Source organism: Acetanaerobacterium elongatum (assembly GCF_900103835.1).
GTDB lineage: Bacteria > Bacillota > Clostridia > Oscillospirales > Ruminococcaceae > Acetanaerobacterium > Acetanaerobacterium elongatum.
The window spans coordinates 1-85,377 of record NZ_FNID01000012.1; the positions used below are offsets into that span (position 1 = coordinate 1).

107 protein-coding genes and 1 tRNA gene are annotated in these 85,377 nt (G+C 49.3%); 87 read left to right on the plus strand and 21 right to left on the minus strand.

Annotated features, from left to right (window positions below):
• A partial coding sequence (locus BLR50_RS05475; protein ID WP_205408671.1) for a transposase occupies positions 1-188 on the plus strand: 188 nt, incomplete at its 5' end.
• A 16-nt stretch (positions 189-204) separates the two neighbouring features.
• Here the strand turns inward: BLR50_RS05475 and BLR50_RS14435 are convergent.
• Positions 205-357, minus strand: a complete 153-nt coding sequence (locus BLR50_RS14435) for a hypothetical protein (RefSeq protein ID WP_162840329.1) — start codon at positions 355-357, stop codon at positions 205-207.
• A gap of 107 nt (positions 358-464) precedes the next feature.
• On the opposite strand from BLR50_RS14435, the gene BLR50_RS05480 reads away from it, so the two are divergent.
• Positions 465-740 (plus strand): AbrB/MazE/SpoVT family DNA-binding domain-containing protein, encoded by a 276-nt coding sequence (locus tag BLR50_RS05480; protein WP_092639373.1) that lies wholly within the window; start codon positions 465-467, stop codon positions 738-740.
• A complete protein-coding gene (locus BLR50_RS05485) occupies positions 724-1,119 on the plus strand; it encodes a putative toxin-antitoxin system toxin component, PIN family (protein ID WP_092639375.1) in 396 nt (131 codons plus the stop codon). The genes BLR50_RS05480 and BLR50_RS05485 overlap by 17 nt, the downstream gene beginning before the upstream one ends.
• Before the next feature lie 328 nt (positions 1,120-1,447).
• On the opposite strand, the gene pyk is transcribed toward BLR50_RS05485, so the two are convergent.
• Positions 1,448-3,187, minus strand: a complete 1,740-nt coding sequence (pyk, locus tag BLR50_RS05490) for a pyruvate kinase (protein WP_092639562.1) — start codon at positions 3,185-3,187, stop codon at positions 1,448-1,450.
• 391 nt (positions 3,188-3,578) lie between these two features.
• On the opposite strand from pyk, the gene BLR50_RS05495 reads away from it, so the two are divergent.
• From BLR50_RS05495 to BLR50_RS05555, 13 genes are all read left to right on the plus strand, one after another.
• Positions 3,579-3,929, plus strand: a complete 351-nt coding sequence (locus tag BLR50_RS05495) for a hypothetical protein (RefSeq protein ID WP_092639377.1) — start codon at positions 3,579-3,581, stop codon at positions 3,927-3,929.
• 38 nt (positions 3,930-3,967) lie between these two features.
• Positions 3,968-4,411 carry a ribose 5-phosphate isomerase B gene (rpiB, locus tag BLR50_RS05500; RefSeq protein ID WP_092639379.1) on the plus strand — a complete coding sequence of 148 codons (444 nt, stop codon included), beginning with the start codon at positions 3,968-3,970 and terminating at the stop codon, positions 4,409-4,411.
• A gap of 379 nt (positions 4,412-4,790) precedes the next feature.
• Positions 4,791-5,348 (plus strand): GNAT family N-acetyltransferase, encoded by a 558-nt coding sequence (locus BLR50_RS05505; protein WP_092639381.1) that lies wholly within the window; start codon positions 4,791-4,793, stop codon positions 5,346-5,348.
• 120 nt (positions 5,349-5,468) lie between these two features.
• Entirely contained in the window at positions 5,469-5,951 is a 483-nt protein-coding gene (locus tag BLR50_RS05510; RefSeq protein ID WP_092639383.1) for an LURP-one-related/scramblase family protein, read from the plus strand.
• Between the two features lie 61 nt (positions 5,952-6,012).
• Positions 6,013-6,888 carry a shikimate dehydrogenase family protein gene (locus BLR50_RS05515; RefSeq protein WP_162840330.1) on the plus strand — a complete coding sequence of 292 codons (876 nt, stop codon included), beginning with the start codon at positions 6,013-6,015 and terminating at the stop codon, positions 6,886-6,888.
• A gap of 38 nt (positions 6,889-6,926) precedes the next feature.
• On the plus strand, positions 6,927-7,442 hold the full coding sequence (locus BLR50_RS05520; protein WP_092639387.1) for a shikimate kinase: 516 nt from the start codon (positions 6,927-6,929) through the stop codon (positions 7,440-7,442).
• A 103-nt stretch (positions 7,443-7,545) separates the two neighbouring features.
• Positions 7,546-8,136, plus strand: coding sequence for a TetR/AcrR family transcriptional regulator (locus tag BLR50_RS05525; protein ID WP_092639564.1), 591 nt, complete (start codon positions 7,546-7,548; stop codon positions 8,134-8,136).
• A 19-nt stretch (positions 8,137-8,155) separates the two neighbouring features.
• Positions 8,156-8,407 carry a TfoX/Sxy family protein gene (locus BLR50_RS05530; protein ID WP_092639389.1) on the plus strand — a complete coding sequence of 84 codons (252 nt, stop codon included), beginning with the start codon at positions 8,156-8,158 and terminating at the stop codon, positions 8,405-8,407.
• Between the two features lie 19 nt (positions 8,408-8,426).
• Positions 8,427-8,669, plus strand: coding sequence for a hypothetical protein (locus BLR50_RS05535; protein WP_092639391.1), 243 nt, complete (start codon positions 8,427-8,429; stop codon positions 8,667-8,669).
• A gap of 51 nt (positions 8,670-8,720) precedes the next feature.
• Positions 8,721-9,029 (plus strand): carboxymuconolactone decarboxylase family protein, encoded by a 309-nt coding sequence (locus BLR50_RS05540; protein WP_092639393.1) that lies wholly within the window; start codon positions 8,721-8,723, stop codon positions 9,027-9,029.
• 23 nt (positions 9,030-9,052) lie between these two features.
• Complete coding sequence (locus BLR50_RS05545; RefSeq protein WP_092639395.1) at positions 9,053-9,310, plus strand: zinc ribbon domain-containing protein; 258 nt, start codon at positions 9,053-9,055, stop codon at positions 9,308-9,310.
• A gap of 241 nt (positions 9,311-9,551) precedes the next feature.
• Positions 9,552-10,604, plus strand: coding sequence for an inorganic phosphate transporter (locus BLR50_RS05550; RefSeq protein WP_092639397.1), 1,053 nt, complete (start codon positions 9,552-9,554; stop codon positions 10,602-10,604).
• Positions 10,605-10,641: 37 nt separating this feature from the next.
• Entirely contained in the window at positions 10,642-11,265 is a 624-nt protein-coding gene (locus BLR50_RS05555) for a DUF47 domain-containing protein (RefSeq protein ID WP_092639399.1), read from the plus strand.
• A 67-nt stretch (positions 11,266-11,332) separates the two neighbouring features.
• Here the strand turns inward: BLR50_RS05555 and BLR50_RS05560 are convergent, their stop codons facing one another.
• The 3 genes from BLR50_RS05560 to BLR50_RS14695 all read right to left on the minus strand — a co-directional run bounded on the left by BLR50_RS05560 (position 11,333) and on the right by BLR50_RS14695 (position 12,640).
• Positions 11,333-11,692, minus strand: a complete 360-nt coding sequence (locus tag BLR50_RS05560) for a YccF domain-containing protein (RefSeq protein ID WP_092639401.1) — start codon at positions 11,690-11,692, stop codon at positions 11,333-11,335.
• Positions 11,676-11,819 carry a hypothetical protein gene (locus BLR50_RS14440; RefSeq protein WP_162840331.1) on the minus strand — a complete coding sequence of 48 codons (144 nt, stop codon included), beginning with the start codon at positions 11,817-11,819 and terminating at the stop codon, positions 11,676-11,678. Before BLR50_RS14440 ends, BLR50_RS05560 begins: the two co-directional genes overlap by 17 nt.
• Before the next feature lie 134 nt (positions 11,820-11,953).
• Entirely contained in the window at positions 11,954-12,640 is a 687-nt protein-coding gene (locus BLR50_RS14695) for a rhodanese-like domain-containing protein (protein ID WP_242871698.1), read from the minus strand.
• A gap of 241 nt (positions 12,641-12,881) precedes the next feature.
• On the opposite strand from BLR50_RS14695, the gene BLR50_RS05570 reads away from it, so the two are divergent.
• Together BLR50_RS05570 and BLR50_RS05575 are read left to right on the plus strand one after the other, a co-directional pair.
• Complete coding sequence (locus BLR50_RS05570) at positions 12,882-13,532, plus strand: D-sedoheptulose-7-phosphate isomerase (protein WP_092639403.1); 651 nt, start codon at positions 12,882-12,884, stop codon at positions 13,530-13,532.
• A 194-nt stretch (positions 13,533-13,726) separates the two neighbouring features.
• Positions 13,727-13,803: transfer RNA gene (locus BLR50_RS05575), tRNA-Met, on the plus strand.
• Here BLR50_RS05575 and BLR50_RS05580 read toward each other — a convergent pair.
• The 4 genes from BLR50_RS05580 to BLR50_RS05595 form a co-directional block, all read right to left on the minus strand.
• On the minus strand, positions 13,782-15,233 hold the full coding sequence (locus BLR50_RS05580) for a recombinase family protein (protein WP_092639405.1): 1,452 nt from the start codon (positions 15,231-15,233) through the stop codon (positions 13,782-13,784). The two genes, BLR50_RS05575 and BLR50_RS05580, sit on opposite strands and share 22 nt — an antisense overlap.
• Before the next feature lie 25 nt (positions 15,234-15,258).
• Positions 15,259-16,671, minus strand: a complete 1,413-nt coding sequence (locus tag BLR50_RS05585; protein WP_205408672.1) for an SNIPE associated domain-containing protein — start codon at positions 16,669-16,671, stop codon at positions 15,259-15,261.
• A gap of 74 nt (positions 16,672-16,745) precedes the next feature.
• The gene (locus BLR50_RS05590; protein ID WP_092639407.1) at positions 16,746-17,162 is read right to left on the minus strand and encodes an ImmA/IrrE family metallo-endopeptidase; all 417 of its coding nucleotides are present in this window, start codon (positions 17,160-17,162) and stop codon (positions 16,746-16,748) included.
• A complete protein-coding gene (locus tag BLR50_RS05595) occupies positions 17,140-17,478 on the minus strand; it encodes a helix-turn-helix domain-containing protein (protein WP_092639409.1) in 339 nt (112 codons plus the stop codon). The genes BLR50_RS05590 and BLR50_RS05595 overlap by 23 nt, the downstream gene beginning before the upstream one ends.
• A gap of 290 nt (positions 17,479-17,768) precedes the next feature.
• On the opposite strand from BLR50_RS05595, the gene BLR50_RS05600 reads away from it, so the two are divergent.
• The 3 genes from BLR50_RS05600 to BLR50_RS14260 all read left to right on the plus strand — a co-directional run bounded on the left by BLR50_RS05600 (position 17,769) and on the right by BLR50_RS14260 (position 18,374).
• Positions 17,769-17,945, plus strand: a complete 177-nt coding sequence (locus BLR50_RS05600; RefSeq protein ID WP_092639411.1) for a helix-turn-helix domain-containing protein — start codon at positions 17,769-17,771, stop codon at positions 17,943-17,945.
• Positions 17,939-18,094, plus strand: coding sequence for a hypothetical protein (locus tag BLR50_RS14445; RefSeq protein WP_162840332.1), 156 nt, complete (start codon positions 17,939-17,941; stop codon positions 18,092-18,094). Before BLR50_RS05600 ends, BLR50_RS14445 begins: the two co-directional genes overlap by 7 nt.
• A 115-nt stretch (positions 18,095-18,209) precedes the next feature.
• Positions 18,210-18,374 (plus strand): BC1881 family protein, encoded by a 165-nt coding sequence (locus BLR50_RS14260; RefSeq protein WP_143008052.1) that lies wholly within the window; start codon positions 18,210-18,212, stop codon positions 18,372-18,374.
• On the opposite strand, the gene BLR50_RS05605 is transcribed toward BLR50_RS14260, so the two are convergent.
• Positions 18,371-18,613: a KTSC domain-containing protein gene (locus BLR50_RS05605; protein ID WP_341465409.1), complete on the minus strand. Its 243-nt coding sequence runs from the start codon at positions 18,611-18,613 to the stop codon at positions 18,371-18,373. The genes BLR50_RS14260 and BLR50_RS05605 overlap by 4 nt on opposite strands.
• A gap of 109 nt (positions 18,614-18,722) precedes the next feature.
• On the opposite strand from BLR50_RS05605, the gene BLR50_RS05610 reads away from it, so the two are divergent.
• From BLR50_RS05610 to BLR50_RS05690, 16 genes are all read left to right on the plus strand, one after another.
• Positions 18,723-18,941, plus strand: a complete 219-nt coding sequence (locus tag BLR50_RS05610) for a hypothetical protein (protein WP_092639415.1) — start codon at positions 18,723-18,725, stop codon at positions 18,939-18,941.
• On the plus strand, positions 18,932-19,222 hold the full coding sequence (locus BLR50_RS05615) for a hypothetical protein (RefSeq protein ID WP_092639417.1): 291 nt from the start codon (positions 18,932-18,934) through the stop codon (positions 19,220-19,222). Before BLR50_RS05610 ends, BLR50_RS05615 begins: the two co-directional genes overlap by 10 nt.
• Positions 19,223-19,398: 176 nt before the next feature.
• Positions 19,399-19,620 carry a hypothetical protein gene (locus tag BLR50_RS05620; protein WP_092639419.1) on the plus strand — a complete coding sequence of 74 codons (222 nt, stop codon included), beginning with the start codon at positions 19,399-19,401 and terminating at the stop codon, positions 19,618-19,620.
• Complete coding sequence (locus tag BLR50_RS05625; RefSeq protein WP_092639421.1) at positions 19,617-19,916, plus strand: hypothetical protein; 300 nt, start codon at positions 19,617-19,619, stop codon at positions 19,914-19,916. The genes BLR50_RS05620 and BLR50_RS05625 overlap by 4 nt, the downstream gene beginning before the upstream one ends.
• Positions 19,913-20,224: a hypothetical protein gene (locus BLR50_RS05630; protein WP_092639424.1), complete on the plus strand. Its 312-nt coding sequence runs from the start codon at positions 19,913-19,915 to the stop codon at positions 20,222-20,224. The genes BLR50_RS05625 and BLR50_RS05630 overlap by 4 nt, the downstream gene beginning before the upstream one ends.
• 369 nt (positions 20,225-20,593) lie before the next feature.
• Positions 20,594-21,373 carry a rolling circle replication-associated protein gene (locus BLR50_RS05635; protein ID WP_143008053.1) on the plus strand — a complete coding sequence of 260 codons (780 nt, stop codon included), beginning with the start codon at positions 20,594-20,596 and terminating at the stop codon, positions 21,371-21,373.
• 2 nt (positions 21,374-21,375) lie between these two features.
• The gene (locus BLR50_RS05640) at positions 21,376-21,630 is read left to right on the plus strand and encodes a hypothetical protein (RefSeq protein ID WP_092639428.1); all 255 of its coding nucleotides are present in this window, start codon (positions 21,376-21,378) and stop codon (positions 21,628-21,630) included.
• A gap of 64 nt (positions 21,631-21,694) precedes the next feature.
• A complete protein-coding gene (locus tag BLR50_RS05645; protein ID WP_092639430.1) occupies positions 21,695-22,045 on the plus strand; it encodes a hypothetical protein in 351 nt (116 codons plus the stop codon).
• Positions 22,046-22,057: 12 nt separating this feature from the next.
• A complete protein-coding gene (locus tag BLR50_RS05650; RefSeq protein WP_092639432.1) occupies positions 22,058-24,211 on the plus strand; it encodes a PcfJ domain-containing protein in 2,154 nt (717 codons plus the stop codon).
• Between the two features lies 1 nt (position 24,212).
• Positions 24,213-25,529 carry a DUF3102 domain-containing protein gene (locus tag BLR50_RS05655; protein ID WP_092639434.1) on the plus strand — a complete coding sequence of 439 codons (1,317 nt, stop codon included), beginning with the start codon at positions 24,213-24,215 and terminating at the stop codon, positions 25,527-25,529.
• 1 nt (position 25,530) lies between these two features.
• On the plus strand, positions 25,531-26,082 hold the full coding sequence (locus BLR50_RS05660) for a Holliday junction resolvase RecU (protein WP_242871699.1): 552 nt from the start codon (positions 25,531-25,533) through the stop codon (positions 26,080-26,082).
• A complete protein-coding gene (locus BLR50_RS05665; protein WP_092639436.1) occupies positions 26,079-26,495 on the plus strand; it encodes a hypothetical protein in 417 nt (138 codons plus the stop codon). The genes BLR50_RS05660 and BLR50_RS05665 overlap by 4 nt, the downstream gene beginning before the upstream one ends.
• Positions 26,496-26,958: 463 nt before the next feature.
• A complete protein-coding gene (locus BLR50_RS05675; RefSeq protein WP_092639440.1) occupies positions 26,959-27,432 on the plus strand; it encodes a hypothetical protein in 474 nt (157 codons plus the stop codon).
• The gene (locus tag BLR50_RS05680) at positions 27,429-27,872 is read left to right on the plus strand and encodes an ASCH domain-containing protein (protein WP_092639442.1); all 444 of its coding nucleotides are present in this window, start codon (positions 27,429-27,431) and stop codon (positions 27,870-27,872) included. The genes BLR50_RS05675 and BLR50_RS05680 overlap by 4 nt, the downstream gene beginning before the upstream one ends.
• Positions 27,872-28,129: a nicotinamide mononucleotide transporter gene (locus BLR50_RS05685; RefSeq protein ID WP_092639444.1), complete on the plus strand. Its 258-nt coding sequence runs from the start codon at positions 27,872-27,874 to the stop codon at positions 28,127-28,129. The genes BLR50_RS05680 and BLR50_RS05685 overlap by 1 nt, the downstream gene beginning before the upstream one ends.
• Positions 28,104-28,541, plus strand: coding sequence for an ArpU family phage packaging/lysis transcriptional regulator (locus BLR50_RS05690; RefSeq protein WP_092639446.1), 438 nt, complete (start codon positions 28,104-28,106; stop codon positions 28,539-28,541). The genes BLR50_RS05685 and BLR50_RS05690 overlap by 26 nt, the downstream gene beginning before the upstream one ends.
• A gap of 85 nt (positions 28,542-28,626) precedes the next feature.
• Here the strand turns inward: BLR50_RS05690 and BLR50_RS05695 are convergent, their stop codons facing one another.
• Positions 28,627-28,818 carry a helix-turn-helix transcriptional regulator gene (locus BLR50_RS05695; protein WP_092639448.1) on the minus strand — a complete coding sequence of 64 codons (192 nt, stop codon included), beginning with the start codon at positions 28,816-28,818 and terminating at the stop codon, positions 28,627-28,629.
• Positions 28,819-28,995, minus strand: a complete 177-nt coding sequence (locus tag BLR50_RS14450; protein ID WP_162840333.1) for a hypothetical protein — start codon at positions 28,993-28,995, stop codon at positions 28,819-28,821. It lies immediately after the preceding gene.
• Between the two features lie 321 nt (positions 28,996-29,316).
• Here BLR50_RS14450 and BLR50_RS05700 point away from each other — a divergent pair, with 321 nt between their 5' ends.
• The 16 genes from BLR50_RS05700 to BLR50_RS05780 all read left to right on the plus strand — a co-directional run bounded on the left by BLR50_RS05700 (position 29,317) and on the right by BLR50_RS05780 (position 42,447).
• On the plus strand, positions 29,317-29,814 hold the full coding sequence (locus BLR50_RS05700) for a terminase small subunit (RefSeq protein ID WP_092639450.1): 498 nt from the start codon (positions 29,317-29,319) through the stop codon (positions 29,812-29,814).
• Entirely contained in the window at positions 29,807-31,051 is a 1,245-nt protein-coding gene (locus tag BLR50_RS05705) for a PBSX family phage terminase large subunit (RefSeq protein ID WP_092639452.1), read from the plus strand. Before BLR50_RS05700 ends, BLR50_RS05705 begins: the two co-directional genes overlap by 8 nt.
• Entirely contained in the window at positions 31,051-32,502 is a 1,452-nt protein-coding gene (locus BLR50_RS05710) for a phage portal protein (RefSeq protein ID WP_092639454.1), read from the plus strand. Before BLR50_RS05705 ends, BLR50_RS05710 begins: the two co-directional genes overlap by 1 nt.
• The gene (locus BLR50_RS05715; protein WP_092639456.1) at positions 32,502-34,100 is read left to right on the plus strand and encodes a minor capsid protein; all 1,599 of its coding nucleotides are present in this window, start codon (positions 32,502-32,504) and stop codon (positions 34,098-34,100) included. The genes BLR50_RS05710 and BLR50_RS05715 overlap by 1 nt, the downstream gene beginning before the upstream one ends.
• 434 nt (positions 34,101-34,534) lie before the next feature.
• Positions 34,535-35,101 carry a phage scaffolding protein gene (locus BLR50_RS05725; RefSeq protein WP_092639460.1) on the plus strand — a complete coding sequence of 189 codons (567 nt, stop codon included), beginning with the start codon at positions 34,535-34,537 and terminating at the stop codon, positions 35,099-35,101.
• Positions 35,102-35,114: 13 nt separating this feature from the next.
• Positions 35,115-36,068 (plus strand): major capsid protein, encoded by a 954-nt coding sequence (locus BLR50_RS05730; RefSeq protein WP_092639462.1) that lies wholly within the window; start codon positions 35,115-35,117, stop codon positions 36,066-36,068.
• A 17-nt stretch (positions 36,069-36,085) separates the two neighbouring features.
• Positions 36,086-36,328 carry a hypothetical protein gene (locus BLR50_RS05735; RefSeq protein ID WP_092639464.1) on the plus strand — a complete coding sequence of 81 codons (243 nt, stop codon included), beginning with the start codon at positions 36,086-36,088 and terminating at the stop codon, positions 36,326-36,328.
• A gap of 8 nt (positions 36,329-36,336) precedes the next feature.
• Complete coding sequence (locus BLR50_RS05740) at positions 36,337-36,690, plus strand: head-tail connector protein (protein WP_092639467.1); 354 nt, start codon at positions 36,337-36,339, stop codon at positions 36,688-36,690.
• Positions 36,687-37,034: a hypothetical protein gene (locus BLR50_RS05745; RefSeq protein ID WP_092639469.1), complete on the plus strand. Its 348-nt coding sequence runs from the start codon at positions 36,687-36,689 to the stop codon at positions 37,032-37,034. Before BLR50_RS05740 ends, BLR50_RS05745 begins: the two co-directional genes overlap by 4 nt.
• Positions 37,035-37,048: 14 nt before the next feature.
• Positions 37,049-37,528 carry an HK97 gp10 family phage protein gene (locus BLR50_RS05750; RefSeq protein WP_092639471.1) on the plus strand — a complete coding sequence of 160 codons (480 nt, stop codon included), beginning with the start codon at positions 37,049-37,051 and terminating at the stop codon, positions 37,526-37,528.
• Positions 37,518-37,943, plus strand: coding sequence for a phage tail terminator family protein (locus BLR50_RS05755; RefSeq protein ID WP_092639473.1), 426 nt, complete (start codon positions 37,518-37,520; stop codon positions 37,941-37,943). The genes BLR50_RS05750 and BLR50_RS05755 overlap by 11 nt, the downstream gene beginning before the upstream one ends.
• A gap of 5 nt (positions 37,944-37,948) precedes the next feature.
• On the plus strand, positions 37,949-39,223 hold the full coding sequence (locus tag BLR50_RS05760; protein WP_162840334.1) for a phage tail sheath subtilisin-like domain-containing protein: 1,275 nt from the start codon (positions 37,949-37,951) through the stop codon (positions 39,221-39,223).
• A 20-nt stretch (positions 39,224-39,243) separates the two neighbouring features.
• The gene (locus tag BLR50_RS05765) at positions 39,244-39,705 is read left to right on the plus strand and encodes a phage tail tube protein (RefSeq protein ID WP_092639477.1); all 462 of its coding nucleotides are present in this window, start codon (positions 39,244-39,246) and stop codon (positions 39,703-39,705) included.
• A complete protein-coding gene (locus BLR50_RS05770) occupies positions 39,702-40,088 on the plus strand; it encodes a phage tail assembly chaperone (protein WP_162840335.1) in 387 nt (128 codons plus the stop codon). Before BLR50_RS05765 ends, BLR50_RS05770 begins: the two co-directional genes overlap by 4 nt.
• 179 nt (positions 40,089-40,267) lie before the next feature.
• Complete coding sequence (locus tag BLR50_RS05775) at positions 40,268-41,698, plus strand: hypothetical protein (RefSeq protein WP_092639481.1); 1,431 nt, start codon at positions 40,268-40,270, stop codon at positions 41,696-41,698.
• Between the two features lie 5 nt (positions 41,699-41,703).
• A complete protein-coding gene (locus tag BLR50_RS05780; protein WP_092639483.1) occupies positions 41,704-42,447 on the plus strand; it encodes a hypothetical protein in 744 nt (247 codons plus the stop codon).
• A gap of 15 nt (positions 42,448-42,462) precedes the next feature.
• On the opposite strand, the gene BLR50_RS05785 is transcribed toward BLR50_RS05780, so the two are convergent.
• A complete protein-coding gene (locus tag BLR50_RS05785) occupies positions 42,463-42,774 on the minus strand; it encodes a hypothetical protein (RefSeq protein WP_092639485.1) in 312 nt (103 codons plus the stop codon).
• 68 nt (positions 42,775-42,842) lie between these two features.
• Between BLR50_RS05785 and BLR50_RS05790 the strand changes: the two genes are divergently transcribed.
• The 20 genes from BLR50_RS05790 to BLR50_RS05885 all read left to right on the plus strand — a co-directional run bounded on the left by BLR50_RS05790 (position 42,843) and on the right by BLR50_RS05885 (position 59,723).
• Positions 42,843-43,817, plus strand: coding sequence for an XkdQ/YqbQ family protein (locus BLR50_RS05790; protein WP_092639487.1), 975 nt, complete (start codon positions 42,843-42,845; stop codon positions 43,815-43,817).
• Positions 43,801-44,118 carry a DUF2577 family protein gene (locus BLR50_RS05795; RefSeq protein WP_143008054.1) on the plus strand — a complete coding sequence of 106 codons (318 nt, stop codon included), beginning with the start codon at positions 43,801-43,803 and terminating at the stop codon, positions 44,116-44,118. Before BLR50_RS05790 ends, BLR50_RS05795 begins: the two co-directional genes overlap by 17 nt.
• 15 nt (positions 44,119-44,133) lie before the next feature.
• Positions 44,134-44,538, plus strand: a complete 405-nt coding sequence (locus BLR50_RS05800) for a DUF2634 domain-containing protein (RefSeq protein WP_162840336.1) — start codon at positions 44,134-44,136, stop codon at positions 44,536-44,538.
• Positions 44,531-45,613, plus strand: a complete 1,083-nt coding sequence (locus BLR50_RS05805; RefSeq protein ID WP_092639493.1) for a baseplate J/gp47 family protein — start codon at positions 44,531-44,533, stop codon at positions 45,611-45,613. Before BLR50_RS05800 ends, BLR50_RS05805 begins: the two co-directional genes overlap by 8 nt.
• A complete protein-coding gene (locus BLR50_RS05810; RefSeq protein WP_092639495.1) occupies positions 45,613-46,269 on the plus strand; it encodes a putative phage tail protein in 657 nt (218 codons plus the stop codon). Before BLR50_RS05805 ends, BLR50_RS05810 begins: the two co-directional genes overlap by 1 nt.
• The gene (locus tag BLR50_RS05815; protein ID WP_092639497.1) at positions 46,262-47,431 is read left to right on the plus strand and encodes a hypothetical protein; all 1,170 of its coding nucleotides are present in this window, start codon (positions 46,262-46,264) and stop codon (positions 47,429-47,431) included. Before BLR50_RS05810 ends, BLR50_RS05815 begins: the two co-directional genes overlap by 8 nt.
• 2 nt (positions 47,432-47,433) lie before the next feature.
• Positions 47,434-48,132 carry a DUF4376 domain-containing protein gene (locus BLR50_RS05820; RefSeq protein ID WP_092639499.1) on the plus strand — a complete coding sequence of 233 codons (699 nt, stop codon included), beginning with the start codon at positions 47,434-47,436 and terminating at the stop codon, positions 48,130-48,132.
• A complete protein-coding gene (locus BLR50_RS05825; protein ID WP_092639501.1) occupies positions 48,116-48,532 on the plus strand; it encodes a putative ABC transporter permease in 417 nt (138 codons plus the stop codon). Before BLR50_RS05820 ends, BLR50_RS05825 begins: the two co-directional genes overlap by 17 nt.
• 13 nt (positions 48,533-48,545) lie before the next feature.
• Positions 48,546-49,481, plus strand: coding sequence for a BppU family phage baseplate upper protein (locus BLR50_RS05830; protein ID WP_092639503.1), 936 nt, complete (start codon positions 48,546-48,548; stop codon positions 49,479-49,481).
• A gap of 13 nt (positions 49,482-49,494) precedes the next feature.
• Positions 49,495-49,689, plus strand: a complete 195-nt coding sequence (locus tag BLR50_RS05835) for a hypothetical protein (protein ID WP_092639505.1) — start codon at positions 49,495-49,497, stop codon at positions 49,687-49,689.
• Between the two features lie 2 nt (positions 49,690-49,691).
• Positions 49,692-50,345 (plus strand): N-acetylmuramoyl-L-alanine amidase, encoded by a 654-nt coding sequence (locus BLR50_RS05840; RefSeq protein WP_143008055.1) that lies wholly within the window; start codon positions 49,692-49,694, stop codon positions 50,343-50,345.
• Between the two features lie 3 nt (positions 50,346-50,348).
• Complete coding sequence (locus BLR50_RS05845) at positions 50,349-50,807, plus strand: hypothetical protein (protein ID WP_092639509.1); 459 nt, start codon at positions 50,349-50,351, stop codon at positions 50,805-50,807.
• Between the two features lie 435 nt (positions 50,808-51,242).
• Positions 51,243-52,352 (plus strand): glycosyltransferase family 4 protein, encoded by a 1,110-nt coding sequence (locus BLR50_RS05850; protein WP_092639511.1) that lies wholly within the window; start codon positions 51,243-51,245, stop codon positions 52,350-52,352.
• A gap of 23 nt (positions 52,353-52,375) precedes the next feature.
• Positions 52,376-53,350, plus strand: a complete 975-nt coding sequence (locus BLR50_RS05855; protein ID WP_092639513.1) for a glycosyltransferase family 2 protein — start codon at positions 52,376-52,378, stop codon at positions 53,348-53,350.
• Positions 53,351-53,389: 39 nt separating this feature from the next.
• A complete protein-coding gene (locus BLR50_RS05860; RefSeq protein WP_092639515.1) occupies positions 53,390-54,502 on the plus strand; it encodes a glycosyltransferase family 1 protein in 1,113 nt (370 codons plus the stop codon).
• 47 nt (positions 54,503-54,549) lie between these two features.
• Positions 54,550-55,620: a glycosyltransferase family 4 protein gene (locus BLR50_RS05865; protein ID WP_092639517.1), complete on the plus strand. Its 1,071-nt coding sequence runs from the start codon at positions 54,550-54,552 to the stop codon at positions 55,618-55,620.
• 121 nt (positions 55,621-55,741) lie between these two features.
• Positions 55,742-56,551 carry an ATP-grasp fold amidoligase family protein gene (locus tag BLR50_RS05870; RefSeq protein WP_242871700.1) on the plus strand — a complete coding sequence of 270 codons (810 nt, stop codon included), beginning with the start codon at positions 55,742-55,744 and terminating at the stop codon, positions 56,549-56,551.
• Entirely contained in the window at positions 56,548-57,507 is a 960-nt protein-coding gene (locus BLR50_RS05875; protein ID WP_092639519.1) for a N(5)-(carboxyethyl)ornithine synthase, read from the plus strand. Before BLR50_RS05870 ends, BLR50_RS05875 begins: the two co-directional genes overlap by 4 nt.
• 98 nt (positions 57,508-57,605) lie before the next feature.
• Positions 57,606-58,628, plus strand: coding sequence for a glycosyltransferase family 2 protein (locus tag BLR50_RS05880; RefSeq protein ID WP_205408673.1), 1,023 nt, complete (start codon positions 57,606-57,608; stop codon positions 58,626-58,628).
• 48 nt (positions 58,629-58,676) lie between these two features.
• Positions 58,677-59,723: a glycosyltransferase family 2 protein gene (locus BLR50_RS05885; protein ID WP_092639521.1), complete on the plus strand. Its 1,047-nt coding sequence runs from the start codon at positions 58,677-58,679 to the stop codon at positions 59,721-59,723.
• A 124-nt stretch (positions 59,724-59,847) separates the two neighbouring features.
• Here BLR50_RS05885 and BLR50_RS05890 read toward each other — a convergent pair whose 3' ends face one another.
• Positions 59,848-61,386: a polysaccharide biosynthesis protein gene (locus BLR50_RS05890; RefSeq protein WP_092639574.1), complete on the minus strand. Its 1,539-nt coding sequence runs from the start codon at positions 61,384-61,386 to the stop codon at positions 59,848-59,850.
• Between the two features lie 173 nt (positions 61,387-61,559).
• On the opposite strand from BLR50_RS05890, the gene BLR50_RS05895 reads away from it, so the two are divergent.
• Complete coding sequence (locus tag BLR50_RS05895; protein ID WP_092639523.1) at positions 61,560-62,861, plus strand: UDP-glucose dehydrogenase family protein; 1,302 nt, start codon at positions 61,560-61,562, stop codon at positions 62,859-62,861.
• 17 nt (positions 62,862-62,878) lie between these two features.
• Positions 62,879-63,874, plus strand: a complete 996-nt coding sequence (locus tag BLR50_RS05900) for an NAD-dependent epimerase (protein ID WP_092639525.1) — start codon at positions 62,879-62,881, stop codon at positions 63,872-63,874.
• Positions 63,875-64,042: 168 nt separating this feature from the next.
• On the opposite strand, the gene BLR50_RS05905 is transcribed toward BLR50_RS05900, so the two are convergent.
• The 4 genes from BLR50_RS05905 to BLR50_RS05920 all read right to left on the minus strand — a co-directional run bounded on the left by BLR50_RS05905 (position 64,043) and on the right by BLR50_RS05920 (position 68,518).
• Positions 64,043-65,209 (minus strand): phosphoglycerate dehydrogenase, encoded by a 1,167-nt coding sequence (locus tag BLR50_RS05905; RefSeq protein ID WP_092639527.1) that lies wholly within the window; start codon positions 65,207-65,209, stop codon positions 64,043-64,045.
• 516 nt (positions 65,210-65,725) lie between these two features.
• Positions 65,726-66,814 (minus strand): 3-phosphoserine/phosphohydroxythreonine transaminase, encoded by a 1,089-nt coding sequence (serC, locus tag BLR50_RS05910; protein WP_092639529.1) that lies wholly within the window; start codon positions 66,812-66,814, stop codon positions 65,726-65,728.
• Between the two features lie 689 nt (positions 66,815-67,503).
• The gene (locus BLR50_RS05915; protein WP_092639531.1) at positions 67,504-68,103 is read right to left on the minus strand and encodes a nuclease-related domain-containing protein; all 600 of its coding nucleotides are present in this window, start codon (positions 68,101-68,103) and stop codon (positions 67,504-67,506) included.
• Positions 68,104-68,257: 154 nt separating this feature from the next.
• The gene (locus tag BLR50_RS05920) at positions 68,258-68,518 is read right to left on the minus strand and encodes a cupin domain-containing protein (RefSeq protein WP_092639533.1); all 261 of its coding nucleotides are present in this window, start codon (positions 68,516-68,518) and stop codon (positions 68,258-68,260) included.
• A 606-nt stretch (positions 68,519-69,124) separates the two neighbouring features.
• Between BLR50_RS05920 and BLR50_RS05925 the strand changes: the two genes are divergently transcribed.
• The 6 genes from BLR50_RS05925 to proS all read left to right on the plus strand — a co-directional run bounded on the left by BLR50_RS05925 (position 69,125) and on the right by proS (position 75,408).
• Positions 69,125-69,880 (plus strand): heparan-alpha-glucosaminide N-acetyltransferase, encoded by a 756-nt coding sequence (locus tag BLR50_RS05925; RefSeq protein ID WP_092639535.1) that lies wholly within the window; start codon positions 69,125-69,127, stop codon positions 69,878-69,880.
• A gap of 121 nt (positions 69,881-70,001) precedes the next feature.
• Positions 70,002-71,591 (plus strand): serine hydrolase domain-containing protein, encoded by a 1,590-nt coding sequence (locus BLR50_RS05930; RefSeq protein ID WP_092639536.1) that lies wholly within the window; start codon positions 70,002-70,004, stop codon positions 71,589-71,591.
• A gap of 13 nt (positions 71,592-71,604) precedes the next feature.
• A complete protein-coding gene (locus BLR50_RS05935; protein ID WP_092639538.1) occupies positions 71,605-72,039 on the plus strand; it encodes a YaiI/YqxD family protein in 435 nt (144 codons plus the stop codon).
• 394 nt (positions 72,040-72,433) lie between these two features.
• Complete coding sequence (locus tag BLR50_RS05940) at positions 72,434-73,531, plus strand: sodium ion-translocating decarboxylase subunit beta (protein ID WP_092639577.1); 1,098 nt, start codon at positions 72,434-72,436, stop codon at positions 73,529-73,531.
• A gap of 106 nt (positions 73,532-73,637) precedes the next feature.
• Positions 73,638-73,832 carry an OadG-related small transporter subunit gene (locus BLR50_RS05945; RefSeq protein ID WP_092639540.1) on the plus strand — a complete coding sequence of 65 codons (195 nt, stop codon included), beginning with the start codon at positions 73,638-73,640 and terminating at the stop codon, positions 73,830-73,832.
• A gap of 139 nt (positions 73,833-73,971) precedes the next feature.
• On the plus strand, positions 73,972-75,408 hold the full coding sequence (proS, locus tag BLR50_RS05950) for a proline--tRNA ligase (protein ID WP_092639542.1): 1,437 nt from the start codon (positions 73,972-73,974) through the stop codon (positions 75,406-75,408).
• A 42-nt stretch (positions 75,409-75,450) separates the two neighbouring features.
• Here proS and BLR50_RS05955 read toward each other — a convergent pair whose 3' ends face one another.
• On the minus strand, positions 75,451-76,386 hold the full coding sequence (locus BLR50_RS05955) for a hypothetical protein (RefSeq protein ID WP_092639544.1): 936 nt from the start codon (positions 76,384-76,386) through the stop codon (positions 75,451-75,453).
• Between the two features lie 95 nt (positions 76,387-76,481).
• Positions 76,482-77,921, minus strand: coding sequence for an MBOAT family O-acyltransferase (locus tag BLR50_RS05960; RefSeq protein ID WP_092639546.1), 1,440 nt, complete (start codon positions 77,919-77,921; stop codon positions 76,482-76,484).
• 242 nt (positions 77,922-78,163) lie between these two features.
• On the opposite strand from BLR50_RS05960, the gene BLR50_RS05965 reads away from it, so the two are divergent.
• From BLR50_RS05965 to BLR50_RS05995, 6 genes are all read left to right on the plus strand, one after another.
• Positions 78,164-78,583 carry a GNAT family N-acetyltransferase gene (locus BLR50_RS05965; protein WP_092639548.1) on the plus strand — a complete coding sequence of 140 codons (420 nt, stop codon included), beginning with the start codon at positions 78,164-78,166 and terminating at the stop codon, positions 78,581-78,583.
• A gap of 269 nt (positions 78,584-78,852) precedes the next feature.
• Positions 78,853-79,350 carry a hypothetical protein gene (locus tag BLR50_RS05970; protein WP_092639550.1) on the plus strand — a complete coding sequence of 166 codons (498 nt, stop codon included), beginning with the start codon at positions 78,853-78,855 and terminating at the stop codon, positions 79,348-79,350.
• 128 nt (positions 79,351-79,478) lie between these two features.
• Positions 79,479-80,573: a redox-regulated ATPase YchF gene (gene ychF / locus BLR50_RS05975; RefSeq protein ID WP_092639552.1), complete on the plus strand. Its 1,095-nt coding sequence runs from the start codon at positions 79,479-79,481 to the stop codon at positions 80,571-80,573.
• Positions 80,574-80,914: 341 nt separating this feature from the next.
• The gene (locus BLR50_RS05985) at positions 80,915-81,607 is read left to right on the plus strand and encodes a response regulator transcription factor (protein ID WP_092639556.1); all 693 of its coding nucleotides are present in this window, start codon (positions 80,915-80,917) and stop codon (positions 81,605-81,607) included.
• A gap of 64 nt (positions 81,608-81,671) precedes the next feature.
• On the plus strand, positions 81,672-83,144 hold the full coding sequence (locus tag BLR50_RS05990; protein ID WP_242871701.1) for a sensor histidine kinase: 1,473 nt from the start codon (positions 81,672-81,674) through the stop codon (positions 83,142-83,144).
• A 301-nt stretch (positions 83,145-83,445) separates the two neighbouring features.
• Positions 83,446-84,936, plus strand: coding sequence for a S1C family serine protease (locus tag BLR50_RS05995; protein WP_092639560.1), 1,491 nt, complete (start codon positions 83,446-83,448; stop codon positions 84,934-84,936).
• Positions 84,937-85,062: 126 nt separating this feature from the next.
• Here BLR50_RS05995 and BLR50_RS14455 read toward each other — a convergent pair.
• Positions 85,063-85,377, minus strand: a 315-nt coding sequence (locus BLR50_RS14455) for a hypothetical protein (protein WP_162840337.1), incomplete at its 5' end; no start/stop codon positions are given.

Consider the following 85,377-nt stretch of genomic DNA (forward strand, 5'->3'; position numbering starts at 1 on the left):
ATTTGAAGTATAAGTATGGGAACAGGCATTTCTGGTGCAGAGGATATTATGTTGATACAGTAGGAAGAAATGCAAAAGTAATTGAAGAATATATCAAAAACCAATTACAAGAAGACATAGCTTCAGATCAAATATCATTCAAAGAATACATAGACCCGTTCACGGGTAGCAAGGAAACAAAGGCATGAAAAACGAACAGCCGCTTTAGCGGCTGCCCGTAATAGTAATGCGGTTGGCGGAACCATTCAGTGCGTCTTGAGACGCTGTGCCAGTAATATGCCCTTTTAGGGCTGGTGCATACCACCAGTTTAACTGGTGGTTTTGATTTTGGGTTGGAGAGGAAAGCGGAATGGACAAGACCGTTGCCCTTTCCCGATTCCGAACGGTTGTAGTTTTTGAAATAGTGGCGTATAATATAGTAAGAAATGCATTGATTTCAATGCAACACGGAAGGAGGCGCCACTGTGGAGCTTGCTAAAATAACAACACGCGGACAGATTACGATTCCCGCCGAAATACGCAAAAAGCTGGGCGTAAGAGACGGCGACAAGGTTATTTTTCTTGAGGAAAACGGACGAATCATTATTGATAACGCCGCAATGATCTCCCTTAGAAGCGCGCAGAACGCTTTTGCGGGGGAAGCGGAACGTCTGGGCCTGAAAACAGAGCAGGACGTTGTAAATTTGGTGAAGGATGTACGCCGTGAGATATGGGAGGAAAATCATGCGCGTAATGATTGACACCAATGTTCTTTTATCCGCGCTGCTGTTTCCCGGCCAGCGCATGAACGCGCTGATTGACAAGATTATAACCGGGCATCAGCTTGTTCTTTCTTCCTATATTGTTGACGAATTGATGAACGTGACACGCAGAAAATTCAAGGGCAAAGAGGAAGCGGTTGATTTGCTGTTGAGCCAGCTTCCCTATGAGCTTGTGTATACACCAAAGCAGCCGAAGCCGGGGCTTTTTATCATACGCGACGAAAAGGACTATCCCGTTCTGTACTCCGCAATTACGGAGGGCGTGGATGTATTTATTACAGGTGACCGCGATTTTGACGGGCTTGGATTGGAAAAGCCGGAGATTATCAGCCCAGCCGGTTTCTTTGAAAAATACTAATACCGCATAATCGGTTAAAAGTACCCGATGATTGTCTAAATCTGAAAACGGACAGGCTTGCGCCTGCCCGTTTTTTGTTCTGGGTTGGAGGGATAGAAGAATGAGGAACGACGCTAAGACAGTACTGTCGCCTGCAATAGCCCACCCCGCGCCACCCTTAGGTGGCGTTAACCCCTCCCGCAAGCGAGTAATCATAAAGTTTGTAACCTTGTGCTTGCGGGAGGGGGAGAGATGTTCGGGGGCCCCTGTGATATTTGTTTGTAAAATAGAAAGCGGGCAGCCCTCATCAGGCTGCCCGCTATCCTTATATACAATATGCAGTTTAAACTTAGTTACAAGAAACAATCCCTCTGGACGAATCAATCGCTACTACGGTGCCGGATTTTAAAATCTTGGTGGCGTTTTCGGCGCCTACGATGACGGGGATATCAAGGCTTAAGCCCACGATGGCGGCGTGGGTGTTCTGGCCGGGCAGCTCGGTGACAATGCCGCTCGCTTTTTTAAGGATGGGTAGCAGCTTGTTGGAGGTTTGGGGGATGACGAGGATATCGCCCTCCTTAAAGGTTTTAAGCGCCTGCTCCTCGGTTTCGCATACGCACAGGTTTGCGCACACCGCGCCGAAGGTAACGCCGGTGCCCGAAACGAGCACATGGCCTACCACCTGCACCTTCATAAGGTTGGTGGTGCCCGAGATGCCTAAGGGTACGCCCGCGGTGATTACCACCAGCTCGCCGTCGGTGACATAACCTGCCTGCTGCGAGGCGGAAACGGCGTGTTCAAACAGGTGGTCGGTGCTGCGCTGCTCCTCGATTAAAAGGGGCACAACACCCCACGAAAGGCTTAGCTGGCGGCAGACGTGCTCTTCGGTGCTGCAGCCAATGATGGGGCAGTTGGGGCGGTATTTCGAGATCATGCGCACCGTTCTGCCCGACTTGCTCACCGTGATGATGGCGGCGGCGCCAAGGTCGTGCGCCGTGGTGCAGGTTGCGTGCGAGATGGCGTTGGTAACGTCGGAGAACGACTCAAACTCGGCGTGCTTAAAGCGCTTGATATAGTCGATGTCGTCCTCGGTTTTGGCGGCGATGCGAGCCATGGTTTTTACCGCCTCGATGGGGTAGAGCCCCGACGCGGTTTCACCCGAAAGCATGATGGCGCTGGTGCCGTCGTAGATGGCGTTGGCCACGTCGGTGGCCTCGGCGCGGGTGGGGCGGGGGTTTTTAATCATCGAGTCAAGCATCTGGGTGGCGGTAATCACCTGCTTGCCCGCGTTGTATACCTTTTTAATAATCATCTTCTGCAGCACGGGCACATCCTCGAGCGGGATCTCGACACCCATATCGCCGCGCGCTACCATGATGCCGTCGGATACGCGGATAATTTCATCGATGTTCTCTACGCCCTGCGGGTTCTCGATCTTGGAAATGATGTTGATGCTGTGGCAGTTGTGCTCGTCAAGAATCTTGCGTATTTGAAGCACGTCGTCGGCGCTGCGCACGAACGAGGCGGCGATAAAGTCAAACCCCGTTTCGATGCCGAAGATGATATCCTGACGGTCGCGCTCGTTGATATAGGGCATGGAAAGCTGGGTGCCGGGCACATTGATGCCCTTGTTATCCGAAACCTGGCCGCCATTCTTTACGCGGCAGATTATATCGTTGCCGTTGATGCGCTCAACCTCCATCTCGATGAGGCCGTCGTCGATCAACACGGTGCTGCCGGGGCGGATATCGCGGCAGAGCTTATCGTAGGTGATGGAAACCGCGGTTTGGTCGCCCTCGATCTCGCGGGTGGTGAGGGTGAACTGCTGGTCGGCCGAAAGCTGTACCTTGCCAGCCTTGAACTTCTTTACACGGATTTCGGGGCCGCGGGTATCAAGGATGGCGGGTATCGGGCGGTTAAGCTGGGTACGCACCTTCACCAGCATATCAAACATGGCCTTGTGAGAGGTGTGGTCGCCATGCGAAAAGTTAAAGCGTGCGGCATCCATGCCGGCTAAAATCAGTTCCTTGAGCATCTCCTCGGTGTTGGTGCTCGGCCCGAGCGTGCAGATAATCTTGGTTTTGCGCATGGCCTTATCCATCCTTTCGGCAGCATGAAAGGGTACTCTCATGCCTGCCCACTTCTTTATTTGGCTTAAACGCCATATTCTTACTCTTTATATCGGATGTATTATAACCAAATGATATCAGTTGCAACAATAGATTTTGCAGATTTATATCGCGGCCTTACAATTTAATCGGTATATCCTTAAAAAAATCGAAATTAAAATCATGATACCCTATTTTGAGCGTACAGTCAATAAAAATGGTTATCCGGGAATGTACAAATTGCGTTAAAGGCCGATTGAGCTTTTGGTTGTTTTGTGGTATAGTTAAATTAAAGAATTCGTTAAGTATAGTATTCTCGCGTGCAGAGCAATAAAGTCATTGAAATTAACTTTAAAATCAAGAGGGCAGAGCATGGACAAGAAGTTGTTAAACAGTTTTAAGCTATCAGGTAATATATCTGTATTCATTCCGACAGTTAATGGCTCAGGTGAAAGCATCGACAACGCCGAGTATGTTAAAGCTTGCGCGCAGTTGTTCTTTGACTGCTTTAACGGTGCGACAACATCGCCTGTGTTAAACCATTGGGTGACAACCGAAGGAAAGGGGTTCAGAGAGAAAAGTACCATCGTATTCGCTTATTGTCAGACGGACGTTTTAGCCGAACACTTTGGCAGGGTGATTGAATTCTGCGGTGGTATGAAGGCTGAGTTATCACTGGAAAATGTACCGGTAGAAATAAATGGCGAAATGTATTTCGTTTAGTTTTAATTCTAATTAAGGATGGAAAGTGAAGAGGTTTTATGAAGAATATCGGAATAGCATGCGACCACACCGCCGTAGAACTGAAGGAACAACTGATGGAATACATCCAAACGCTTGGGTATGACATAAAGGATTACGGGATGGAGAAGGATTACCCCATCGCGGGCTACCGGGTAGCAAACGCGGTGGCTTCGGGGGAGTGCGCGCTGGGCATTGTGCTGTGCGGCACGGGCTGCGGCATCTCGCTTGCGGCCAACAAGGTGAAGGGCATTCGCGCGGTAAACTGCAGCGAGCCGTATACCGCGAAGTACGCGCGCCTGCACAACGACGCAAACGTCTTGGCGATGGGTGCCAGGGTTGTGGGCAGCGAGCTTGCCAAGATGATTGCCGAGGAATTCTTAAAGGCGGAGTTTGAGGGCGGCAGACACGAGCGCCGCGTGAACATCATCAAGGATATTGAAAACGGGAAGTTCCCGGAATAATCAGAATAAAAGCAGCAAAGGCGGGGAGAGTATCCCCGCCTTTGCTGCTTTATGGAGCAGGTGAGGGTGATTGCACAGCGCTCCCGTTGGTGTTTTTCTTTGGTGCTTGGCTTTAGAAATAACTGTTGTAGAGCAGGCTTTGCGGCCTGCTCTATTTACATCTCCGCTGATTTTTGTATAATATTAGTATATATGTTTAATCCGCAATCGTAGAAATTCTGCCATCTGAGAGCAATTTTCACTGCTTGCAGTATTTTGTGTGTTAATTTCGTTATATTTTTGTAAATACTTCAATGAATTCGACAAATTTCTTGATTTTAAGCGGCTTTTCTAGTAATGTATATGGTAAGCCACGGTATAGCGGAGGAAGAAACAGTAAATGCTTACACATAAGGGTACAGTACAGATTGAGAGCGAGCGTTTGGTGCTGAGGCGGTTTCATGTAAGCGATGTGCGGGAGGCGTACGATGTATGGATGAGCGACCCGCGGGTAAGCCTTTTCATGCGCTGGCAGGCCCACAAGGACGTTGAGGAAACCCGAAAGCTGATTGAAACCTGGATTTCGCAGTATTCCAACCCCGCGTTTTACCAGTGGGCAATTACACTAAAGGAAACCGGTGAGCTGATTGGGGCAATCGGGCTGGTTACAATAAATGAGCACGATGCGTGTGCCGATGTGGGCTACTGCCTGGGGCAGCGGTACTGGGGCAGCGGATATATGACCGAGGCTTTGAGTGCCGTTTTATGCTATGCGTTTTCGCAGGTTGGGTTTAACCGCATGGAGACCTATCACTCGGTGGATAATCCGGGCTCGGGGCGGGTGATGGAGAAGGCGGGTATGCACTATGAAGGGCTTGCGCGCCAGAAATACCGTTCCAATCGGGGCCTTGAGGATGTAAAGATGTACGCCGCTTTAAAAGATGAATATCTGCGATAATTTATTTTGATGTAATATATATCTTCCGGAGAGTATTGCTGCAAAAAAAACGCCGAACCGGTATTGCGGCGGGCGGTGCAGGGAACAATTTGTTTAGCTTTGAAAGGATAAACGATTATTATGACACTATATATCCGTCAGCGCTTTTTCTCGTTCGCCGACAGCTACCGCATCTGCGATGAATACGAAAACCCCATATTTGAGGTGCAGGGCAGGGTGTTTACCATCGGTGCCAAGCTGTATCTGTATAATCTTCAGGGGCAGGAGCTGTATTATATCGAACGCCAGCTGTTTCGCTTTCTGCCGCAGTATTACATCTACGAGCAGGGGCGTCAGTGCGCGGTGGTAAACAAGGAGCTTTCGCTCTTTACGCCGAAGCTGAACATCGACTGCAGCTATGGCAGCATTACAATTAACGGCGATTTCTTCAGCATGTGCTTTGATATCTATTTAAACGGCGGGCTGATCGGCAGCATCAGCAAGCAGCTCTTTGCGTTTACCGACTGCTACAGGCTTGAGATTCCCGATAACAGCAACGCGGCCTTCTTCTGCGCGCTGGTTATCGCCATTGATAACTGCCTGCATAATGATGATCATCACTAATAAACCCTGTCTGCGCGCATACGAATATCGGTAACAGTACACCCTAAAAGGGGGTATGATGATGGAGAAGAAACGTTACGCGGTAATAGGCCACCCGCTGGAGCACACGCTTTCACCCGTGCTGCACCAAAAGCTGTTTGCCCTTACCGGCGTGGATGCCGAATATACCGCCATCCCCATTAAGCCGGAGGAGTTTGCCCAAAAGGCAGGCCCGTTGTTTGAGCTTGACGGGTTTAATGTCACGATGCCCTATAAGCAGCGCATCATCCCCTACCTTGACGGAATGACCGAGGAGGCCATGCGGTTTGAGGCGGTAAACACCGTTTCGGTGGAGGAATGTGCCGTAGCTGACGGTTTAGCCACGATAAACGGCAGCACACGGCCCAAGCGGCTGGGGCATAACACCGATATTGCCGGGGTAATCAAGAGCTTTGAGCTGTTAAACACCTCGTTTACGGGCAATATCTGCATTGCGGGTGCGGGTGCCACCGCGGGTATGCTTGCCACGCAGATTGTTTTAAAGGGCGGCAGCGTTACCATCGCGGTGCGGCAGGGCTCGCTGCAAAAGGGCGAGGCGCTGGTGCATTCACTCAAACGCCTTTCGGCAGAGCCGAAGGTGCGTACCGCGGTGCTGAATACGCTCGACGAGCCGTTTGATCTGCTGATCAACGCCACCCCCTGCGGAATGTACCCCAATATCGACGAATGCCCATTCAGCGACAATCTGATAGCAAAGACCAAGGCGGTATTTGACGAAATCTATAATCCCGTGCAGACTGCCCTTTGCGAAAAGGCCTCTTTGATGGGCAAGAGGGTGCTAAACGGGCTGCCGATGCTTGTTTGGCAGGCGGCAGAGGCGCAACAATTCTGGTATCATGCGGTTTTTTCTGAAAAAGAACTGCTGGAAACGGTTGACGAGCTAAGGTTTATCTTGTAGAATTATAACATCATCTGTAAATAACGTAAAAGGTTGAGGTGGCAGCGGTGAAAGATAACCGTATTATGCTTACCGGCTTTATGGGCAGCGGAAAAACCTCCGTTGCCACAGCGCTTGCCCGCGAGTTGAACTACCCTTTTCTTGATACTGACAAGTACATTGAAGAGCGCGAAGGCATGAGCGTGGCCGACATCTTTGCAAAACGCGGCGAGGCCTATTTTAGAACACTTGAGCACCAAATAACATTTGACCTGATGAAGAATTTCTCTGCCGTAATCTCCAGCGGCGGAGGGTTTATTCTTACTGATGCGGTATATCAGCTGGCGGCTTCCAAATTCAACCTGGTGTTTTTGGATACGCCGTTTGAGGTGTGCTTAAGCCGTATTAAAAACGACAAAAGCCGCCCTTTAGCCGCAACCCGAACCGACGAGGAGCTGCTGAAGCTTTATAACTACCGCCGCGGCATTTACCGCGCGCGCAGCGATTTTTCCGTAGACGGCTCAAAGAAGCTGCTTTCGGATGTTGTGGATGAGATTATACACAAATTGAAATAGTAAACCCATCAAAAAGGCGGAGCAATCCGCCTTTTTTCTGTTGACAGAGGATAATAAATCAGATATAATGACTATAAAATCAATGACTGTGGAGTCAGTGAAAATGAGAACAAAACGGGAAGAACAGAAGGAGCAGACAAAACAGCTGCTGCTGCAAACGGCGCAAAGGGTTTTTGCCGAAAAAGGGATTATGAACACCCGAATGTCAGATATTGCACAGGCGGCGGGGGTATCGCACGGCACGGTGTTTGTGCACTTTTCCACGCAGGAGGCGCTGATTACCGAGGTGGTGGAGGCATTCGGCGGCGAGCTTGCCATGCGGACACATCAGCTTGCCGACAGCAAGGCGGGGCTTAACGCGGTGCTGAGGGCGCATCTTGAAAGCATTGGGGAGGATGAGGCGTTTTATACGCGGCTGGTAACCGAGAGCCGATTGCTGCCGCAGGCGGTAAGGGATACATGGGTAGGCATACAGTCGGCAATATCGCTGCATTTCAGCGAGGCGGCGGCGGAGGAGATTGCGGCGGGTAAGGTAAAGAACATCCCACCCTGCCTGCTGTTCAATACATGGGCGGGGCTTTTGCACTACTACCTTTCAAACAGCGATCTGTTTGCGCCGGGGGGCGGTATTATCCCACGCTATGGCGAGGTATTGATCGACCATTATATGAGCCTTGTAGGCAACAAGGATTAGGAAGGGAAGGTTGGCTGTTATGGGGTCGCTATCCGCACTGCCCAACGTGGGCAGCGTTTTAGAAGGGCTTCTGGTTCAGGCCGGAATTACGACACCGGAAGAGCTGAGGGCGGTAGGCGCGAAAGAGGCGTTTGTGCGCGTGAAGCTGATTGACCCCACCGCGTGCATTCGCATGCTGTATGGTATTCAGGGCGCGGTGGACGGGGTGAAGGACGTAAGCCTTTCTGAAAGCACAAAGCAGGAACTGAAGGCGTTCTTCAGGAGCTTGTAGAATAATGCGGAGGGTTGATATGGACGATTCTGAAAGAAAGGTGCTGAGCGCGCGGGCTTGCTACGGGCATCTGGGCGGTACGCTGGGCAACCGCCTGTTTGAAAGCCTGCTGATGCTCGGCTGGCTGGAGCGGGACGGTGGAAAGGCCACCGTGTATACGCTTACCGAGCAGGGAAAAAAGGGGCTTGAAAGCCTTGGTGTGGATATCTATGAGCACCGATGCGGCGCTCACCGGTTGAGCAGGAGCCATAACAGGTATTGATAATGCCTGTTGTTTAAAACAATATTTTCGACAGTGAGAGGGGATTGTAACATGACAAAAAATCCGTTTGAGGTATTTCGGCAGGAGGCTCCGCAGGCATGTGATGCGTTTAACGGGCTGATTGCCGCGGTATCGGCCGGTGACGGGCTGGACGCAAAAACCCGCCAGCTGCTCTATATCGGTATTAAAGCATCACAGGGGGAACCCGCCGCGGTGGCCGCTCATGTACCCATGGCGAAGGCGGAGGGGGCTAAGCGGGAGGAGATTCGCGATACCATCCTGCTGACCTTAACCGTTTGCGGGGTGAAGGGGATTACCACCTGCCTTGTGCCCGCGCTGGAGGCCTTTGAGAACGCTTAAATACAAAGAAAGGATAGACCGATATGAAAACCTGTATTGCGTGCGGTATGCCGATGACCAAGGCCGCTGATTTTGCTATGGGCGATGAAACAAAGGATTACTGTGTTTATTGCGCGCGGGAGGACGGCTCAATGCAGTCCTACCCCGAAAAGCTGGAGGGCACCGTTCATTTTTTAATGAAAACACAGGGGCTGGATGAAAAGGCCGCGCGCGGGGTTGCGATGCGAACCCTTGCAAGGCTGCCCGCGTGGAAGGACCGGGTTGAGGAAAGAGAAATATAGCCGGTAAATTGAATTAACAGGCTCCGCTTTTGGCGGGCCTTTTTCTTTTTAGAAGCTCGAAACCGAGCATAATTCGTAAAAAGATTTCGTCGAAAACAGGTTTGTTGTGTCATGCCGTCTATTGAACGGAACTCGCAAACATGATACAATAAAAATTGCGTAAATTAAAGATATAAAGGATGAAAAACGCAGGTAAAGAGTTTGAAAAAACTTAGTAAACAAGAAAGGCGCGGATATTTGAATGACAATTTCCTTGGGCGAATTTGTATCACAGTTGCTGACAAACCCTGCGCTGCTGATTACCGTGCTGCTCACGCTCGGCGTGATATTGGTAAACGGCTGGACTGACGCGCCCAACGCCATTGCCACCTGCATCTCCACCCGCTCGATGAACCCGGGCGCGGCGATATTGATGGCGGCGGTGTTTAACTTTTTGGGCGTACTTTTTATGACAATGGTTAATGCAAAGGTTGCTCAAACCATCTATAACATGGTGGATTTTCACGGCGACCCGAAGGAGTCGCTGATTGCGCTGTGTGCGGCGCTGTTTGCCATTGTGCTGTGGGCCACCGCGGCATGGTGGTTCGGTATTCCCACCAGCGAAAGCCATGCGCTGATTGCGGGCATCTCGGGCGCGGCGATTGCTCTTCAGGGAGGCCTCAGCGGCATCAACGGCGCGGAATGGATGAAGGTTATCTACGGCTTGGTGCTTTCAACATTTTTAGGCTTCGCGATGGGCTGGGTGGCGGTAAAGCTCACCGAGCTTATCTGCCGCCGGATAGACCGGCGCAAGACACAGGGCTTTTTTAAAAACGCACAGGTTGCCGGCGCCGCCGCGATGGCGTTTATGCACGGCGCGCAGGACGGGCAGAAGTTTATGGGCGTATTTCTGCTGGGGATCTTTCTGGCACAGGGGAGAAGCGATGTGACGAGCTTTACCATCCCGTTGTGGCTGATGATTCTTTGCTCGGCGGTAATGGGCCTTGGCACCTCGATAGGCGGTTACCGCATCATCAAGGCGGTTGGCATGGACATGGTGAAGCTTGAGAAGTATCAGGGCTTTTCGGCCGACCTTGCGGGGGCAGGCTGTTTGCTGCTCTCGTCGGTTACCGGTATTCCCGTAAGCACCACCCACACCAAAACCACCGCTATTATGGGCGTTGGTGCCGCTAAAAGCATTAAGAATGTAAACTGGGCCGTTGTGAAGGAAATGGTGCTTACCTGGGTACTTACCTTCCCGGGATGCGGGTTGATTGCGTTTTTGATGACCTGGCTGTTTATGTGGCTGTTCTGATTGGAATAAGTATAAAGTGAAAAGGAGATAAAGCATCATGGCGAAGAATAAGGATAACAACTATTTTGAGATATTCGTAAAGATGGTGGACTTTTCCTGCGAGGCCGCTCGCAACCTGCACGAGGTGCTTACCAACTTTGATACGGCCACACTGCCCGAGAAGATGCAGCATATGCACCACATTGAGCATACCGCCGACCTTGAGAAGCACGACCTGATGAGCAAGCTCGTTAAGGAGTTCATCACCCCCATTGAGCGCGAGGATATTATGGCGCTGGCACAGCAGATTGATAACGTTACCGACGCCATTGAGGATGTGCTCATGCGCATTTATATGTACAATATTCCGGCCATCCTGCCCGAGGCACTGGAATTTTCGGAGACGATTGTAAAGTGCTGCGACGAGCTGAAAGAGATGATGAAGGAGTTTACGCACTTCCGCAAATCCGAGACGATACACACGCATCTGGTGCAGGTGAACTACCTGGAAGAGGTGGGCGACAAGCTGTACACCGAGGCGGTTCACGCCCTTTATTCGAGCAGCCACAACCCGATAGAGATTATCGGCTGGACCGAGACCTTCGAGCGCCTTGAAAAGTGCTGCGACGCCTGCGAGGATGTTGCGGATGTGGTTGAAAGCGTTATCATGAAGAACTCTTAATCATATAATCAAACGAAATACGCCCCCGCGTTTTTAAAAAACGCGGGGGCGTATTGATCTGTTGCAGCTAATCCACCGATGCGCCGAACGGCATGAGCGCAAGCTTTGCAAACTTGAAGCACTGCAGCCCGAACGGGATGCCGATGATGGTGACACAGAAAACGCAGCCCAGAATGGCAGCCTCGGTGGCCAGCGGGATGGCGCCGATGATAATCCAGATGATGTTTACCAGCAGCGAAACCGGCCCGCCGCCGTAGCGAACCTCCTTACCGAAGGGGAAGAACGCAAGCTTTGCAAACTTAAAGCACTGCACCCCGATGGGGATGCCGACAATCGAGATGCACCACAACAGCCCCTCGATAAACCAGCTGATGCCTAAGATAAAACCGCCAAAGATGAACCACAGAATGTTACCCAGACAACTCATTTAAACTCCATTCCGCCGCCGAAGTGGCGGCACAAATAGTAATGAAAAAGGCGCGTGCCGCGCAGCGGATGCCGGTCATACCTTTTGACCGGCAGGTGCCTTTTTCCAAGCGTGAAAGTTTTTTCACGCTACTGTCTCCTATCTTATACTTATCGCGATTATAAAACCTCTAAAAAATCGAGCAAAAAGCTTGAATTATGGTTCTTTGCGAAAAATTTTTAGCAAGGTTTTAAAGAGAGATTAGTATTAGTGTCACTGATGTTATTCCTTTACCGTTTCATACGGCCAGTCGACGATGCCGCCGAAGTCGTAAATACGGGTATAGCCTAATCCCGCGAGCGTTTTTGCCGCCAGTGCGCTTCGCCGGCCGGTGCGGCAGTAGATGAGAATCGGCGCGTCTTTATCCCGCAGCAGCTCGGCGGCCTTATCGGCAACCTCGGTATCGGGCAGCAGCACAGCGCCTTTGATATGCCCCGCGTCAAACTCCTCTTTGGTGCGCACATCGAGGATAACGACACCGCTCTCCTCGTCCATCATGCGCTTCGCCTCTTCCGGGGTGATCTTCACCGGTACTACCGAGCGCGAAAGCTCATCCACAGTACTTTCACCCGCTGTGGCTGGGGCTTGTTGCACATCCTGCACTAGCCGCACCTTTACGGCCGTGGCCTGCACCGGGTAGCTCTCGCGCATCTGGCGCAGCACGGTTACCTGCAGCGTCTGGCCGACGAGCAGGTTAAAATCGAGCGGCTTCATGCCCTTATCGTAGCCGATGCTCACCTTGTCGGTGCCGTCGAGCTCGGTGGTGGAGAGGAGAAAGCCTTTGTCGTAGACCTCCAGCACCTCGCCGGTGAATACGATATTCGGCTCCTCAGCCCCGGAGCAGGCGGAAAACAGCAGTACAGTTACCAGCAGCATCGCGGCGGCAAGGTGAATCAATAATCTTTTCATGACTAACTCCTTTAATATCTATTACGACAATTGGCAGGTTTTTTCTTCAACAATGCATCTATTATTATGTTCTAACGGCGGCGGGGATGTCAATGAGCAGGAGGAGCTTACGCTAAGAGCTTTAGAATTTTTGGAAACGATTCCGAAACTTTCGATAAAACTATTGCAAAAAGGGCGAAATTGTCCTATTATTGCTATAATAATACTATTTTTGAGCGTTTGACACAGGAGAATATGCTGCATGATAAAAGAGAGAACGGCACGTTTAACCGAAGACTTTTTTAACAGACACCCCGGCCTTGAGGCAGCAAGGCCCGAGATTGTTGCAGCCTGCGAGTTGCTGATTTCCGCCTTTCGGGCGGGGAACAAGTTGCTGGTGTGCGGCAACGGCGGCAGCTGTGCGGATTCCGAGCGCATTGCGGGTGCGCTGATGAAATCCTTCACACTCAGGCGGCATTTGCCTAAAACAGAGGTAAAGCGGTTTACGGATGCGTACGGCGAGACAGGGGAGATGCTGGCCGAAACCCTGCAGGGGGCGCTGCCGGCGATTGCGCTGAGCGGGAGCGGAACGTTATGCTCGGCGCTTTCAAACGAAGCGGAGCTAACCCTGATTTACGCGCAGCAGGTGCTGGGATACGCCAAGCCGGGGGATGTGCTGCTGGGCATCTGCACGTCGGGCAACGCGCAGAATGTCTGCTTTGCCATGATGACGGCCAAGACGCTTGGCGCCGGCGGCATTGCGCTTACGGGGCGGGACGGCGGCAGGCTTGCTTCGCTGGCCGACTGCAGTATCATCGTACCCGGGCAGGAGAAGTACCGCATTCAGGAGGAGCATCTGGCGGTGTGCAACCTGATGGGGCTGTATGTGGAATCGGAGATGTTTGAGGAGTAACATTTCGGGTTCTGTTATTATAGTAGTGAAATGCTGCGATATTATTGCGTGAACCTTAAAGAAGTAATTTCCTGATGAGGATTACAAAAGCGACGATAAAAAGCGCTTGACATAATACTGCCGCTGTGATATTATAATAGGGCACTCTAGGGAAGGGATAGTTTCCAAACCTTGAGATTGCGCCAATTTTATATCGCGGAGTGGAGCAGTTGGTAGCTCGTCGGGCTCATAACCCGAAGGTCGTGTGGTTCAAGTCCCACCTCCGCAACCAGTTTCACCTAAGACTGAGTTAAGCGTTGAAAATACGTTTATCTCGGTCTTAGTTGCTTCTATACGAGAAACTAGAAGTTCCACTGTTTTACGTTCATCTACGCTGATCTTTAGGCTTTGAAGCCAATCGGAAACCTGAGCTATCGTATAATCTTTAGGTAATGGAGCTTCTGAAAGCTCTTTGATACTATTTTTTAATACCGTTATTTTATTGCCGATGTCCGCTATTATATCGGTGGGAAGCACACTGCTGCCGAGAGCCCGCATGTAATTATCAATTTGGGTTTGCTTCTCTTCGATTTGCTGGCGCACATCGGCATTGTATTTTTCTATACGGTCTTTTTCACCCTTCGCATAATTTTGAAGGGCTTCATTGATTAGTTTTTGGTTTTTGTCTGAAAGTATAGAATGCAGGTACTGTTTTACGGAACGGTCTATATCCTCCATGCGAACAATGCCCATGCCGCATTTACCGGAGCAATAGTAAATCAGATACTCATGACCTTTTCGCTGAGTTTTGCTGCCGTACATCTTAGCACCGCAGTTACCACAGTATACAAGACCGCGACAGAGATAATCGGATTTTTTACCTGTTTGCTTTCTTTCGTCCATAATTCTTTGCACCTCATCAAATGTAGCCTTATCAACGATTGGCGGAATAGCATTTTCAAGTCGTATTGCATTCGGCTTTGTTCTGCGGAGAGAACGGTCTTTCTCTTCCTTGGGGCTATATGCGTAAACACCGGCATATTTCTCGTTACGAAGTATTTCATAAATCTGAGTATACTTCATCGGTTTGCCGCGCTTACCGATGATTCCGTTATCATCCATTTCCCTTACCAGTTCAACAAACCCCTCACGGTTGATTGCGCAGCGGAACATTTTTCGAACATATACTGCTTCTGCTTGGTTAATTATATATTTTTGGTCAACTATGTCATAGCCAAATGGGGCGACACCGCCATTATGAAGGCCCTGAAAGGCAATTTCCTTATGACCCTTTGTCACCTCTTCTGAAAGATTATCGATGTAATATTCCGAAAGAGCCCACATCATGGTTTTCATGATTTTTGCTTCTTTTGATTGACCGAAGTCCTGCGCTACCGCGATTAACGAGGCTCCGCCCTCGGCCAGTTTCAATTCTAAGTTAACATGTTCACCAACATTCCGGGCGATTCTATCATACTTGTGAACAAGTACAATATCATACATGTGGTTTGCGCAATCCTTGATCAATGCCTGGTATTGCTTACGGCTAGTCGTTTTGGAGCCTTTGCCGCTGATAGCCTCATCGGAATATACTTTTACTACGACATGGCCATGCCCAGCCGCGTATTCACGGCAGGCCCTAACTTGGGCTTCAATGCTTATTTCGTCTTGCTTATTGGTGGAATACCGTGCATATATTGCGGCTCTTAAACCGGAGTTCATTTTACATCACCTTTCAGGGTATCAGCTAATCCACAATGATTAAACTTTCACGGTATTGTTCGGCCGCAGGTATCTTTTCGATGTCAACTACCTTATCGTAGTTTTCCTTTATAACAGCTTCAATCTCATCAATGTCAGCTTTAAAGAATTCCTTACGGTCGTTAATTTTGTTTATGCGATTTTTATAAAAGCGCTGGTGCAGTTTTGCTTCCAATTCAGGAGCGTTATCAGAGAAGATTAATGCATGTACATCGAATTTAAACGGCACAGAAGCATCGCCGAGCTCGTCGACACGATCCATAGGCTCCAGCCTTCTGGTCATTCCGATTTTAAATACATTCTCGCCAAAGGCTCCAATGTTAGAAATAACATAGACATAACCTGCTTTTGCGTTTTGTTCCCGATAATCCACTGTCTTTTCTTCGGCGTCAAGCTGCACCATTTTTTCTTGGAGTTCTGCAAGTTTGGCCTCTATCTCGGGCCTAGAATCTGAATCAGCATGGTCAGCTTTTAATTGTAAATCCTTAATGGCATTTGCAAAGTGTTTACGTTCCTTTGCTATTCTTTCCCTCGCCATTCTAATTTCCTGCTCAAGCTTTTGTTGCTCTCTGAGTTCTTCTCTTGCTTGCCTTAATTCTTCTTTCTCCTGCTGCTTCTTCTGGGCATATTCAAAGGCTAGTGTTATTTCCCTGATTTTTAAACCGAGATATGCGGTACTCAACTCCATTTGAAAAGACTTTACAAGTTTGTTAATGTCATTGAATACTTTACGCATTCTCTCAATAGACTTATCTACATTATTGAATTTAACATTTTCAACCAAGGAATCACATTCAGAATTAAAGCACTTCACAACAAGTTTTGCCGTATCCGAAATTAGTTTTTTACCCTTCGCAGCACTGCCGTCCAAAGTGAAATACGGCGGTAAAATGGCGAAAGTGCCATTGCTAATCATTCTCTTTTGGTCTTCTCGGATAACTGCTAATCTTTCCTGGTATTCAGTTGCTTTTGTAAAAGAAAATACTGGCTTATATAAAGAAACCTCCTGCAGTGTTACCTCGTCATCCAGATCAACAATGCACGCCTTTTTATCTGCAATATCCTTAAGGTGCTGCTCGACTTGAGCGCTGAGGTCAGCTACTTCCTTTTCAAGGTCATTTTTACTATTTTGAAGCCTTGAAATTTCAGAAACAAGATTATCAAGCTGCATAACCTGGCCCTTTTTGGTGCTGAAGTCCGTTTGAAATTGTGTATATTGAGAACCGAGAACCCTAAACTCATTTTCCAGATTGTTTTTATTGGTTTGTAGTCTGGAAATTTCAGCTTGAATTTTCTCTATATTCTGCTGTTCCGGTGAGAGCATGTTTTCAAGCTCCTGAATTTTAGCCTTCAATGCTTCATTTTCTTTATTAGCTTTTGATTGGCCAAACAATCCCATTGTCATACCCTCCATGATGTTGTTTTTCGCTTAAGTTACTATTATAAGCCCTGCCTGCCCGGCAGGGCTTATTTTTATGCCATGGGGGTTATTGAAAGGTAGTAGTCACAAGCCTTCCGAATAAATCCCTCAGTAACACCAAAGTAATCAGCCAGTTCCCACGGGGACACTATGCCGCGCTCCACCACTGAAAATAATTCGTCCTGCGGTATAAGCTGCTTAAACGCCCATTTGTTGGCCCGGTATTCATGCCGGCCGTAAACATCGCAGTAGTTACTCTCATAGTAAAAGCTTCCGGTTATGCAGTGGCCGAGTTCATGGCATACCTTTACCTTTTCATCGGCCTCGCCCGTTATATGAGCGGGATCAATTGCAATATGGCAGGAACCATCATCACAGCATATGGATAGAGCCTTACTCCGAGGTAGGGGGAAAAAGTTTATCGACACTTTATTATCTTCAGCAATTTTATAAACTGTCTTTGTCTCCATTTTCTTTTTTGTCCTTTATATACTTGGCGAAACGCTTAACTTCATCTAGTACTTCATCGTCAATTTGAGTGGTTCCAAAAAGAGCAAATTTTATATCGTCAGTAGATGATTCAATTTTTGATGCATTTCCTAGCAGATAGTCAGTAGAAACATCGAAGTAGTTAGCAATTTTAAGAATGACGTCTGCGGAAGGTATCGTTCCGCGTTCACGCCAAGTCGCAAAGCTATTTTTATTTAAAGATAAATCCTCCAACATTTTCTTTTTGGTGGTTGACTTTAAGGCAATAAGCGATTCAATACGTTCGATAAAATCCATAAAATAGCACTACCTTTTCAAAATACCACAATTGAATGATATTTTTCTATTGACTTCCCGCATATGTTGGATTATACTTAACACAAACCCACAAAGACATATAAAGAACAAGCCATAACATTAGCGTTGTTATGGAAAAGAGAATTTATGCGTTTTGAGGGTTTTGAGAGAGATGGGACAGGCGGCCTTACGGCAACTGCAATTGTCGTGTGTAAAACAGGCTGCCTGTGTCCTACGACTAACAATTTACCACAAATAATAACAAAAAGCAATAGGAGGAAGTGAAAAATATGGGATTACTTACAGTAAAAGAGGTAGCGGACAGGCTGAAACTTACGCCTTACACCGTGCGTGAATGGATTCGAGAGGGAAAGCTCAAGGCCAGCAAGGTAGGCGGGGTATGGAGGATTAAGGAAGATAACCTTTCAGCACTTCTTGAGGAAAGCGGAGGGAAGGCAGCATGTTAGTACCAGTAAGCGGAAAAATGAATCTCGAAACCGGGGTAATGACCTATGTTTACAAAGAATGTGACGAAAAGGTTTTTGCTGAGTTTATCCGAAAGGTTGTCGAGCAGGTAGCGGAGAGTAAGAACGGTGCTTTTACCTTCGTAAAGTAGCTTTTGCAGTCAACTGCAGAGATCCGGCAAATTTGAGCGTAGCACAATTGTTGTCCGTTTAAAGGGACATTAAAAAAGCCCGCCGAGCGGGTGGTAAGAAATAGGGTGAAAAAGAATGGATCTAAGTACAATCAAAACCTGTGACCTTGTTACTGAACTCTCAAAAAGAGAGGGCGTGCAAAAGATTGTGGCAGAGCCGTATGAAGCGTATACAGCCACAGTGGGGGAAAATCAAATTTCCGACAGTGGCCCTGCCCTAATCATGGTCGTTACGGATTAGCCAATTCGTGTGTAGGGGTACGAATTCTTAATGTAAGCATGGAAGTATTGACCGTGCGAAGGTGCATTCATTAAGCCCTGATAAACGCTCAGTGGAACCCCTGTGTATTGGTAGGTTCCGCCGGAGTTAAACCTTATCACCAAAGTTCCGTTTTCATATCCTACAGAACTGAGATCTGATGAGGAAACTGGATGCATAAGCATATTCTTCTTCACCTCCTTTCGACTAAATAATACCATGCGTCGATGGAGGGTGCAACAAAATATTCCAGTAAAAAGCCGCCAAGCGGATTACTCAAGTTCCTATATAGGACAACCACGAAATATGTACCCAGAAAGGAGCCTCGGTATGTCAAAGAAACCTGATTTTGAAGCCTACCTCAAGCGCATCTTCGCGGGCGGCAAACGAAAGCTCACCAGCGCCGACCTGCCGCTCGAGAACGACGATGATTTTGTTTGTTCTATCATGCTGTCCATGTGTGATGAATGTGAAGTTCAGCCGTTGGAAGGTTCCATCAGCAAGAACGGCTACACGATTGCTAATCTGGTGATTCGCAGATGCAGTTGAAGATTATCGCCATTGCCGGCCCCCTGGCATATGCCTATGACGACGACAGCGGGCAGTACCACTTTCTTACCGATTACCAGCCCACCGAGAGCGGGTGCACATACGTCATATCCTCAACCTCGGCAAATCCGCTGTTAGTATGGACGCTGTACTGGCAGATGGCCGATTGTTACATGCGCCGCCGTATTGGCGCCGCGCTCGAAAAGCAGGGTATGAGCCCATATACCGGAGAACCCAATAAGAACGCAGCGGAAGGAAGTGAGAAAGTCAATGAAGATTGAACCCCGTGATTGTTGCCGCTGCTGGTGTAATAGCTGCGCGAAGCTTGAATTCTGCCCTGTCGCACCGGAACGAAACAACAGACTGAGGCCGAATCCTTGTGTCGATTGCGATGAAGGCAAGAGATATAAGCCCATGAACAAACCTCAATGTGAGCGTTACGAAAGGGAGTGTTAATGTGAACCTGCTGGCAGAGGCAATTAAGCACGAGCTGTGCCGCCTGGTTGACGGAACTCTGCTACCTCCTACCGTCGAGGAACTCGGCACCATAAGGCTGTATATCAGCCGGAATCTGCCGGACGGTAACACCTGTACACTGTATCTGACCCCCGATGTGGAAGAGATTAAGCGGAAGCTTCACGGATGTGAGCGTGTCAAACAAGGAGCAAAAGACGTATGAGTATGTTATTTGACCGCGGACGGGTGCAGATTGAACTTGGTTCAGGGGATGTTAACATCCACTTCGGAGGCAATAAAGATACCGGAGTTATTGGACTTGTACCAGCAAAAGCGCACCCAATCGGCGAAAAGTGCAAACCTATAGTAACCAACGTACGGGAGGCGCCGGTATCATTCTACTTTCACGACCCTAAAAGTATTGATGTCCTGATTTCGGCGTGTGAAAAGGTTAAGGCGATTATGGCAACGCAGGCTGAGAGGACCGAACATGATGATGCTAAGGAGGCCGCCCGATGAACAACGAACTGGTAGACGCCTACATAACCCTGATGATCCTTGTTGGATGGATTCTCCTTCTTACCCCGTTGGTGTGCTTCATCATGGCGCTATTTCCCGGTGATTTACTCGAGCGCATTCGCTACGGCAAACGCGTCGACGCCAATACCCGTTATGGGCGGCCGCGGAATCTCAAAGTGGACAGGCAGGTGTTTTCATGCAAAACGGATGCTGTAAGGATTGCCCGGAACGCAAGCCCCTCTGTCAAAGCAGTTGCCACAAGCTGGCCGGACAGCAGCAAGAGCAGACCCGCCGTAAAGAATATCTGAAGAAAGAGAGGAGAATGGACGCATTTGTGTTCTCAGTTCTGCAAAAGAAATAGCGCCCTGTGGAGCGGCAACTCCAGCATGGCGCAAGGTTAAAGGTTTCATCATTATTGTACGAGAAGCATCAATCAGTGTCAACAACAAAATAACGGTTTGTAGAAAAAACAGCTTGTATTGAAGCCTCGAAAACTCATACAAGCTGTCCTGCTATACGATAAGGCAATGCCATATTCATAACAAAAGTATACCACAAATATGGCATGAATGCAAGGGTTTGTCAAAAGCCACCGCGGCTTTTGTTCCCCGTAAATAAAATTAACTTATCGTCATGGCTATACGGAAAGTATAAAAATGAAAGGTAAGGAAAAGGACGTGCCATTCATTGAAAAGAAGATTGTCAGCGGGAACCTTGTAGAGATAGAACAGTACTTCGCCCCCCATATCGGTAAGCAGCTGGTGAGGAGTCCAAACCAAAGCCCCACCCCGGAGAAGCAGGAGGAGCTGAACACGGTCCATGCCAGAAAGAAACTGGTAAGGTTGATTAACACGAATTTCAGCCATAAGAATAAAGACCTGTTCGCTACCTTCTGCCATCAGAAGGAGGTCACCGAGCAGGAGGCCAAAAAAGAGATTGAGAAGCTCATCCGTGCTGTGAGGAAGTACCGCAGAGAGCACGGCCTACCGGAGCTCAAATACATCCTCATCACCGAGCATCAGGGCAAATGGCATCATCACCTCATCTTGAATAACATGCCCATCGAAGATCTGTTCGAGCTGTGGGAGCATGGACGAACGCAGGTGTCTATTCTGGATGACTGTTACAGCTACAAAGACCTCGCTGTATATCTCACCACGGATGAAAAGTCCTCCCGCAAGAAGAACGCCACACCCCAAGAGCAGGACAACGCCAAGGAGCCCCGCCGCAAGCATGCCAAGCGCTGGAGCTGCAGCCGAAACCTTGAGAAGCCAAAGGAGTTCCCGCCGAAGATTATCAGTAAGGTATCCTGCGGAGATCCGAAGGCCCCCAAGGGCTACCGGCTGCTGCCGGACTGGGTGAAGGGCTGCGACAGCGCGGGAAATCCATACATGGCGTATTCCTATGTCATCGAAACGCCCAGAGCGGGCAATAACAAGAAGAAACGGCGGTGTTGAGGTTGGAATATACCCATGCAGACCTGCACAAGGCTTACGCCTTCCTGTTCGATTTCATTCTTGGGAAAATCAGCATAAACCTACATAACGGCGTCCCTGCGGATCAGGTGCGGCTGTGGGTGATGAGAACCATCGGAAAGCTGGAGCCCCGGCCGGAGAAGCAGGCTTTTATGGATTTCTGCCTCGGCTGGGTAAATGTTGTGGTATCGGTGCTACCGGAAACAGACCCGCCCCCAGAGCAGATGAAACTGGAGTAGCGCTAACGAGCGGGTAAAGTCGTTTTTGCAGATGACTGCAAAGAAAATGAGAGGAGACACAGAAATGTTGGATAAAGCAATCGAAATGATTATCGCGCAGCAGGCCAAAGCGCCGGATCGCAGCCCTATAAGATTGATGGGTGAGCAGCTGAAGGATATCTGCCGCACCACACCGGGTGCCGCCGAACTGGTGGCTAAAGACCTTGAAGTGCCTGAAATGAGCCTCGAGCACCTGAAAAAGAAGTTTGACGATTTTGCAAGTGCCCATAAGAGCGGAAACCAGTCCTGCATCTTCCCTGATGAGGCGGACAAGCTTATCCGAGAGTTCTACGGTCTGCCGATGCCGGGGGCAGTACCATCACCGGTAAATCAGGCGCCGGCCGGAAAAGTCATCTCGCTTTTGGACATGATGTAGGAGGCGGTCACGATGAGATGGACAAAAAAAGAGCTTGAGCAGATACAGATAGACCCGTTTCCCCAAAAGCTCACCGGGCATAAGCAGGAAAAGCTTGTGATGGCTGCGAAGCCGTATGCCTATCATGGAGAGGATATTCTTATCGCTACCTTCTACAGCTTCAAGAGTAAAGCCCCTTTCTGCCGGGTTTTTCTCGCAAAGGACAGCGATATCACTCAGCTGTTCGCCGTAGGAATGATACTCCCTAATCAACCTGCATTCACATGGAGCAAGAAGGGAATCTCTGACATTAGGACGCCCAACGAAGACTGGACCACCATTAACTACAGAGACAACACTATGATAGCCGACAACGACACAAAGGAAGCGGTTGATTGTTTCCTCCCGAATGTGAAGGTTTGGAACGATTGGCCTCTTGATAAAATTGACAGGTTTCAGAACAGGCTTCGCAGTGAGCGCAGTACGGCCATTATGGATAAGCGATGCAAATCAGACAGCGAGATCATGGAGATGGTCTTTTCCAAGCTGCCGCCCCTGCCGGAGGATATGGAACAGCAGATACTGGACGGACCGCTAGACTATAGCCGGTATATGTTCTACCGGAGCGGGAAGGTACGAGACCCATTAACCGGGCTTAAGGAAACGCGATATTTCGGGTACTGCCCTTACTGCAAGGAAGAATATGAGCTTGACTGGATACCAACTCACAAAGAAAAAGAATACCGGTGCCCAGGGTGCAGCTCTCTTGTTACTACCTACGCCAGAGGTATTTCACGCAGACGGTTGGTTGACCGGTGTAATTACATGGTTTGGAGTATCAGCGGCCGCGAGGTATTCGCGCGGATGTTTGAAGTCGAGCGGGATTATTCTGTGGAGCCTGAAAAGGTACATACCCATCTTGAAGAATGCGAGCGGTTTTACTTCACAGATGGTACCGCCTACAAATTCTCGCGGTATGAGTATTACGCAATGGGCAGCAGATACCTCACGTACAATTGGCACAAACAAACGCAGGTCACAGAGGATGTATACGACTTTTATATTTACCCTCACCCCAAGGATATCTTTATAGGCACCTGCGCGGAGCATAGCCACCTTGATGATTACTTAAAGCTATGCCACAAAAAGAAACGTTCGAGTAAACCAATGCAGTACCTGGGATGCTATGTAAAAACCCCATCCATGGAGCATCTGCTTGACAGCGGTCTCCACACCCTGTTATTTGAGCGGATAGGCCATTTCGGAGGCGCTTACAAGCTGATTGACTGGAAGAAAACCCGGCCGTACGACATGCTGGGCGTTTCCCGGCCGGAACTCGAACAGATCATTAAGCTTCAGTTAAACGGTGAGAAAATCATGGTATATAAAAAGCTGAAACCGTCAGGGATAGCGTTAGATGACCACGGGGTTGATGTAATCAATTTCTTATGTAATTCCAGCAATAATGAAAAACGCTTGAAACGCTTTGAGCAGCTTGGCTTAAATAAAACTCTTCGCTATTTTGATTACCAGCAGCGCAAAAACTTTAATAAAGCCGGTTACGCCACTATCTGGCAGCATCTGAAGGATTATCACGATATGTGCGTAAAACTCGGCTATGACCTTGCAAACGACTATTACCTTTTTCCACCTAACCTTAAAAAAGCCCACGATGCTGCTGCAAGGATTATAGCCAAACAGGAAGAGCTCGCAAACAAGGAGAAGTACAAGAAAGAGCGGGCTGAGTGGGAACAGCTGTATAAGTCACTCAGTGAGCTTAGTTATTCGGACGGTACCCTGCTGATCAGGCCGGTGAGGTCAAGAGAAGAGCTTATTCTGGAAGGAAAGATACTGCAGCACTGTGTGGCAGGCTACGCCGACAGGGTACGACGGGGTGAAACCTGCATCTTTTTTATTCGCAAGAACGACCAGCCGGACGAGCCATATTATACCCTCAATATCACCCCGTTGCCAAAGTGTGAGTTTATCCAGTGCCATGGATTTGATAATGACAGACACCTTCCCGGAGGACAGCGGCCGCAGTTGATTAAAGACTTTGAGAAGAAGTGGTTTTCTCAGGTTGTCGAGCCGTGGAAGAAGAAAAAGGCCAAGGAACAGCAGAAGATGAAGCTTTTGCAGACGAATGCAACGGTTCAGCAGTCGGAGCTTATAAGGGCGGTGGTGTAGAATGCAGTGCCCGTATTACGGTGGTACTACTTCAGGCAATACCAAAGCGGAAATCAAATGCGGGGAAGGATTTATCTTCTCATTTGCGTTGCCTGATAGAAAACCTGACTATATACGAAGGTCGGCCCAATGTCTGAATAATACGCCGGACAGAGCGTACAGTGAAAGCTGTTGCCGCCATTTTCTGTTTCGGGAGCTTCAGCGCCTGGGAGAAAGCCCACAAAGCAACCATCACAACAAGGAGCTGCAGGAAATGTACATAAGGCTGGTGCCGCAGAAGCCCCAGCAAAAACTCGAGATTGAGAAGGAGGATAACATCATGTCCGAATTAACAGCACCGGTGGCCATGGAAGCCACCCAGCACGATAAAGCAGTTGAGCTGCACCAGTACATACTCGCCCAAGGTCAGGTAGTAGCCCATGGCCTTACCGAGATAGGCCGTAGCCTGAAGGAGATGCGCGACCAAAAGCTTTATATCGAGCTCGGCCACGATACCTTTGAGGCATATACCGAACAGATGCTTAACCTGAAGCAGCGCCAGGCTTATAACTACATCTCAATTTATGAAACCTATGGGCCAAAGTTCATCGACACCCACGGAGATCTCGGTATCAGTAAGCTGCTTCTGTTGGAATCTGTTCCTGCACTCGAGCGTGAAGAATTCCTCGAAGAACACGACGTCGGTGATATGTCAGTCCGGGAACTCAAGGAGATCACCGACAAGTATAACAAGGCCTGTGAGCAGATAAGCCTGCTGCAGGACGAACTGAAAGACAAGGGCGTTACCGCCGAAGCCGAGCATAGGCTTCTGGAGGAAAACGCCGCCCTTGCTGCAAAAGTCAAAGAACTTGAGAACCGCCCCATTGATGTAGCTGTGCAGCAGCCCTCAGCTGAGGACATCGCAAAAATCAAAAAGCAGGCCGAAAAGGACGCTAAGGCAAGCACCAAGGCCGAAATCGAAAAAGCGGTTGAAAAGGCCAAGAAGGAAGCCCAGCAGGCCGCCGATGAGCGGGTTAAGCAGGCCAAAGAAGCCGCTGAAAAGGCCACCGAGGAAAGAATCAAGCAAAGCCTTGAGCAGGTAGAGAAGGAGAAGACCGCAGCTCTTGAGCGGGAGGATAGGCTGAAGAAGCAGCTGGCGGTCACCGGTAACTCTGACAGCGTTCTCTTCGCCCACGTGTTCGAGGAGTACCAAAGCAATTTCAACCGCCTGTTAGGTATTATCAAGAAGATTGAAGCTACCGACCAAGATACTGCTGCAAAGCTCCGCGGAGCCCTGAAGAAGATTACAATTTCTCAGCTTGAACAGGCGGGTGAGTAGTATGAACGATATCTACGGCGGCAAGAACCCCGCAAACATCATGCGCGGCCGCCAAAGCCGCGCACAGGGAGAGTTGTTTGAGAAACTGTTAAAAGCCTCATGCAAACATTACGAAGAAATCGGCCTCGCTAAAATAGAAAAAACTCCGGAACCATTCAAGGTTACAGGGCAGGTGCAGGCAAGGCCGGGGACAAGAGAGCGCCTGCACTTTAAGGGATATTTTGAAACTAAAGCGCAACCTGATTTTAAAGGTACCGTTGCTGGTGGCCGCAGTATTGTTTTTGAAGCCAAGCATACCGACACCGACCGAATCACCCAAGAGCGGGTAACGCAGGAGCAGACCGCAGCACTCAACCAACACTTCAAGCTTCGGGCATTGTGCTTCGTGATAGTATCCTTCGGCCTTGAGCGGTTCTATTTTATCCCCTGGGAGGAATGGAAGGGCATGAAAGAGCTTTACGGGCGCCGGTATGTAACCGAGCAGGACATCATCAAGCACAGAGTAAGGTTTAACGGCTTATATATCTCTTTTCTACGGGAGGAAACGGCATGAATTACTTTACAGATGGTGTATGCCCCAAGTGCGGTGGACAAACCCACGGAATCAACGGCCCGGCGAAATGCTGGGCCTGCGGCTGGACGGAATCACAGGAAGATTACGAGGCCGCCAGAGGGTCCATAGACAAGGCCGTATCGGAAGCCGCCAAGAGGGTGACAGCCAAAAAACAAAAGAAAAATAGCCGCGCTTGGTTGAAGTTCCAGCTTACCATTAACCTGCGTCACAACCTAAGGCGGCTCATGTGCTTGTTTATCATCCCTTTCGGCCTGCTTCGCAAACCAAGGCCGGTAGAGCAGGAAGAGGTATGGTTATGTCCTGTATGCCCGCATTGCTATGAGCCTACCTACAACGATAGGTACTGCGTATTCTGCGGGCAGAGGTTTTTGGAGGGTGAAAACGATGCCTAGATGTAGCAAATGTGGAAAGTCAGTCGCAGTCGCGCCGATCATCTGTGGAGAGTGCCAGCAGTCAGCCTCCGCAGCGGCCGAAGATCTCCTGCAGAAAATATGTGACGGCTACTGTCATTGGCCATGGGTCATTAAGGACCAAGAGAAAATGAGTGCCAAGTGTGACGGATGCGAGATTGAGGCCATGGTGTACGCAATGACGGGTGCCAGGCAATGAAGCGCCGGAGGCCTCCACAGCGTCCACGGCAGAGCAACTCTGACTGCTGGATCTGTCAAAAGCGCCGATACTGCATCGACGCAAGCCGCAGGTACCCGTGCAGAAATTTTACACCAAGAACGAAGGAGCGGGTCAGATGGAACAGCTAGACGCCACAACAATAATGATGGTTGCCGGGCTTATCCTCATAATAGGGATAATCTTTGACTGGCCCCACAACCGCAAAAAATAGGAGGTAAAAACAGAGTGCGAAAGCTTAGAGTAATAATTAGCCTCGCCGCGGCGCTGGCCGCGCTGACCATATCGGTACAAGCCTACGACTTGCGCAAGGTAAGCGATATCACCCCGGAGCAGCTTGAACCATACATGCACCCGGACACCCGCCACCTCGCCGTCGACATCATCCGCATATGTGCCCAAGAGGGAGTGTCGGCCGAGTTTATCGCCACGGTGGTGCGGTGGGAGCGTATACCTGAGCTACATAACTGGTTCGGCTGGAAAACCGACGATGGCCAATACAAAGCCTTCGCCACCGATACAGAGGGGTTAGAGTATTGCATTCACAACATCAAGACCATGTACCTCACAGACACTGGAGAATACTATAGCGGAGGCTATGATGTGGCCGCAGTAAGTAAACTGTACAATAATACGGACTTCTGGCGGGAAGAAATAGAATCCGGCATCATGAACATAGTTGAGAGGAGCGGTCAGCCATGATGAAAGCCATAACTGAAATGCAGCCCTATGGAACCCTGATAATTGACGGCTATAAGCATTACGAAACCCATAGCCGCAAAACCAACATCCGTGGCCGTGTAGCGATACATGCAGCCAAGAAGCACAATATACCTCATTCAGTATTCGAGAAAATCGCAAGGGCACTGAGGATACCTGATAACAAGTATGTTGGCTCATGGCTGTATTATCTGGAACTTAATTATCCGCCTATCTATTTCGGCGCCGTCCTCGGAACGGTTGAAATATTAGATTGTATTCCGGTGGAGCAGATCCGCGACAAGCTTTCCCCGGCCGAGCTTGCCATGGGCGATTATTCAGATGGCAGGTATGCTTATAAACTTGCCTGTCCGATAAAATTTGCCGAACCTATACCCGCAAAGGGCTCACAGGGCTGGTGGAACTGGGATGGTGGTGCCTAATGAACTGGACTATCATCATCACCGTCGCAAGCCTCGTCGGCTCGGTAGCCAACGCCTATAAAAAGCGCTGGTGCTTTGCAATCTGGCTCGTAACCAATGCCTCATGGTGCATATACGACTGCACACAGGGTATGTATACACAGGCAATATTATTCGCAGTAAATTTCATAATCGCCCTACTAGGGCTTATCAATTGGCGGAAGGCCAAGACCATCAAAGGAGGTGCAACTGATGGACTGGAAAAGGGAAGCAGTTAATGACTTGAAAAGATTTCAACCGCAAAAGGATAGCCTTGAAAATATTAAGGCGCGTATTCAAGCCCTGAAAGCCCAATATGGAGCAATCAAATGTTCTATGGGAGATTCAACGCCAGTTAAGGGTGGTGCATCCCGTATTGAGGATAGGTTGCTCGACAATATCGTAGAGCGGCAGCGCCTCACATATACCTACAGGGCGACAGAGAGGCTGGTAGAGTTGGTTGAGCGTGGGCTTTCGGGACTGGACGAGCGGGAACTCCGAATCCTTGAACTCTTCTATATTCGAGGGGCAAAGGGAAATGTAGAACGCTTGATGGAGGAACTGGACTTAGAAAAGACTAGGCTTTACGAACTTAAAGACGATGCACTATACAAATTCACGGTTAGGGAATACGGCCTGCCAGACTACTAAAAAGAGCGGAAAAAAAGCGGAAGATTTTTAGTAAAAGATATGTTATACTAAAAGCATCAAATAGTGCAAAGAGAAAAGCGAAGGTTTAATCCTCCGCTTTTTCTTTACACAATTCATCAAGAGTAACACCAAGCACATCAGCGATTATAATTGCATTCGACACAAGACAATCGCCACGCTTTTCAATGTCCTGCAAGGTGCGCCGGGAAAGGCCGGTTAATTCTACTAATTGAGGGACGGATAAGCCTTTCCCGGTTCTTATTACTTTTAGGTTCAATTAGTCACGCTCCTTCTTTGAAGGTATGAGATTAGACAGCGCTATACCGGCAGCGGCAGCAAGAATTAGGGTTGCAATCTGATTGATGATTGCAGCAGCATCACCGCTCCAGTTAAGCATAAACAGGCGGGCAGCGAATAACACTAGGATTGCGATGTTTATAATCTTCTTGACCATAATATATGCAGATGATACGATGAGGGAGGAAGGGGAGGTTTCCCTCCCGTTTCCTCTGGGCTTCTCACCGTTTCCGTTTGTGGCGTTTGCGGTGTGAGGCCTTTTCTCTTGGTCGGCTTATAATCGCTGTTATCAGACCGATTATTGCAGCTAACAAGCTGACCTGACCATCGCTCATCCGCATCACATCCTCTCTATGTGACGTGCTTGTCAACGATATTCTTGCAAGTAAAAAACATTTAAAGCCTGCTGGTCAATAAGCAGGCTATTTTTATACCATTTTGCAGTCAACTGCAAAGAAAAGTGAGGTGAACCGTTCCCATGACAGCAAAACAAAAGCGTTTCTGCGAAGAGTACCTTGTTGATCTCTGTGCAACTCAGGCTGCCATCCGAGCGGGTTACAGCGTGGAATCGGCCGCTTCTATCGGCAGTGAAAACCTTAGAAAACCTGAGATTCGCGCGCATATAGATAAGGCCCTTGCCGAGCGCTCCAAGCGCACCGGAATCAATTCCGAGCGTGTACTGCGGGAGCTTGCACGCGTCGCTTTTGTGAACCCAGTTGAGGTTGTGGATACTAGGCAAGCTACCGTAAAAGAGGGGGCCACAGCTGATGATACTGCGGCAATAGCCTCAGTAAAGGTTAAAACTATTCCCACGGCAGAGGGCACCGGCATAGAGCGGGAGATTAAGTTTGCCGATAAGCTAAAAGCACTAGAGTTACTGGGCAGGCATATGGGTATGTTTAATGACAGGATTGCCATAGAAACCGAGCAGGTAAAAATTATTGACGATATCCCAAAGGGTGATAGCAGTGAGTAGCGTAAAGCTTACGGAGCTGATAGCACCCTCTTTCTATACCATTCACCGTGATGTGAAGGCTTTAGGGCATACCCATTACTGGCTAAAAGGCGGGCGCGGTAGCACAAAATCATCGTTTGTCAGCATCGAGATTATCATGGGCATGATGACCGACCCGCAGGCAAACGCCGTGTGTATGCGCAAGGTCGGTCTGTATCTCAAGGAAAGTGTATACGAGCAGCTGGTGTGGGCCATTGAAAAGCTCGGGGTATCCCACTTGTGGGAGGAACGCCTCAGCCCCCTCGGCCTGATCTACCGCCCCACAGGGCAACGTATACTATTCCGCGGGGCCGATAAGCCCAAGAAGATTAAATCTACCAAGGTGTCAAAGGGGTACATCAAATACCTGTGGTATGAGGAACTGGATGAATTTGACGGGATGGAGGAAGTTCGAACCATCAACCAGTCGCTTATCCGCGGCGGCGATAGCTTTGTGGTGTTTTACAGCTACAACCCGCCCAAGAGCGCACGCAGCTGGGTAAACGCCGAAGTCATCGAGCAGCGCCCGGATAGGCTTATCCATCAGAGCACGTATCTCTCTGTGCCCCCGCAATGGCTGGGGCAGCAGTTTTATATCGAGGCCGAGCACCTCAAAGCAACCAAACCAGAGGCCTACGAGCATGAATACCTAGGCAAGGTTACCGGTACAGGCGGCGAGGTATTTATAAACCTGCAGATACAGGAGATTTCCGACGAAGAGATAAAGGCCTTCGACCATATTAAGCGTGGTCTCGACTTCGGCTACGCCGTGGATCCGTTGCATTATACTGTATGCCACCATAACAAGGGCAAGCGGCGGCTGTATATCTTCGGAGAAATTCACAAGGTGGCGCTGTCAACCACCGAAGCCGTACGGCTCATCAAGGCAGAGAACCGACTGAATCAGCGTATTACCGCCGATAGCGAGGAACCCCGCACCATCGCCACCATGAAGGCGGAGGGGCTGTATATTGTCCCCGCGAAGAAAGGCCCAGATAGCGTGGAGCACGGTATCAAATATCTGCAAGATCTTGAGGCGATTATCATCGACCCAGTACGCTGCCCGAACACTGCGCGGGAGTTTTCAGGCTATGAGTATGAGCCTGATAAAGATGGCGGCTTCAAGGCCGATTACCCAGATAAGGATAACCACAGTATTGACGCGGTGCGGTACGCCATCGAGGATGAAATCATCAGAAGAGGAGTGCGGCTAGGATAATGGAATTAGCAGTAGCCAAAAAGGTTATAGAAAAGGCGCTCAAGGATAACGACGCTTTCTACAAGAAAGCCAAGACGGCGCAGGAATACTATGACAACGACAGCGCAATCATGCAGCACGGGGCTGCCGCCATCGCCGAGGTGAATAAATTCCTGCAGGAGATTGGCCGCAACCCGTTAAAGTCTGCGGACAATCGTATCCCCACCAACTGGCACCGAATTATTACCGACCAGAAAGTGGGGTATCTGTTTACCTACCCGCCCTCCTTTGACACAGACAACGAGGCAGTGAATACAAGTATCATGCAGACGCTGGGGGATGACTACGAGGCCATTATCAAAACCTTAGGCACCGACGCCACCAATGCCGGCCGCGCATGGCTACACTATTGGTATGATACGGGGGAGGATGGCAAAAAGACCGCTTTCCAGTATCATTTCATTGATCCGACACAGGTATTACCCATATATGACACCGAGAACATCAAGCTACCGCTCAAGACCCTTGTGCGAACCTATCAGATAACGGATGATAAGGGTGATGATTACATTCGGTTTGAGGTCTGGACGGATACAGAGGTATCGTACTTCTGCAGAAGGGCAAGCGAAGCCGACAAGAGCAACATTACCGCAGAAACCATGCTGCTTGACGGTGCGGTTATACAGAAGGTGCTGCCCCATACCTATGGAGAAATTCCCTTCATCGAGTTTAAGAATAACGCCGCCTCCACCGGCGACCTGCAGATGTATAAGCGGCTGATTGACGCGATGGATAAGCTTATCAGCGGCTTTGCTAACGATGTAGACGATATCCAGGAGATTGTGTGGGTTATCAAAAACTACGCAGGGGAAACCTCCGACGTGTTCTATGATAAGGACGGCAAGGAGGTGCCGCGTAAGATAGATCTGCTGCAGGAACTCAAAGCTCGCAAGGTGCTGCATGTGGATGGCGACGGCGGGGTAGATAAGCTTACTGCGGAGATACCTTTCGAGGCCCGCACCAAGCTATATGAAATTCTTGAAAAACAGATATACATCAGCGCCATGGCTGTAAACCCCAATCCCGAGCGTACCGGGCAGGCCACAGGCACCTACATAGATTTTCTGTACTCGCTGCTGGAACTGAAGTCTGGGCTTACCGAAACAGCTTTCCGCGCAGCGCTCGGCAAGCTTATAAAGGCCATCCTGCGATACAACGGGCTTGATGAGAAGATGCAGGTGCAGCAGACATGGACGCGTAATAAGCCGAAGGTGGATACCGAGGTGGCGGATATGATTAACAACACCCCCGATGAAATCCTCTCGCGCCGGACAAAAACCAAGGTGCACCCGCTAGTTGAGGACTACCAGGAGGAGCTCAAGCAGATTGAGAAGGAAGCCGCGGTCACCGAGGAGCCGCCGCTGTATCCGCAGCAGAAGCTACCGGGCGCCGCCAAGAAGGATGAGGAGTAATGGGATACTGGGAGGACAGGCAGCTACAACGCTTTCAACAATCTGAGCAGCGTATAGAGGATTATTACCGAGAGCTGCAGGAAGCCTTTGAAAGAGCACAGGATGCTGTAACGGACACTGTTAACCGCTTTTTTTCCCGTTATGCCAAGGATAACAAGATATCCCTTAGCGAAGCACGCAAGGCCCTCAGCTTCAAGGAGATGCAGAAATTCAAGGGCAGCTTGGCGGAGTATGAGCAGCTGGCGCGAGAGAGCATTGGCACCTTTAGCCTTGAAGTGGAAAACCTTTCAACAAAGGCTCGCATCACCCGTTATGAAGCGCTGCAGGCCGAGATAAAGGCCATCCTTGCACAGTTGTACGATACCGACTATGAACAGAAGGCCGGCGGCGCACTCAAGGATATTTATACCGACAACCGCCACCGTATACAGTTTGATTACGACCAGTACACCGGCTTTCATCACAACTTCGCCCAGGTTAACACTCAGCTTGTGGAATCGCTGCTCAAATATCCGTTCAATGGCCTTGACTTTAGTGAACGCATCTGGCGGCAGAACGCTGATCTGAATGTCAAACTCAAGCAGGCGCTCACCACGGCGTTTGTACAGGGTAAAAATACCTACGACCTTTCAAAGCAGTTTGCAAAGGTATTTGACGTCAAGCGTAGTGAGGCCTATCGGCTGCTCAACACCGAGGCCGCTTTTATTCAAGGGCAAGCCACGGCTGACGGCTATAAGGAGACGGGGGTGGAGCAATATGAAATCTGCGCCACGCTTGACAGCCACACCTCCGAGATTTGCCGAGAGCAGGACGGGAAGGTATATGAAACTGCAAAGATGGTTGTCGGCGTGAACTACCCGCCGTTTCATCCGCACTGCCGTACAACCACCGTCCCAGTCATTGAGGGTTACGACAAGAGCAAGGATACCCGCATTGCCCGAGACCCGAGCACCAGCAAGGCGGTAGAGGTGCCAGCAGGCATGACGTATAGGGAATGGAAAGCCTCTCTGGTTGAAAAATACGGTGCGGCAGAAATGGAGGCTTTGCAGAATAAAGAGAAAAGCGAATCAAAGGATTTTGCCCAGTATCAAAAATACAAGGCTGCGATAGGCGGGCAGGTACCTAAAACATTTGCCAATTTTCAGGAATTGAAGTATAATAATACTGAAGAATGGGAACGGCTAAAAGGTTATTTCAGATATTGCGAAAAGTACCCTCAAGCGCAAATAGAACATTACGATATTTATCGCGAGCTGCATTCGAAAGGCATAAAAAACGGCGCGATACTTCCGCCTGAAAAGGTAACAAGTTATATTTTAAAAGACCCAGCTGCAAAAGACCCATACCACATTATGAAAAGGATGGCGGAACGCAACATTACGGATGATGAAGTACATAGCTTTGTTGATGGGGCGTTGGCGATGTCTAGTCAGTGGAACGGTACACGCAAGGTCTTCTACTCCCCCGGTGGAGTAACGGTAGTTACAAAGCTAGGCGATGACTGGATAGCGAAAACCGTATGGAGCAAAGCGGACTTTGACGAACAGATGCAGACCATAATGGAGGTGATTGAAAAGTATGTCAAAGGGAATAATTGACTACGAAGCAGATCGATATTGTCCTGCGTATAAAAAAGCAATTTCTGCTGATTTATGTTACGATTCGCTTATGTGCCTTAATGGCAGCTTTAAAATATCCTCTACACCTGAACTGTCAGAAATCGAGGATATAGAGGCGGCCAGAAAGAGGTGCGCCGAGTGCCCTTATAGCGACCTCGAATAAAACCACTCATCCATTGTGAATGAGTGGTTTTTTCACGCCCTTTTGCAGTCAACTGCAAAACTGAAAGGAGGTACCTGTTATGCGGCGCGCAAAGTAATGCGCCTACATAAAGCTAAATATTTTGGATGAGAGCACGTTTTAGGCGTGCTTTTGTTATATATTTTTAAATCTACCGTGCGGGCGGTATAACCCGACATCCACACACTCGGACGGCGAGCATAAACACGTATTGGATGGAAAGGAAGGCACTATGGAATTCTTAAAAGCAATTCTCAAAGCGCAGGGGTTGGATGATGAGAAAATCGAAGCCATCTATGCCGTTGCAACCAAGGAAGCCCCAAAGCACTACATACCCAAGGATGTGTACAATGCCAAGGTAGGAGAGCTTGCCACCGTCACCGCTTCGCTGGAGGCCAAGGATAAAGAGCTTGCCGCGGCAAAGGAGTTCGAGGGCAAGTACAACACCACCATTACCGAGTTTACCAACTATAAAACGGGGGTGGAGAAGGAAAAGGCGAACGCTCAGAAGAAAGCTGCTGTTGTGCAAGGCCTCAAATCCGCAAATGCCAATCCTGATGCAGTAGATCTGCTTGCCTCCATTTTTGACCTCGATAAGGTTGAACTCGACGAGAAGGGCGCAGTTAAAGACTGGGATAACCAGCTAAAATCTCTGAAGGAGAGTAAGGCTGGTTTGTTTGGTACCCCACAGCAGAAGCCCAATTACGGCGGCTTTAACCCTCCGGCGGGTGGCTCCGGTGACCCCGGGGAGCCTAAGTCACTTGGGGAAGCAGTCGCACAATTCTATTCACAAAAGTAAAGGAGAGATTTAAATGCCTGTAACACTAGCAGACGCAAAGAATTTTACCCAGGATAAGCTTACGCGGTTCGTCATCGACGAATTCCGTAAAGACCACCTCATGGACCTGATGATCTTTGATGACACGGTGACTCCCATCGGCGAAACCCTCGCCTATGTGTACAACCGCGTAACCACCCAGCCCACAGCATCCTTCCGTGCGCTGAATACCGAGTACGCCCCCAACGAGGCAAAGACCACGCAGATTACCGCGGTGCTCAAGCAGCTCGGCGGCTCGTTCCAGGTAGACCGTGTAATTCAGGACCACGTGAAGGGCGTAACCGACCAGATTACCTTCCAGCTTAACCAGAAGATTACCGCAACCAAGGCGTTGTTTGCCGATACCGTTATCAACGGTGATGTGGCAAGCGACGCCAACAGCTTTGACGGCCTGAGCAAGGCGCTGGCGGGCAGCTCCACTGAATTCAACACCGGCACGGCCATCGACCTTTCCTCTTCGGCCAGCATCACCGCAAACGCGCATGCCTTCATGGACATGCTTGACAGGATGCTCAGCAGCCTCGACGGCGATATCTCCGCTATCGCGGTGAATAAGCAACTCAAGGCCATCATTAACGGCATTGCCCGCCGCAGCGGCTACTTCTCCACCTCGGATGTGGACGCCTTCGGCAAGCCAGTAACCAAATACCAGGGCATCCCGTTTGTGGAGGTTGGCAATAAGCCCGGTACCGCAGTGCCTATCATCGGCGTTGACGGCACCGCAGGTACCACCGACTTGTATGCTATTCGTATTGCCCTTGACGGATTCCATGGCATTTCGCCCAGTGGGTCTACTGTAGTGAAGGCGTTCCTGCCGGATATGAAGCTGCCCGGGGCGGTAAAAACCGGGGAGGTCGAGATGGTTACCGCCATCGCGCTCAAGGCTACCAGAGCGGCAGGCACCGTGCGCAAGATTAAGATTGCTTAGGAAAGGAGCGATTGCAGTTGATTACGATTACAACCAAGAACAAGGAGTACAACGGCATCACGGCCGGTGTACAGTTTAAAGACGGCGAGGCGAAGGTGGAAGCACTAAGCCCCGCCGTCGAGGCGTATATGCTCGGCGCCGGGTATACGATTGACAAGGGCAAAAAGAACGACAACAAGAAGGACAAGGACGACGGCAAGAAGGGTGAGGATAATCCGAAGAGCAAGGATTCGCCCGCGCCTCCTGCTGATAAACAGTAGGTGAGCACATGCCGAAGACCGAACAGGACGTATTTGCGGAGATTTCCCGGCGCTACGGCGTCGAGATGATGGCGCAGGAACGGTATCTGTCGTACATCTGTCAGGTAAAAGAGGAAATCTTGAGTTACTGCAATATTCCTCAAGGCGCTACCATGCCCGATGGGTTATTCTACCCGTGGGTAGAGCTGTCCTACGCCGCCGCGCGGCAGACACAAACCGTACAAGGTACCGGAGCCGTGAAAAGCATTACCGAGGGGGATACCACCATCACCTACGATGTGGGTACCACAGTAATCAAGAACAGCTCCGGCCTCCTCAGTTATGCCAATATTCTGAATCGCTACAGGAGGATGCCGCGATGAACAGCGCAGTCGAACTGCTGGCTGCGGCCAGAAACGATACCTGCGACATCTACCGCGCTATAAAAAACGCCACGGGCAGCATCACTAAGAATGAGGAGAAGCTGCTTTGCGCGGGTGTGCGCTGTAGACTCAGTAAGACAGATGTTCCGTCTCTTTCGCAGTCTGTCGCGGCTGCTTCTATCACGGCGGCCTATAAGGTGTATTTTGCGCCGGATCAGGATGTCCAGGCGGGTGACACTCTCATTGTCACCCGCCTTGGACAAACCTTTGAGTGTACGGCAGGAGAACCGTTTCCGTATAACCTCAACAAGGTAGTGAAGGTGACGGTCAAAAAGATTACATAAACGGGGTAAGGCCGATGGCAGGCGATTTCAGTACTCAGGACTTTGCACATTTCAAACAGGTTCTGAAGAACCTGAAGGCGGATTTAGATGTTGCCTCCTGTAACGTACTAAACAATGCCGTGAACATTGCTCGTCGGGTTACGGTAGAGAACACGCCAGTCGGCGACTATTCGCGCGAGGTGAGTTTTACCACCAAGGACGGCCGCGAGGTGCATTTCAGCGTTACTGGTAGAATGGGCGGAACGCTCAAGCGCAGCTGGGATGTAAAGAGAGCCCGTCTGCAGGGAAGAACTTACGAAGCCGAGCTCTACAACACCGCTGATTATGCGCCTTACGTCAATGATGGGCACCGTGTAGTTGACCGCGATAGAGTAACCATCGGGTATGTCAAGGGGCAGTTTATGCTTGAAAAGGGCCTTAACGCAGCCCGCGGAGAGATGCAAAATTTATTCAACGCTGAGATAAGGAGGGTGAAGCAAAGAAGTGGATTTTGACTATATCAAGCAGGGGATAGCAGACTTTATTAAAAGTCTGTATCCAGATGCTACCATATATGAAGACGCCATCCAACAAGGTGCGGCTTCACCTTCCTTCTTTGTTGATTTTTTCAGTGCAGACGGCACCGCAAGGCTGGCAGAAACCTCTAGCTTCGCTGTTGGATGTGTAATCACCTATTACCCGAAAGATATACGAACCAACGATGAAATTAACGCGGTGCGTTTTAATCTGCTGCAGCACCTGCGCCGGTTCTATACTCCGGCAGGATGGATGACTGTAAAGAACCTGACAGCTTCGGTAACCGATATGATACTGACGGTGACATTTACGGTACAGGTTGATATTAGTATGTTACCAGACGACCCGCTGATTCAGGCAGCACAGCAGAAAACCGAATTAAAGGAAGGTTGATTATATTGATTCAGAATCAGATACTGCCCGGCGTATACATAAACGTCGTGGCTGGCAAGCGCGGAGAGGATGTACTGGGAGTGCGCGGTATTGCCACCATTCCGCTTGAATTGGACTGGGGCGCACAGATTACCGAGCTTGCACAGGGAGAAAACCCATTTCCTAAGCTAGGGTATTTGCTCAGCGCTGCGCCGCTCGTGCTAGTGAAGGAAATCCTCAACTATGCCACAAAGCTTATCATCTACCGCATAAACAACGGCGAGAAAGCGCAAGCGACTCTTGCCGAAGGAATTACTGCAAAGGCCAGATATGCAGGCACGAGGGGCAACAGCCTTTCAGTGATTGTTGCAAAGGACGGTTCAGTGTTCGTAGTGAAAACCTTTATGGATACCCTTGAGGTTGACACGCAGATTATCAGCAAACCACAGGATTTCATTGCCAGCAACTATATCGAACTTGAGGGCACCGGCAGCCTTGTAAACGCAACTGTAACTCTAACAGGCGGCACCAACGGAACGGTATCAAGTACCGCTTATGATGATTACCTCACTGCGTTAGAGCTGCTCAAGTATAACGTCATTACCTACACCGGCTCCGATAACGCTGTTAAGAGTAAGATTGCCGCATTTGTAAAGCGAATGCGCGATGAGGGTGTACGTGTACAGGCGGTCATGAACGGCTTTGCTGCGGATTACGAGGGCATTATCAACAATACCATCGGTGGTATAAGTGGTGGTGTTGCACTGACAGCGGCTCAGACCTGCGCAACCAGGGCGGGCATCGAGGCTATGCTCGGTATCACAGCCAGCGGTACCAACATGGAAATTATCGGCTGGACGGATGTCAACCCGCGCCTTAATCGCATTCAGTTGGAAAGCCGCACCAAAAACGGCGAAAGCCTGTTTGTGATTAAAGACGGAAAGGTAAAGCTGCTATACGACATCAACAGCCTGACCACCTTCACGGAGGAAAAGCCGAAAGACTTCGCCAAAAACCTTGTTATTCGCACCTTGGATGCCTATGTGATGGACCTGCAGGCCCTGCTTGATGAACAGGCTATTGGCAAGCTTCGCAACAACGTTAATGGCCGCAATCAGCTTAAGGGTATGATTGTGGATATGACAAAGAAGCGGTATCTTGAGACCGAATCCATCGAGGACTTTACCGCCGATGATGTTGTGGTAGAAATCGGTACCGAACGCGACAGCGTGGTTGCTCACAGCGCCATCAAGGTGGTTGATACGATGGATAAGATTTATCTTACTGTAGTATCCCGCTAAGGAAAGGAAGAAACGAATAAATGAGTGAATTTATGCGTCTGCAGGATATGTTGTCCGGCCATGACGGCAATGTTTATATTACTCTCAATGGCAAGATACTGCCTGCGGGCATGATCGGAAAGATTGAAGCCAAGGAAAAAAAGACCGTCGAGAGCAAACGCCCCCTCGGGCAGCGAGTTATCCAGCACGCCGTTAGGGGTGTAGAGTATACCCTTAGCGCCACGCTGTATCATATCACTTCTGCATTCATTGAAGCTGCTAAGGCTTATAAGGATACCGGCGTATCTCCTGAAATAACCGTTCAGGTATACAACGAGAACCCGGTTCAGGGCAGAAGCGAGATATTGCTGCGTAACGTTATCTTCAACGAAACGCTGTTCGCGAAACTGGACGACAGCTCAGATGACAGCCTTTCCGTCGATACTGACGGCACGTTTGATGACTTCGATATCATTTCTAAATTCGGAGGGACGGCAACTTGAAAACCTTAAACGCTTTTTTAAACCCTGTTAAATCGGTCAATACACAGTTTGTTGTGTCGGAGCGCTTTGTAGAGGATGGTAAGGCTGTCCCGTGGGAACTGAAGGTGCTCTCCTCCGCAGAGGGTGAGATTGCTCTGCGGCAGGCATATATCAACGGCCAGATTGACGATATCTCGCAGCGGTACGAATACGCGGCACGTTGTGTGGTGTATCCCGACCTTACCGATGCCGAGCTGCTCAAGGCCTACGGCGTACTCAAACCGAGCGACCTGCTCCGGCAGATGCTTACCGACACCGAGTTTGCCCGTCTGCTGGTCAAATGCTATGAGATTAATGGCGCGACCATGAACATGCAGGAACTGGTGGACGAAGCAAAAAACTGATAAAGCAGAGCAGAAAAGGGCGCGCAGACAGTTTCTTTGCCTACGCGCATTTTGCTCTGCAGAACTTTAATATCTTACCTAGCGTGTTTTTAGGGCTTCCCACAAGGGAGAAGGCGTTCATTATTGCCAGTATGCAGATAAACACCGAGGATATGAAGCAAAAGTAAGGGGGCGGTACAGTGTCGCAGACCTTTGGTGCGGTATTCAAGCTGACGGATAACTATACCGCCACCATGACAAAGATTATGAACTCCACTGATTCGGCAGAGAATAAGATAAAGAAAGCCAAGAAGGCAAACGAGGAATATTCGAACAGCTTTAAAAGGATTAAAAACAGTGCGCAGGACGCTGGCGGTGGTCTTAACACCATTATGAATAGGCTGACTGGTATGATTACTCTTGCCTATGCGGGGCGGAAGGCCTTTGACCTGATGATGTCGGCACTGAATACCTCCGCACTGCAGAAGACGCAGGAAACCACATTTCAGGCACTGCTGAAAAATGATAAGGTTGGCTCGCAGCTCTATCAATATGTCGGTCAGTACGCGCAGAAATCTGCGTTAGGACGCGAGGATATCGCAAAAGGAGTAACCTCTTTCCTTTCTACGACGCGCGACCTTAACCAGATTGAGCGCCTCATCAAGATGACCGAGCGCCTGTATGCGAAGGACCCCACGCAGGGTGCTCAGGGCGCAGTATTCGCGCTCAAGGAGGTACTCGCGGGCGACGTGGTATCCATGCGCGACCGCTACGGTATTACCGGCTTCAGCGGCGAAAAGATTCGCAACATGTCAGCGCAAGGCGATACCGCTGGGATGCTTGATTATATCGACCAGCAGCTTAACCGCTTCGGCGCGACGCAGGAGGTGGTTGACCGCAATTTTGCTGGGCTACTTACGCAGGCGAACGTATTCGCTTCCAACATGAAGACCGCCATCGGCGATGCTGCAACGCCGGTTATGGAAAACCTTGCCGGTGTGATGATGCGCCTTAATGAGATGATGCAGGCGGGCAGATTTCAGCCGTTCATCAACATGATGGTAAACGGCATGCAGATGATCGGCAACGGGATTGCATGGGTGGTGGAGAACATCAACGTTATCGCGCCGCTGGTTGTAGGCTTTACGACCTCCATTTTGATATACAAGGGCGCCATGATGGTAGCGGCACTCTGGACGACCATTACAGGCATAGCAGTTAACGCCTTGGCAGGAAACCTAATAATGGCCGGTGCAATCCTTGCCGGTGTAACTGCCGGGGCGCTTACGCTCTCCGCTGCCTTTCAGGATATCGACGCAAGCGGCGTAAAAGACCTTAACGGAGTAAACCCCTCGGAGCTTTCAAAGGGCTTAGCTTCCGCGCCCGTAGAGGTAACCAACTCCTCGGCCATCCCCGTAAAGGGCGAAGTATCCATCGAGAGCGAGGACATGCGCTATCTTATCGACCTTGAAAGCCAAAAGTTTTTTGCAAAGTTTTCGGTGGCCCACCTTGCACCGCAGATAAATAACACTTTTGGGGATATCCACCAAACCGCAGATGTTTCCCAAATTGAAGGGGTTATAGCCAATATCATTACCGAAGAAATCGAAACCTGCGCGGATGGAGTGTGAAACTAATGTACAACATATTCATCGGGGACATTGAGCTTTACGGCATCGAGGAATTTACCGAGACCGGAGGACGGGATATAGAAACGCACAGCACCCTTGGAACGGGTGCTGTGCCTCTGTATGGTGATAAAGATTTACGGTCGTGGAGTATCTCTTGCGAACTGACCAATATCAAGCAATCCTACCATGATGTATTTACCCAGGCATCTGATATCTTCGCTGCGTTTGACGCATGGCTTACAAGCGGCGCCGAGCAGCGGCTGGTAGTAGTCAACGGTGATTACACCCTGTCTCAGATGGTAATACTCAAGAACTACAAGAAGCCTGAGAAATCACAGGGTGTATACGATGTGAGCATTGAGCTGTTGGAATACAAGGAAGTCAGCGTTCGCACGGCGGATATTCCGTATATCCAGCGCCCCGGGAAGATACCGGCGGTGCCGAAAGCGCTGGCGGGCAACCCGGCAACATTTACGAAAAAGGAAGATATTGATGCGGCGTTTAAGAGGTATAGGGCGGCAAAAGAGGGGCAACTTTTAGCGCTGGATAAAAGGGATACTTTAAGTCTTCAAGCGGATTTAAGCATAAGGAATGATGCGCTATTGGGTGAACCTGCTGGACGCAACCTTGATAAGGCTTTAGGTACAACTGATTTACATACTTTTCAATACATTGGTAGAGCTTACGACGATTGGGCGAGAAGATTCGCGGACAATTTAACAAAGCTCAATACCCCATTTATGGGTTAGCAATGGACGATAGTTTCATAATATTTTCTGACATTCATCTGCGTTAAGCACATGGTAGGATTTAAATATTTTTAACATTTCACTCGTCTTATCATCTATCTGTTCAAGGTGGTAGAGTGATGCGGCTAGATAAAATAAAGCTACCGCAATTATAATCGTAATAAACCATGTAATTAACATGGCGGTAAAATATACCGTATAGATATCGTGTGATTGCCCAGCAGTATTCAGTACATTACCAACAACTCCTCCAATGACAATACCCAGCACTAAACCACCGATTAAAACTACCCAAGCTAAAATATTATATACTGTTGATCTAATCATTTTCTGTCAACTCCTTTCCCCCAATATACCACTATATACTCTAATTTACAACCTTTGGAGGTGACCCGATGGAACTCCTTTTAGAAAACGCAGAAGTAGGTAAAGTCCTTGACCTCACTGATATTGCGGAGAAAATTAAATTTCAAGACCAGTGGAACAACGGCACCGCGAAGTTTTGTTTTGAATATCCGGCACAGGTAGGCGACATGTACCCCAACGGTTCGGTGGTGAGGTTCAAGTATGCTAACGCAGGCATCTTCTTCGGATACCTCTTTACCACCTCACAAGATAAGAGCACATATAAATGCACCTGTTACGACCAGCTGCGGTACATGAAGGCCAGCGATACGGTGATGCGTAAGAAGATGACGCTCACCCAGTTTGTCAACCTCTGCGCGGCGAACCTTCAGCTAAGGGTAGGAAAGTTCGATAACACTGAGCTGGTGTTGGACGATTACCTGTTTGATGGCAAAACCTATCTCGACATGGTGTACGACAGCATCAAGGAGAACCTGCTCGGTAACGGGTATTACTATACCCTGTATGACAACTTCGGCGCGCTTGACCTGCGGGATACGCTGGATCTGCGTCTGCCGCTTGTGCTGGGCGATTACTCGCTGGCTACTGATTTTGAGTACAGCAAAAGCATTGACGAGGATACCTACAACTACGTCAAGGTGGCGCAAGACAACAAGGATGCGGGCGTGCGGAACAGCTACTGCGCCGAGGATGTCGGCAACATGAAGCGGTGGGGCAAGCTGATGTTCTATCATAAAAGCAGCGGCAATAAAAACGAGGCACAGCTCGCGGAGCTTGCCAACAACATTCTTGCTGCCAAGAACCGAGAAACGCAGACGCTCTCCATTGAAGCCATCGGTGACGTAAGAGTACGTGGCGGCAGCGGTATCAAGGTTGAAATTGCCGAGGCGGGGCTTGACCTGTGGGCGGTGGTAGACAATGTAACCCACGAATTTACTCGGTCGATTCACACAATGAAGTTAAACCTGATTATAGGGGGGCCTCTTAGTGTCAAATCTACATAGTGCAATCAAGCGGGTTGCGCTCAACAGTATGAACAACGAAAATCTCGCCGATGTGGTATATGCCACCTATACTGGAAGCGGTCTAAAAATAGACGGGAAACCCGTTGCTGTACCCGTAAACATGATAGATATTCCTCATCATCTTACGGATTATGACGTGGATATGCAGGAAGTGCAGGGAGGGGCTCTGGTTGGAGAGCGAAAAACCTATCGCGTTTTTAATGCACTCAAGAAGAATGAGCGTGTAAGTGCGGTGCAGAAACGCGGCTCACAGCGCTACGCCATCATTGATCGGCTGTAGGGAGGGGTATGTATGTTGCCACAGTTAGGATATCTGAACACAAGCACCGATTACACGCATTTACGGCTCCCGTCAAAAACCTATAAGCTCGACATCAACAGCGGCCACATTCGTGGTCACACCGACGAGCTGTCAGCGATGGAGCAGGCTGTATATAAGATTCTTGCCACTGAACGCTTTTGGTACCATATCTACACGCCAAACTACGGGGTGGAGCTGGACGGGCTTGTTGGATCCCGCAGAGAATATATCAAAGGCGACATTGCTCGGCGACTGAGTGAGGCACTTACCGCTGATGACCGAATTACTGGTATAAGGAATTTAAACGTTTCCTTTAGTGGCGAGGAAGCTGGCGTATCTTTTATTGTGGGCACCATTTACGGAGACGTCATTGTGGAAAGGAGGGTGGCTCTTGGCTGAGAATTATGAGTTCCGATACATACTTAATGAAATGCTTGCGGGTGTTCCCGATACCTTAGATAAACGCGAGGGCAGCATCATCTATGACACACTGGCCCCAGTTGCATATGAGGTGGCAAAACAGAACTACCTCATTTCCAGCCTGATGAGCCTGTTGTTTCCGGACACCTCGCAGGAGATATGGCTCGACCGCAACGCCGACAATTTCGGTCTTGCCCGCAGGGAGGCTACCTGCGCGACCAGAAGGGTGCTTGTGCAGGACAGCAACGGAGCGCCACTCGACGTGCCCCTAAGCAGTCGTTTCCGAGTGGAGGATCTAACGCTGCAGGTCACCGAAAAGATAGCGGCGGGAGAATTCAAGGCTGTCGCGGAGCAGGCGGGAACCATCGGCAACCGGTATACGGGGGAACTGCTGCCGGTTGACAATATAGTCGGCCTGGGAACGGCAATGCTTGCAGACGTATTGATACCTGCATCCGATACGGAAACCGATGAAGAACTGCGCGGCAGGCTGTACGATTATCTGCGGAAAACACCCTTCGGCGGGAATATCGCGGATTATGAGCAAAAAACGCTGGGCATTGAAGGTGTTGGAGCGGTTGCGGTGTTTACCGCGCAGAATATCGGCGCGGGCCTTGTACGGCTTATCATAGCCGACGAGCAGATACAGCCCGCCACCGAGGAGCTTATTACAAGGGTTAAAAACACGTTTGTGGGTGACCGTAACGGTACGGGTATGGCCCCCATCGGGCACCTTGTCACCGTTGGCACCGCAAGCCTGCTGACGGTTGACATCACGGCACAGGTAAAGTTGAAAACCGGCGCCAGTTTTGCGCTAATCGAGCCGCTTATTAAACAGGCGGCGCAGGGTTATATCGGCGGAATCGGCTTTAAGGAGGGCATCGTCTACCGCGCAAAGTTAATATCGCATATGCTCAACGCCTCTGATGCCATCCTTGATGTCAGAGGCGTTACCATTAACGGCGCCGCCGAAAACCTTACCCTAACTAAGACAGCGTATGATTATCAGATACCGTCAATCGGTACGATTACCGTTACGGAGGTGACGGCCTGATGTTTTATGACCTAAAACCTGAGTACAAAGCACACCTACCGCCGTACTACGAGAACATCGCAGAGATTTCGGTTCTCGATACGGTTATCATCGAACAGCTTGAGAAGATTCAAAGCCGGATACGACTGCTTGCCGAAAGTCGGTTTGTAGAGCTTACTAATGTCGATGGGGTAAAGCGATGGGAAAGTATCCTAGCACTCAATAGCCCTATTAAAAGCACACTACAGTCCCGTAAGAACGCAGTGAAGGCCAAACTAATGTCAAAGCCACCCATAACAATTGAAACTCTGCGGGCCGTGATTGAAACCTACCTTGGGGTGCCGGTTAATATGGTTACGTGGACTCTGCCGGACATACCAAACTGGTATGTTTTTGGGAAAGCCACATGGGGTGATGTTGAAAAGACATTTTGGAGAGATTACCTGCCGACCGGTACGCCTTATACTATCGATGTCTACTATCGTGGTTTTGAGAAATTGCCGGACTTAGATCCGTTGTATGCAACCATTAACGAGCTCATACCCGCAAATATCGTTGTCAATATTCATTACGCCTATGCAACATGGCGCGAGGCGCAGGTGCAATACCCAACGTGGCAACAGATTTGCGAACATACATGGAATCATATTATGTTAGGAGCGTGGCTGAATGCCTAAGTTAACAACAAATCTGCAATTAAAAAAGCCGTTGCTGGATGAGGCAGCGGATATCGAGGTCATTAACGAGAATATGGACAGGATTGATGCGGTTATAATTACGAAGAATAGCGCTCAGGCAATTCATCATGCCACCGCATGTACCGGTACGGGCAGACGTTACGAGCTCATAGTGCCGACACTCGACTACCCATTGCCGAGTGATTTTATCCTTACGTTTATACCGCATGTTGACGTACTGGATAATGCTGTGGTGGTTATTCGTAAATCAGCAGAAACACCGGACGAACAAAGCACAGTATTACCCATCATTACCAACGCCAACGAGACTGTACCGGCCGGATCATTTAAGGCAACTACCGTAACAATGCTTGCAATAGGAGGCGGGCGTGCTTTTTTTAAGCTTGGCGGCATCGGAAAGCCGCCGGAAAACTGGTCTTTTCTGCAGGCAATTACACAGACAGGGCAATTTTTAGTAGAAGAAACCGGATGGTATCAGATACATGTTATTGGCCCAGGGGGTAACGGCGGAAAGGGTGGAACATCTGTATTATCGGGCGACAACAGTGGTCTCACTTATGTCATGGGAGGCGGAGGAGGAGGGGGTTCCGGTGGAGGCCTTGCAATATCCAGACTGTTCTTAAAAGCCGGAACAGTGATAAATATTACTGTTACTGCCTCCTATGTATCTTTTGGTTCCGACATAACATGCACTGCCGGATATGCAGGCCAGAACGGCGGTAACGCAGATATTAACAATGTCGGTGCTGCTGGCGCAGGAGCAACAAACGTTGGGACAGCAGTAGGAGGAAATTACATTAACTTACCCGGAAAGCCGGGCAAAAACGGTGTAAATGGCGCAAAATGGGGTGGAACAGCGCCAGCGAACCAAACAATAGGTGGAGCTGGAGGAGCTGCTGGAGACCCGCTTACTGCAAGCAAGTATTATTCTTCACCTAAAGCTACGAGTGGAATGAATGCTAAAACATCAGACACCGCCAACAATATTCCTTTCATGTTTGGAGGCGCGGGTGCAGGACGCACGGGAGGAGTAATACCCAGCAATGCTTACTATAACTCGTATCCTGGCACAACGTATGCTGGCGCTGCAGCTGGTGGTGGGGCGCCTGGAGGCGTAGTAATTGAGAAAGGAGTTGCATAATCATGAGCAGACAGTTTGCGTTTGTACAAGCAGGTAAGGTAGAGGAGGTTGTTCCGTACATTATTGATATCGGTGAAACATCCGTCAGCCTTGAAAATCGGGTATACAGTGATATCATCAAACTATATTTTGTAGAGATTCCCGAAGGCTTACCGGTTGAAGCAGGCTGGTATTATCAACAGGGTATGTTCCGCCGGCCGAACGCCGACGGCAGCGCTCCTGCCCTAATCGACATTGACGCCATTACACAACGGTATGACACAACCACACTGGACGGTGCAAAGGCTGCCAAGCTTACCGAAATCAACACCGCCTGTGAACAGGCAATAACCGCGGGCGTGGATGTCACAACCACACAGGGTACAGAGCATTTCAGCCTGACAGCCAACGACCAGATCAACATTGCCTTCTACGAGCAGCAGCTCTCGGCTGGAGCGGCGCAGGTACCATATCACGCCGATGGAGCCCTTTGCCGTATGTTCTCGGCAGATGAAATCAAAGATGTAGCTGCGGCTGCTGCCCGGCATAAACTTTATCACATCACCTACTGTAACCATCTGCGTGATTACATTAAGAGCCTCATCACCATCAAAGAGATAGACGGGGTTACATATGGGATGACATTGCCGGAAGCACTGCAGAGCAACTTAACGGCGATATTAACAGCCGCAGGAGGTACCACGGATGAAACAACTGCTTAAGCTATCAATCCTGTTTTGCATAGGTGGCCTGGTGTATAACCTCATTGAGATTATGCACCACGGGAGCACCCACTGGTCAATGTTAATTGTTGGCGGGTTATGCTTTCTGCTCATCGGAGCCATCAATGAGCTTTATACCTTCGATATGGCGCTGCCCAGCCAGATGCTGATATCGGCTATTATCGTTACCGCCGTGGAACTTATCACCGGCCTTATTATCAACGTTGTCCTCGGTTGGAACGTGTGGGATTACAGTAATTTGCCGTATAACCTCTGCGGACAGATCTGCTTGTTGTACTTCAATATCTGGTTTCTGCTGTCTCTTGCCGGTATCTTCCTCGATGATTGGCTGCGGTATTGGCTGTTCGATGAGGAACGGCCGCGTTACAAGCTGCTTTAGGGGGTGTAGATAGTTGGTAAATGCGGTATATAACATTGACCTCAGCCTGAAGCAATCGGAAATACTGCAGACGGGTATCATCCTTACACAGGGTGATAACAGCTCTATAGTATTTCACATCCGTATTCTTGATGGTGGAAAAGAAATTGATTACTCGAAAGCGACCGCGCGGATTGTCTTCATAAAAGAAGATAAAACAGTGGTAGAAAAAGATAATCTGGAGAATCCACCTGAAGGGGGATACAACCATACGCTCGGCACAAACGAGCTAGCGGTTATAGGCAAGGTAATCGGCTCAGTACTTTTATATGGACCAAACGGGGAGCGCCTTTCAGCTTCCCGTTTTGTTTTTCAGGTTCAGGCAGACATGCTGGCACCGGGAGCGGTCGAAAGCTCTTCCGAGATGGACGCTCTCTCAAAAGCCATACAGCTGCTCCATCAGTTGGAGGACGAGGCCTACACCGGCACGGCTGTTTTTACCCTGGAGAGCGAAACATCAACAATAGAGATAACCACAGATACCAACGGTAAGCCGCTTGACTGCCGACATGCTGAGCTGGTTATAAAGGTACCCGAAAACTTGATTGCGAACGCTGGGGACCAGGTATATGTGATGGGGCAGGTGAATGATGCAGTCGCAGCAGGAGCGTACTGTTCTGTTTGGGGCGGGGCTACGGCGGATAAGTGGATGCTTGGATGGTTTAAAAACTTGGGCAGCGCAATCCGGCTTAACTTCGATGTAGCTGGAGGCGCGGTATGCGTAACGGGTGATGTAGTGGCGGGTGGTATAAGCAGCAGCGGTTCCCGTAATGATGTGGCCTCGGGAAAAACATACGGGTATACGACACAGGTAAATAACTTTCAGGCGATATCCAAGATTACGCTAACTGCGGCATACAGCCGATTCCCCGCGGGTACAGTCGTTGTAGTTAGGGATATTAAAAAGTAAAGGAGATTGACTGATGCCATCAGAAGTTTTAGTTGCAATCATAGCCTTTGCAGGCACCGCCGTCGGTAGCGTCGGCGGTGTTCTTGCATCCAGCCGTTTAGTCAACTTTAGGCTCGACAAAATTGAGGACAAGCTTGACAAACACAATCACTTTGGCGATAGACTTACCAGGGTGGAAACAATACTTGATATTAAGGAGGAAAATTAGCCGTGAATATTATACAGCACCCCTCACCCAACCACTGGAATGGGCGTTTTGGATGGACGCCAGACATGATTGTCTGTCATATCACAGACGGGGCATACGACGGCGCTATAGCCACCCTGTGTGACCCCGCGATGCAAAGGTCTTCCCACTTCGTCGTAGCCCGCGACGGACGCATAACCCAGCTTGTGCAGATTGCTGACGGCGCGTGGTGTAATGGCACAGACACGAAACCGTTAGCAAACAGCTATTATGGCAAATCCACACTGCAGGCCGTGCGCGACCGTAAAACCAACGCCAACTATTACACCATCAGCATCGAATTTGAGGGTATCTGGAAGGAAACCAAAGGCAGGCTTACCGACGTGCAGCTTGCGGCCGGCATAGAACTGATTAAGTACATATTCGCCGAGGTCAAACGGCTATATGGCATTGATATCCCCGTCGACCGTGAACATATCGTTGGTCACTATCAAATCAGCCCTGTTACCCGCCCCTGCTGCCCGGGCGAGCTGTTCCAATGGGATGAGCTGCTCGCGGGGGTTAAGGGTGAAGCCGCAGAAACTGATTGGCAGCTTAAGTATACCAAGCTCGAAGCCGAGTATAACGCATTTAGGCAGGGTGTAGCAGCTCTGCTTGATAATTATAAGGAGGTCTAGCAAATGAAGAAAACTGCAAAAAGAATTCTCGCGCTTATTATGTGCTTGTTACTGGTCGGCATCCTCATGGCGCCTACTATGTTCGCAGCAGACACAACAGCTACACCTGCACCTCCATCCAATTGGGGTAACTTCGTTAGCATCATCCTCACTGTGCTGCTCGTTGTGGGCGGCTTTTTTATTTCCTATTTTAAAACCAGCGCGACATTAAAAAGTAAGGCAGCCGGTTTGATTGCCGAGGCCGAGAACCAATACCGCACATGGACGAAAGCGGGCAATCAAAAGTTTGAGTGGGTATGCGATCAGCTCTACAGCCTCATACCGCCTTGGCTCAAGCCGCTGATTACGCGTGAAGTTGTCGGAAATATCGTGCAGACCGTATTTAATTTTATCGAGGATTACGCCAAGCAGCAGCTTAATCTTAATAGGGCCGCAGATGGTATTGGCAAACTGAACAAATAAGATTAAAGCCGGAGGTTGTGCCTTCGACACCAAGCAAACAGCGGGGGCCATTAGGCTCCCGCTGTTGTTTACAGATATAGAATGTAGTTGAATAGAATCGTAGGTAAACAATGTTGCGTACCTCCGCAACCATTTAAGCGGTTTGAAGTTTACTTCAAACCGCTTTTTACTTGCTTGACTCTACCTGCCAATCCGAAAATTTTAGGTATACTACCAATGCTGTCTTCAGCTACTACGAAGGTGTAAAAAACGGGTATATCCTCAAAAAAACTTGTACATACCCCCCGAATTATGCTATCATAGTAACAGTTCTGAATCTACTTAACCTTAAAAACACTTGAATTCTATTCTGCTGCCGAACCGGTAACCATAGGGCACAAACAGGGCTTGTCTGCCCCGGCTGTGTCTTTTTATTTGAAAGGACTCCTACAGCATATGAAGCGGGCTTTGTTTGTTGCGACAGTTACAGGCCATATTCTGGCGTTTCATACTCCTTATATAAAAATGCTTACCGAGATGGGCTATTCCGTCGATGTGGCGGCCTATGGGGATGAGCATGTGCCGTATGCGGTAAAGCAGTTTTTTCTGCCCTTTCAGCGTAATCCCTTCAGTTGGCATAATCTAAAGGCGTACCGGAGTCTGAAAAAACTTATTGATGCCAATCAATATGAACTCATCCACTGTCATACACCAGTCGCCGGTATTTTAACCCGATTTGCTGCCAGAAAGGCCCGCAGAAACGGCACAAGGGTTCTTTACACCGCACACGGCTTTCACTTTTACAAGGGTGCCCCGCTGATAAACTGGCTTCTATACTACCCCGCCGAGCTGCTCTGTTCTAATTGGACAGACACGCTGATTACCATCAATCACGAGGATTTTGAGCGTGCAAGCAGGCATTTTCACGCCGCACAAATTGAATATGTGCCCGGTGTGGGGATCGATGTGGACAAGTACGCAAACTGTGCGGTTGACAGGGCACAAAAACGCCGGGAGATCGGCGTGCCGGAGGATGCTCTGCTGCTGATATCGGCAGGGGAGCTTAACCAAAACAAGAACCATGAGGTCATCATCAAGGCAATAGCGCAGCTTCACGACCCTTTGGTGTACCTTGTGCTATGTGGCATCGGGGAGCTGCGGGAGCCTCTTGAAGCACTGGCCAGGTCACTCGGGGTGGCCGACAGGGTTCTGTTCCTTGGCTACCGAGCAGATATGCCCGAACTATATAAGGTCTCGGATGTCTTTGTTTTTCCCTCGTTTCGCGAAGGGCTTTCCGCTTCGCTGATGGAGGCGATGGCCTGCGGCCTTGCGGTAATTTGTTCCGACATACGGGGAAACAGGGATTTGATAACCGACAATATAAACGGGCTGCTCTGCAGGCAGAACATACCCGAGGCGTATGCATCCTGTATTGAATTTTTAAAAGACCCTGCGGCTCGTTTGCGGCTAAGCGGTGGGCTAGGGGGAACGCTTGAACCGTTTTCCGCCGGTTCCGTCCGGCGCCTGATGCGGAAGATCTATATGAACTGCCCACAATCACTCTAAATTATTTAAGTGAGGTTCTGGTAATGCCGCTGATTTCTTTTATTGTGCCCGTATATAAAGTGGAAGACTACCTTGACCAGTGCGTTCAGAGCTTGCTTATACAGAGCGGCAGCGACTATGAGATTATACTGGTGGACGACGGCTCCCCCGACCGCTGCCCCGAGATTTGCGAAAGCTACGCACGGGAGCATGAAAACGTTAAGGTGATTCATCAAAAAAACGGCGGGTTATCTGCAGCAAGAAACGCCGGTATCCGTATCGCTCAAGGCGATTACCTGCTGTTTGTAGACAGCGACGACTACATAGACTCCGGTTTTCTGCGTGCTGTTTCACAAAAAATTGCACAAAGGCCTGTTGACGTGGCCTTTCTTGATGCCCTGCAGATCTATTCCGATGGCGAGGTCACCCCTCTGGGGTACCCCTATGAACAACTGGATTTCAGCGGTGAAGAGGCTGCGGGTATCCTTGAGCAGTTATCCCGCTTTTCAAAGTACCCCAGCGGAGCGTGGAATAAGCTTTTCAGCCGAAAGCTTATTGTAGACAACCTGCTCTTTTTTTCTGAAGGCCTACTCTATGAGGATATTGATTTCACGATTGCAGTTTTTCAGTATGCGCGCAGCTTTGACTATTATCCTATCCCTTATTATTACTACCGTAAGAACCGCAACGGATCCATTACCAACACCATAGGGATTAAGCATGTGAACGACCTGTTTTTTATCATCAAGAAATGGTCGTCAGATGCCACCCCCCTCAGCAAACCCCAAAAAGCGGTGAATGCCATCATGGCGTATGAATACTGCGTGCTGCTTGGGTATCTGCACCGAAGCGGCAAGGCAATTCCGGAAAGCTTAAGAAACGAGATTTTCCATTACCGCTGGCTTTTAAGATATGGCCGCACCAGAAGAATTGCCGCAATCCGGTTGCTTTCCAGGTTCCCGGGCCTGCGCGCCGCAACATTCCTGCTGGGCGTTTACCTAAAGCTGAGAAAATTATAAACACATTTACTTAAAGAATACAGGCCGAGGTGATAACCCGTGGTAAGGGTGCTGCATATCGTATTTTCCATGAACAGAGGTGGTATTGAGACCATCCTGATGAATATTTTCCGTAATATCGACCGCTCGAAGCTGATGTTTGATTTTCTGGTGCATACCAAAGAGGATTGCGCTTACGATGAAGAAATCAGGGCATTAGGCGGAAGAATCTATTCCGTTCCCAGCCGCAGGGCAGGCCTTTTAAAAAACAGAAGAGCACTGGATGCCTTTTTTAAAGCACACCCTGAGTATAAAATTGTTCACCAGCATGTCAGCTCCATGAGCTATGTAGAGCCGCTGAAAGCAGCAAAGCGAGCAGGGGTTCCGGTGCGTATTATCCATGTCCACGGTACAAGCGAAGGGGCAAGCTGGCTGCATGTTCCGTTGCATTACCTAAATAGGCTCGGTGTCAAGCGGTTGGCGACCCATTACTTTGCCTGCTCCGATCTTGCCGCCCGCTGGCTGTATGGGGCTAGACAGTTTCGTGCCAAAGAATACTGTATCATCAACAACGGTACCCAACCCGAAAGTTTTGTGTTTAATCCCGAGACACGTGAGCGTATCCGTGAGGAGCTACACTTACAGAATAAATTTGTCATAGGGCTTGTTGGGCGGTTTCACTACCTGAAAAATCACATCTATTTATTAGATGCCTTTTCCAAATTACATGAGCGGGCTCCCGATGCCGTTCTGCTGCTGGTGGGTGATGGTGAGCTTCGGGAGGAGATTACGTCGCATATCCAAGCGTTAGGGCTGGAGGCTGCCGTTGTATTAACAGGCATGCGTCCTGATGTTCCCGAGGTTTTACAAGCAATCGATGTCTTTTGCATGCCGTCCTTTCACGAAGGGCTGCCGCTTTCGGTTATCGAGGCACAGGGCGCGGGTCTGCCCTGCCTTTTGTCAGATACTATCACGAAGCAGGTGGCGATTACCGATCTGGTTCAATATCTGTCCATCAAGCGCCCTCCCGAGGATTGGGCGGAAAAGCTGATGCAGATGAGAGGCATCCCCCGCCGGGATACCTGTTCCGAGCTTGTCGCGGCCGGGTTTGATCTGTCGGGGATTACGCAGGAGCTTCAGTCGCTTTACCTAGATCTGGGGCTTAAACAATAACGTCATCACTACTTAGTTGGCATCGCCGGAAAGCTGGTTTTATCAGGATGGTTCAAAAAATAACCTGCGTTATCAATAATATTGCCGAAACAGGCGGGGCGGAACGGGTAATGACCGTTTTGTGCAACGGCTTCGCCGAGCTGGGCATTGATGTAACCTTGATTGTTCAGCAGGATACGCGCAAGGCCTACCCCTTGGACGAACGGGTGCATCTTGTGGGTACGCCCGTATCGGTTAAAATCCCTGTTTTGCGGTCGCTTCTCCGGGGCTTCAAGCTGCGTAAACAGCTGAAAGCCCTTCAACCGGATATTATCGTTTCGTTTTTAACGTGGATGAACATTGTAACAATCGTACATTCCGCGGGGCTGAAAATACCCGTAATTGTATCAGAGCGCAACGATCCCGCTTCAGACGGCTTCTTTTATAAGCTCTTGCGAAGGCTTGTATATCCTTGCGCAAGCGGTTTTGTATTTCAGACCAAAGACGCTCAGGCCTATTTCTCTGAAAAAATTCAGCAACGAAGCGTTGTCATCTATAACCCGATTATGGCTGCTCTGCCCGCAGAGACCAAAGTCCGAAACCCGCATCGGGTGGTGGCGGTGGGCAGGCTTGAAGCACAGAAGAACTATCCGTTACTTTTTCGCGCGTTCAGTACCTTACCCGAGGCATATACGCTGGATGTCTACGGTAGCGGCAGCCTTCGGGAGGAATTCGTGGCGCTGTTATCCGAATTAAAGCTGGGAAACCGCGTCACCCTGCACGGAAGTGTGCCGGACGTGTTGGAGCAGATTAAGGACGCGGCAGTATATGTACTGCCTTCCAGCTATGAAGGGATGCCGAATGCCCTGATCGAGGCCATGGCCGTTGGCCTGCCCTGTATCGCAACCGATTGCCCCTGCGGGGGTGTACGCGCACTGGTTAAAGACCGCGAAAATGGTCTGCTGGTGCCGGTAAACGACGAAAAGGCTCTTTCCGCCGCGATGCTTGAGCTGCTGCAAGACACCGCACTTCAAGACCGGTTGTCACACAACGCAAAAGAGATTAAAACCACCCTCAGCGCAGATAAAATACGGTCCCAGTGGCTTGAATACATTCAACAGGTGATTAAAAAACATTAAAGGAAGCAATGATATGCCTAGGTACAGGGAATTTTTCTGTTTATTTTTAAAACCAAAGCAGTTATTTTTATGGCTGATGCCCCGTTATTTTAGATGGATGCCGGACAGGCTTTACCTCAAATTGGTTTTTAGGGTTGATATGGGTAAGCCCCTTCATCTAAACCCGCCCGTAACCTTTAACGAAAAGCTGCAATGGCTCAAGCTCTACAACCGCAACCCGGAGTACACTAAAATGGTTGATAAATACGAGGTGCGTAAGATTGTCGAGGAAAAAATCGGTGCACAGTATCTTATCCCCCTGCTGGGTGTGTGGAACAGCGCGGACGAGATTGATTTTGACAGCCTGCCGAGCCAGTTTGTGCTCAAATGCACGCACGACAGCGGCAGCGTTATTGTTTGCAAGGATAAGGCTTCACTGGATATCCCCGCCATAAGGGAAAAGTTAAAAAAATCACTTAGACGGAAGTATTATTATTTCGGGCGCGAATGGCCATATAAAAATGTCCCGCACAAAGTCGTTGCGGAACAATTTATATTAGATGGAAAGGGGCTAGCTACGCTTACCGACTATAAGTTCTATTGTTTTAACGGCGTTGTGGACAGCGTAATGCTATGCCTTGACCGCGATACGGGAGATACTAAATTCTATTTCTTTGACGAGAATTGGAATTTGCGAAGGTATAACCTGCGCGGGAAGGCCGCGCCAGAGGGATTTACGTTACCAAAACCAAAAGGTATGGATAGAATGTTTGAGATTGCAAGGATTCTATCTAAAGGAATACCATATGTTAGGGTAGATTTATATAACTGTGATGGGGACATTTTCTTTGGTGAACTTACCCTCTTCCCACAGAGTGGATTTGACCCGAATTACTTATTGGAAACGGACAAGTACTTTGGGCAATTAATTAAATTGGAGAATATGCCATGAAAACAATAGGCTTCCCAATCAGCCGTAAGGAAAATGAAAACCGACGGGCAATTTTCCCGGTACATATCGCGAATTTAAAGGCACCCGATTGTCTCTATTTTGAAAAGGGATATGGCGAAATACTGGGAATATCAGATGAGGAGTACAAAGCATGCGGTTGCCATGTTTGTGACAGGAATGAGTGCCTTACAAAGGATATCATTTGTGATCCCAAAATCGGTGACGCAGAATATCTGTCCTTATTATCTAAAGGGCAGACGATCTTCGGCTGGGTGCATGCCACACAGAACCCAGACATTACGAATAAGCTTATTAACAGCCAACTTACAGCTTATGCGTGGGAAAAAATGTACTATAAAGGAAGACATGTTTTTTGGCGGAACAACGAGCTAGCAGGCGAAGCAGCAGTAATGCATGCTTTCCAGTGTTTTGGCAGAATGCCGTATGAAACAAAGGCGGCGGTGCTTGGCAAGGGAAATACTGCACGAGGGGCTATGAAAGTCCTGAACATGCTTGGCGCTCAGGTTGTTCAGTATGATAGGCATATGGAAGATTTGCTTCGTGAAGAACTCAGACAATATGATGTCATCGTTAACTGTATCCTATGGGATGTCACAAGGCAAGACCATATTATTTACCGGGAAGACTTACGGCGTATGAAGAAAAACTCGATGATTATTGACGTTAGCTGCGACCGGAATGGTGGGATTGAAACCTGTATCCCGACGACGATTGAAAATCCTACTTATATAGTGGATGGGGTGCTGCATTATGCAGTGGACCATACGCCATCGCTATTTTATAAGACATTCAGCGAAAATAATTCAGCTATCATTTGGCCATATCTTGAACAGTTAATGTCCAATCATCAAAGTGAAATATTGACGAAGGCATTAATAGTACACAATGGTATCATTATAGATGAAGAAATTAATAAATATCAGAACAGACTATAGCTGTGATTAAGCAAAATATGAACTATTCACACTCAAAACACGGTAAAAGCTATTGTTCCTAGAGCGAAAAATCAGAAATATTGTACTGGAGTGTACATATGATTCTTTTCAGTGTTTTAATCCCCGTTTATAATGTTGAAAAATATCTGGTGGAATGTATTGAGTCCGTCCTGGCTCAAACCTACCCCAATTTTGAACTGATATTGGTGGACGACGGTTCCACCGACAATAGCGGCCGCATCTGCGATGAGTATGCAGAAAAGGACGGCAGAATAACCGTTATCCATCAGCCGAACGGGGGGCTTCTTATGGCCCGCCGCAGGGCGATTGCACAAGCCAAAGGGGATTATCTGCTGCACCTTGATTCGGATGATTATTGGGATTCAAACCTGCTTGAGATTATCAATAATACTATTAAAGCCTCTCGTTGCGATATGGTAATCTTCCGTCTCCGCTGGGTTTCCGATTTGGGTGCAGTTTTAAATGAGAGCCCCTCCTTGTATAAGGATCAAACAGTTTTCGTACCTGAAAACAAAGAGCTTTTATTCCAAACTGTTATAAAAGACGGTTTAAATAACCTTTGCAATAAAGTAATCAGCCGTGCTATTATCGACGATACCGATTATACGCCGTACAGGCACATTAAAAATGCCGAGGACTTGCTGCAGTCCCTGCCACTGCTTGCACACGCGCAGTGCATTGTATATCTCGACCGGGCGTTGTATAACTACAGGCAAAACCCCTCCAGTATAACCAACAACTTCAATAAGGATCTTTATAAGAATACTGCTGTGGTTCATGGGGTTACCGCGCGGTATTTAAAGGAACTGGGGTTTGATTCTGAGCAGAATCTGGTGATTTTTGAAACGAAATACTTAAAAAGTATCCTCTCTTATATCTATTCGCTGATGAATTCAACCCTTACGCACAAAGAAAAAAAGGCGATCCTCACCGAAATCCGCAGCTCTTGCAGCTATAACAACGCAATATCCTATGATAGAAAAGCCTTATCCGGTAGCGAACGGATGCGCCTGTTTCTTTTTCAAAAGAAGAGCTCTTTTCTGTTGTATCTGCTGTGCAGAGCAATTAATTTTAAGGTGAAAATTTTTAAGGGCTGCTGAGACTTTACTGCTCGCCCATACTGCTTCGCGAGAAAGGGACTGAATTTTATGCCTATACGATTCAGTGTTATTGTGCCTGTTTATAATACGGAAAAGTACCTCGAAAAGTGTATCGGCTCGGTACTGAAGCAAACCTGCCCGAATTTCGAGCTGATACTGATAGACGACGGCTCCACCGATACAAGCGGCCGTATCTGTGACGAATATGCCGCAAGCGACAGCCGCATACAGGCTTTTCATCAGCCTAACCAAGGGCAGGCCTTATCGCGCCGGAAGGGTATCTCCGCCGCAAAGGGCGACTACCTGCTGTTTTTGGATGCCGACGATTACTGGGATGCTGATTTGCTTGAAACCATCGAAAATGCTATTAACGCCTATCACTGCGATATGGTGATATTCAGATACCGAAAGGTTTCCGATAATGGTGATTTCCTTTCAGAAAGTGATAAGCTGTTTGAAGATCATACGATTTTCACCTGTGAGAACAGGGCTCCGCTATATAAGGCTTTGGTTCAAGGCGTATTAAACAATCTTTGGTCAAAATCAATCAGGCGAACAGTTATTGATTCTGACGATGTTACTCAGTACAGCGATATCAGAATCGGGGAAGACTTTCTGCAGGTTCTTCCCTGCGTTGCAAATTCAAAATCCATACTATACTTAGACCGCGTGCTTTACAATTATCGAGATAACCCTTCAAGCGTTTCCTATCAATATAATTATAAAGTCTTCAGCGACTATCTGTTTTTCAGAGGTGTTCTGCTGGAATATATGGCTCGCTGGGGCATCGACACCCCGGAATACCTCAGGATATTTTATAATCACTATATAAAGTATCTGCTCGATTTTCTGTTTTCCATAACCTCTTTAACCTATGCCGAAAGGAAAAAACGGATGGAGGAAATACAATCCTCCAACTTCTATCGGCAGGCTCTTATTTATTATAACCGCCAACAGTTTTCCTTTTCTCAAAATGTCCGTTTTTCTTTGTTTAAAAAGCGGCGATATCTGTTCCTTTGGTGCATTCAGCTTTTGATTTACGCTAAATTAAAACTGAAAAAATTGTTTACAAAAACAAGCCCGCCGAAGTATTGAATGTCGGCGGGCTTGTGTAAATAGAAGATTGCAATTTCACGCTAAAACAATGCATAATACAGCGGTCAAAACGCATTGTGAATGATTGGCAGTGAGATTAGTCGTTGGATCTTTTGCTGCCTCTTTATGCGTTGCTCTGTTTTCTTGTTATTTTGATTACAATGGAATGAATAATATTCCACAGGTATTTGAACTCGGGAGTTTTACCGAAAAACAGCAAGAATATTAAATTCGGCACCAACGCTACCGCAGCAATCAAAATAATAAAGTTTATAACCGTTACCTGTGTCAATAAAACACTTTTTATTGCATAGCATACGGCGCCTGAAATTATCACGACAACAGCGTATCTGGCTCCATCCCAAAAGTAGCTTGATGCATTCCTATTGAATAAATTACGATACACTATAACGGGTTTTATAATGGTACTCAGCAGCCCTTGAGTGATGGTTCCTATATATACTCCGGGCAAACCGATTAACTTTACCAAAATAATAGAGACAACCAGGTTCACTCCTGCCTGCAGAAGAGCTACAAACTTATCCTGATTGAAAATTCCGCCGGCACTCTTTATGGTAACAATGCAAGACCTGTGCCCCTCTAAATAGTAATTAATTAAAATAAGTAATATCGTATATTCGGGAATGAGCATATTTTTGCCTAACCATAATTCAATAAAAGGCGACAAAAGAATATAAAAAGCGATTGAACAAAAGCCATATATCCAAAACACAACAAAGCGGTAGACTTTGAAGACCTCATACTGCTTTTTAACGTCCTCGCAGGCAATCAGATTGCCAAGGCTGGAAACGGCAGATTTTAAGATGATGGTGGTAAGCCCACTTACTGAAGTGATAATTAAATTATAATTGGAAATCAGACCCACTGTTGTAACATTTATAAATGCCGAGATAATGATATTGTCTGTTTGAAAAACGCTGATCTCACCCAACTTGTGAAAGATCATTGCGGTTATATTGGTTTTAATGGGTGCAAACTCTTCCTTGGTCAACTTTTTAACTTTTTTATCACACAGATAAGGGTATTTCTTGTTTAAATATAAATTGACGAATACTTTTTGAAGGAGTAAAACTAAAGACTGCGTTAATAAATATATTAAGAAATTCTTGAAAATTAAAAGTACAATAATCTGAGTAGCGGTTATTGTTAATGTTGTAATCGTATTTACATTTGAGAAGATATATGCTTTCTGTTCGGCGTAAGCAAGGCTGAATTTGTAGCTGACCAAATAGCTGGTAACAGTATTGAACAAAAAGATGAGATAGTATAAATGTATATTCCCTATGTTTCCGGGATCTTTAACGATGTAAGGCAGAAGCGGAAGTATAGCAAAACCGATTACTGCCACAACCAGCGCAATAGTCCGATATGCTTTCTTATAAAACTGCATTAGTGACTTGATGGTTTCAATGTCATGGTTGGCTACCGGCTTATATAAACTGTAGTTCATGGCACTACCAATTCCAAGCTCCGCAAGTGACAGCACACCGAGTACGTTGGTAAACAGACCGTTGACACCCAGATAACTTACGTTAAGCACCTGTATAAAAATGGTTCTGGATATAAACCCCATAGCCAGGCTTGCAATACTTGAGATATACCCAAAGAAGATATTGGTAGCCGTAAATTTAACACGGGACATTTTCTCACAGCAGCTTTCTAGCATTTTTACATTATTTAATATTACCACACCATACTTTCTGGTGCAATACAGCACTAATTTTCGCTTTTTATCTTTCTTGTACTGACATGAATAAAAAAACATGCTAAAATAATGTGGAAGTATTAGTGATTTTGATTGAAAGGCTGACGAACATGAAACTATCAGTCGCAGGCACCGGCTATGTCGGCTTGGTTGCGGGTGTATGCTTTGCCGAAGTAGGGCACAGCGTCACCTGTGTAGATATTGATGAGAACAAAATAGACCTGATGAACTCCGGTATCTCCCCCATCTACGAGGAGGGGCTGGAGGAGCTCATGAAGAAAAACCTCGCCGCCGGGCGGCTGCATTTTACCACCGACTACAAATCCGCCTACCGCGACGCCGACGCCATCTTCATCGGGGTAGGTACCCCGGAGCAGCCGGACGGCTCGGCGAACCTCACCTACATAGCCACGGTGGCGCGGCAGATTGCCGAAACCCTTGAAAAAGACTGCCTGATCGTGGTAAAATCCACCGTTCCCGTGGGTACCAACGACAAGGTGGAGCGGTTTATTAAAGACTTTCTCGTAAACAACGTAAAGGTGGAGGTGGCCAGCAACCCCGAGTTCCTGGCGCAGGGCTCCGCAGTGCACGATACCTTCCATGCGGCGCGCATCATCATCGGTACCGAGTGTGAACATGCGAAAAAAATGCTGGAACAGATTTACGAGCCCTTTCATCTGCCCATCGTCTCGGTAAACCGCCGCAGCGCCGAGATGATCAAATACGCAAGCAACGACTTTCTGGCGCTGAAGATCTCGTATATGAACGACCTTGCCAACCTCTGCGAGCTGGTGGGCGCCGATATCGAGGATGTGGCGCAGGGTATGTCGTTTGACGCGCGCATCGGCGCAAAGTTCCTAAACGCGGGCGTCGGCTACGGCGGCAGCTGCTTCCCTAAGGATACCAAGGCGCTGAGCTACCTTGCAACCCAGCACGGCTACCATCTGCGCACCATCGAGGCGGCGGTGGATATTAATAAGGAGCAAAAGCTCAAGCTGTTTGAAAAGGCATCCAAGCGGCTGATTACCTTCAACGGGTTGAAGGTTGCGGTGCTGGGCCTAACCTTTAAGCCGGGTACCGACGACCTTCGCGAGGCCCCCTCGCTCGAGAACATCCCCAAGCTGCTTGCGCTGGGCGCGCAGGTGTTTGCCTACGACCCCGTGGGCACCCAGAACTGCAAGAAGCTGCTGCCCGATAAGGTAACCTATACCTCCTCACCCGAAGAGGCACTTACAGGCGCAAACGTCTGCTTCATCTTCACCGAGTGGGAGCAGATTAAGGCGCTGTCCCCCTCCGTGTATAAAACGCTGATGCGCACGCCGCTTGTATACGACGGGCGCAACATCTACCCGCTGCAGGCCATGAACGATGCGGGCGTAGAATACTATTCCATCGGCCGTGTGCTGAAATAATTGTTGGAGATATTAAAATGCAGGCTTTATCCTTAGAAAAACCCATCCTGATTACCGGCGCTGCGGGCTTTATCGGGTTCCACCTTGCCCAGGCCCTTTTACAATCCGGCAAGCGGGTAATAGGGTTCGATAACATCAACAGCTACTACGATGTAAAGCTGAAGGAGGCGCGACTAAAGCAGCTCGCCGAATTCTCACACTTTACCTTTATTAAGGGCGACCTTGCGGAAAAGGCTGATGTAGACGCGCTTTTTGCCCAATATCAGCCCGAAATCGCAGTGAATCTGGCGGCACAGGCAGGCGTGCGGTACAGCCTTGAGAACCCGTATGCCTATGTGCAATCCAACGTCACCGGATTTCTGAATGTTCTGGAGGCCTGCCGCAACCATCCGGTTGGGCACCTGCTCTATGCTTCCTCCAGCTCGGTATACGGGGCGAATACCAAGGTGCCCTTTTCAACCGACGACAAAACCGACAGTCCCATCAGCTTATACGCCGCGACGAAGAAATCCGATGAGCTGATGGCCTACACCTATAGCCACCTGTTTGGTATACCGTGTACCGGCCTGCGTTTTTTCACCGTTTACGGCCCCTTCGGGCGGCCGGACATGGCCTACTATTCCTTTGCGCAGAAGATCCTCGCTGGCAAGCCGATTACCGTCTACAATCACGGTGATATGTACCGCGACTTTACCTATATCGATGACATTATCGCCTGCGTTACGCGAATGCTTAACGCTCCGCCGACGGCGAGCGATACCCCTCCGCACAGGGTTTACAATATCGGCAACAGCCGGCCCGAAAAGCTTACCGATTTTATATCCGTGCTGGAAGACTGTCTTGGCAAAAAAGCTCTGCTGGAGTTTGCGCCCATGCAGCCCGGCGATGTTTATAAAACCTGCGCAGATACCTCCGCTCTGGAGCGCGATTTTGGCTTTAAGCCTGCTACCCCCATTACAGAGGGGTTGACACGTTTTGCATCGTGGTATAAGGAATTTTACAAGCTTGCTTAGTTTTATAAGGATTATAATTAAGCGGGTACTATCCCTTTTTGGATGGTACCCGCTTTAATGTGCGATAAATAGTTTGCTTTAGTATGTGGTGCTTTATGCATGTCCCAACCTATTCAGCGCCTATTATCTGAAAGAATCCTTTGACAAAGAGCCTTATAAAAGCTAATTTTACTTGTAAATCTGCACCCGAATAATGCCCTCGATGGCCGAGAGCTTCTTGGCGCTCTCTTCGTCGAAGCTGCCGGAGATATCCAGCAGGGTGTAGGCGTTGTCCTTCTTGGACTTGTTGATGAGGTTGTCGATGTTGATGCCGAGGTTGGCCATCGCGGAGGTGATGGAGGTGAGCATATTGGGGATATTCTTATGAATAACGCCAACCCTTACCGCGGTGGAGCGGGGCATCTCAACGTTGGGAAAGTTTACGGAATTGGTGATGTTGCCGTTTTCGAGGTAATCAATCAGCTCGTCGGCAGCCATGCGCGCACAGTTATCCTCCGATTCGGGGGTGGAGGCGCCGAGGTGCGGGATAGCCAGCACGCCGGGGTGACCGATCATGCAGGCGGAGGGGAAGTCGGTTACATAAACGCGAACCTGCTTCTCGCCGAGGGCGGCAAGCATATCGTCATCCACCACCAGATCGCCGCGCGAGAAGTTCATAATGCGAACGCCGTGCTTCATGCGGGCAATCGATGCGCTGTTTACCAGCCCCTTGGTTTCGGGGGTAAGCGGCACATGCAGGGTGATATAATCGCAGTTTTCGTAGATTTCATTCAGACTCTTGGCGTGGTGGATGGAGTGGGAAAGCCCCCATGCCGCCTCTACCGACAGGTAGGGGTCGTAGCCGTAAACCTCCATACCGAGCTTCTGTGCGGCGTTGGCTACCAAAATACCGATAGCGCCGAGGCCGATAACGCCGAGCTTCTTGCCCATGATCTCGGGGCCTACAAAGTCGCCCTTGCCCTTTTCCACCTGCTTGCTGATATCGCCGTCGCTCTCCTTAAGCGTCTGTACCCACTGCATGGCGGGGTAGATCTTACGGGAGGAAAGCAGCAGGGCGGCGATGACCAGCTCTTTTACCGCGTTTGCGTTGGCGCCGGGGGTGTTGAACACCACGATGCCCTTTTCGGTGCAGGCTTCCACAGGGATGTTGTTGGTGCCGGCGCCTGCGCGAGCAATTGCCTTAAGGCTTGCGGGAAGAACGGTATCGTGCATCGAGGCCGAGCGAACCAGTACCGCGTCGGGGTTTTCCACCGCGTCGGCACAGCGGTAGGAGCCGCTGTCAAAGCGATCAAGCCCAATGGGGGAGATTTTATTTAGTGTAAGGATATTGTACATGACAAAATCATTCCTTCCTTGTAGGGAACGGTCTTGACCGTTCCACAATAAAAAATTAAGGGACGGAAAGTTGATTGTAGTGGATGGTGCCCTCAACACCCCGTTTGTTTGTAGGGGAGACCTGTGGTTTCCCGCGGAAATATACCTGCAATCTGGGGTTAAACCGCGGGCGAACACAGTTCGCCCCTACAGGGTTCCGGTCGAGGTTTGTAGGGGCGGCCATTGGCCGTCCGTGGTATATTACGCGGTTGCGTTCAGGGCTGCGGACGCGCAATGCGCGCCCCTACTCAGTCGCCGTGAGAGCGGTTACAGGGAAACGGTATCCCCGTTTCTCTGTAGGGGCGATTATCAATCGCCCGTGGATTATTTGCGACCTGAGATTGAACCGCGGGCGCTTAGTATGCGCCCCTACGTCCCCACTGCGGATCTGATGAAAAACCGAGGGGCGTCGGGGACGCCGCCCCCTACAATAGAAATTATAGGAAATGGTTCACCCCGCGCACCCTAAAAAACTGTTTATTTATTCTCTTCCTCAAACTTCTTCATAAAGGCAACTAAGTCCTTCAGGCCCTGCTCAGGCATTGCGTTGTAGATGGAGGCTCTCATGCCGCCCACCGAACGGTGGCCCTTGAGGTTTACGAAGCCGGCGGCTTCAGACTGCTTGCAGAACTTCTTGTCAAGCTCCTCGTTGCCGGTTACGAACGGGATGTTCATGAGCGAGCGGTCTGCTTTTTCCACCGTGCCCTTGAACATGCTGCTGGAATCGAGGAAGCTATAAAGGATGCCCGCTTTGCGCTCGTTCAGCTCCTTCATCTTCTCAAGGCCGCCGATCTCGTCGCGCAGCCACTCCAGCACCAGCTTGCAGATGTAGATTGAGTAGCAGGGCGGGGTGTTGTACATCGAGCCGTTCTCGGCGTGAATCTTGTAATCCATCATGGTAGGAGTGATATCGCGCGCGTGGCCGATAAGGTCTTCGCGGATGATAACCACGGTGAGGCCGGCAGGGCCCATGTTCTTCTGGGCACCGGCGTAGATAAGGCCGAATTTAGAAACATCTATCGGCGCAGAGAGGATATCGGAGGACATATCCGCAACCAGCGGAACATTCCCGGTATCGGGCAGCTCGGTAAAGCGTGTGCCGTAGATGGTGTTGTTGTGGCAGATGTGGAAGTAGTCCGCATCCTTGGTGAAGGTATCGGGGTCAAGCTTGGGGATATAGGTAAAGGTTTTGTCGGCGCTGGAGGCTACCGCCTTGCAGCTGCCGTAACGGGAAGCCTCGGCATAAGCCTTTTTGGCCCACATGCCGCTGATTACAAAGTCGGCCTTGCCCGAACCGTTCATAAGGTTAAGCGGAATCATGGAGAATTGTGAGGATGCGCCGCCCTGCAAAAACAGTACCTTATAGTTGTCAGGGATAGAAAGCACTTCGCGAAGAACGCTTTCACAGCCGTTTATAATCTCTTCGTAAACCCGAGATCGATGTGACATCTCCATTACGGATTGGCCGCTGCCGTTATAATCAAGCATCTCTGATGCGGCTTTTGCTAAAACCGATTCAGGAAGCATGGACGGACCTGCTGAAAAGTTATAAACTCTCATCTTCATAAACCCCCTATTGGTTGAATTTGTTACGCATGACAATTAATTATCAAACGCAATAATAATATTTTATCACATTACATGGTAAAACTGCTAGTGCAAATTTTACAAAACACACTTTTCTCTTACTTTTGTTATAATGCACAAACGCTGCTGATAAATTCAAACAGACAGCGCAGATTTTTGTCACAATAAACAAAATTAATGACACTCTTTCCACGGTGGAAATACAACTGAATAAAACCGGCGGGCAGAGGGGGCTGCCCTTCTATTGCCGGAAGGTTAAAAGCATACCTGCTCAATTTCCATTACTGAGAGGACAGTATGCGCCATTATTGTTGATACAGCCTATTCAGAAAGTATAGCAAGGTGCATCCATTGCGGGATTTTGCGGGTATTGCCAATGAAGACCTCCGTTTCCCTGTAGGGGAGGCCATTGGCCTCCCGCGGTATATTTGCGGTTGCGTTTAGGGCAGTGGGCCTGATGAAATACCGCAGACATGCAATGCGCGCCCCTACGTCCTACCGCGAGGCGGTGGATTTCACGGGCGGGAGAACCCTGCCCCTACGCATCCGTCGCAGATTCAATTATAAACCGCGGGGCGTCGGGGATGCCGCCCCTATATGCTAACGCCCGCTGATTTCTCACCTAAAAAAGAACCCCGCCAAAAGGCGAGGCTCTGTAATTCATTCTATTAATTCTGTGAGGAGGATGTCAGTATTTTCGCGAGCTTGTCCATGTCCACATCCGCATCGGTATCATACTTCGATTTGCCAAGGAAGGCGCCCAGCCGATTTAATCGGATGACCGGCAGGCTGCTTGCCACATAGAGCTTAAGCTTCTTCTCGGAGTTCTGCACCACGTTAATCGAGTCGATACTCACCCGGTAGATGCCCTGTGCCGCGAAGGCCTGACGTATTGCGTCCACCTTCTCCTGCAGGTCTAGCGCAAGGTTCGGCAGCTGTTCCTTTTTACCGTCGCTGAATACATGCGTCCACTTCTTGTCGTCGGCGGTGCCGTAGAGCTCGCCGTTCAGGTGATGGGTATCCACCACAATCACGCCGAAGATGCCGATTAAAACGTGGCTAATCTCCTTTACGCCGCCGCGGTAGGGCAGGCGCACACCGGTAAGCACCTTGTACCGCCGCAGGCTGGAGTAGCTTTTGAGCTTGGAGGTTACCTGCCCTGCAAGGTATAACCCCTTCTTATTGAGTACCGCCGTGCGGATAACAAGCGCCGCGATGGCCAGAGCCACGACAGCGGCGATAATAATAACGTAAATCCACCATTCCATCTATGTAGTTCCATCCTTCCGTATTGAGGGTTAGGTTTTAATTTGCAGGCAACGGTCTTGTCCGTTCCGTGGCCTCATAAATCTGCGGGAGCATAATGCAAACCCCGACATCATCCTGCGGGATAGTTGTCTCTTAAATTCAAAAAACGGTCTGTCATCCAAAGCGGTAATGTTTTTTGATCTTCTTGGTAACGTTCCACACGCAGGTTAAGCCCTTGGGGAACACCACATAATCCCCTGCCGCGAAGGTTACGCTGCCGCCGTCAAAGGTTACGGTGGCCTCGCCCTCTAAAATCAGGCAGGTCTCCTGCGAGGAATAGCTCCAGTCGAAGCTCGAGGGCTCGCACGACCATACGGGGCAGGTCTTCATATCGGCAATCTGCTCGGGGGTAGGCTTGGTTACGCTGATATTCATGGCAATACACTCCTGTCTTTATGTTAGACGTTGTTATAAAATATTGTAGGGGCGGCGTTTGCCGCGCGTAAACAAAGTTTGTTTTTGCAGGGGAGGCCTGCGGCCTTTCGTGGCAATATCTGCGGTTGCGTTAGAACCGCGAGTCAACACAGTTCGCCCCTACGCCTCACCGCAGGGGCAGTAGAAATATGCAGGCGGAAAAACCCTGCCCCTACATTTCACCGTGGGTTTGATGATAGCCCGGGGCGTCGAGGACGCCGCCCCCTACATCCCGCCGCAGAATCCGGCGAAAATACGGGGGTACCCGTGCGGGGGCACCCCGCCGAACATTCCTCCCCCTCCCGCAAACATAAGGTTACAAATCTTCTGATTACCCGGTTGCGGGAGGGGGTTGGGGGTGGGTATAAGCGGGTGACTGCAAGCATACAGTAAACCGCAAAACACAACCTGCCGTTATGCTATTATCATATCACATTTAGGTTTAACTTTTCATCCTGTTATGGTATAATTTTTTACAGATTTTCAGGACTTTTTATAAGATAACTTACACGCATAAAGGATGTATTCTTTTTATGCCTTGTTTCTGCGAAAGGATAGGTTTAATTGATGGACGAGCAAAAGCTGGAGCGGCTGAAAAGGCGCGTGGGGCTGATTGACGAGCTGCGCGGGCTTTCGATTGTGCTGATGGTAGTATACCACACCTTTTTTGATCTTGTATATATCTTCGGGCTGAATATTCCCCTATTCAACAGCGGAATTTTAAACTTTCTGCAGCAGTTCTTCGCGGGGGTGTTCATTGTCATCTCGGGTGTTGCGTGCCGGTATGCCCGCAGTAACCTAAAGCGGGGCGCAATGTGCTTTGGCATTGGAATGCTGCTGACTGTCGGCACCCTGATTTTTATGCCGTCCGAGCTTATTCTGTTCGGCATTCTGCATTTTTTGGGTATTGCGATGATGCTCTACGGCCTGCTGCACAAGGTGCTGGATAAGCTAGCACCCCTGCCCGGCATGCTGGCTTCGGCGGCGCTGTTTGCGGCAACCTACCGTGTAATGAGCGGATACCTGCTGTGGTTTAGGCTGCCCGAGGCCATCTATAACATCAAGATATTGTTTCCCCTTGGTTTCCCCGCGCCGGACTTCTATTCCGCCGACTACTTCCCGCTTTTACCGTGGCTGTTTTTGTTCTTTGCGGGGGCGTACCTCGGTGTGTACTTTAAAGAGAATAAGATGCCCGCATTCTGCTACAAAACCCACCTGCGCCCCCTGGCCTTTGTGGGGCGGCATACGCTGCTTATTTATGTGCTGCACCAGCCTATCGTTTACGGGGTGTTGATGCTGATATTCTATCTGATACGGGGGTAAGTGCAAACCCAAAGGCCGGGGCGGCTTACATGAGCCAACCATTTCTGTACCGGCCTGTAGTATATGGAATACTCTACCTCGTCTTAGTTTCATAGGAATAAACAATTAAGGAGTTTTACAAATGAAACAAAGACGTAACAGCCTGCCCCTTCGCATTCTCTGTATTGTAATGGCAATCGGTATCCTTTCGCTTGCACTGTATGTTATTACAGCAAGGTTTGGTTATGAAAAAAAGGCGGCATTGATTAAGGCCAATGATGAGCAGATCTCTAAAACCAGCGCTTATGCGCAGTACATACCGCAGATTAAAGGTTTAATCCTGCAAGAGATGCAAAAGGCCGGGTTACCCGGCTACGCCATAGCCATTGTGCATGGAAACGAAACGGTTTACCAATCCGGCTTCGGTTATGCGGATATGGCATTAGAGCGCAAGGTGACGGCTAAAACCCTGTTTCAGCTGGCATCCAACAGCAAGGCCTTTACGGGCCTAGGGCTGCTGTGCCTGCAAAAGGATGGCCTTGTGAACCTTGACGCGCCGGTTACCGACTATCTGCCGTGGCTTACCATGACTTATCAAGGAAAACCGGCAGTTGTAAGGATTTCGGATTTTCTGCATCACACCAGCGGTATTTCCCCCAGTACCATCTCAAAGATTCCCGTGGACGATAAGCCGGGAGCGATAGAAAGAACGGTGCGGACGCTCATCGGTACCGAATTAGTGAGCGTGCCGGGGCAAAAATATCAGTATGCAACCATCAATTACGATGTGCTGGGGCTATTGATTGAAAAGCTCTCGGGGATGACCTATGAGGACTATCTTACCCGGAACGTTCTCTCCCCCATGGGGCTGACCGATACCCATATGGTTCGGGACTACAGCCCCGAACAATTGGCTACAGGGTATAAGCTGAGCTTTGGCACCCCCAGTGTATATGCGGCACCCAGCTACGACGGCAACAAACCGGCAGGGTATATGGTATCCAACGTAAACGATCTGGCGCGATGGGTCAAGATTCAGATGGGGTCTGAGCCGACATCGACGTTTGACAACGCGCTGATACAGGCATCGCATATTCCTAATACCAGTGTGCAGCCGATGAAGGAAGGCTACTATTACGCAGCCGGCTGGAGGGTTTCTGACAGTACGCCCACCGAGGTAGCTCACAGCGGGTCTAACCCCAACTATTCCTCTAATATTGCGTTCTTACCCGAACAGGAGCTGGGGGTTGTGGTACTGAGCAACAGCAACTCCTATAAAACCTCGATTCTTGCGATGAAGATTATGGACATTCTGGCGCAGCGCGCAGATACAGCACCGAAGATAGACGATCTGTATCAGACGATTGATTTTTACTGCACTATTGCAATTGCAGTTTTAGCCGTTCTATGCTGTATATTGCTTTACGGCCTATTCAGGAGGGTGCAGGATATTCGCACAAAAAAGAGAGCCTTTGGCGCAAGCCCGAAGGTGCTTGTGCGCGCGGGTGTTTTAACCGCTGCGCTGCTTGGAATTGCCGCCTTCATTCTTCTGAGCCCTCATATCGTGTTTAACGGAGCGGTATGGAGCTTTGTGTTTGTATGGTACCCGAATACGGTTGCAATTTCAGTTTACGGTGTATTTGCGGGGCTGATACTTGGCTATGCCTGTTTAATGATGAACCTGTTGTTTAAAGGCCATGAAACAATAACAGTTAAAACAATGAAAGCGTGAAAGGGAGAAGGCCATGCGCGTACTCATCGACGCCGACGCCTGCCCGGTGACCGATATCGCCCTCCGCCTTGCAAAAGTGCGGGGGCTTGAGACCATCCTGTTCTGCGACACCTCGCACGAGCTGCACAAGGAGGGTGCCAGAACCGTTGTGGTGGATAAAGGCGCCGATTCGGCGGATTATAAGCTTGTAGGCGAGCTGCAAAAGGGCGACGCGGTGGTGACACAGGATTACGGCCTGGCGGCGATGGCGCTGGCGCGCGGCGGCAAGCCCATAAGCCCCGGCGGGATGCGCTACACCGATGAGAATATCGGCAGCCTGCTGGAGAGCCGCGCTATGGTGAAAAAGCTGCTGCGGGCCGGCAAGCGCGTAAAGGGGCCCTCTAAGCGCACCGCCGAGCAGGACGAAACCTTTAAGCAGACGTTTGCGGCATTATTGGATGACGGGTAGGAAACAGTCTTGACCGTTCTGCAACCCGGCAAACAACCGCATCGGCGCATGCGCCCCCCTCAGATGTTAGAAGACCGATAGATGGTCGGCAACGGTTTTCTCCTGCTCTCTGCATGAGAAAGCGCTAAATTTACTGTTGAAAAAGCAGGCCTTCTTCTTTATAATAGAACATAATGCGGTTTTTTATCTGGGGCCTGTTTAAACTGCGTTTTTGTATTGCATAATCGTTTTTTAAACGTGTCTTGCCTGAAATGCGCCGGAAAATTGATTCAATGGACATCAAATTATAGCGGTAGAAACTAAAGGAGCAGTGAATACATTGGGTATTTTAAACGATTTTAGATTTTTAACAGAAGGTGTAGCATACTTCTTCACGCACGGTGACGGCTGGAAGATGATTGTAATGTGGCTGATTGGCGGCATTCTCATCTGGCTGGCAATTAAAAAGGATTACGAGCCGGCGCTGCTGCTGCCTATGGGCTTTGGCGCAATCCTTATCAATATCCCGTTTTCGGGGCTTATTAACCAAACCGTAACGGGTATTGGCGAGGTAAACGGTGTGCTCGACTGGCTGTTTAAAATCGGCATCGAGGCGTCTGAGGCTCTGCCGCTGCTGCTGTTTGTTGGTATCGGCGCGATGATCGACTTCGGCCCGCTGCTTTCCAACCCCAAGATGTTCTTCTTCGGCGCCGCGGCGCAGTTCGGCATCTTCTTTACCATTGTAATGGCAGTGCTCTGCGGCTTTGATTTAAAGGACGCAGCCTCCATCGGTATCATCGGTGCGGCAGACGGCCCCACCTCTATTCTCGTTTCCCAGGTATTAAAGAGTAATTTTATGGGCCCCATCGCGGTTGCGGCCTATTCCTATATGGCGTTGGTGCCGATTATTCAGCCCTTTGCCATCAAGCTGGTTACCACCAAGAAGGATCGTAAGATCAGAATGCCTTACAACCCCAAGAGCGTTTCTAAAACCACCAGAATCCTGTTCCCGATTATCGTTTCCATCGTTGCGGGCCTTGTTGCTCCCGCTTCGCTCTCGCTGGTTGGTATGCTGATGTTCGGTAACCTTATCCGCGAATGCGGCGCGCTGGATCGTCTTTCCGAAACCGCTCAGAAGGAGCTTGCAAACCTCATTACCCTGTTCCTCGGTATTACCATTGCCTCCAGCATGAAGGCCGAGAACTTTGTTTCGGTGCAGACACTGCTCATCATGGGCCTTGGCTTGGTTGCGTTTATAGTGGATTCCATCGGCGGTGTGCTGTTTGCGAAGTTCTTAAACCTCTTCTTAAAGAACAAGGTAAACCCGATGATCGGTGCTGCGGGTATCTCCGCCTTCCCGATGAGCGCGCGTGTAATTCAGAAGATGGCGCTCAAGGAGGACAACCAGAACCACCTGCTGATGCACGCGGTTGGTGCCAACGTATCCGGCCAGATCGGCTCGGTAATCGCGGGCGGTATCATCCTGAATATTGTGCCTGCGCTGATTAAATAATTAAATTCGTTTGTAAATAAATCTTTTCCGTCTGCTATGATATTAATAGCGACGGAGCGCGTTTAGGCATCAGCTTTAAACGTGTGAATAGAAAGGAACGTAATAGATGATGGGCTTACTGAATCTGTTTGCGGCAAGTTCTGCTACCGCCGCTGCGGGCTATTCTATAAATATGGCCGACCTTGCAAACTCCGGCAAGATCATGCTGCTGGGCATGGTTGGCATCTTTCTGGTTATCATTGTGATTTACCTGATTGTTCTGGCACTGGGCAAATTCTTCCCCGAAAAGAAGGACGACTAGGCAATTTTTTGTCACCGGCTGTAGGGGCGAACTTTGTTCGCCCGCGGTTTATCTCTATCTTGCGGTTATATCTCTGCGGGAGACCGCAGGTCTCCCCTACAATATAGTTTCGTGGCGCGAAATGAAAGGAATGGGCATAATGGGCGAGCAAAAAAAGATGGTGGAAGCCATCACCTCGATGGAGGAAGACTTTGCGAAATGGTATACGGATATTGTAAAGAAGGCCGAGCTGATTGATTACTCAAGCGTTCGCGGCTGCATGATTCTGCGGCCTTACGGCTACGCCATATGGGAGAACCTGCAGAAGATTTTAGACGCGAAGTTTAAGGAGACAGGGCACGAGAACGTATACCTGCCCATGTTTATTCCCGAAAGCCTTTTGCAGAAGGAGAAGGACCACGTTGAGGGCTTCGCGCCCGAGGTGGCGTGGGTAACCTATGGCGGCGGCGAGAAGCTTAACGAGCGGTGGTGCGTACGCCCAACCTCCGAGACGCTGTTCTGCGAGCACTACGCGCATATCATCAACTCTTACCGCGACCTGCCCAAGCTCTACAACCAGTGGTGCTCGGTGGTGCGGTGGGAGAAAACCACCCGTCCCTTCCTGCGCACACTGGAGTTTTTGTGGCAGGAGGGCCACACCATGCACGAAACCGAGGAGGAGGCCTGGGCTGAAACCGAGCGCATGCTGGGCGTTTACGCCGATGTATGCAAAGATTCACTGGCTATCCCCGTTGTAAAAGGGCGCAAAACCGAGAAGGAGAAGTTCGCGGGCGGTGTTGCCACCTACACCATCGAGGCGATGATGCACGACGGCAAGGCGCTGCAGAGCGGCACCTCTCACTACTTCGGGCAGGGCTTTGCGAAGGCGTTCGGTATACAGTTCACCGGGCGCGACAACACCCTGCAGTACCCGCACCAAACCTCTTGGGGCGTTACCACAAGGCTGATCGGCGCTATCATCATGACGCACGGCGACGATAACGGCCTGGTGCTGCCCCCCGCTATCGCCCCCATTCAGGTGGCGATTATACCGATTGCGCAGCATAAAGAGGGCGTGCTGGAGAAGGCGCGTGCTCTTGCCGACCGCTTAAAGCCCAACTTCCGCGTGAAGCTGGACGACAGCGACAACTCCCCCGGCTGGAAGTTTGCAGAGTATGAGATGAAGGGTGTTCCCCTTCGTTTAGAGATAGGCCCCAAGGATATTGAGCAAAACCAGTGTGTGCTGGTGCGCCGCGATACCCGCGAAAAGGTGATTGTACCGCTCAGCGAGCTGGAGACCAAGATACCAGAGATGCTGGCGGAGCTGCATAAGTCTATCTATGAGAAAGCCCTTAAAAACCGTGAAAACAGAACCTTTACCGCGCACAACATGGAGGAGCTGAAGAAGCTGGCCGACGAGAACAGCGGCTTCTTTAAAACCATGTGGTGCGGCGACGAGGCCTGCGAAAACCGGGTAAAGGAGGAGGTTGGCTTATCCTCGCGCTGTATGCCGTTTGAGCAGGAGCATCTGGGCGATACCTGCGTTTGCTGCGGCAGGAAGGCCGAGAAGATGATCTATTGGGGAAGAGCGTATTAATTTCGAGACTGATGAAATAATAGTGGGTATTACGATTAGCTTTCAGCCAATCGTAATACCCATTTTTGATATATCCTGCATAAATGCTCGAGTGAAGATGAGAGCTCCGTCTGCGTTCAGGTGGTCTGTATTGGCGTACAAATCCAGAGCGTTAAAACGAGTATCGCCGGTGTAATCGATATAATAAATCTTATCATAGAGTGTACGGATATTATCAATATCCTGATAAAATCGCGAATAAAAGCTATCTGAGAACTCACTGTAAAAACATTCTAGAGTAGGCATTGTGATTAAGACGATATTCATATTTTTCGCTTTGCACTTATCAATTATTTTAAGCAACGCTTCATATTGTATGCCTAATTCTTGAGAGCCTATCGATTTAATGAATTTCTGAGCTCTTGCTTTTCCTTCGTTTGTAAGGATATCAACGTTCTCGTCCGAGGCCTTTTTAATAAGCGGCTTACTGTTTGGGTTGTAAGTAAAGATATCATCCACCTGATTGAACCGAATAGTCAGAATGGGGAAATATCTGTATTTTAAAGCAGTTATGAAAGAATAGTTAGGAATATTGTGGCTATCTAGAAATTGATAGTAACGTGTGATTTGACTTCCGCCTTCCGCAATTGAGGGCTCAGCTATATATAACGTACTATAGGATATCTCAATTATAATAGTTGAACCTTCTTTAAACTTATCATAATAGTTGGTGAATATGGCGTTATCAAATACCAGGGTTTGGGCACCCATAGCAAGATTAGCGGCGCGGATATCGGGGCACACCGACCAATCGAACCCATCTAGGCTGTGCGAGTTACCAAAGTTGGCTATCTGTATATTATAAGGAATGTGATTGAACTTATAAACACCGTTGAAATTGGAGTAATAAGCGGAATTTATGTATAAATAATTTAATACTAATAGCAGAACCACAGGGATAATGGCACCGATAAATACCTTTTTAATGAACCTTACCATATCTATGACTATCCTTTCGAAAAAACCGGACATTTTAACTGGTTGACTGAGCCGATTTTCGTCGTTCTTTACGAAGTAATAAACAAAATACGCCCCTAAAATTCAAAATAGATGAATTGTGAAGAGCTGCCGGGCACCAGATAGAGGATGCAGAATATCAAAAAGTAATACAATCCCCATCGTATAATTACAGGCAGCTTGGACGAGAGCGCAATTAAATCATGTGATAACGAGAAATAGTCATAGACACATAACACTAAAAGATACAGGGTAAGCTTGAGCAACTCAAGCGTGTTCAAATCAGCAAATCCGGTTTTAAAAAATGACAATGGATTACCGATACCAACAAACATACTCTTGAATATATACAATGCGTCAGACATATTTTGTGCTCTGAAAAATACCCAGGCAAAGCAGCTGAAGGTGAAGACAAGGCATACCAAGACAAACCATCTTATGTTATGCTTTTGCACGGTGTTTTTACTTTGCTTTTTGAAAAAAGCCGTTTCCACAATCTGAGCCGCACCATGAACGCCGCCCCATATCACAAAGGTCCAGTTGGCGCCATGCCATAACCCGCTTAACAAAAAGGTAACCATCAGGTTGAAGTAATGGCGGGCTTTACTTACTCTATTGCCCCCGAGAGGAATATAAACATAATCTCTGAACCAAGTGGATAGAGAGATATGCCATCGGCTCCAGAATTCTTTAACAGATGCTGAAAAATAAGGGCTCTTAAAATTGTTAATCATGTGAATGCCAAATAGGTTGGCTGAACCGACAGCAATATCGGAATAACCGGAAAAATCACAATAGATCTGAAAAGCAAAAAATACGGTAGCCAGTAAAAGTGAAAGGCCATGATAGTTTTGAGGATGGTTATAAATTTTATCGACGAACAATGCCAAATTATCCGCGATCACCATCTTTTTAAAGAGACCCCATGCTATAATCTTTAGCCCATAGGTCGCATCTGAATAATCAAAATGACGTTCTTCATTAATCTGGGGGAGCAGGTTACTCGTTCTTTCGATAGGACCCGCAACGAGCTGCGGAAAAAACGCAATAAAAGTAGCGTACTTTCCAAAATGTCGTTGTGCAGGGACATTGCCACGATAAACATCTATAACATAGCTCAGGGTCTGAAAAGTATAAAAAGAGATTCCCACCGGAAGAAGCACAGACAAAGTAACAGGATGAACGGGGATGGCTACCGCCTGTAAGATATCTGTGACCGAGGTGCTGAGGAAATTGAAGTATTTAAAGAAAAAAAGGACGCCGAGAGATGTGACTATCGCCGCCGCAAGAAGTAGCTTATTCTTTTTGCTTTTTTCAGACTTTTCCATAAACAACGCAGTAACATATGAAATACCGGTTGTGAATAGTATCAAAAATATGTATTTTACATTCCATGACATATGGAAATAATAGCTCGAAGCGAGTAATAATACCCATCGGTATTTATGCGGGAGCAGCCAATAAAAGATAAATACTATGGGCAGAAAAATGGCATAACTTAAAGAATTAAAAAGCATTCTATAACCTACCCTGCTTAATTATGTTGAAATTATCATGGAATATGTTTTGATAGTATTATAATTCTATAGCGGTTTTTTTGTCAATTAGTTATTGCGAATGGGTTGTTTCAGTAATATAATACATTAAGGTACAATGTTTTTGCTTAAAGTGAAGCCATTTACAAATCGGGGACAGGACCTTTCCTGTTGCAAAAAAGGAGCATATATCTCTTCGTGCACGAAAGGTGCAGGAAGGCAACATGGTTCAGCTGAAACACAGCGTATTGACACCGGAAATTTTTGCGCACCTCACCCAAAGCGTGGGATGGGAGGTGCCACCGCGGCAGCAGATTGAGGAGGCGCTTTCGCACTCGCTGCTAACCGTATGCGCGTTGGACGACGGAAAGCCCGTAGGCATGGCAAGGCTGTGCGGCGACGGTTATCTCTCGTATTTTTTGGAGGACGTAGCCATCCTGCCCGAATGTCAGGGCAAGGGCATAGGCAAGCGTATCATCAAGGACATTATCGAGTTTATCAAAAAGCGTGAGCACACTGGCTGGAAGGTACGGCTTGAGCTGATAAGCGCCAACGGAAAAGAGAAGTTCTACGAAAAGTTCGGCTTTGAACAGCTCCCCTGCGAGGAGGACGGTTCGGGCATGTTCTTGACTATTGAAAAGTAGGGCGATACAGATTTACGGCAGGCATCCTTAAAAGGATGCCTGCCGTTTATTGTTCTGCCGGTTAATCAGAAGGCTAGATGCTTCCGAAAGAGCGGCACCGAATGCTCCTGAGACAGTATACCGCAGGGTAGGCCTTGGGGCATACGCGGTGAAGGGGCAGGGCAGGGAATACAGAGCGGTTACGCTGATTGCTTAGGCTTGCAATATTGGAATAATGCTGTTATAATTACAGTTATATACAAACAATGTAATTGTGGAGGACAGACGTCATGGTAAAGACCTACTCCTTTTTAAGCGGTTTTGTTCTGCGGCTGATAATAGGCAACCTTTTGGTTACCCCGCTTATGGTGCTTGCGGGTGGGGCAGGAATGATTCTGTCGCCGATCATTATTATGCTTACGTTTTTTATGGGCATACTCTGGGTGGTGCTTAAGCTGCTGCAGGCACATTTCCCGGAAAAGACCATAGAAATACCCTATACCGAAACCACCAGACACAAGCAGAGAATAGGCGCGATTGTTTCGGTTATAGTATGTGTTATTGTGCTTTCTCTGAATATACTGCTTTTTGCTGATCAAAGCCAGCCATCGGTAAGCGTTGTGAGTTGGGGTTCTATAAATTTTCAGCTCCCCGCCATGTTCTCGTCTCTTGTATTGCTGCCTTTGGTGATCATTATATTGCTGGTGAATGTTTATGTAGCCTGGTTTTATCGCCTTGCAGGGCAGAGAAGGCTGCCGCCAAAGGAACTATCCGAAGAAAATAACTGATGCTATGATTAAACGGCAGGCGCCTTAATAAAGGGTGCCTGCCGTATCTTTGTTGGAGTCTTGCTTTATCTCTCGTTTGCTGTATAATGAATAAGGTTATACGTTAAAAATACCGGAGGTTTTACGATATGAAGCTCGGAATTGTCGGTCTGCCCAACGTGGGCAAAAGCACGCTGTTCAACGCCATTACCAATGCGGGGGCAGAAAGCGCCAACTACCCGTTCTGCACCATCGAGCCGAACGTGGGCGTGGTGGCGGTGCCCGATAAGCGCCTGGACGTGCTGGCGCAGATGTACGATCCCGATAAATACACCCCCGCGGTTGTGGAGTTCGTGGATATCGCGGGCCTGGTGAAGGGTGCTTCCAAGGGCGAGGGCCTGGGCAACAAGTTTCTGGCCAACATCCGCGAGTGCGAGGCGATTGTGCATGTGGTGCGCTGCTTTGAGGACGACAACATCATCCATGTAGACGGCAAGATCGGCCCGCGCAAGGACGTTGAAACCATCAGCCTTGAGCTGGTGTTCGCTGATTTGGAGATGCTCGCCCGCCGCACCGATAAGGCCGTAAAGGCCGCGAAGGCCGATAAGAAATTTGCCGCCGAGGTAGACTTTTTAACCCGCCTGACCGCGTTTATGGAGGAGGGCAAGCCCGCGCGTGCGTTTAGCTGCAGCAAGGAGGAGGCCGAGCTTCTCGCCACCATCCCGCTGCTTTCCGCAAAGCCCATCATCTACGCCGCCAACCTTTCGGAGGACGACTTTGCCCACAATATCGACACCAACCCCTTTTATCAAGAGGTGTGCGAGATTGCCAAGGAGGAGGGCGCAGGCGTGCTGCCTATCTGCGCCAAGATTGAGGCCGACATCGCCGACATGACCGCCGAGGACAAGGCGCTGTTCTTAGGCGAGCTGGGGCTTGCCGAGTCGGGGCTTGACCGCCTGATTCGCGAGTGCTACAGCCTGCTGGGGCTGATCTCTTACCTCACCGCGGGCAAGCAGGAGGTGCGTGCATGGACGATTACCAGAGGCACCAAGGCGCCGCAGGCCGCGGGCAAGATCCACTCCGACTTCGAGCGCGGGTTTATAAGGGCCGAGATTGTGTCGTTTGACGATTTGGTTGCAAGCGGCAGCATGGCGGCGGCAAAGGAGAAGGGGCTTGTGCGCCTGGAAGGCAAGGATTATGTGATGCAGGACGGCGACGTGGTGCTGTTTAGGTTTAATGTGTAATTGATGATAGGATAAAAACAGCGGGTACTGTCCGAGAGGGATAGTACCCGCTATTTAATAGTCGAAACCATGATTTAAGCAAAAAAATCCATGAAACATTTATAAATTATTAACCACTGGCCGATATTATCAAATATAATGAAATTATGAACAATGCAATTTAGCGGGCTGGCTGAAAAGAAAGGAATGGTCATAGGTTGAAAGATAAATCTTTCAACCTTCGAAAGAATGCCTGTCAGGGTATGACACTTCCTGCCGCTGTGCGGCACCGGCATTTTTTATAATCGGTTTTATGTCCTTTCTTTTGGGCATAGAACCCATAAGAAAGGACATGGATTATTATGTCACAGGGTAAGATTTTAGTAGTGGACGACGACAAAAACATCTGCGAGCTGCTTCGGCTCTACCTTGAAAAGGAGGGCTTTACGCCGGTGATTGCAAACGACGGCGAGGCGGCGCTTACCAAGTATGATGTGGAAAAGCCCGACCTGCTTATTCTGGATATTATGATGCCCAAGCTCGACGGCTGGCAGGTGTGCCGCGAGATTCGCAAAAAGTCGGACGTGCCTATCATCATGCTCACCGCCAAGGGCGAAACCTTTGATAAGGTGCTGGGGCTGGAGCTGGGCGCCGACGACTATGTGGTAAAGCCGTTTGACGCCAAGGAGATTGTGGCGCGCATCAAGGCGGTGCTGCGCCGTGTGGGCGGCCAGCCGACCGAGCAGGCGGTAAAAGAGGTTCGGTTTGACAAGCTGGTGGTGAACATGACCAAGTATGAGCTGAAGGTAAACGGGGTTCAGGTAGACACCCCGCCCAAGGAGCTGGAGCTTTTATATCACTTAGCCAGCAACCCCAACCGTGTGTATACCCGCGACCAGCTGCTTGACGAGGTGTGGGGCTTTGAGTATTACGGCGATTCCCGCACCGTAGACGTGCATGTTAAGCGCCTGCGCGAAAAGCTCGAGGGCGTATCGGAGCAATGGACGCTTAAGACCGTATGGGGCGTAGGCTATAAATTTGAGGTGAAGGAATAATCCTGTAGGGGGCGGCGAGGACGCCGCCCCCTACAGCCTAACATCTGAAAAATGAGGCATTCATATGCAGAAAAGCCTGTTTACAAAATATTTCACTCTATGTTCAACCATCATCCTCGGCAGCATGGCCATATTGGGCGCCGTGCTGCTCGTTTTTGCTTCGCAGTATTTTAAGCTGGAGCGCGAGCGGCTGCTGCTGCGCAACGCGATAGGCGCCTCCAACATCTTTGCCAACGAATATGTAAACCGGGTGGATCAGGGCGGCGCCCGCCGCGAGGTGGTGCTCTCCTATTTCCAACTGCTCGGGGGCGGCGTAGACGCCAACATCTTCTTAACCAATGTCGAGGGCAAAACGCTGGTGACCACCGATAAAAAGGATATCGTGGAGGGCGTGGTGATACCGCAGAACGTTCTGAAGTCTATCTCCGACCGCGGGTCGTTTTCGGAGCTTGGCACGCTGCGCGGGCTTTATTCCAGCGAATACTATACCGTGGGCGTACCGGTGACCATCGAGGGCATGGGGATTATTGGGTATGTGTTTGCGTCCTCCTCCGCCGCGGCACTGAGTGTATTCTTAACCGAGATGCTGAAGATGTTCTCGATTAGTGCACTGATTGTGCTTGCAATCTCGTTTGTGGTGGTGTATATCATTACCCGGCAGATGACCCGCCCGCTGCGCGAGATGGCGGCTGCCGCCCGGAAGTTCGGTAAGGGCGACCTTTCTGTGCGCGTGCCGGTGCGCGGCAGCGACGAGATGGGCCAGCTTGCGGTGGCGTTCAACAACATGGCCTCCTCGCTTGCCACCACCGAGAAGATGCGCCGCAGCTTTGTGGCAAACGTTTCGCACGAGCTGAAAACCCCCATGACCACCATCGGCGGGTTTATCGACGGCATTTTAGACAGCACCATCCCCCCCGAAAAGCAGGAGTACTACCTGCGCATCGTTTCGGAGGAGGTTAAGCGCCTCTCGCGCCTGGTGCGCTCGATGCTGGATATCTCTAAAATCGAGGCGGGCGAAATGACCATCAAGCCCGTGGAGTTTGATATTAACGAGATTATGTGCCGCACCATCTTTGCGTTTGAGCAGCGCATCGAGGCAAAGAAGCTGGATATCCGCGGCCTGGACGTGGGCAAGGTGATGGTGCTGGCCGACCCCGATATGCTGCATCAGGTGGTGTATAACCTGGTGGATAACGCCGTAAAGTTTGTAAACACCGAGGGGTATATCGCGGTGAGCTACAATAACGAGGGCGGGCTTACCTATGTTTCGGTGCGCAACTCGGGCGAGGGCATCCCGAAGGAAGAGGTTGCCAGCGTGTTCGACCGCTTTTACAAAACCGATAAGTCGCGCAGCTTGGATAAGCAGGGCGTGGGGTTGGGTTTATATATTGTAAAAACCATCATCAACCTGCACCACGGCGACATTATTGTTAACAGCGTGGAGGGCGAATACTGCGAGTTTGTGTTCTCGGTGCCCAGCGGCACCACCCCTAAAGAGAAGAAAAAACAACGCATAGAAGAAATCCGCGCGGAATAATCCTTAACTGAAAACCGGTTCAAATATGAATAGAAATCCTCGCAAAACCACGGCTATCAAAGCATTTGAGCGTATTTTTGAACGTTTTACAGGCGAATGTAGAGATAACGGCTGATTTTAACAGCTGATAAATATTTTATTTACAATTGCAGCAAAAAAATAGCGCAATCATTTAAAAATGCGTTTATTCCTTATTAACAACTGATGTTTATACTTTAAAGTAGTTTCACAGCAGACAATGATACCCACAGAGTGAAAGGGTACGCTGAGGATATACTATTTAATACAGGAGGCATCTTTTATGAGCGACTTTGAGAATAAAGACTACTATCAAAACAACGCAAACAGCGGAGATTCAAACGGTGCCCAGCAGAACAGCTGGAACAGCTACAATCAGAGCTCCGGCGCATGGCAGCCGCAGCAGCAGATACCGCCCTATGGCTATCAGCAACAGCAGCAAAACCCCTATCGGCAAAATCAGGATGCATACAAGTGGAACTTTAAGGAGTACGACAGCATGTCGCCCAAAAAGCCGCCGCACGGCAAAAAGAGCGGCGTGAAGGTGTTCCTCACCATTGTGGCTGTGCTGGTTTCGGTATCGGTAATCGGGTTTGCGGGATTTGGCGTTTACAGCCTTACCGCGGGCGGAGAGCTGTCAAACGGAAAGGGTGCTGCGTCTTCTCAGACGGCATCGTTGGCAGCACCCAAGGATAACACCGCAAGCACCGCGGCTACCTCTTCCGCTTCCGGCCTGAATATTACGGATGTGCCCGGCAGCGCCAACAATGAGATTGTATCGGTGGGCGGCGTACTTACCACCAAGCAGATCTATGCCAAGGTGGCTCCGAGCGTGGTGGGAATTGTAAACTACCAGAAGAACGGCGGCTGGGTGCCCGCGGGCGAAGGCTCCGGTATTATCATGAGCGCTGACGGCTATATTGTAACCAACGCGCACGTGGTAAGCGGCGCGCAGGGCATTAAGGTTGTATTAAATACCAACAAGGAATACGAAGCCAAGCTGATTGGTTCCGACACCAAAACCGACCTTGCGGTTATTAAAATAGATGCTACCGGGCTTACCCCCGCGTCCTTCGGCAATTCCGAGCAGATGGCTACGGGTGATAAGGTGGTAGCCATAGGGAACCCCGGCGGGTTGGAGTTTGCGGGCAGCATTACGCAGGGCATTATCTCTGCTGTGAACCGCTCCCTTAAAAGCTCTACCGGCTATACCATGGAGTGCATTCAAACCGACGCAGCCATCAACCCCGGCAACTCGGGCGGCCCGCTGGTAAACGAATACGGGCAGGTTGTGGGCATCAACTCCTCCAAGATTGCGGCCACCGAGTATGAGGGCATCGGCTTTGCGATACCCATGAACACCGCCAAACCGATTATCGACGACCTGATTAAGAACGGACGTGTAACCGGCCGCGCCAAGATCGGCATCTCGATTGAGGGCGAGGTTAGCGAGATGAGCGCACAGCTCTATTCCATCCCCACCGGCATTCTGATCGCGGGCGTGGATAAGGGCAGCGATATCGCCTCCAAGGGCGTGCGTGCCAACGACATCATCACCAAGATTGACGGCACCAAGGTGGATACCGTGAATCAGATTTTCGATATCCTTGCCAAGCACAAGCCGGGCGACAGCATAACCCTTACCATATTCCGCCGCCCCACCAATGCCGCAGACCAGACCTTTGAGGTATCGGTGGTTTTAAGCGAAGACACCGGCACCACCGTGCAGCAGGAGCTGCCCTCTGTGCAGGACAGCCTGCCAAATGCGGAATAGCTTATCACACTTCATAACGATATTTCACTTAACAACCTCCTCATATAAACAGCAACGGAACAGCGTAAGACACTGTTCCGTTGCTGTTTATTATTTAATGTTTGACAATCAATCTAAAGAACAAGATTAGCACATAGCGGCGAGTAATAATATAAGTAAAGCCAAATTGTCAACGCCGGTTTCGGGTATACCGGGACGGTTTTTGCTATGTGCGCCCATGCTGCTGCCAGCACCACCGGTACTGCCCGGAACGTCTGGATCATCGGGTGCACTTCCCGTGGGAGTGAAGCCTCCCGGATTGCTGTGAGGCAATTTGTTTTTAGTATTTACACATACGGGAAAGTTCGCCGTAGCGGCATTGGCAGAACCGTGAAGCTTGTAGGTGACACTGCCGTCAGCGTCAATGATGCAGTCGTAAACATTCGAGGAAACCGTATAGCC

Bases quoted from the DNA above. Each gene is read 5' to 3' on its own strand.
- BLR50_RS05750 (WP_092639471.1), top strand. From the start codon at position 37,049: ATGGCAGGCGATTTCAGTACTCAGGACTTTGCACATTTCAAACAGGTT.
- BLR50_RS05940 (WP_092639577.1), top strand. From the start codon at position 72,434: ATGATTGTAATGTGGCTGATTGGCGGCATTCTCATCTGGCTGGCAATT.
- BLR50_RS05885 (WP_092639521.1), top strand. From the start codon at position 58,677: ATGCCTATACGATTCAGTGTTATTGTGCCTGTTTATAATACGGAAAAG.
- BLR50_RS05650 (WP_092639432.1), top strand. From the start codon at position 22,058: ATGAGATGGACAAAAAAAGAGCTTGAGCAGATACAGATAGACCCGTTT.
- BLR50_RS14445 (WP_162840332.1), top strand. From the start codon at position 17,939: ATGTTAGTACCAGTAAGCGGAAAAATGAATCTCGAAACCGGGGTAATG.
- BLR50_RS05995 (WP_092639560.1), top strand. From the start codon at position 83,446: ATGAGCGACTTTGAGAATAAAGACTACTATCAAAACAACGCAAACAGC.
- BLR50_RS05610 (WP_092639415.1), top strand. From the start codon at position 18,723: ATGTCAAAGAAACCTGATTTTGAAGCCTACCTCAAGCGCATCTTCGCG.
- BLR50_RS05535 (WP_092639391.1), top strand. From the start codon at position 8,427: ATGGACGATTCTGAAAGAAAGGTGCTGAGCGCGCGGGCTTGCTACGGG.
- BLR50_RS05495 (WP_092639377.1), top strand. From the start codon at position 3,579: ATGGACAAGAAGTTGTTAAACAGTTTTAAGCTATCAGGTAATATATCT.
- BLR50_RS05960 (WP_092639546.1), bottom strand. From the start codon at position 77,921: ATGCTTTTTAATTCTTTAAGTTATGCCATTTTTCTGCCCATAGTATTT.
- BLR50_RS05545 (WP_092639395.1), top strand. From the start codon at position 9,053: ATGAAAACCTGTATTGCGTGCGGTATGCCGATGACCAAGGCCGCTGAT.
- BLR50_RS05710 (WP_092639454.1), top strand. From the start codon at position 31,051: ATGGAATTAGCAGTAGCCAAAAAGGTTATAGAAAAGGCGCTCAAGGAT.
- BLR50_RS05790 (WP_092639487.1), top strand. From the start codon at position 42,843: ATGGAACTCCTTTTAGAAAACGCAGAAGTAGGTAAAGTCCTTGACCTC.
- BLR50_RS14260 (WP_143008052.1), top strand. From the start codon at position 18,210: ATGGATCTAAGTACAATCAAAACCTGTGACCTTGTTACTGAACTCTCA.
- BLR50_RS05645 (WP_092639430.1), top strand. From the start codon at position 21,695: ATGTTGGATAAAGCAATCGAAATGATTATCGCGCAGCAGGCCAAAGCG.
- BLR50_RS05765 (WP_092639477.1), top strand. From the start codon at position 39,244: ATGAGTGAATTTATGCGTCTGCAGGATATGTTGTCCGGCCATGACGGC.
- BLR50_RS05845 (WP_092639509.1), top strand. From the start codon at position 50,349: ATGAAGAAAACTGCAAAAAGAATTCTCGCGCTTATTATGTGCTTGTTA.
- BLR50_RS05590 (WP_092639407.1), bottom strand. From the start codon at position 17,162: ATGGAGACAAAGACAGTTTATAAAATTGCTGAAGATAATAAAGTGTCG.
- serC (WP_092639529.1), bottom strand. From the start codon at position 66,814: ATGAAGATGAGAGTTTATAACTTTTCAGCAGGTCCGTCCATGCTTCCT.
- BLR50_RS05585 (WP_205408672.1), bottom strand. From the start codon at position 16,671: ATGGGATTGTTTGGCCAATCAAAAGCTAATAAAGAAAATGAAGCATTG.
- ychF (WP_092639552.1), top strand. From the start codon at position 79,479: ATGAAGCTCGGAATTGTCGGTCTGCCCAACGTGGGCAAAAGCACGCTG.
- BLR50_RS05825 (WP_092639501.1), top strand. From the start codon at position 48,116: ATGAAACAACTGCTTAAGCTATCAATCCTGTTTTGCATAGGTGGCCTG.
- BLR50_RS05850 (WP_092639511.1), top strand. From the start codon at position 51,243: ATGAAGCGGGCTTTGTTTGTTGCGACAGTTACAGGCCATATTCTGGCG.
- BLR50_RS14695 (WP_242871698.1), bottom strand. From the start codon at position 12,640: ATGAAAAGATTATTGATTCACCTTGCCGCCGCGATGCTGCTGGTAACT.
- BLR50_RS05880 (WP_205408673.1), top strand. From the start codon at position 57,606: ATGATTCTTTTCAGTGTTTTAATCCCCGTTTATAATGTTGAAAAATAT.
- proS (WP_092639542.1), top strand. From the start codon at position 73,972: ATGGGCGAGCAAAAAAAGATGGTGGAAGCCATCACCTCGATGGAGGAA.
- BLR50_RS05655 (WP_092639434.1), top strand. From the start codon at position 24,213: ATGCAGTGCCCGTATTACGGTGGTACTACTTCAGGCAATACCAAAGCG.
- BLR50_RS05890 (WP_092639574.1), bottom strand. From the start codon at position 61,386: ATGTCCCGTGTTAAATTTACGGCTACCAATATCTTCTTTGGGTATATC.
- BLR50_RS05605 (WP_341465409.1), bottom strand. From the start codon at position 18,613: ATGGTATTATTTAGTCGAAAGGAGGTGAAGAAGAATATGCTTATGCAT.
- BLR50_RS05985 (WP_092639556.1), top strand. From the start codon at position 80,915: ATGTCACAGGGTAAGATTTTAGTAGTGGACGACGACAAAAACATCTGC.
- BLR50_RS05780 (WP_092639483.1), top strand. From the start codon at position 41,704: ATGTACAACATATTCATCGGGGACATTGAGCTTTACGGCATCGAGGAA.
- BLR50_RS05865 (WP_092639517.1), top strand. From the start codon at position 54,550: ATGGTTCAAAAAATAACCTGCGTTATCAATAATATTGCCGAAACAGGC.
- BLR50_RS05820 (WP_092639499.1), top strand. From the start codon at position 47,434: ATGAGCAGACAGTTTGCGTTTGTACAAGCAGGTAAGGTAGAGGAGGTT.
- pyk (WP_092639562.1), bottom strand. From the start codon at position 3,187: ATGCGCAAAACCAAGATTATCTGCACGCTCGGGCCGAGCACCAACACC.
- BLR50_RS05965 (WP_092639548.1), top strand. From the start codon at position 78,164: ATGGTTCAGCTGAAACACAGCGTATTGACACCGGAAATTTTTGCGCAC.
- BLR50_RS05625 (WP_092639421.1), top strand. From the start codon at position 19,617: ATGAGTATGTTATTTGACCGCGGACGGGTGCAGATTGAACTTGGTTCA.
- BLR50_RS05615 (WP_092639417.1), top strand. From the start codon at position 18,932: ATGCAGTTGAAGATTATCGCCATTGCCGGCCCCCTGGCATATGCCTAT.
- BLR50_RS14450 (WP_162840333.1), bottom strand. From the start codon at position 28,995: ATGGTCAAGAAGATTATAAACATCGCAATCCTAGTGTTATTCGCTGCC.
- BLR50_RS05660 (WP_242871699.1), top strand. From the start codon at position 25,531: ATGAACGATATCTACGGCGGCAAGAACCCCGCAAACATCATGCGCGGC.
- BLR50_RS05485 (WP_092639375.1), top strand. From the start codon at position 724: ATGCGCGTAATGATTGACACCAATGTTCTTTTATCCGCGCTGCTGTTT.
- BLR50_RS05990 (WP_242871701.1), top strand. From the start codon at position 81,672: ATGCAGAAAAGCCTGTTTACAAAATATTTCACTCTATGTTCAACCATC.
- BLR50_RS05935 (WP_092639538.1), top strand. From the start codon at position 71,605: ATGCGCGTACTCATCGACGCCGACGCCTGCCCGGTGACCGATATCGCC.
- BLR50_RS05555 (WP_092639399.1), top strand. From the start codon at position 10,642: ATGGCGAAGAATAAGGATAACAACTATTTTGAGATATTCGTAAAGATG.
- BLR50_RS05685 (WP_092639444.1), top strand. From the start codon at position 27,872: ATGAACTGGACTATCATCATCACCGTCGCAAGCCTCGTCGGCTCGGTA.
- BLR50_RS05835 (WP_092639505.1), top strand. From the start codon at position 49,495: ATGCCATCAGAAGTTTTAGTTGCAATCATAGCCTTTGCAGGCACCGCC.
- BLR50_RS05895 (WP_092639523.1), top strand. From the start codon at position 61,560: ATGAAACTATCAGTCGCAGGCACCGGCTATGTCGGCTTGGTTGCGGGT.
- BLR50_RS05955 (WP_092639544.1), bottom strand. From the start codon at position 76,386: ATGGTAAGGTTCATTAAAAAGGTATTTATCGGTGCCATTATCCCTGTG.
- rpiB (WP_092639379.1), top strand. From the start codon at position 3,968: ATGAAGAATATCGGAATAGCATGCGACCACACCGCCGTAGAACTGAAG.
- BLR50_RS05730 (WP_092639462.1), top strand. From the start codon at position 35,115: ATGCCTGTAACACTAGCAGACGCAAAGAATTTTACCCAGGATAAGCTT.
- BLR50_RS05680 (WP_092639442.1), top strand. From the start codon at position 27,429: ATGATGAAAGCCATAACTGAAATGCAGCCCTATGGAACCCTGATAATT.
- BLR50_RS05945 (WP_092639540.1), top strand. From the start codon at position 73,638: ATGATGGGCTTACTGAATCTGTTTGCGGCAAGTTCTGCTACCGCCGCT.
- BLR50_RS05540 (WP_092639393.1), top strand. From the start codon at position 8,721: ATGACAAAAAATCCGTTTGAGGTATTTCGGCAGGAGGCTCCGCAGGCA.
- BLR50_RS05570 (WP_092639403.1), top strand. From the start codon at position 12,882: ATGATAAAAGAGAGAACGGCACGTTTAACCGAAGACTTTTTTAACAGA.
- BLR50_RS05690 (WP_092639446.1), top strand. From the start codon at position 28,104: ATGGACTGGAAAAGGGAAGCAGTTAATGACTTGAAAAGATTTCAACCG.
- BLR50_RS05920 (WP_092639533.1), bottom strand. From the start codon at position 68,518: ATGAATATCAGCGTAACCAAGCCTACCCCCGAGCAGATTGCCGATATG.
- BLR50_RS05875 (WP_092639519.1), top strand. From the start codon at position 56,548: ATGAAAACAATAGGCTTCCCAATCAGCCGTAAGGAAAATGAAAACCGA.
- BLR50_RS05700 (WP_092639450.1), top strand. From the start codon at position 29,317: ATGACAGCAAAACAAAAGCGTTTCTGCGAAGAGTACCTTGTTGATCTC.
- BLR50_RS05550 (WP_092639397.1), top strand. From the start codon at position 9,552: ATGACAATTTCCTTGGGCGAATTTGTATCACAGTTGCTGACAAACCCT.
- BLR50_RS05925 (WP_092639535.1), top strand. From the start codon at position 69,125: ATGGACGAGCAAAAGCTGGAGCGGCTGAAAAGGCGCGTGGGGCTGATT.
- BLR50_RS05715 (WP_092639456.1), top strand. From the start codon at position 32,502: ATGGGATACTGGGAGGACAGGCAGCTACAACGCTTTCAACAATCTGAG.
- BLR50_RS05580 (WP_092639405.1), bottom strand. From the start codon at position 15,233: ATGAACTCCGGTTTAAGAGCCGCAATATATGCACGGTATTCCACCAAT.
- BLR50_RS05810 (WP_092639495.1), top strand. From the start codon at position 45,613: ATGTTTTATGACCTAAAACCTGAGTACAAAGCACACCTACCGCCGTAC.
- BLR50_RS05930 (WP_092639536.1), top strand. From the start codon at position 70,002: ATGAAACAAAGACGTAACAGCCTGCCCCTTCGCATTCTCTGTATTGTA.
- BLR50_RS05785 (WP_092639485.1), bottom strand. From the start codon at position 42,774: ATGATTAGATCAACAGTATATAATATTTTAGCTTGGGTAGTTTTAATC.
- BLR50_RS05740 (WP_092639467.1), top strand. From the start codon at position 36,337: ATGCCGAAGACCGAACAGGACGTATTTGCGGAGATTTCCCGGCGCTAC.
- BLR50_RS05900 (WP_092639525.1), top strand. From the start codon at position 62,879: ATGCAGGCTTTATCCTTAGAAAAACCCATCCTGATTACCGGCGCTGCG.
- BLR50_RS05505 (WP_092639381.1), top strand. From the start codon at position 4,791: ATGCTTACACATAAGGGTACAGTACAGATTGAGAGCGAGCGTTTGGTG.
- BLR50_RS05970 (WP_092639550.1), top strand. From the start codon at position 78,853: ATGGTAAAGACCTACTCCTTTTTAAGCGGTTTTGTTCTGCGGCTGATA.
- BLR50_RS05745 (WP_092639469.1), top strand. From the start codon at position 36,687: ATGAACAGCGCAGTCGAACTGCTGGCTGCGGCCAGAAACGATACCTGC.
- BLR50_RS05525 (WP_092639564.1), top strand. From the start codon at position 7,546: ATGAGAACAAAACGGGAAGAACAGAAGGAGCAGACAAAACAGCTGCTG.
- BLR50_RS05600 (WP_092639411.1), top strand. From the start codon at position 17,769: ATGGGATTACTTACAGTAAAAGAGGTAGCGGACAGGCTGAAACTTACG.
- BLR50_RS05855 (WP_092639513.1), top strand. From the start codon at position 52,376: ATGCCGCTGATTTCTTTTATTGTGCCCGTATATAAAGTGGAAGACTAC.
- BLR50_RS05530 (WP_092639389.1), top strand. From the start codon at position 8,156: ATGGGGTCGCTATCCGCACTGCCCAACGTGGGCAGCGTTTTAGAAGGG.
- BLR50_RS05515 (WP_162840330.1), top strand. From the start codon at position 6,013: ATGGAGAAGAAACGTTACGCGGTAATAGGCCACCCGCTGGAGCACACG.
- BLR50_RS05630 (WP_092639424.1), top strand. From the start codon at position 19,913: ATGAACAACGAACTGGTAGACGCCTACATAACCCTGATGATCCTTGTT.
- BLR50_RS05915 (WP_092639531.1), bottom strand. From the start codon at position 68,103: ATGGAATGGTGGATTTACGTTATTATTATCGCCGCTGTCGTGGCTCTG.
- BLR50_RS05815 (WP_092639497.1), top strand. From the start codon at position 46,262: ATGCCTAAGTTAACAACAAATCTGCAATTAAAAAAGCCGTTGCTGGAT.
- BLR50_RS05510 (WP_092639383.1), top strand. From the start codon at position 5,469: ATGACACTATATATCCGTCAGCGCTTTTTCTCGTTCGCCGACAGCTAC.
- BLR50_RS05725 (WP_092639460.1), top strand. From the start codon at position 34,535: ATGGAATTCTTAAAAGCAATTCTCAAAGCGCAGGGGTTGGATGATGAG.
- BLR50_RS05560 (WP_092639401.1), bottom strand. From the start codon at position 11,692: ATGAGTTGTCTGGGTAACATTCTGTGGTTCATCTTTGGCGGTTTTATC.
- BLR50_RS05595 (WP_092639409.1), bottom strand. From the start codon at position 17,478: ATGGATTTTATCGAACGTATTGAATCGCTTATTGCCTTAAAGTCAACC.
- BLR50_RS05905 (WP_092639527.1), bottom strand. From the start codon at position 65,209: ATGTACAATATCCTTACACTAAATAAAATCTCCCCCATTGGGCTTGAT.
- BLR50_RS05665 (WP_092639436.1), top strand. From the start codon at position 26,079: ATGAATTACTTTACAGATGGTGTATGCCCCAAGTGCGGTGGACAAACC.